At 36.5% G+C, this 115,343-nt stretch carries 109 protein-coding genes, 1 pseudogene, 1 riboswitch and 1 other annotated feature (2 of these 112 running past the window's edge); of the genes and pseudogenes, 58 read left to right on the forward strand and 52 right to left on the reverse strand.

Going from position 1 to position 115,343, the window contains the following annotated elements:
* The 9 genes from OC533_RS01115 to era form a co-directional block, all read left to right on the forward strand.
* Positions 1 to 29: the 3' portion of a 16S rRNA (uracil(1498)-N(3))-methyltransferase gene (locus OC533_RS01115; RefSeq protein ID WP_194323454.1), read on the forward strand. It extends 739 nt beyond the left edge of the window; only the last 29 of its 768 coding nucleotides appear in the window; the start codon falls outside the window, past its left edge; its stop codon occupies positions 27 to 29.
* Positions 30 to 226: 197 nt separating this feature from the next.
* The gene (gene rpsU / locus OC533_RS01120; RefSeq protein WP_003719762.1) at positions 227 to 400 is read left to right on the forward strand and encodes a 30S ribosomal protein S21; all 174 of its coding nucleotides are present in this window, start codon (positions 227 to 229) and stop codon (positions 398 to 400) included.
* A gap of 19 nt (positions 401 to 419) precedes the next feature.
* Positions 420 to 866: a GatB/YqeY domain-containing protein gene (locus tag OC533_RS01125; protein ID WP_003736634.1), complete on the forward strand. Its 447-nt coding sequence runs from the start codon at positions 420 to 422 to the stop codon at positions 864 to 866.
* 189 nt (positions 867 to 1,055) lie between these two features.
* On the forward strand, positions 1,056 to 2,015 hold the full coding sequence (locus OC533_RS01130) for a PhoH family protein (RefSeq protein WP_003771876.1): 960 nt from the start codon (positions 1,056 to 1,058) through the stop codon (positions 2,013 to 2,015).
* Positions 2,016 to 2,030: 15 nt separating this feature from the next.
* Entirely contained in the window at positions 2,031 to 4,187 is a 2,157-nt protein-coding gene (locus OC533_RS01135) for an HD family phosphohydrolase (RefSeq protein WP_045554172.1), read from the forward strand.
* A gap of 16 nt (positions 4,188 to 4,203) precedes the next feature.
* A complete protein-coding gene (gene ybeY, locus OC533_RS01140) occupies positions 4,204 to 4,689 on the forward strand; it encodes an rRNA maturation RNase YbeY (protein WP_003762298.1) in 486 nt (161 codons plus the stop codon).
* Entirely contained in the window at positions 4,667 to 5,062 is a 396-nt protein-coding gene (locus OC533_RS01145) for a diacylglycerol kinase family protein (protein ID WP_003771868.1), read from the forward strand. Before ybeY ends, OC533_RS01145 begins: the two co-directional genes overlap by 23 nt.
* A gap of 24 nt (positions 5,063 to 5,086) precedes the next feature.
* Positions 5,087 to 5,482, forward strand: coding sequence for a cytidine deaminase (locus OC533_RS01150; RefSeq protein WP_003762294.1), 396 nt, complete (start codon positions 5,087 to 5,089; stop codon positions 5,480 to 5,482).
* On the forward strand, positions 5,479 to 6,384 hold the full coding sequence (era, locus tag OC533_RS01155; RefSeq protein WP_003762292.1) for a GTPase Era: 906 nt from the start codon (positions 5,479 to 5,481) through the stop codon (positions 6,382 to 6,384). Before OC533_RS01150 ends, era begins: the two co-directional genes overlap by 4 nt.
* Positions 6,385 to 6,430: 46 nt before the next feature.
* On the opposite strand, the gene OC533_RS01160 is transcribed toward era, so the two are convergent.
* Positions 6,431 to 7,048, reverse strand: a complete 618-nt coding sequence (locus tag OC533_RS01160) for a DUF4352 domain-containing protein (RefSeq protein WP_010991564.1) — start codon at positions 7,046 to 7,048, stop codon at positions 6,431 to 6,433.
* A 137-nt stretch (positions 7,049 to 7,185) separates the two neighbouring features.
* Here OC533_RS01160 and recO point away from each other — a divergent pair, with 137 nt between their 5' ends.
* From recO to OC533_RS01245, 17 genes are all read left to right on the forward strand, one after another.
* A complete protein-coding gene (gene recO, locus OC533_RS01165) occupies positions 7,186 to 7,953 on the forward strand; it encodes a DNA repair protein RecO (protein ID WP_262265211.1) in 768 nt (255 codons plus the stop codon).
* A gap of 40 nt (positions 7,954 to 7,993) precedes the next feature.
* Positions 7,994 to 8,167: a binding site (T-box leader), on the forward strand.
* A 66-nt stretch (positions 8,168 to 8,233) separates the two neighbouring features.
* Positions 8,234 to 9,124, forward strand: a complete 891-nt coding sequence (gene glyQ / locus OC533_RS01170; protein ID WP_003766904.1) for a glycine--tRNA ligase subunit alpha — start codon at positions 8,234 to 8,236, stop codon at positions 9,122 to 9,124.
* On the forward strand, positions 9,117 to 11,183 hold the full coding sequence (gene glyS, locus OC533_RS01175; RefSeq protein ID WP_194323451.1) for a glycine--tRNA ligase subunit beta: 2,067 nt from the start codon (positions 9,117 to 9,119) through the stop codon (positions 11,181 to 11,183). The genes glyQ and glyS overlap by 8 nt, the downstream gene beginning before the upstream one ends.
* 34 nt (positions 11,184 to 11,217) lie before the next feature.
* Positions 11,218 to 12,042: a pyruvate, water dikinase regulatory protein gene (locus tag OC533_RS01180; RefSeq protein ID WP_003721963.1), complete on the forward strand. Its 825-nt coding sequence runs from the start codon at positions 11,218 to 11,220 to the stop codon at positions 12,040 to 12,042.
* 187 nt (positions 12,043 to 12,229) lie between these two features.
* Positions 12,230 to 12,670 (forward strand): DUF188 domain-containing protein, encoded by a 441-nt coding sequence (locus OC533_RS01185; RefSeq protein ID WP_003762282.1) that lies wholly within the window; start codon positions 12,230 to 12,232, stop codon positions 12,668 to 12,670.
* 19 nt (positions 12,671 to 12,689) lie between these two features.
* Entirely contained in the window at positions 12,690 to 14,570 is a 1,881-nt protein-coding gene (gene dnaG / locus OC533_RS01190) for a DNA primase (protein ID WP_194323450.1), read from the forward strand.
* 94 nt (positions 14,571 to 14,664) lie between these two features.
* The gene (gene rpoD / locus OC533_RS01195) at positions 14,665 to 15,789 is read left to right on the forward strand and encodes an RNA polymerase sigma factor RpoD (RefSeq protein ID WP_003730430.1); all 1,125 of its coding nucleotides are present in this window, start codon (positions 14,665 to 14,667) and stop codon (positions 15,787 to 15,789) included.
* A gap of 67 nt (positions 15,790 to 15,856) precedes the next feature.
* Entirely contained in the window at positions 15,857 to 16,561 is a 705-nt protein-coding gene (locus OC533_RS01200; protein WP_010991559.1) for a tRNA (adenine(22)-N(1))-methyltransferase, read from the forward strand.
* Positions 16,558 to 17,679 carry a Nif3-like dinuclear metal center hexameric protein gene (locus OC533_RS01205; RefSeq protein WP_033533029.1) on the forward strand — a complete coding sequence of 374 codons (1,122 nt, stop codon included), beginning with the start codon at positions 16,558 to 16,560 and terminating at the stop codon, positions 17,677 to 17,679. Before OC533_RS01200 ends, OC533_RS01205 begins: the two co-directional genes overlap by 4 nt.
* A 106-nt stretch (positions 17,680 to 17,785) precedes the next feature.
* Entirely contained in the window at positions 17,786 to 18,154 is a 369-nt protein-coding gene (locus OC533_RS01210) for a hypothetical protein (RefSeq protein WP_194323449.1), read from the forward strand.
* A 279-nt stretch (positions 18,155 to 18,433) separates the two neighbouring features.
* Positions 18,434 to 19,741: a DEAD-box ATP-dependent RNA helicase CshB gene (cshB, locus tag OC533_RS01215; protein WP_003766896.1), complete on the forward strand. Its 1,308-nt coding sequence runs from the start codon at positions 18,434 to 18,436 to the stop codon at positions 19,739 to 19,741.
* Positions 19,742 to 19,756: 15 nt separating this feature from the next.
* Positions 19,757 to 20,650, forward strand: a complete 894-nt coding sequence (locus OC533_RS01220; RefSeq protein ID WP_194323448.1) for a deoxyribonuclease IV — start codon at positions 19,757 to 19,759, stop codon at positions 20,648 to 20,650.
* A gap of 15 nt (positions 20,651 to 20,665) precedes the next feature.
* Entirely contained in the window at positions 20,666 to 21,592 is a 927-nt protein-coding gene (locus OC533_RS01225; RefSeq protein WP_194323447.1) for a manganese-dependent inorganic pyrophosphatase, read from the forward strand.
* 141 nt (positions 21,593 to 21,733) lie between these two features.
* The gene (gene zurA / locus OC533_RS01230; protein ID WP_003766893.1) at positions 21,734 to 22,507 is read left to right on the forward strand and encodes a zinc ABC transporter ATP-binding protein ZurA; all 774 of its coding nucleotides are present in this window, start codon (positions 21,734 to 21,736) and stop codon (positions 22,505 to 22,507) included.
* A complete protein-coding gene (zurM, locus tag OC533_RS01235) occupies positions 22,482 to 23,360 on the forward strand; it encodes a zinc ABC transporter permease ZurM (protein WP_003762272.1) in 879 nt (292 codons plus the stop codon). The genes zurA and zurM overlap by 26 nt, the downstream gene beginning before the upstream one ends.
* On the forward strand, positions 23,341 to 23,766 hold the full coding sequence (gene zurR / locus OC533_RS01240) for a transcriptional regulator ZurR (RefSeq protein WP_003721950.1): 426 nt from the start codon (positions 23,341 to 23,343) through the stop codon (positions 23,764 to 23,766). The genes zurM and zurR overlap by 20 nt, the downstream gene beginning before the upstream one ends.
* Before the next feature lie 136 nt (positions 23,767 to 23,902).
* Positions 23,903 to 24,787 (forward strand): peptidylprolyl isomerase, encoded by an 885-nt coding sequence (locus tag OC533_RS01245; RefSeq protein WP_033838166.1) that lies wholly within the window; start codon positions 23,903 to 23,905, stop codon positions 24,785 to 24,787.
* A gap of 82 nt (positions 24,788 to 24,869) precedes the next feature.
* Here the strand turns inward: OC533_RS01245 and OC533_RS01250 are convergent, their stop codons facing one another.
* From OC533_RS01250 to OC533_RS01260, 3 genes are all read right to left on the reverse strand, one after another.
* Positions 24,870 to 25,196, reverse strand: coding sequence for an AzlD domain-containing protein (locus OC533_RS01250; RefSeq protein WP_194323446.1), 327 nt, complete (start codon positions 25,194 to 25,196; stop codon positions 24,870 to 24,872).
* Positions 25,193 to 25,894 carry an AzlC family ABC transporter permease gene (locus OC533_RS01255; protein WP_003762267.1) on the reverse strand — a complete coding sequence of 234 codons (702 nt, stop codon included), beginning with the start codon at positions 25,892 to 25,894 and terminating at the stop codon, positions 25,193 to 25,195. Before OC533_RS01255 ends, OC533_RS01250 begins: the two co-directional genes overlap by 4 nt.
* Positions 25,895 to 26,108: 214 nt before the next feature.
* Positions 26,109 to 26,909: a DUF1189 domain-containing protein gene (locus OC533_RS01260; RefSeq protein WP_003771843.1), complete on the reverse strand. Its 801-nt coding sequence runs from the start codon at positions 26,907 to 26,909 to the stop codon at positions 26,109 to 26,111.
* Between the two features lie 306 nt (positions 26,910 to 27,215).
* Here OC533_RS01260 and OC533_RS01265 point away from each other — a divergent pair, with 306 nt between their 5' ends.
* The 8 genes from OC533_RS01265 (at position 27,216) to OC533_RS01300 (ending at position 37,299) form a co-directional block, all read left to right on the forward strand.
* Positions 27,216 to 27,824 (forward strand): superoxide dismutase, encoded by a 609-nt coding sequence (locus OC533_RS01265; RefSeq protein ID WP_003762264.1) that lies wholly within the window; start codon positions 27,216 to 27,218, stop codon positions 27,822 to 27,824.
* A gap of 130 nt (positions 27,825 to 27,954) precedes the next feature.
* Positions 27,955 to 30,120: a peptidoglycan D,D-transpeptidase FtsI family protein gene (locus OC533_RS01270; RefSeq protein ID WP_010991552.1), complete on the forward strand. Its 2,166-nt coding sequence runs from the start codon at positions 27,955 to 27,957 to the stop codon at positions 30,118 to 30,120.
* A 198-nt stretch (positions 30,121 to 30,318) separates the two neighbouring features.
* A complete protein-coding gene (locus OC533_RS01275) occupies positions 30,319 to 31,362 on the forward strand; it encodes an aspartate-semialdehyde dehydrogenase (protein WP_070753092.1) in 1,044 nt (347 codons plus the stop codon).
* Between the two features lie 11 nt (positions 31,363 to 31,373).
* Complete coding sequence (gene dapG, locus OC533_RS01280) at positions 31,374 to 32,585, forward strand: aspartate kinase (protein WP_003771836.1); 1,212 nt, start codon at positions 31,374 to 31,376, stop codon at positions 32,583 to 32,585.
* Between the two features lie 14 nt (positions 32,586 to 32,599).
* Entirely contained in the window at positions 32,600 to 33,481 is an 882-nt protein-coding gene (gene dapA, locus OC533_RS01285) for a 4-hydroxy-tetrahydrodipicolinate synthase (protein WP_033533034.1), read from the forward strand.
* Between the two features lie 19 nt (positions 33,482 to 33,500).
* Positions 33,501 to 35,168, forward strand: a complete 1,668-nt coding sequence (locus OC533_RS01290; RefSeq protein ID WP_003766877.1) for a ribonuclease J — start codon at positions 33,501 to 33,503, stop codon at positions 35,166 to 35,168.
* A gap of 87 nt (positions 35,169 to 35,255) precedes the next feature.
* Positions 35,256 to 36,596: a dihydrolipoyl dehydrogenase family protein gene (locus OC533_RS01295; RefSeq protein WP_194323445.1), complete on the forward strand. Its 1,341-nt coding sequence runs from the start codon at positions 35,256 to 35,258 to the stop codon at positions 36,594 to 36,596.
* Positions 36,597 to 36,648: 52 nt separating this feature from the next.
* Positions 36,649 to 37,299: a hypothetical protein gene (locus OC533_RS01300; RefSeq protein WP_194323444.1), complete on the forward strand. Its 651-nt coding sequence runs from the start codon at positions 36,649 to 36,651 to the stop codon at positions 37,297 to 37,299.
* Positions 37,300 to 37,337: 38 nt separating this feature from the next.
* Here the strand turns inward: OC533_RS01300 and OC533_RS01305 are convergent, their stop codons facing one another.
* Positions 37,338 to 38,939, reverse strand: a complete 1,602-nt coding sequence (locus tag OC533_RS01305; protein WP_003771831.1) for an ABC-F family ATP-binding cassette domain-containing protein — start codon at positions 38,937 to 38,939, stop codon at positions 37,338 to 37,340.
* Positions 38,940 to 39,078: 139 nt separating this feature from the next.
* On the opposite strand from OC533_RS01305, the gene OC533_RS01310 reads away from it, so the two are divergent.
* From OC533_RS01310 to OC533_RS01345, 8 genes are all read left to right on the forward strand, one after another.
* Entirely contained in the window at positions 39,079 to 39,462 is a 384-nt protein-coding gene (locus OC533_RS01310) for an MmcQ/YjbR family DNA-binding protein (protein WP_194323443.1), read from the forward strand.
* Positions 39,463 to 39,531: 69 nt separating this feature from the next.
* Positions 39,532 to 39,642: riboswitch (TPP riboswitch) on the forward strand.
* Positions 39,643 to 39,709: 67 nt separating this feature from the next.
* The gene (gene thiT / locus OC533_RS01315; protein ID WP_003730347.1) at positions 39,710 to 40,270 is read left to right on the forward strand and encodes an energy-coupled thiamine transporter ThiT; all 561 of its coding nucleotides are present in this window, start codon (positions 39,710 to 39,712) and stop codon (positions 40,268 to 40,270) included.
* A gap of 293 nt (positions 40,271 to 40,563) precedes the next feature.
* Positions 40,564 to 41,757: a betaine/proline/choline family ABC transporter ATP-binding protein gene (locus tag OC533_RS01320; protein WP_003762247.1), complete on the forward strand. Its 1,194-nt coding sequence runs from the start codon at positions 40,564 to 40,566 to the stop codon at positions 41,755 to 41,757.
* Between the two features lie 3 nt (positions 41,758 to 41,760).
* Positions 41,761 to 42,417 (forward strand): ABC transporter permease, encoded by a 657-nt coding sequence (locus OC533_RS01325; RefSeq protein WP_003771823.1) that lies wholly within the window; start codon positions 41,761 to 41,763, stop codon positions 42,415 to 42,417.
* A 1-nt stretch (position 42,418) separates the two neighbouring features.
* Positions 42,419 to 43,345, forward strand: coding sequence for an osmoprotectant ABC transporter substrate-binding protein (locus OC533_RS01330; protein WP_003771820.1), 927 nt, complete (start codon positions 42,419 to 42,421; stop codon positions 43,343 to 43,345).
* Between the two features lie 14 nt (positions 43,346 to 43,359).
* On the forward strand, positions 43,360 to 44,031 hold the full coding sequence (locus OC533_RS01335; RefSeq protein ID WP_003762244.1) for an ABC transporter permease: 672 nt from the start codon (positions 43,360 to 43,362) through the stop codon (positions 44,029 to 44,031).
* A 112-nt stretch (positions 44,032 to 44,143) separates the two neighbouring features.
* A complete protein-coding gene (locus tag OC533_RS01340) occupies positions 44,144 to 45,490 on the forward strand; it encodes an Nramp family divalent metal transporter (protein WP_003766871.1) in 1,347 nt (448 codons plus the stop codon).
* 137 nt (positions 45,491 to 45,627) lie between these two features.
* The gene (locus OC533_RS01345) at positions 45,628 to 46,458 is read left to right on the forward strand and encodes a hypothetical protein (protein WP_003771816.1); all 831 of its coding nucleotides are present in this window, start codon (positions 45,628 to 45,630) and stop codon (positions 46,456 to 46,458) included.
* A 39-nt stretch (positions 46,459 to 46,497) separates the two neighbouring features.
* On the opposite strand, the gene OC533_RS01350 is transcribed toward OC533_RS01345, so the two are convergent.
* Positions 46,498 to 48,012 (reverse strand): ABC transporter permease/substrate-binding protein, encoded by a 1,515-nt coding sequence (locus OC533_RS01350; protein ID WP_003771815.1) that lies wholly within the window; start codon positions 48,010 to 48,012, stop codon positions 46,498 to 46,500.
* Positions 48,009 to 48,992: an ABC transporter ATP-binding protein gene (locus OC533_RS01355; protein WP_003771813.1), complete on the reverse strand. Its 984-nt coding sequence runs from the start codon at positions 48,990 to 48,992 to the stop codon at positions 48,009 to 48,011. The genes OC533_RS01350 and OC533_RS01355 overlap by 4 nt, the downstream gene beginning before the upstream one ends.
* Before the next feature lie 218 nt (positions 48,993 to 49,210).
* Between OC533_RS01355 and murB the strand changes: the two genes are divergently transcribed.
* From murB to OC533_RS01380, 5 genes are all read left to right on the forward strand, one after another.
* A complete protein-coding gene (murB, locus tag OC533_RS01360; RefSeq protein ID WP_003771810.1) occupies positions 49,211 to 50,107 on the forward strand; it encodes a UDP-N-acetylmuramate dehydrogenase in 897 nt (298 codons plus the stop codon).
* Positions 50,108 to 50,134: 27 nt separating this feature from the next.
* Complete coding sequence (locus tag OC533_RS01365; protein WP_003766862.1) at positions 50,135 to 51,172, forward strand: AI-2E family transporter; 1,038 nt, start codon at positions 50,135 to 50,137, stop codon at positions 51,170 to 51,172.
* A gap of 62 nt (positions 51,173 to 51,234) precedes the next feature.
* Entirely contained in the window at positions 51,235 to 52,503 is a 1,269-nt protein-coding gene (locus OC533_RS01370) for an alkaline phosphatase family protein (RefSeq protein WP_194323442.1), read from the forward strand.
* Between the two features lie 18 nt (positions 52,504 to 52,521).
* Positions 52,522 to 53,766, forward strand: a complete 1,245-nt coding sequence (locus tag OC533_RS01375) for an MFS transporter (RefSeq protein WP_003762234.1) — start codon at positions 52,522 to 52,524, stop codon at positions 53,764 to 53,766.
* A gap of 69 nt (positions 53,767 to 53,835) precedes the next feature.
* The gene (locus OC533_RS01380; RefSeq protein ID WP_003771804.1) at positions 53,836 to 54,435 is read left to right on the forward strand and encodes a VanZ family protein; all 600 of its coding nucleotides are present in this window, start codon (positions 53,836 to 53,838) and stop codon (positions 54,433 to 54,435) included.
* A gap of 26 nt (positions 54,436 to 54,461) precedes the next feature.
* On the opposite strand, the gene OC533_RS01385 is transcribed toward OC533_RS01380, so the two are convergent.
* A complete protein-coding gene (locus OC533_RS01385) occupies positions 54,462 to 55,628 on the reverse strand; it encodes a hydroxymethylglutaryl-CoA synthase (RefSeq protein ID WP_194323441.1) in 1,167 nt (388 codons plus the stop codon).
* Between the two features lie 149 nt (positions 55,629 to 55,777).
* Here OC533_RS01385 and OC533_RS01390 point away from each other — a divergent pair, with 149 nt between their 5' ends.
* From OC533_RS01390 to OC533_RS01405, 4 genes are all read left to right on the forward strand, one after another.
* The gene (locus tag OC533_RS01390; protein ID WP_185482084.1) at positions 55,778 to 56,947 is read left to right on the forward strand and encodes a thiolase family protein; all 1,170 of its coding nucleotides are present in this window, start codon (positions 55,778 to 55,780) and stop codon (positions 56,945 to 56,947) included.
* 496 nt (positions 56,948 to 57,443) lie between these two features.
* Entirely contained in the window at positions 57,444 to 57,920 is a 477-nt protein-coding gene (locus OC533_RS01395; protein WP_194323440.1) for a hypothetical protein, read from the forward strand.
* A 27-nt stretch (positions 57,921 to 57,947) separates the two neighbouring features.
* Positions 57,948 to 58,196, forward strand: a complete 249-nt coding sequence (locus OC533_RS01400) for a hypothetical protein (protein ID WP_003771797.1) — start codon at positions 57,948 to 57,950, stop codon at positions 58,194 to 58,196.
* A 209-nt stretch (positions 58,197 to 58,405) separates the two neighbouring features.
* Positions 58,406 to 58,783, forward strand: coding sequence for a hypothetical protein (locus OC533_RS01405; RefSeq protein ID WP_070753113.1), 378 nt, complete (start codon positions 58,406 to 58,408; stop codon positions 58,781 to 58,783).
* 336 nt (positions 58,784 to 59,119) lie between these two features.
* Here OC533_RS01405 and OC533_RS01410 read toward each other — a convergent pair whose 3' ends face one another.
* The 4 genes from OC533_RS01410 to mdrL all read right to left on the reverse strand — a co-directional run bounded on the left by OC533_RS01410 (position 59,120) and on the right by mdrL (position 61,787).
* A complete protein-coding gene (locus OC533_RS01410) occupies positions 59,120 to 59,650 on the reverse strand; it encodes an AAA family ATPase (protein ID WP_194323439.1) in 531 nt (176 codons plus the stop codon).
* 6 nt (positions 59,651 to 59,656) lie between these two features.
* A complete protein-coding gene (locus OC533_RS01415) occupies positions 59,657 to 59,896 on the reverse strand; it encodes a helix-turn-helix domain-containing protein (protein ID WP_031649315.1) in 240 nt (79 codons plus the stop codon).
* A gap of 15 nt (positions 59,897 to 59,911) precedes the next feature.
* Positions 59,912 to 60,460 (reverse strand): DUF2975 domain-containing protein, encoded by a 549-nt coding sequence (locus OC533_RS01420; protein ID WP_003766848.1) that lies wholly within the window; start codon positions 60,458 to 60,460, stop codon positions 59,912 to 59,914.
* A 133-nt stretch (positions 60,461 to 60,593) separates the two neighbouring features.
* On the reverse strand, positions 60,594 to 61,787 hold the full coding sequence (gene mdrL, locus OC533_RS01425) for a multidrug efflux MFS transporter MdrL (RefSeq protein ID WP_045554158.1): 1,194 nt from the start codon (positions 61,785 to 61,787) through the stop codon (positions 60,594 to 60,596).
* Positions 61,788 to 61,954: 167 nt separating this feature from the next.
* Between mdrL and OC533_RS01430 the strand changes: the two genes are divergently transcribed.
* Positions 61,955 to 62,485 (forward strand): PadR family transcriptional regulator, encoded by a 531-nt coding sequence (locus OC533_RS01430; protein WP_003762199.1) that lies wholly within the window; start codon positions 61,955 to 61,957, stop codon positions 62,483 to 62,485.
* 34 nt (positions 62,486 to 62,519) lie between these two features.
* Here the strand turns inward: OC533_RS01430 and pflA are convergent, their stop codons facing one another.
* The 20 genes from pflA to OC533_RS01530 form a co-directional block, all read right to left on the reverse strand.
* Positions 62,520 to 63,266: a pyruvate formate-lyase-activating protein gene (pflA, locus tag OC533_RS01435; RefSeq protein WP_003721912.1), complete on the reverse strand. Its 747-nt coding sequence runs from the start codon at positions 63,264 to 63,266 to the stop codon at positions 62,520 to 62,522.
* Between the two features lie 77 nt (positions 63,267 to 63,343).
* Entirely contained in the window at positions 63,344 to 65,575 is a 2,232-nt protein-coding gene (pflB, locus tag OC533_RS01440) for a formate C-acetyltransferase (RefSeq protein WP_010991535.1), read from the reverse strand.
* A gap of 424 nt (positions 65,576 to 65,999) precedes the next feature.
* Positions 66,000 to 66,548 carry a glycerol-3-phosphate responsive antiterminator gene (locus OC533_RS01445; RefSeq protein ID WP_160463856.1) on the reverse strand — a complete coding sequence of 183 codons (549 nt, stop codon included), beginning with the start codon at positions 66,546 to 66,548 and terminating at the stop codon, positions 66,000 to 66,002.
* A gap of 16 nt (positions 66,549 to 66,564) precedes the next feature.
* A complete protein-coding gene (mutL, locus tag OC533_RS01450) occupies positions 66,565 to 68,376 on the reverse strand; it encodes a DNA mismatch repair endonuclease MutL (RefSeq protein WP_160463857.1) in 1,812 nt (603 codons plus the stop codon).
* 19 nt (positions 68,377 to 68,395) lie between these two features.
* Positions 68,396 to 70,978 carry a DNA mismatch repair protein MutS gene (gene mutS / locus OC533_RS01455; protein WP_194323438.1) on the reverse strand — a complete coding sequence of 861 codons (2,583 nt, stop codon included), beginning with the start codon at positions 70,976 to 70,978 and terminating at the stop codon, positions 68,396 to 68,398.
* Positions 70,979 to 71,087: 109 nt separating this feature from the next.
* A complete protein-coding gene (locus OC533_RS01460) occupies positions 71,088 to 71,450 on the reverse strand; it encodes a RicAFT regulatory complex protein RicA family protein (protein WP_003762190.1) in 363 nt (120 codons plus the stop codon).
* A 16-nt stretch (positions 71,451 to 71,466) separates the two neighbouring features.
* A complete protein-coding gene (locus OC533_RS01465) occupies positions 71,467 to 72,270 on the reverse strand; it encodes a TIGR00282 family metallophosphoesterase (RefSeq protein ID WP_003762187.1) in 804 nt (267 codons plus the stop codon).
* Between the two features lie 4 nt (positions 72,271 to 72,274).
* Positions 72,275 to 72,772 (reverse strand): GNAT family N-acetyltransferase, encoded by a 498-nt coding sequence (locus tag OC533_RS01470; RefSeq protein WP_185549704.1) that lies wholly within the window; start codon positions 72,770 to 72,772, stop codon positions 72,275 to 72,277.
* Between the two features lie 115 nt (positions 72,773 to 72,887).
* Positions 72,888 to 74,450, reverse strand: coding sequence for a ribonuclease Y (rny, locus tag OC533_RS01475; RefSeq protein ID WP_003721904.1), 1,563 nt, complete (start codon positions 74,448 to 74,450; stop codon positions 72,888 to 72,890).
* Between the two features lie 300 nt (positions 74,451 to 74,750).
* Entirely contained in the window at positions 74,751 to 75,797 is a 1,047-nt protein-coding gene (gene recA / locus OC533_RS01480; RefSeq protein ID WP_003766841.1) for a recombinase RecA, read from the reverse strand.
* A gap of 268 nt (positions 75,798 to 76,065) precedes the next feature.
* Entirely contained in the window at positions 76,066 to 77,313 is a 1,248-nt protein-coding gene (locus OC533_RS01485; RefSeq protein WP_185484164.1) for a competence/damage-inducible protein A, read from the reverse strand.
* Between the two features lie 64 nt (positions 77,314 to 77,377).
* A complete protein-coding gene (gene pgsA / locus OC533_RS01490) occupies positions 77,378 to 77,956 on the reverse strand; it encodes a CDP-diacylglycerol--glycerol-3-phosphate 3-phosphatidyltransferase (RefSeq protein WP_003762173.1) in 579 nt (192 codons plus the stop codon).
* Positions 77,957 to 78,045: 89 nt separating this feature from the next.
* Positions 78,046 to 78,981: a helix-turn-helix domain-containing protein gene (locus OC533_RS01495; protein WP_194323437.1), complete on the reverse strand. Its 936-nt coding sequence runs from the start codon at positions 78,979 to 78,981 to the stop codon at positions 78,046 to 78,048.
* A 48-nt stretch (positions 78,982 to 79,029) separates the two neighbouring features.
* The gene (ymfI, locus tag OC533_RS01500) at positions 79,030 to 79,761 is read right to left on the reverse strand and encodes an elongation factor P 5-aminopentanone reductase (RefSeq protein ID WP_194323436.1); all 732 of its coding nucleotides are present in this window, start codon (positions 79,759 to 79,761) and stop codon (positions 79,030 to 79,032) included.
* A 99-nt stretch (positions 79,762 to 79,860) separates the two neighbouring features.
* Positions 79,861 to 81,147 carry an EF-P 5-aminopentanol modification-associated protein YfmH gene (gene yfmH / locus OC533_RS01505; protein ID WP_185504887.1) on the reverse strand — a complete coding sequence of 429 codons (1,287 nt, stop codon included), beginning with the start codon at positions 81,145 to 81,147 and terminating at the stop codon, positions 79,861 to 79,863.
* Positions 81,128 to 82,420 carry an EF-P 5-aminopentanol modification-associated protein YfmF gene (yfmF, locus tag OC533_RS01510; RefSeq protein ID WP_194323435.1) on the reverse strand — a complete coding sequence of 431 codons (1,293 nt, stop codon included), beginning with the start codon at positions 82,418 to 82,420 and terminating at the stop codon, positions 81,128 to 81,130. Before yfmF ends, yfmH begins: the two co-directional genes overlap by 20 nt.
* 117 nt (positions 82,421 to 82,537) lie before the next feature.
* Positions 82,538 to 83,488 carry an ABC transporter permease gene (locus OC533_RS01515; RefSeq protein ID WP_003727462.1) on the reverse strand — a complete coding sequence of 317 codons (951 nt, stop codon included), beginning with the start codon at positions 83,486 to 83,488 and terminating at the stop codon, positions 82,538 to 82,540.
* Positions 83,485 to 84,537 carry an ABC transporter permease gene (locus tag OC533_RS01520; RefSeq protein ID WP_003762163.1) on the reverse strand — a complete coding sequence of 351 codons (1,053 nt, stop codon included), beginning with the start codon at positions 84,535 to 84,537 and terminating at the stop codon, positions 83,485 to 83,487. Before OC533_RS01520 ends, OC533_RS01515 begins: the two co-directional genes overlap by 4 nt.
* Positions 84,530 to 86,071, reverse strand: a complete 1,542-nt coding sequence (locus OC533_RS01525) for an ABC transporter ATP-binding protein (RefSeq protein ID WP_003766835.1) — start codon at positions 86,069 to 86,071, stop codon at positions 84,530 to 84,532. Before OC533_RS01525 ends, OC533_RS01520 begins: the two co-directional genes overlap by 8 nt.
* Before the next feature lie 433 nt (positions 86,072 to 86,504).
* Positions 86,505 to 87,578 (reverse strand): BMP family protein, encoded by a 1,074-nt coding sequence (locus OC533_RS01530; protein ID WP_003766833.1) that lies wholly within the window; start codon positions 87,576 to 87,578, stop codon positions 86,505 to 86,507.
* A 353-nt stretch (positions 87,579 to 87,931) separates the two neighbouring features.
* On the opposite strand from OC533_RS01530, the gene proG reads away from it, so the two are divergent.
* A complete protein-coding gene (proG, locus tag OC533_RS01535) occupies positions 87,932 to 88,771 on the forward strand; it encodes a pyrroline-5-carboxylate reductase ProG (RefSeq protein ID WP_194323434.1) in 840 nt (279 codons plus the stop codon).
* Positions 88,772 to 88,809: 38 nt separating this feature from the next.
* On the opposite strand, the gene OC533_RS01540 is transcribed toward proG, so the two are convergent.
* The gene (locus OC533_RS01540) at positions 88,810 to 91,098 is read right to left on the reverse strand and encodes an FtsK/SpoIIIE family DNA translocase (RefSeq protein WP_045553028.1); all 2,289 of its coding nucleotides are present in this window, start codon (positions 91,096 to 91,098) and stop codon (positions 88,810 to 88,812) included.
* Between the two features lie 150 nt (positions 91,099 to 91,248).
* Entirely contained in the window at positions 91,249 to 92,175 is a 927-nt protein-coding gene (locus tag OC533_RS01545) for a YitT family protein (protein ID WP_003727465.1), read from the reverse strand.
* A gap of 251 nt (positions 92,176 to 92,426) precedes the next feature.
* On the opposite strand from OC533_RS01545, the gene OC533_RS01550 reads away from it, so the two are divergent.
* A complete protein-coding gene (locus OC533_RS01550; protein WP_033533052.1) occupies positions 92,427 to 93,386 on the forward strand; it encodes a rhodanese-related sulfurtransferase in 960 nt (319 codons plus the stop codon).
* Positions 93,387 to 93,427: 41 nt separating this feature from the next.
* Here OC533_RS01550 and fni read toward each other — a convergent pair whose 3' ends face one another.
* Positions 93,428 to 94,504, reverse strand: coding sequence for a type 2 isopentenyl-diphosphate Delta-isomerase (gene fni, locus OC533_RS01555; protein ID WP_045554149.1), 1,077 nt, complete (start codon positions 94,502 to 94,504; stop codon positions 93,428 to 93,430).
* Between the two features lie 38 nt (positions 94,505 to 94,542).
* Positions 94,543 to 94,890, reverse strand: coding sequence for a DUF1033 family protein (locus OC533_RS01560; protein ID WP_003766820.1), 348 nt, complete (start codon positions 94,888 to 94,890; stop codon positions 94,543 to 94,545).
* Positions 94,891 to 95,029: 139 nt separating this feature from the next.
* Here OC533_RS01560 and OC533_RS01565 point away from each other — a divergent pair, with 139 nt between their 5' ends.
* From OC533_RS01565 to OC533_RS01575, 3 genes are all read left to right on the forward strand, one after another.
* Positions 95,030 to 95,311 (forward strand): acylphosphatase, encoded by a 282-nt coding sequence (locus tag OC533_RS01565; protein ID WP_003771753.1) that lies wholly within the window; start codon positions 95,030 to 95,032, stop codon positions 95,309 to 95,311.
* An 85-nt stretch (positions 95,312 to 95,396) separates the two neighbouring features.
* Positions 95,397 to 95,678, forward strand: a complete 282-nt coding sequence (locus tag OC533_RS01570) for a hypothetical protein (protein WP_010991524.1) — start codon at positions 95,397 to 95,399, stop codon at positions 95,676 to 95,678.
* Between the two features lie 36 nt (positions 95,679 to 95,714).
* Complete coding sequence (locus OC533_RS01575) at positions 95,715 to 96,542, forward strand: membrane protein insertase YidC (protein WP_003771748.1); 828 nt, start codon at positions 95,715 to 95,717, stop codon at positions 96,540 to 96,542.
* Between the two features lie 36 nt (positions 96,543 to 96,578).
* On the opposite strand, the gene OC533_RS01580 is transcribed toward OC533_RS01575, so the two are convergent.
* The 4 genes from OC533_RS01580 to OC533_RS01595 form a co-directional block, all read right to left on the reverse strand.
* The gene (locus OC533_RS01580; RefSeq protein WP_003771747.1) at positions 96,579 to 98,030 is read right to left on the reverse strand and encodes a HAMP domain-containing histidine kinase; all 1,452 of its coding nucleotides are present in this window, start codon (positions 98,028 to 98,030) and stop codon (positions 96,579 to 96,581) included.
* Positions 98,027 to 98,707 (reverse strand): response regulator transcription factor, encoded by a 681-nt coding sequence (locus OC533_RS01585; RefSeq protein WP_003719652.1) that lies wholly within the window; start codon positions 98,705 to 98,707, stop codon positions 98,027 to 98,029. Before OC533_RS01585 ends, OC533_RS01580 begins: the two co-directional genes overlap by 4 nt.
* Before the next feature lie 189 nt (positions 98,708 to 98,896).
* Entirely contained in the window at positions 98,897 to 100,315 is a 1,419-nt protein-coding gene (gndA, locus tag OC533_RS01590; protein WP_003727468.1) for an NADP-dependent phosphogluconate dehydrogenase, read from the reverse strand.
* A gap of 144 nt (positions 100,316 to 100,459) precedes the next feature.
* Positions 100,460 to 101,554 (reverse strand): M20/M25/M40 family metallo-hydrolase, encoded by a 1,095-nt coding sequence (locus OC533_RS01595; protein ID WP_185482101.1) that lies wholly within the window; start codon positions 101,552 to 101,554, stop codon positions 100,460 to 100,462.
* Between the two features lie 122 nt (positions 101,555 to 101,676).
* Between OC533_RS01595 and prli42 the strand changes: the two genes are divergently transcribed.
* The gene (gene prli42, locus OC533_RS01600; protein WP_087942097.1) at positions 101,677 to 101,772 is read left to right on the forward strand and encodes a stressosome-associated protein Prli42; all 96 of its coding nucleotides are present in this window, start codon (positions 101,677 to 101,679) and stop codon (positions 101,770 to 101,772) included.
* Between the two features lie 156 nt (positions 101,773 to 101,928).
* Here the strand turns inward: prli42 and OC533_RS01605 are convergent, their stop codons facing one another.
* The 12 genes and pseudogenes from OC533_RS01605 to OC533_RS01660 all read right to left on the reverse strand — a co-directional run.
* Entirely contained in the window at positions 101,929 to 103,179 is a 1,251-nt protein-coding gene (locus OC533_RS01605; RefSeq protein ID WP_045554147.1) for a dihydrolipoamide acetyltransferase family protein, read from the reverse strand.
* Positions 103,180 to 103,209: 30 nt separating this feature from the next.
* Positions 103,210 to 104,193: an alpha-ketoacid dehydrogenase subunit beta gene (locus OC533_RS01610; RefSeq protein ID WP_003729885.1), complete on the reverse strand. Its 984-nt coding sequence runs from the start codon at positions 104,191 to 104,193 to the stop codon at positions 103,210 to 103,212.
* Between the two features lie 16 nt (positions 104,194 to 104,209).
* Positions 104,210 to 105,205, reverse strand: a complete 996-nt coding sequence (locus OC533_RS01615; protein WP_112119844.1) for a thiamine pyrophosphate-dependent dehydrogenase E1 component subunit alpha — start codon at positions 105,203 to 105,205, stop codon at positions 104,210 to 104,212.
* A 24-nt stretch (positions 105,206 to 105,229) separates the two neighbouring features.
* Entirely contained in the window at positions 105,230 to 106,657 is a 1,428-nt protein-coding gene (gene lpdA / locus OC533_RS01620; protein WP_185484171.1) for a dihydrolipoyl dehydrogenase, read from the reverse strand.
* 13 nt (positions 106,658 to 106,670) lie between these two features.
* Positions 106,671 to 107,738 carry a butyrate kinase gene (buk, locus tag OC533_RS01625; RefSeq protein ID WP_194323433.1) on the reverse strand — a complete coding sequence of 356 codons (1,068 nt, stop codon included), beginning with the start codon at positions 107,736 to 107,738 and terminating at the stop codon, positions 106,671 to 106,673.
* 136 nt (positions 107,739 to 107,874) lie between these two features.
* Positions 107,875 to 108,741, reverse strand: a complete 867-nt coding sequence (locus OC533_RS01630; protein WP_194323432.1) for a phosphate acyltransferase — start codon at positions 108,739 to 108,741, stop codon at positions 107,875 to 107,877.
* Positions 108,742 to 108,870: 129 nt separating this feature from the next.
* Complete coding sequence (gene recN / locus OC533_RS01635) at positions 108,871 to 110,562, reverse strand: DNA repair protein RecN (RefSeq protein WP_003766795.1); 1,692 nt, start codon at positions 110,560 to 110,562, stop codon at positions 108,871 to 108,873.
* A 22-nt stretch (positions 110,563 to 110,584) separates the two neighbouring features.
* Positions 110,585 to 111,034, reverse strand: coding sequence for a transcriptional regulator AhrC/ArgR (gene ahrC / locus OC533_RS01640; protein ID WP_003766793.1), 450 nt, complete (start codon positions 111,032 to 111,034; stop codon positions 110,585 to 110,587).
* Between the two features lie 190 nt (positions 111,035 to 111,224).
* Positions 111,225 to 112,049, reverse strand: coding sequence for a TlyA family RNA methyltransferase (locus OC533_RS01645; RefSeq protein WP_070753156.1), 825 nt, complete (start codon positions 112,047 to 112,049; stop codon positions 111,225 to 111,227).
* Positions 112,046 to 113,966: pseudogene (gene dxs, locus OC533_RS01650) on the reverse strand (1-deoxy-D-xylulose-5-phosphate synthase). Before dxs ends, OC533_RS01645 begins: the two are co-directional and overlap by 4 nt.
* Positions 113,967 to 114,131: 165 nt before the next feature.
* Entirely contained in the window at positions 114,132 to 114,332 is a 201-nt protein-coding gene (locus tag OC533_RS01655; protein ID WP_003719639.1) for a cold-shock protein, read from the reverse strand.
* Between the two features lie 198 nt (positions 114,333 to 114,530).
* A protein-coding gene (locus OC533_RS01660; protein ID WP_003771729.1) for a polyprenyl synthetase family protein crosses the window boundary here: on the reverse strand, positions 114,531 to 115,343 show its 3' portion. Its footprint extends 69 nt past the window's final position; the window shows 813 of its 882 coding nt (coding positions 70–882); the start codon falls outside the window, past its right edge — the gene reads right to left on this strand; its stop codon occupies positions 114,531 to 114,533.

Here is a 115,343-nt window from a genome sequence, read left to right on the forward strand (position 1 = left end):
TTGACCTTTACAAAAATAAAAATCGTTAACATTTCAAAGTTTTATGCGAAAGTTAACGATTTCATGTTGACGATGCCCGATGTTTCGTATATAATTTTTAATGAGTGAATGCTTATCTGCATTACTTCAGAATAATTCATAATTTATTTTCCGTTATGTCCTATTCTGGAACTTAAATGAAGGATTTAAGTGAGTGCATGTAAGTGCCGGAGGGAGGGAAAGAGAGATGTCAAAAACAGTAGTTCGTAAAAACGAATCGCTTGAAGATGCTCTTCGTCGCTTTAAACGTACTGTTTCCAAAAGTGGAACTTTGCAAGAATCCAGAAAGCGCGAATTTTATGAAAAACCAAGCGTAAAACGTAAGAAAAAATCCGAAGCAGCAAGAAAACGCAAATTCTAATTAAAAGGCGATGATTTCGTTGACACTGCTTGACAAGTTAAATGAAGATATGAAGCAAGCGATGCGCGATAAAGAAAAAGAAAAACTTTCCGTTATTCGCATGTTAAAAGCAGCTTTACAAAACGAAGCAATTCACCAAGGTGTGAAAGATCTTACTCCGGATGATGAAGTAACCGTGATTTCCCGCGAACTCAAACAACGCAGAGATTCTCTAGCCGAGTTTGACAAAGCAGGACGTAGCGACCTTTCTGATAAAGTCCGTTCCGAGATTGTCATTGTTGAGGACTATGCTCCTAAACAATTGACTCCTGAAGAGCTTGAGAACATTGTGAAAGCAACTATCGAAGAAGTTGGCGCATCTAGTAAAGCTGATTTCGGCAAAGTAATGTCCGCAATTATGCCTAAAGTAAAAGGCAAAGCTGACGGCGGTGCTGTTAACCAATTCGTAAAAAAATATCTTTCATAAACTAATTCAAACTAGTTTTGAAAACATTAAAAAACAGGGTTTCTTCATATTTTATGAAGGAAATCCTGTTTTTTTTATACATACTTTTGGTAGAAATTAAAGCTATTCATCGCTTCGTTTTTCAAGCAAGGCAATTTCGTGTATAATATAACTAATCAAGGCACTTATAACAGGTGAAGGGGTTAGCCAATGCTAAATGAATTTAATGAAGTAGTCGAATTATCTGATGACACAAACATCCAAGATTTATTCGGCAATAATAATAAAAATATCGATCTTTTAGAAGAATTGCTTCAAGTAAAAATTATTACACGGGGAGAAGCACTTTCTATCACTGGAGAAGAAGAAGCTGTGCAGCACACTATTGCTGTTTTAAACGAACTTATCTTAACTGTAAAACGCGGCATTCATATCGATGGCCGTGATATAGCTCAAGCAGTAAAAATGCAAAGAAATGGCACACTCATATATTTCCATACTCTTTTTGAAGAAGAAATCACTAAAAACGCCAAAGGAACACCTATTAGACCTAAAACATTTGGCCAAAGAACTTACATTCAAATGATAAAAAAACATGATATCGTTTTTGGTGTCGGACCAGCAGGAACAGGGAAAACCTATCTTGCCGTTGTAATGGCAGTAGACGCATGGAAAAAAGGAAAAGTTAGCAAAATCATTTTGACTAGACCGGCCGTTGAAGCAGGTGAAAGCTTAGGTTTTCTACCAGGTGATCTAAAAGAAAAAGTAGATCCTTATTTACGACCTGTATACGACGCGCTATACGACATTTTTGGTACGGAGCATACAACAAGGTTAATGGACCGAGGCGTCATTGAAATAGCTCCTCTGGCTTATATGAGAGGTCGTACACTTGATCATGCCTTTGTCATTTTAGATGAAGCGCAAAACACTACCATTGCTCAAATGAAAATGTTTTTAACACGTCTTGGTTATGACTCTAAAATGATTGTCAACGGTGATATGACACAAATTGATTTACCAAAAGGTGCAACTAGTGGTCTTGTTAACGCGGAACAAGTTTTAAAAGATGTTAAAGACATTGGTTTTGTTTACTTTGAACATCATGATGTAGTAAGACATCCTTTAGTAGCTGAAATTATTAAAGCGTACGAAGGGAAACAAAATTAGAAAGGAGACAAAGATGTGAAGCTAGCCAAGAAATGGAAAGATTGGTACATCGAAAGTGGAAAAAAATACCTTTTCCCACTTCTCCTTATTTGTTTTGCTGTCGTAGCGTATTTCCTTGTCTGCCAAATGACAAAACCGGAATCGTATAATGTAAAGCTATTTCAAGTAGCTGAAAAAACGATTCGATCACCACAGACTGTTGAAGATACGGAGAAAACAAAAGAAGAACGGACTAAGGCAAGTAATGCTGTAGAAGATGTGTATGTTTACAACCGTGAAACAGGACAAAATCGAGTAGCATTAATTCAAAGTCTATTCGCTTATGTAATTGAAGTGAATTCTGAAGCAGAAGAAAATGATAAGAAAAATAAAGAAAAAGCAGCAAAAGATAAAGAACCAGCCCCAGCACCAACTACAACAGAAACTAAATTAAAAAACTTAAAAAGCAAATTATCAAGCAATGTATCTGAAAAAATCACTTCGAATATATCAGATGAAGTTTTTACTACTTTAATTGAGGCTGATAGCAAAGATTTTAATGTAATGGAAGACGTTATTACAACCGAAGTAGCGAAAACAATGGAAAATAAAATCCGTGATGAAAATCTCAATGCCGCAAAGATAAGAGCACGAGATGACATCGAATTGTCTGCTATATCTTCTTATTACAAAAACGTATCCAAAGTGCTTGTCTCATACGCAATTGTCCCAAATGAAATTTATAATGAAGAACAAACTGATGAACGGCGCAAAGAAGCTGCCCAATCTGTTGTTCCAGTGAAAATTTTACAAGGTCAAGTTATCGTGCAAGAAGGGCAAATTGTAGACCGAGAAACCTATCGTCAGTTAAACATGCTACATCTATTAGATCAAAAAATGCCAGTCAAACAATATGCTGGCTTTGCCGTTTTTATTATTGCACTTGCAGCACTTCTATTCTTATATACAAAAAAACAAACCATTTCAAAAGCAAAAAAAATGCAAACGATGCTGATTTTTTCTTCTGTATATGTCGTTTCTTTATTCATGTTAATGATTATTTTGTTTTTAGAAAATCAGAATATATCTAATATCGCCTTTTTATTCCCAGCAGCATTTGCACCGATGATACTTAAAATCTTACTGAATGAGAAGTATGCCTTTTTAAGTGTGCTATATATTGCTGTAACTAGTTTGTTTGCATTTCAAAATGATTCAACTAGTGGAATTGCGATTTTCATTTTATTAAGTGGAATTACGAGTGTAGTAGCTTTACGGGATTATAGTCGACGTTCTGCCATCATGTTTTCAGGCTTTATGGTAGGTTTAATCAATATGGTATATGTCTTGATTTTATTGTTAGTTAATAATAGTACGCTACTTCAAGTGTCTACTTTAATGGCAATTGGTTATGCCTTTTTAGGAGGATTTGGTGCATTTATTCTCGGTGTCGGAGTTATTCCGCTCTTTGAAACTATTTTTGGTTTATTAACTACGAGCCGATTAGTAGAATTAGCGAATCCGAATCATCCACTGCTCAAGAAAATATTAATGAAAGCTCCAGGAACTTATCACCACAGCATGATGGTTGCGAATTTAGCTGAAGCATGTGCGGATAAAATTGGAGCAAATAGTTTACTTGTCCGCGTTGGTTGTTTTTATCATGATATTGGTAAAACATTACGTCCGCCGTATTTTGTGGAGAACCAATTGCAAGGGATTAACCCGCATGATAGGCTGACACCAGAGCAAAGTCGTGATATAATTCTTTCGCATACTAAAGACGGGGCGGAAATATTAAAAGAAAATCATATGCCTCAACCGATTATTGACATTGCTTTACAACATCACGGGACAACGTTACTTAAATACTTTTATTATAAAGCTAAAGAAACAAACCCAGATGTAAAAGAAGCAGATTTCCGTTATAGTGGGCCAAAACCTCAAACAAAAGAAATTGCGATAATCAATATTTCTGATAGTGTGGAAGCGGCTGTTCGTTCTTCCTCAGAACCTACAATGGCCAAAATAACAGAAATTATCGATGGAATTATTAAAGATCGTTTCCTAGATGGGCAATTTACTGAATGCGATATTACCATCAAAGAAATTAAAATTATTCGTGACACTCTAATTGCCACATTGAACGGAATATATCATCAACGAATTCAATATCCTGATGACAAAGATTGAAATAGGAGGACAAAAGATGACGGTCTTAGAAATAGACTTACTGGATGAAACAAATAATTTACCAGATGAAGATAAACAGCTAGTTGAAAACATTCTGCAATTTGCAGCCGGTTATTTAAAAATCGAGGAAGGCACTGAACTCTCTCTTACATTTACGACAAACGAAGGCATTCAAGAGATAAATCGAGAGTATCGCAATAAAGACCAAGCAACAGATGTTATTTCGTTTGCACTAGAAGAAATGGGCGACGGCGAAACAGAAATTGACTGGGGAGATTTTGACCTCGAAACTCCACGAATGCTCGGTGATATTATCATTTCAACTGAAAAAGCAGAAGAACAAGCGAAAGATTACGGACATACAAAAGCAAGAGAATTAGGTTTTCTAGCAGTTCACGGATTACTGCATTTGCTTGGTTATGATCATATGGAGCCTGACGAGGAAAAAGTAATGTTTGGCTTACAAAAAGAAGTGTTGGATGCTTATGGACTCGAAAGATAGAAAGTATAAACGTAGTAAAAACTATGCAGAGTCCTTTCAGCACGCTTTTACCGGACTGAAAACTGCTTTTTTAGAAGAACGAAATATGAGGTTTCATACATTTGCGGCACTTGCGGTAGTTATTTGTGGCTTTTTCTTTCATGTGACTAGATCTGAATGGATTTTATTAATTCTATCTATTTTTGGTGTATTAACGTTAGAAATGGTCAATACAGCAATTGAAAGAGCCGTGGATGTTGCAACAGAGCAATACATTGATGAAGCGAAAAAAGCAAAAGATGTTGCTGCTGGTGCAGTTTTACTTGCGGCAATTGTGGCAAGTTTTATCGGACTAATTATATTCATACCATACTTTTGTCAGATGTTTTTATAAAAAGAAGGGATTGTGACTTGGTAAATGAAAGAAAATAATTTTATCTCACTCGCTAAACAAGCAAGAGAATTTGCGTATGTTCCTTACTCGAAATTTCCAGTTGGAGCAGCTCTTGTAACGAAAGATGATGAAGTCGTGTTAGGTTGTAATATCGAAAATGCTTCTTTCGGCCTAACAAACTGTGCTGAACGGACAGCAATTTTCAAAGCTGTATCTGAAGGAAAAAGAGATTTTAAACAATTAGTTGTAGTAGCAGATACAGAGGGACCTGTATCGCCTTGCGGGGCATGCAGACAAGTAATTAGTGAATTTTGTGCGCCAGATATGCCAGTAATTTTAACAAACTTAACAGGAAAAACAGCGACGGTAACTGTGAAAGACCTTTTACCAGGCGCATTCACATCGGAGGATATGTTATGAGTGAACCATTTAAATCAGGATTTGTCGCTATAGTTGGGCGACCGAACGTTGGTAAATCAACTTTATTAAACCATATTATTGGTCAAAAAATTGCGATTATGAGTGATAAAGCGCAAACAACTAGAAATAAAGTTCAAGGCGTATTTACAACAGACGAATCACAAATTATTTTCATCGATACACCAGGGATACATAAACCAAAACATAAATTAGGCGACTTTATGGTAAAAATCGCCTTAAACACATTTCAAGAAGTAGACTTGATTTATTTTGTTATCGACGCTTCCACCGGTTTTGGCCGAGGGGATGAATTTATCATTGAAAAGCTTAAAAACGTCCAAACGCCTGTATTTCTTTTAATTAATAAAATTGACTTAATTTCCCCAGAAGATTTAATAAAACTTATTGAACAGTACCGGGAACTTATGGATTTTGAAGAAATAATTCCGATTTCTGCGCTCGAGGGAAACAATGTTCCTAATTTATTAGAACAAACGAATGCTAACCTTGAAATCGGCCCAATGTATTATCCAAAAGATCAAATTACCGATCACCCAGAACGCTTTATTATTTCTGAATTAATTCGTGAGCAAGTTTTACAATTAACGCGTGAAGAAGTACCGCATTCTGTTGCTGTAGTTATTGAAGGCATTGAAAAAAATCCTAAAACAGAAAAACTAACTATTAATGCAACTATTATTGTGGAGAGAAGTACACAAAAAGGCATTATTATTGGTAAACAAGGCCAAATGCTTAAGCAAATTGGTATGCGAGCAAGGAAAGAAATTGAAAGTTTGCTCGGCTCCAAAGTATTCTTAGAAATTTGGGTAAAAGTTCAAAAAAATTGGCGTGACAAAGAACATTATTTACATGATTATGGTTTTGACCGCGAAGAATATTAATAAAAAAGCATCTGGTACACAAATTTGTGTACCAGATGCTTTTTATTTATTCAGTCCAGCTATAATTGTCATACTCTATACTATAAGGACCAAAATTATATACTTCATAATAAAGTGTTAACTCTTTTGTTTCACCTGGCTGAACATCACCAGTGAAACTATCTTCGGTAATTTGTTGTCCATAATCTTCAGCGGCATCATCGTACAACGAGATATCCTCTGAATAAAACGGAAGAGGATCAGTGCCCGTATTTTCAAATTTCACTTTGACTTTATAAATATCATAACCATCATTCTTTTGAGACACTTCAGGTTTATAAACAGTTATAGTGCTGTCATTTTCTAAAACAACAGGCTCACCATAATCTACATCCGTATAATCATTATAATAATCTTCGTCATAGCTTTCTGCATAATCATTAGTATAAACATCGGTACCACTACCACCGTAAAAAGAAAATGGATTATTAAAGCCTTGAAGTAAACTAACTGTTGCTAAGTTTAACCCAGCTAACAATACATAAAAACCAATACCAAATGATAATCCAGCGACAATAATGCCGGCCCATCTTTCCTTTCTAACAATAAGCAAAATAATTCCCACAACTACACCTATGAATGTGAGTATAAACAAGCTGATCAATAATATAAGTAACATATCCATAGAATAAAAAATCCTTTCTTTCTTGCCTTTTTCTCTATTTTACAATAGCAAGTCGCGGAAAGATAGCAAAAAATATAAAAAGACACAATCGTTTAGAAAATGTTATAATAAAAAGAATGAAAAAGGAGGGTTGCCACATGGAAAAATGCGAAGGAATCGTGATACGACAGACGAGTTATCGTGAATCAGATAAAATAGTCCGCATGTATACGCGTGAATTTGGAAAAATTGGTGTGGTTGCTCGTGGCGCAAAAAAAACCAAAAGTAGATTAGCTGCTGTAACACAATTATTTACAAATGGATACTTCACTTTTTTTGGGGGAAACGGGCTTGGTACGCTTCAACAAGGAGAAGTTATCGAAAATTTTTCTTCCATTCAACAAGATATTTTTATGACGGCTTATGCCACTTATGTATGCGAGTTATTGGATAAAGCAACCGAAGAACGCCAGCCAAATCCATATTTATATGAGCTAACTTTTCAAATTTTACGTGACATTGATGAAGGATATGATTCGCAAATTCTAACCCAAATTTATGAAATGAAAATGTTACCTGTGTTAGGACTTTACCCAACTATGGATAAATGCGCTATTTGCGGGGAGACGACAGGACATTTTGATTTTTCAACAAGAAGTAACGGAATTATTTGCCATCGCTGCTTTGATAAAGACCGCTACCGGATGCATTTACCGGAAAATGTAGTAAAACTTTTAAGGCTATTTTTTATATTTCAATTAGGCCGATTAGGCAATATTGATGTGAAGCAAGAAACAAAAGAATGGCTCCAAAAAGCTATTGATACTTATTACGACGAATATTCTGGTTTATATTTAAAAAGCAGGAAATTTTTACGTGATATGGATAAATGGGAAAATATGTTAAAAAAAGATAGCGATGATTGACTTTTTCGCAAAAATACAGTATCTTTTAATATATCAACTAATAGGTACATTGAAGGAAAATAGTAACAAAAAGCTCTATTTTTAGCGAGTTCGGGTGTGGTGTGAGCCGGATATTTAACTTTTTGTGAAGGCGTTCTGGAGTACAGCGAAATCAAGGTGGGAATTGTTTAAATTCCAAATAGGGTGGAACCGCGAGATAACTCTCGTCCCTATATGCTTTAAATCAGCATATAGAGACGAGAGTTTTTATATTGGCTGAATTATTTTGGAGGTGGAAGCAATGAATTTACAAACAATGATTAGAACGTTACAAGATTATTGGTCCGAACAAGGTTGTATTATGTTGCAATCGTATGATGTGGAAAAAGGTGCTGGTACAATGAGCCCTTATACTTTCTTAAAAGCAATTGGTCCAGAACCTTGGAAAGCAGGTTATGTGGAGCCTTCTCGTCGTCCAGCAGATGGCCGTTACGGAGAAAACCCAAACAGATTATTCCAACATCATCAATTTCAAGTAGTGATGAAACCTTCTCCTGACAACATTCAAGAGCTTTACCTTGGCTCATTAGAAAAATTAGGAATTAACCCGTTAGAACATGATATTCGTTTTGTGGAAGATAACTGGGAAAACCCTTCGTTAGGATGCGCAGGACTTGGATGGGAAGTATGGTTAGATGGGATGGAAATCACTCAATTTACTTATTTCCAACAAGTAGGCGGCTTAGAATGTTTCCCAGTTACATCTGAAATTACTTATGGTGTGGAACGTTTAGCAAGTTATATTCAAGATAAAGAAAATGTATTTGATTTAGAATGGACAGAAGGTATTAGCTATCGCGATATTTTCTTCCAAGCAGAATTCGAAAACTCCAAATATGCCTTTGAAACTTCTAATACAGATATGCTATTAACTCTTTTTGACACATATGAAAGAGAAGCAGCTCGTCAAATGCAAGAAGGACTAGTTTTCCCAGCATATGACTATGTATTAAAATGTTCGCACACTTTTAACTTATTAGATGCTCGCGGTGTTGTTTCAGTAACTGAACGAGCACAGTATATCGGTCGTATCAGAAACTTAGCAAGACGTATCGCCAAAACATTTTATGAATCACGAGAAAAACTTGGCTTCCCATTAGTCAAAGAAGAGGGAGGAAAACGTCATGAGTAAAGACTTTTTATTAGAAATTGGTTTAGAAGAAATGCCAGCGAAGTATGTGACTAGCTCTGTATTACAACTGGAAAAACGAGTGACAGATTGGTTAAAAGACAACCAAATCGAATTTAAAGAAATTAAAACTTATTCTACACCAAGACGTTTAACTGTCCTAGTAGAAGAAATGGCTGAAGAACAAGCTAATCGTGTGGAAGAAGCAAAAGGCCCTGCCAAAAAAATCGCTCTAGACGACGAAGGTAACTGGTCGAAAGCTGCATTAGGATTCGCCAAAAGTCAAAAAGTAGCACCAGAAGATTTAACTTTTCGCGAAATTAAAGGTGTGGAATATATTTACATTAAAAAAGAAGTAATCGGCGAAAAAACAACCGTGTTACTTCCAAGCCTAGAAAAAGTAGTAACAAGTATGACTTTCCCAGTAAGTATGCACTGGGGTAGTAATGATTTACGTTATATTCGCCCAATCAAATGGCTTATCGCAATGTTTGGCGAAGAAATTATCCCATTTGAAATCACTGGTGTCTCAACTAGTAATACTTCCCGTGGTCATCGTTTCTTAGGAAAAACAGCTACAATCAATCAACCGAGCGACTATCCACATGCATTATTAGAACAATTTGTCGTTGTTAATGCTAGTGAACGCAAACAGGCTATTGTAGGACAATTACGTGAATTAGAAACAATGGAAAATTGGCAAATCAGAGAAGATGACGACTTATTAGAAGAAGTAACTAATCTTGTCGAATATCCAACTGTATTAGCGGGTAATTTTGAAAAAGAATATTTGGAACTACCTGAAGAAGTTTTAATTACGACGATGAAAGAACACCAACGTTACTTCCCAGTTTTCAGCCAAGAAGGAGAATTATTGCCTCATTTTGTAACCGTTCGTAATGGTAACCATGAAAATCTAGATACAGTGGCACGAGGAAACGAAAAAGTACTACGCGCTCGTTTGTCAGATGCTGATTTCTTCTATCAAGAAGATTTAAAAATAACCATTGACGAAGCAGTTGCTAAATTACAAAATATCGTTTTCCATGAAAAATTAGGTACTTTGACAGAAAAAATGAAACGTGTGCAAAAAGTGGCATTGATGCTTGCTGATTACTTAAATTGGCAAGAAGAAGATAAACAAGACATTATCCGCTTAACAAATATTTATAAATTTGATTTAGTAACCAATATCGTTGGTGAATTCCCGGAACTACAAGGTTTAATGGGCGAAAAATACGCCTTATTACAAGGTGAAAAACCAGCAATCGCAACAGCCATTCGCGAACATTATTTACCAAGTTCAGCAGAAGGCGTTTTACCGCAAACAGACCTAGGTTCCCTTATCGCAATTGCGGATAAATTAGAAACATTAATTGGTTTCTTCTGTGTAAATATTGTACCAACTGGCTCTGCTGATCCATTTGGTTTACGTCGTAGTGCTTTTGGGGCGATGCGCATTATCCAAGCAAATGGTTGGGACATTCCAATGCTTGAAGTTATTTCTCGTATAGTGGACATGGAACGTGCAGAAGGTGCTACTGAATTACCAAGTGCAGATGTGAAAAAAGAAGTGCAGACCTTCTTGAAAAATCGTTTACGTGTTATTTTACAAGGACATCATATTCGTCATGATATTATTGACGCTGTTATCGGCGGAGATCCAAATGTGATTCCGCAACTGATTGATCGTGCTCAAATCTTAAATAAACATGCGGATGCAGAGTGGTTCCGCCCAACTATCGAAGCTTTAACACGAGTAGTTAAAATTTCTAAAAAATACGAAGATGGCGTAGAAGTGGATCCGAACTTATTTGAAAATGAATACGAACAAGAGCTATTCGATAAATTAGAAAAACTAAAATATGATTATGCTGGTTTAACAATTGTTGAAAGACTTAAAGCATTTGCTGATTTACGTACAACAATTGATGGCTATTTCGATAATACGCTAGTGATGACTGATAACGATGAACTAAAAAACAATCGTCTTGCGCTTTTATTCGAACTAGCAAGCTTTATTAAAGAATTTGCTCAAATGGATGAAATTAATGTAAAATAAAAGTAAGATTTTGAGCAAAGAGGAGGAAGTATGTATGACTCAACCAGCCGTATACGTGGTTTCCGATTCAACAGGAGAAACGGCCGAACTCGTGACAAGAGCAGCACTTAGTCAATTTGGTCAAACACCGAAGTTTATCCATCGTTTTCACCACGTCGATTCTTCTCACATGATTGAAGAAATTGTTGACTTAGTGGCAGTGAACAATGGCATAATCGTGCACACCATTGTACTCGAAAGCGTCCGTGAAGAGCTTAATAAAACTGCTCAAGCTTTCGGCGTACCGATTATTGACTTATTTGGGCCGCTTTTAAATCAGTTAGAAGAAACCTACAAGATTAAACCACTTTCTGAACCTGGCCGCGTTCGTTCGATGGATGAAGCTTATTTCAATAAAGTTGCCGCAATCGAATTTGCCGTAGAGAATGACGATGGTCGTAATCCAAGAGGCATTTTGCAAGCGGATTATGTATTAATTGGTATTTCAAGAACCTCAAAAACTCCTTTATCGCAATATTTAGCGCTTAAAGGTTTAAAAATCGTCAATATTCCAATCGTTCCAGAAGCACAAATCCCAGATGAACTTTTTGAAATTGACCCTAAAAAAATAATTGGTCTAAAAATTAGTAAACAAAAATTAACGAAAATTAGACAAGAGCGTTTAATTTCGATTGGTTTACCTGGTGCTGGTACTTATGCAAGTAATCAACGAATTGATGAAGAATTAGCGATTTTTAATAAACTAGCCAGTAAATTAAATTGTTTCGTGTTAGATGTGACTAATAAAGCCATTGAAGAGACTGCAAACGAGATTTTAATCCACATTGGTGAAATTGTTGATGAAAATTTAGAATTATAAGAAGGACTTTTGCTTTTTATGGCGAATATATATATTATACGGGAAAAACTGCTTGTAAAAATTAGTTACTTCCCGTATAATCTAAATTCGCGTGTGAAAAAGCCAAATCTATGAATAATATTAAAAAAACGGGTTAAAAACTCGTTTTTTAACTTGCCTTCATAGATTTTAAGAGAGGATGGAATATGTGCCAAAAATTTTAGTTGATGCCGATGCTTGCCCGGTAAAAGCAGAAATAAAACAAGTCGCCGAACAATTTCAGTTAGACGTTATTTTTGTGGCTTCTTTTAACCATTACTCTGTAAATACAAACGGAGAAAATTGGATTTTTGTTGATACTGGCAAAGAATCAGCGGATATGCGAATGATGAATTTAGCAAACAAAGGTGATATTATCGTAACGCAAGATATTGGCCTTGCTAGCATTCTACTTGCAAAAGGTACGTATGTCTTTTCGAATCGGGGCGAACTTTACCGAGAAGAAGAAATGTCATTAATGTTAGATATTCGCTATAGACATGCCAAAGAAAGGCAACAAGGCAAATATAGCAAAGGTCCTAAAGCAATGAGCGATCAAGATCGTGTGCTTTTCAAAGACCGGATGACTACATTTTTCAAAAATAAGTAAATAGGAGTTGACTGTCAAGATGGCGCGGATTCCTGAAGAAGTAATAGATCAAGTCCGGAATCAAGCGGATATAGTCGATATTATTGGTAATTATGTCCAATTAAAAAAACAAGGTCGTAACTATTCTGGCTTATGTCCATTCCATGGCGAAAAAACGCCTTCCTTCTCTGTATCACCAGAAAAACAAATTTTTCATTGTTTTGGTTGTGGTAAAGGAGGGAATGTCTTTTCATTTCTAATGGAACATGATGGGCTAACGTTTGTAGAATCTGTCAAAAAAGTCGCGGATATGAGTCATTTAGACGTCGATATTGAACTTCCAGAAGAACGTGATACAAGCAATTTGCCAAAAGAAACTTCTGAAACAGCCAAAATGGTTGAAATGCATCAACTTACAGCCAAACTCTATCATTATATTTTGATGGAAACAGAAGAAGGGGCAGCTGCTTTAACGTATTTGAAGGAACGAGGTATGTCGGAACAAATGATGGCATCCTTCCAAATTGGATTTGCGCCAAACCATCATGCCACAATCACTTCTTTTCTTGAAAAAAGAGGGATGGATTTGCAACTGGCTGGCACGGCTGGGCTTTTATCTGAACGTGATGATGGGCAAATGGTTGACCGTTTTCGTAATAGAATTATGTTTCCAATTACGAATGATCGTGGTCAAATTAATGCTTTTTCTGGTCGTTTGTTTGACCGTAACGATGGACCAAAATATTTAAATAGTCCTGAAACACCTATTTTTAATAAAAGACGAACTTTATTTCATTTTTCAGAGGCAAGACAGGCTATTAGAAAACAAGAAGAAATCACGCTTATGGAAGGCTTTATGGATGTCATTTCCGCAGAAGATGCCGGCGTTCAAAATGCGGTTGCTTCGATGGGAACAAGCTTAACGGAAGAACATGCTGATTTAATTAAGCGTCTTACAAATCGTGCAATTATTTGTTACGACGGGGACCGAGCTGGAATTGAAGCAGCGTATAAAGCAGGAACGCTTTTAGTTGAGCGTAATCGTTTAGATGTTTTTGTTTTGCAACTCCCAGCAGGAAAAGATCCAGATGACTTCATTAGAGCAAGTGGTGCAGATAAATTCAAAGAAATCTACAAACAACAACGAATGACTTGGACAGCTTTTAAAATCAACTATTTACGCAAAGAACGTAATTTGCAAAACGAAACAGATCAAATCGCTTATATTGATGACTGTTTACGCGAAATTGCTAAGCTTGATCAAGCTGTTGAACGAGAATTATACTTAAAGCAACTAGCAGATGAATTTGAATTAACTATCGAAACTTTAAAACAACAACTGCAACAATCGCTAAAGAACACACACAAAGAACGACAAAACCAAAGCTATAATGAACCACCAATAGATGATTCTTTTATGGGGATGATTCCGCAAGAAGACTCAGAGATGCTCTTTTCCTTTGAGCAACCAACTCAGAAATTATCTGCACACACTACTGCAGAACAGCAACTAATGAAAGCAATGATGGAAAATCGGGATAGTTTTCTTTTGATTAAACAACTTCTAGGTGATACAGAATTTTATCATGATAACTATCAAGCACTCTATACCTATTTAATTGGCTATTTTGCTGAAGGTAACGATGCAGATCCACATAAGTTTATGGATAGCGTACCAGATGCAGGAATGAAAGGACTTATAAGCAGTCTAGAAATGGTTATTAGTCCAGATGAACAAGGTAAAACACAGTTTGAAGACTACATTAAAAGTCTCAAACGTTTTAAATTAGAACAAGCAAAGAAAGAACTCGAGCAACAACTAGCGGCTTTTAATCGTGAAAACGACAAAGAAAATGAAATTCGCGTGATGCTTGAAATCGTCCAACTCAACCGTAAGTTAAATAGCGGTCAATTGGATTAATAACGTTTTAAAACCGCTAAATGATGGTATTATTACCTAAGAGAAGCCTTTTAATAAGGTTAGCGGCATTTTGGAAGGAGGAATACAGGCAGTTATGAGTGATAAAACACAAAACACAAAACCAGTTGCTGAACTTAATGTTGAGCAAGTAAAAGAAGCCCTGATAGAAGAAGGTAAGAAAAAGGGGATTTTAACTTATGCAAAAATCGCTGCCAGATTAGCTCCATTCACTTTAGATTCCGATCAAATGGATGAGTATTTAGAACATGTCGGTGAAGCAGGCATTGAAGTTTCTGATGATGCAGACGACGAGGATCCAGATGAAACAGAACTTGTAAAAGAAGAAACCGAATCCTTTGATTTAACAGATATGAGTGTGCCACCAGGTGTTAAAATTAATGACCCAGTGCGCATGTATCTAAAAGAAATTGGTCGAGTAGATTTACTTACTGCCGATGAAGAAATAGCTTTAGCGAAACGTATTGAAGCTGGTGACATTGAAGCAAAAGGTCGTCTTGCAGAAGCCAACCTACGCCTTGTAGTAAGTATTGCAAAACGTTATGTCGGTCGAGGTATGTTATTCCTAGATTTGATTCAAGAAGGTAACATGGGACTAATGAAAGCCGTTGAAAAATTCGACTTTAACAAAGGATTTAAATTCAGTACCTATGCAACATGGTGGATTCGTCAAGCAATAACCCGTGCGATTGCGGACCAAGCTAGAACAATCCGTATTCCGGTGCATATGGTAGAAACAATTAACAAATTAATTCGTGTGCAACGTTCATTGCTGCAAGATTTAGGCCGCGATCCTTCACCAGAAGAAATTGGGGAAGAAATGGACCTACCAACTGAAAAAGTTCGGGAAATTCTAAAAATCGCTCAAGAACCAGTTTCACTTGAAACACCAATCGGCGAAGAAGACGATTCACACCTTGGTGATTTTATTGAAGACCAAGATGCGACTTCACCGTCCGATCATGCAGCTTATGAATTACTAAAAGAACAACTTGAAGATGTGCTTGATACATTAACAGACCGGGAAGAAAATGTTCTTCGCTTACGTTTTGGTCTAGATGATGGTCGTACGCGCACTTTAGAAGAAGTTGGCCGTGTGTTTGGCGTAACTCGTGAACGGATTCGTCAAATCGAAGCAAAAGCTTTACGTAAATTACGTCATCCAAGCCGCAGCAAACAATTAAAAGACTTCCTGGAATAATGCACAACCGGGCAGGAGGACAAAATGTTCTCCTGCCTTTTTAATGAAAAGGAAAGCAGGGAATCAAATGAACGAGGAACAACTATCGAAGCGACTCGAAAAAGTAGCTTCTTACATAAAAACAAATGAACGAATTGCTGACATCGGTAGCGATCACGCGTATTTACCATGCTTTGCAATCAAAAATAAAACAGCTTCTTTCGCAGTCGCAGGTGAAGTTGTCGATGGTCCTTTTAAGTCTGCGCAAAAACAAGTACGGACTTCTGGCTTAACTGATCAAATCGATGTAAGAAAAGGAAATGGTTTAGAGGTTATTGAAAAAGATGACAAAATTGATACTATAGTTATCGCTGGGATGGGTGGTACATTAATTCGTACAATTTTAGAGGAAGGCGCTGAAAAACTTGCTGGAGTAAGCAAACTGATATTGCAGCCAAATATTGCAGCGTGGCAACTTAGAGAATGGTCCGAAAAAAATAATTGGTTAATTTCTTCAGAAGCTATTTTGCGTGAAGATAATAAAATATATGAAATCATCGTTCTTGAGCCTTCTGAAAAAGAAATTACTTGGACAAAACAAGAAATCTTTTTCGGTCCTTGCCTATTAAAAGAACAATCAGCTATATTCAAAAGCAAATGGCGTCATGAAGCTAATACATGGCAAAATATTATCCAAACTATCTCCAGTAATCAACCAATATCAGATGAAAATCAAGCGAAAATTCGCGAATTAGAACATAAAATCTCATTAGTAGAGGATGTGCTAAAATGAAAGTCGCAAATGGTTATGAATATACCGCAATAATGGAAAAAATTGCTCCTAAAAAATTAGCAATGGAAGGCGATCCAATCGGCCTTCAAGTAGGAGATTTATCCAAAAAAGTAAGAAAAGTTATGTTTACATTAGATGTTTTAGAAGAAGTAGTGGATGAAGCAATTGAAAAAAGAGTGGATTTAATAATCGCGCACCATCCATTCTTATACCGTCCAACACAACACATTGATACAACAACGAAACAAGGTAAAATGATCAAAAAACTTATTAAGCACGATATTACCGTTTTTGCTGCGCATACTAATTTAGATATTGCTCAAGGCGGAGTGAATGATATTTTAGCTGATTTACTGCATTTGCAAGATACTACGATGATTGAGGAAACTTATACAGAACCTTATTGCAAAATTGCTGTTTATGTCCCGGAAAATGAACTAGAATCTGTCCGTTTAGCACTTGTAAATAATGGGGCAGGACAAATAGGCACAAATTATACAGAATGTACTTTCCATACAACTGGAATTGGTTCATTTAAACCAGGTACAGACGCAAATCCGACTATCGGCGAAAAAGAATCTTTAACTTCTATTCCTGAAGTTAAAATAGAAGCGATTTTCCCTCAATATTTAACTGAAACAATCACAAAAGCTGTGAAAATTGCTCATCCATATGAGGAACCAGCAATCGATGTATATACACTCGAAACACAGACTTACAAAGAAGGACTTGGTCGTGTCGGAACTTTACCTAAAAAAATTAGTATGGTTTCTTTTATTGATAAACTAAAAACAGCTTTCGCAATTGATAATGTTCGTTTTGTCGGAGATTTAAAAGCTAACGTCCAAAAGGTAGCCATTATTGGTGGGGATGGAAATAAATTTATTCACCAAGCAAAAGCTACAGGCGCCGATGTTTTCATTACAGGAGATGTTTATTATCATACAGCTCATGATTTACTAGCTATTAATTTACCAACTATTGATGCTGGACATAATATTGAAAAAGTAATGAAAGGCTACTTGAAAAACAAAATGGAAGAACAAGCTAAAATTTTAGATTATGAAGCAGAATTTATTGTTTCAGAGGTCAATACGGATCCTTTCCAATTTTGTTAATTAATGATGATTAATCGAGGTGTATATAAAGGAGGAAAATAGTTGAATAAATCCATAAAAACGACTCAATTACTCTTTATTTCTGACTGGGATGGTTATCCTGTTTTTGCTTTTACCCTCCCAAATATTTATATACGCAAGAGAAGTTATTCAATATGAAATTGATTGGAACGAAAATGGCCGAAACCCAATTCTGAATTTAATCAATTATCGAGCTCAATGTGCAATGACCTCTGTTATGGACGTAAGAAAGAATAATCCTCAAATTACTAAAAAGCAGTGGGAAATTGTTGAAAACATACGAAAAAAAGAAAAAGAAGTAAATACTTTTATTAATCAAAGTAGAAAATCAGTTTCTGAAGATAATAAAATAATTGCATATGGTAAATTTATTGGAGAATTGAAACCTTCGACTTTTTTAAATGAAGCTTTTGTTGAATGGGAAAATAAGCTAGATAAAATTATTGATTTTTAATATTTATATTTTTGTCTATTAAATTGTTTCGTAGCTGTTTTCATTGATTTGAATAGTTTTACTTATATTAAAATGAAGAGAATAGGACAATTATTGTCCTGCTCTCTTTTTCTTTTCTGTATGTAATAACCAAAGGCTAGCTATTAGCTAATCTATTTATACTATATAAAAAATATTTATTGTAGATATAAGTTTCAACAAAGTTGTCTTATCGCGCGCACGAATGACCTAATATGTGCTATAATGGCTACTAGGTATAGAACGGAGTGGAAATATTTTATGACGAAGAAATCAAGGTTTGACCAATTTGGCTTTCAACCTTTTATTGGACTTGCAATAGATAAATTAGGATTCTATGAGCCAACAGAAGTACAACAAAAGCTAATCCCAGGCATTTTAAAAGGTGAAAGTATCATTGGCCAATCTCAAACTGGTACAGGGAAAACCCATACTTTTATTTTGCCAATTATTAACAATGTGAATCCTGAAAAAGATGCAGTACAAGCGGTTATTACGGCACCAAGTCGCGAGCTTGCTACTCAAATTTATAATGAAATTCGCAAAGTAACGAAATTTAGTGAAAAAGAAATCGCTGTTCAACTCGTTATTGGTGGTACGGATAAACAACGTGCAATTGATAAACTGAAAAAACAACCACAAATTATTGTTGGAACTCCAGGTCGTATTAATGACTTAATTCGTGAACAAGCCTTATTTGTTCATACTGCTAAAACATTAGTTATTGATGAAGCAGATATGACGCTTGATATGGGCTTCTTAAACGATGTCGACCATATTGCTGGAAAAATGCCTGCTAATTTACAAATGCTTGTTTTTTCCGCAACAATTCCGCAAAAATTAAAACCATTTTTAAGCAAATATATGGAAAATCCACGTTATGAGCATATTCAACCAAAAGTTGCTGCTTCAAAAACAGTGGAACATCGTATTATGGCAACTCGTAGCCGTAATAAACTTGATTTACTTAAAAATGTTTTAGTTGGTTCACAGCCTTATTTAGCGATTGTTTTTACTAATACAAAAACAACTGCTGATGAAGTAGCGAACGGTTTAATCGAACGTGGGCTAAAAGTAGCGAAAATCCATGGCGATGTAAATCCTCGTGAACGTAAACGGACGATGAAACAAATCGAAAACTTAGATTATCAATATGTTGTTGCGACAGATTTAGCTGCTCGTGGTATTGATATTCAAGGAATTAGTCATGTTGTAAACTATGAATTACCAGATGATCTCGATTTTTATATTCACCGTACTGGTCGGACTGGACGTGCAGGACATTCAGGTATTGCACTTACTTTATTTGAACCGGCAGATGAAGATCGCCTAAATCAACTTGAAAAAATGGGTATCGAGTTTAAACATGTTGATTGGAAAAATAAAGAATTCGTTACACTAGAAGACCGCAATCGCCGTGCAAAACGTGAAGCTAAACGTGAAACAGCTGATCCGCGCGAAATCGGTATGCGTAAAAAAGCAAAACAAAAAGGTAAGCCAAATTATAAAAAGAAAATCAACTATAAAATGAACGAAATCAAACGTCGTGAAAGACGGAAAAAACGATAAGTGAGGAATGAATTTATGTTAAGACTAGGTTCTCATGTATCAATGAGTGGAAAGAAAATGCTTCTTGGCGCAAGTGAAGAGGCAGCTTCTTACGGCTCAAATACGTTTATGATTTATACTGGCGCTCCGCAAAATACGCGTAGAAAGCCAATTGAAGAGTTAAATATTGAAGCAGGCTTAGAACACATGAAAGCTCACGACATGGCTGACATCGTGGTTCATGCGCCTTATATTATCAATATTGGTAACTCAGTTAAGCCAGCAACATTTGAATTAGGCGTTAATTTCTTACAATCTGAAATCGAACGTACGCGTGCGCTTGGTGCAAAACAAATCGTACTTCATCCCGGCGCGCATGTCGGTGAAGGTGCGGACAAAGGAATTAAACAAATTATCCAAGGTCTTAACGAAGCATTAATACACGATCAAGATGTACAAATCGCTTTAGAAACAATGGCTGGAAAAGGTTCTGAATGTGGTCGCACTTTTGAAGAACTAGCACAAATTATTGACGGTGTGACTCATAATGAATTATTATCCGTTACTTTCGATACATGTCATACACACGATGCTGGTTACGATATTGTCAATGATTTTGACGGAGTGTTAAATGAATTTGATAAAATCATCGGTATTGACCGCTTAAAAGTGTTACATATCAATGATAGTAAAAACGAGCGAGGCGCACATAAAGACCGTCATGCTAATATTGGTTTTGGTCATATCGGCTTTGATGCACTTCATTATATTGTGCACCATCCGCAACTATCGAACGTTCCAAAAATACTTGAAACGCCATACGTTGGTGAAGATAAAGCATCGAAAAAACCGCCATACAAATGGGAAATCGCCATGCTAAGAAATGGTGAATTTGATCCAGATTTATTAAATAAAATTCAAAACGACTAAAAGGAGACGAAAATAATGACAAAAACACTTGTATTCGGTCATAAAAATCCAGATACAGATACGATTTGTTCTGCCATTAGTTACGCAGAATTAAAAAAAGCACAAGGAGCAGATATTGAAGCGGTTCGTTTAGGAGAGCTTAATAGTGAAACAGCTTTTGTACTTGATTATTTCCAAGTAACAGCTCCTCGCTTAGTTGAAACTGTTGCAAATGAAGTTTCTGAAGTCGCACTTGTTGACCATAATGAACGCCAACAAAGTGTGGATGATATTGACGATGTGACAGTAGTTGCAGTCGTTGATCATCACCGCATCGCTAATTTCGAGACATCTGATCCACTATACTACCGTGCTGAACCGGTTGGATGTACTACTACAATCCTTCTAAAAATGTTCCGTGAAAATGAAGTAGAAGTAAGTAAAACAGTCGCAGGCTTAATGCTTTCCGCAATTATTTCTGACACACTTCTTTTCCAATCACCAACGTGCACAGAAGAAGATAAAGTGGCTGCTGAAAAATTAGCACTCATTGCAGACGTTGATATTCAAGCATACGGTATGGAAATGCTAAAAGCTGGAGCAGATGTTAGCAAAAAAACAGTTGCTGAACTATTGCTTGATGCGAAAGAATTCAACATGAACGGCAGCAAAGTAGAAATCGCTCAAATCAATGTTGTCGATGTAAACGATGTACTTAGCCGTCGCGCAGAAGTTGAAGCACTTATGACACAAAATATTGTGGATAAAGGACTTGATTTGTACTTATTTGTCATCACTAATATTCTTACTAATGACTCGGTTGGAATTGCTATTGGTTCCAAGACAGCCATTGTAGAAGAAGCATATGGCGTTAAATTTGTGGAAAATCAAGCACCACTTAAAGGTGTCGTATCTCGTAAAAAACAAGTTGTTCCAATCTTAACGGATACTTTTGCTAAATAATTATACGAACCTGGAAATGCTCCAAGCTTTCCAGGTTTTTTTGGCTATTTTTTAATTCGAAGTAATTACGATTTACATTTTAACCAATCTTTTATATACTAGTAAAAGCGGCTAGCAAATGCTGTCAAAGGAGAAACATGAATGAACAAAATCATAGAAGTAAATAATGTAAGTTACCATTATGACAAAGAACATGCCTTAGAAAACATTCATTTTCAAGTGGAAAAAGGCAGTTTTACTGGTTTAATCGGCCCTAACGGCTCAGGTAAATCAACCATGTTAAAATTAATCCTTGGCGTACTCAAAAAACAACAAGGAAGTATAGCTTTATTTGGAGAAAAACAAGCAGATTTCAAAGATTGGGTCAAAATTGGCTTTGTTTCTCAAAAATCGAATGCTTTTAATTCCGCTTTTCCTGCTACTGTGAAAGAAGTCGTTGCAAGTGGTTTAACAAAGAAAAAAGGCTTATTTAAAACATTGAATAATCAAGATAAAGAAGCTATTGATTATGCTTTGAAGCGAGTTGAAATGACTGATTATCTACATCGCAATATTGGCGAACTTTCCGGTGGTCAACAACAACGTGTTTTTATCGCGCGTGCATTAGTTAGTAGACCAGAGCTTTTAATTTTAGATGAACCGACTGTTGGAGTCGATGTAGAAAATGTCAAAGCATTTTATGAGCTTTTAGCAGAATTAAACCGGACAGAAGAAATGACGCTTTTACTCGTAACGCATGATTTAGTTGCAGTGAATACGTATGTTAATCATGTTATTAGTATTAATAAACGAATTATTTTTGACGGTTCAGCCCATGAATACCAACATTATTTAGCCGACCGCGAACTTGAAATATTAGCAGAACAACGTAGAAGGGAGGATGCTTGTCTTGATTGCGACGCTTCTCCAGTATGATTTTATTCGTAATACCTTTATCGTTGGTATTGTTATTGGTGTTATCGCTCCACTGCTCGGAAGTTTCATCGTAGTAAGAAAGCTTTCGTTAATGGCTGATGCGCTCAGTCATGTGACGTTAGGTGGGATTGCGGTTAGTTTATTCTTAAGTAAAACATATTTGCCACTAGCAGCACTTAATCCGTTATATCTTGGTTTTGGTTTTTCCGTAGTTGGTTCTTTATTAATGGAGAAATTACGGACGGTTTATAAACATTTTGAAGAACTAGCCATTCCGATTATTATGTCGGCTGGTATGGGTTTTTCAGTTATTTTTATTTCTTTAGCCAATGGATTTAATACTGATTTATTTAGTTATTTATTTGGAAGTGTAAGTGCCGTGAGTCGGACTGATATGATTACGATCGTTGTTACAGCAATCATCGTATTTATCGTTATATTATCCTTATATAAAGAGCTATTTTTGTTATCATTTGACGAAGAATATGCAAAAGTTTCCGGTTTGAAAGCTAAAATATTCGATATTATTTTTATGGTTTTAGTCGCTTTAGTTATTGCGTCTTCCATGCGAATCGTTGGTATTTTACTTGTATCATCCTTAATGACATTGCCAGTTGCAGCAGCGATTCGGATTGCCAAAGGATTTAAACAAACTATCTTACTTTCAATTTTATTTGGTGAAATTGCGGTTATCGGCGGTTTATTTACAGCTTATTATTTAAATTTAGCTCCTGGTGGGGCAATCGTCATTATTTCTGTTTTACTTTTAATCATCACCATTTTATATCAAAAAATACGTCAAAAAATATTAATTTCAAAACGAGGTGAGGAAAATGGGACTTACAGCAACTGAAGCGCTCATGAAAATGAAAGAAAAGGGCTATAAGCATACTGATAAACGTGAATTTCTAATTAACTTACTAGCTCGTAAAAATAAATATTTAACAGCCAAAGATGTGTTAGAAAATATGAAAGACGATTTTCCGGGAATTAGTTTTGATACAATTTATCGTAATCTCTCTTTATTTGTTGAGTTAGGTATTTTTGAAGAAACAGATCTTTCTGGTGAACGAAACTTCCGTCTGGCGTGTACACATGAGCATCATCACCATCATTTTATTTGTATGAAATGTGGTAAAACAAAAGAAATTATGATGTGCCCAATGGATTTTCTAACAGAAGCTTTACCTGGTTACCAAATTGATGGTCATAAATTTGAGGTTTACGGCGAATGCCCAGAATGTTTACAAGCCTCTTAATAGTAAAAAAGGTCCGCATCAGGACCTTTTTTTATTTTGCAGATAATGTTCATAGTTATTTCATATTTGTTTCTTATTCTCGACACTTTTTATCGTTAAAGTAATAAGTAGCCGAAAGAAGAAGGAGAGGAACAGTTTGACAAAATTAAAAAAAGTGATGATTTCCCTAGTAGCAGCGACACTACTTTTACTCGCTGGGTGCGGAAGTAGTGCAGTAGTAAAAACAGATGCAGGAAATGTCACACAAGACGAGCTATATGAAGCGATGAAAACGACTTACGGTAATGAGGTCGTGCAACAACTTACTTTCAAAAAAATCTTAGAAGATAAATACACTGTTACTGAAAAAGAAGTAAATGCAGAATACAAAAAATACGAAGAACAGTACGGTGACTCATTTGAATCAACCTTATCGTCCAATAATTTAACAAAAACTTCTTTCAAAGAAAATTTAGAGTATAACCTTCTAGTTCAAAAAGCAACAGAAGCAAATATGAATGTAAGTGAAAGTAAACTAAAAACATACTACAAAACTTGGGAGCCAGACATTACTGTGCGTCATATTTTAGTAGATGATGAAGCGACAGCCAAAGAAATTCAAACTAAATTGAAAAATGGTGAGAAATTCACTGACTTGGCAAAAGAGTACTCAACAGATACTGCAACTAGCACAAATGGTGGACTACTAGATCCATTTGGTCCTGGTGAAATGGACGAAACTTTTGAAAAAGCTGCTTATGCACTTAAAAATAAAGATGATGTAAGTGGAATTGTTAAATCAACTTACGGGTACCACTTGATTCAATTAGTGAAGAAAACAGAAAAAGGTACCTACGCAAAAGAAAAAGCAAACGTAAAAGCTGCTTATATAAAATCTCAATTAACTTCTGAAAATATGACAGCTGCCCTTAAAAAAGAATTAAAAGCAGCTAATATCGATATTAAAGATAGTGATTTAAAAGATGCATTTGCTGACTATACAAGCACTTCATCTTCTAGTTCAACATCTACATCTAATTAAAGTTACTTCGGATCCACCAATAAAAAAAAGCCCTTTACTGGTTTTGATTCCCGTCAAAAACACACTCTAGTAAAGGGCTTTTCTATATGACCAAACGAATAACAGCCATTGATATAATTCCTACAATAACAATCCACATTAAATTTTTCGTTAAAATAGCTGTAATGATAGTTGGTAACGTGGCAAGTAGATTTTCAATATTAATGCTAGGAAAACTATTTTCGTTTGTAATGAGAAGACTTTGAACGAAAAGAGCAGTCAGTATGCATAACGGTACATACGATAAATAGCGAATCACAACACTGGGTAGTTGCTGCTTTCGAACGAAGATAAAAGGTAAGACGCGTGGAATAAATGTCACTAAACCACAGCCTAAAATAACGAGTAACGTATAATTACTTATTGTCATTTTTCAACTATCACTCCAATCAAACAACCAAGTAAGGTAGCCGCTAAAATGGCTAATTCTGGTGTCATAAAACGCATAAACACGATTAATAAAATCGCCACCATTAACATAATAACTAAACTTGTCGCGATTTTTTTACTTTTATCGCTAACGACTTGTAAATAGAGCAAGCCGATAAACATTGCTGATAACGCAAAATCAAGACCAAACTGTTCTGGATTTGGCAACCAATTTCCAATGAAAGAACCTAAAATACAAGCGGCAATCCAAGCTATGTAGGCTGTTACGTTAATTCCGTGCATCCATTTTGCGCTAACTGGTTTTTTATTGCCAATTTGATTCATTGAAACGCCAAATGTTTCGTCCGTCAGAAGCGCCCCAATCCCAATGTTATTCAAAAGGGAATATTTTTTAAAATGAGGAGCTTCGGCCATACTCATCAAAAAATGCCGTGAATTAATTAAAAAAGTAGTAAAAATAATAGCTGAAATAGGGCTTTGTAATAATAATAATCCCGAAATAATAAACTGAGCAGCTCCAGCATAGACGATAATAGCGAGTAACGTTACTTCTAAGACGCTTAAGTGAGAAGCCCTTCCAACAACACCAGCAGCTATTCCAATACCAGCATAACCTAGTACAGTTGGCAAACAAGCCTTCACACCATCATAAAAACTAAGTTCGATTTCTTTTTCCAAAAAAACTCCCCCTTAAAATAAAAAACTAGGAGCCTTAATGTCAGGCTAAAAGTTATATATTCTTTTTTACTAAAAGGTCAAATCTTCATGTGCGCTCGTTCAAAGCAATCGCTCCTTTTAGTTTTAATTTTCTAATCATACCACTTTTCTAATAGGAAATCACCTGCATTTTGCACAAAAAAACCACCTGCATAAAGCGCAAGTGGTTAATTTATTATTTTTCTAAAATAGTTGGTTCACTTGGTGGAATCGAGCGAATTGCAAGGAATACAAAGATCATACTTACAACCATATTGATTTCCATTCCAAATGGAACAATTACTTGTAAAGCCTCCATAACCATCGTGAAAACAGCAGCTAATGTAATACTATAAGAAGCTATCATCCAGTTTTGACGGAAAGCAATACCCGTCCGACCGAAACCAGAAAGAATAAATCCAAATAACGCATAAAGAGCTACTCGGAAGAAAATCGATCCAAGCGTAAAGATGAACAGAACAAGCAAGGCAATAGGAATAAAGTATTTCGCTAGAGATTCAATGGACGTATATAAATTCACTAAATCAGCTTTATTACTAATTCCAGCCGTATCATAACTTACAGATTGAGAAACACCAGCAGCAGTTATATAGATACTATCCGATAAAAAAGCAACTGCGCTATCATAAGAAGCAATTTTATTATCAACATCATCTTTATCTAAAGTTCCAGAGGCATCAAAATAAATATGTAATTCATCTTGGTCAATAGAGATGGGTATATTTTTGACAGAATTGTCCGTTAAGACTAATTTTCCATCTGTGACTTTAAAATCAGGAATTTCATTTGTAATAGTTTCTTCGCCGACTTTCAGCGCATTTTTGGTCGTAACGTTTGTAAAATATGCTAATGGAAGGAAAGTAACAAATGATAAAACAATAATGTAAACGATACTTTTTCTAATTTTATCATTTCGAAACGAAGCAATATCCGCAGGGGAATACAAACTCTTCCAGAAGCGTTTAAAAATATTCATTCTTTTTTCAACACCTCACCTAATGGTTTAACTTTTCATTTTCCGGGAAAAAGATACATGTATGTGCAAAAGAACGTAATTTTTCCACCTAAACTTAATCATAGCTTGAAATGAATGCAAAATCAATATTGAAACATCACTGAGCAGAAAAATTGCAAGCGTTTCTAGGTCGTGGTAGGCTAAATGGTGTAAAGAGAAACGTTATTTATGGCGTTAACTAGTTCTATAGGAATAGGATGTATATCTTTCGCCTTATAAGTAATTTCTTTTCACGTAAAATAAAAACAATACAAGGAGGAATTTTTAATGACTTACGAATTACCTAAATTACCTTATACTTATGATGCTTTGGAGCCAAATTTTGATAAAGAAACAATGGAACTTCATTATACAAAGCACCACAATACTTATGTAACAAAACTAAACGAAGCGGTTTCAGGACATCCTGAACTTGCGGAGAAACCTGTTGAAGAATTGGTTGCTAACTTAGATAGCGTTCCTGAAGATATTCGCGGCGCTGTACGTAACCACGGTGGCGGTCATGCTAACCATACATTATTCTGGTCTATCCTTAGCCCAAATGGTGGCGGCGCTCCAACTGGTGACTTAAAATCTGCTATCGAAAGCGAATTCGGTACTTTTGATGATTTCAAAGAAAAATTCAATGCAGCAGCTGCAGCACGTTTTGGTTCTGGCTGGGCTTGGTTAGTAGTTAATAACGGGAAACTAGAAATCGTTTCTACTGCAAACCAAGATTCTCCATTAAGCGATGGAAAAACTCCTGTTCTAGGCTTAGATGTTTGGGAACATGCTTATTACCTTAAATTCCAAAACCGTCGTCCTGAATATATCGACACATTTTGGAATGTTGTTAACTGGGATGAAGCTAACAAACGCTTTGACGCAGCTAAATAATAATAGAAAGGCTCACTTCGGTGGGTCTTTTTTTTATTTCTAATGAATTTCTAATGAACTTACAGTGGAAAAATGATGCTTTTTCAGCTACAATAGGGAAAGGTATTATTAAAAAGTGAGGTAACTTTGCGTGAAACTAAATTTTAGAAAAAAGAAAAAAGATTCCACTAAGAAGAAACGCGCCATCATTCCACTACGTTTAAATATTCTATTCTTTATAATTTTTATATTATTCTCCGTATTAATTTTACGACTTGGTATTGTTCAAATCGTGCAAGGGGATACGTACAAACGTCAATTAGAAGAAACAGATAATGTGACCGTTTCTAAGAATGTTCCACGTGGCAGTATTTATGACCGAAACTACAACTTATTAGTTGGTAATTCAGCAGTCAAATCGATTACCTACACAAGAAGCCAACAAACAGAAACTTCAGAAACACTTCACGTAGCTCAAACTTTACAAAAATTAATTACAATTGAACCAGAGAAACTAACCGATCGCGATTTGAAAGATTATTGGATTTTGACACATCAAACCGAGTCTTTAAATCGTCTATCTGCAAAAGAACAAGCGCTAGAATCTTCTAAAGCTTATAAAATCCAAGTTGAAAAAGTAACGAACGATGATATAGCTAAACTAACTACAGAAGATTTAAAAGTAGCAACAATTTATAAAAAAATGACAACAGGATACGCAATGACTGAGTCCGTTATTAAGAATAAAGATGTAACAGATGAAGAAATTGCCCGTGTTAGTGAAAACATGGATAGCTTACCAGGAGTTGATACAACGACAGACTGGAATCGCTATTACACTTATGACGAAACATTACGTTCTATTTTAGGTTCTGTTTCGACAGCAAAAGAAGGTCTACCAAAAGATAAAGCTGAGTACTACTTGTCTCAAGGATATAGCCGAAATGACCGTGTTGGTAAAAGTTATCTAGAAGCCCAATACGAAAGCGTTCTAGCTGGTTCAAAATCCCAATCTGAGAGCGTACTTGACTCTAAAGGAAATATAATCGAAACAGTAAGTAAATATGAAGGTTCAAAAGGAAAAGACTTAGTTCTTTCCGTAGATGTAGAATTCCAGAAAGCCGTGGAAGATATTTTACGTAAAAATATTAAACAAGGTAAACAATATGCTGGTTCTGACTTATTTGATCGTGCATTTGTAGTCGCAATGGACCCATATTCTGGAGAAGTTCTAGCACTTGCTGGTCAAAAACTAAATGACAAAGGCGAGTTTGATGACTACTCCTTAGGAACATTCACCACTGCTTATGCAATGGGTTCCGCTGTCAAAGGTTCCACAATTCTTGGGGGCATCATGGACGGAGCAATTTCAAACAAAACGGTCTTCACCGACCAACCAATTGCATTAAAAGGAACCAAACCGAAAAGTTCTTGGTTTAATAGAACCGGAGCAGGTAACCGACCACTTGATCCAGTTGGCGCACTAGAAATCTCATCTAACTCATATATGTATCAAGTAGCAATGAAGATGGGTGGTGCTAAGTATGTTCCAAATGGCCCACTAAGAGCTCCACTAAGTACATTTGATGATATGCGTTATTATTACAATCAATTTGGTTTAGGCGTTAAAACAGGTATTGATCTTCCTGGAGAACAAGTTGGCTACAAAGGGGACGACCAAACAATTGGTAAAATTCTCGATTTCGCCATCGGTCAGTATGATTCTTATACACCGCTTCAAATGGCGCAATACGTTTCAACAATCGCAAATGGAGGATCTAGAATTGCACCAAGCATGGTAAAAGAAATCCGCAATCCTAGCACAAATGGTGATTCTGTTGGAACTCTTGCAACCGCAAATGAACCAAAAGTTCTAAACAAAATCGGCGTTTCAGATAATGACATCAAAACAGTGCAAAAAGGTTTTTATGAAGTAACTCATGGATCAACTGGTACAGCTAGAACCGTCTTTACATCCAGTGATTATGATGTTGCTGGTAAAACAGGGACAGCTGATGCCTTCTATGATGGACCAAAAGAAGGTAACAAAATGGCCAGTGTTTGGAATACAACATTTGTCGGTTATGCACCAGTTAAAAAACCAGAAATAGCGATTTCTGTAGTAGTACCTTGGATTTATCGTCCATATGGTACAGACCAAAAAACAAATATGAAGATTTCTAAAGAAGTATTCGATAAATATTTCGAACTGAAAAAAGAACGTGCTGAATCCAATAAAGATGCTTCTAAAGTTGAACAACCAATTAACAATAAAGAAGCAGCTGCAAAAGCACAATCTGAACAAACCGAAAATTAATCAAAAAACCACTTTCATTCTTGTGAAAGTGGTTTTTTACATTTCAAACTGACAAACAATTAAAAAAATGGTGACTAATATAGATAAAAAACTGCGAAATGGCTTTGTTTATGGTATGATAAAGTAAGTGTAAAATTAACCAGATTTCTGTTTTAAAGCAGAGATACGAGGATTAAATTGAAGGAGGAATTGTAAACTATGACAAAAAGCTATCATGTCGCAGTTGTAGGTGCTACTGGTGCAGTTGGTACCCAAATGATTGAATTACTAGAAGAGGCGGCGACTTTCAAGATAAAGCAAGTTTCGTTCTTGTCTTCTATTCGTTCTGCTGGAAAAAAATTATCCTTCCGTGGGGAAGAGGTAACTATTCAAGAAGCTACACCTGAAAGCTTTGAAGGCGTGGATATTGCCTTATTTAGTGCTGGAGGTTCCGTTTCTAAAGCACTTGCAAAAGAAGCAGTAAAACGTGGAGCCATTGTAATTGATAATACGAGCGCATATCGTATGGATCCTGAAGTGCCGCTTGTTGTTCCAGAAGTAAACGAAAAAGCGCTATTCTCACATAAAGGTATTATTGCTAACCCTAACTGCTCTACAATTCAAATGGTAGCAGCACTCGAACCGATTCGAGAAGCTTATGGTTTAAATCGAATTATTGTTTCTACTTATCAAGCTGTGTCTGGCTCCGGAGTAAGTGCTATTCAAGAACTTAAAGACGGCAGCAGAGCTCTTTTAGATAACAAAGAATTCACGCCAGAAATCATGCCAGTAAAAGGCGATAAAAAGCACTATCCAATTGCATTCAATGCCTTACCACAAATTGACGTTTTCACGGACAATGATTATACATACGAAGAAATGAAAATGATCAATGAAACGAAAAAAATCATGGAAGACGATACTATTAAAGTTTCTGCTACATGCGTTCGAATTCCAGTTGTTAGTGGACATTCAGAAAGTGTTTACGTTGAAATAGAACAAGAGGGAGTAAGTGCAAAAGATATTCAAAATGCATTAAAAGCAGCCCCTGGTGTCGTTCTTGAAGATGATCCAGCAAATCAAATTTATCCGCAAGCCATTCAAGCTGCTGGTAAAAAAGAAGTGTTTGTTGGTCGCGTTCGCGCTGACATTGATGATTCTAAAGGCTTCCATATGTGGATTGTATCCGACAACCTACTTAAAGGCGCTGCATGGAATTCGATTCAAATTGCTGAAAGCTTAGTCAAACTAGCGATTATTTAGAGGTGTAAGTAATGAAAATCATAGTACAAAAATTCGGCGGCACATCCGTCCAAAATGAAAAAATTCGTCTAATGGCTTTTAACCATATAAAAAATGCCCTTAAAGACGGCTATAAAGTTGTAGTTGTTGTGTCCGCAATTGGTCGTTACGGGGATCCATATGCAACCGACACACTTTTAGAACTTATAGGAGCAAAAGATACTAAACTAACTGCTAGAGAGCAAGATACATTGCTGTCTGTTGGAGAAACTATATCTGCTTCTGTCTTTACTAATATGTTAAAAGAGGCAGACATTAAAGCAGAAGCATTTTCAGGTGGTCAAGCAGGTATTATTACATCTAATAATCACTTGAATGCAAAAATCACCGAAGTCGATACAAAGCGCCTAAAAAAAGCGCTTGAAACACTTGATGTAGCTGTTGTTGCTGGTTTTCAAGGAATCACTGAAAACGGGGATATAACAACACTTGGTCGCGGTGGCAGTGATACTTCTGCTGCAGCTCTTGGTGTATCTTTACAAGCAGACTATATTGATATTTTCACTGACGTAGACGGTATGATGACGGCAGATCCACGCATTGTCGAACATGCGCGTTCACTTCCACGAGTAAGTTATAATGAAGTTAGTAATATGGCTTACCAAGGAGCAAAAGTCATTCATCCGCGCGCAGTAGAAATAGCGATGACTGCTAAAGTACCAATGCGTATCCGTTCTACGTATTTAGAAAGCACAGGAACTCTTGTCACATCTTTAGCGGATGATTCCGGTCATTTCGATGTAAAAGAACGAATGGTAACAGGAGTTGCACACGTTACAAATTTAACGCAAATTTTTGTCAAAACAGATACAGTAAAGGCACAACAACAAACTTTCAAAATATTAGCAGATGCAGGAATCAGCCTAGATTTTATTAATATATCAACTGATTCTGTCATTTTTACAGTTCCAGAAGAAAAACGTCGCGTCGTCAAACAACTTTTAGAAGAAGCTAACTTACAAACAACGGTTCGTGAAGACTGTGCAAAAGTTTCTATCGTTGGTGCTGGAATAACTGGAGTTCCTGGTGTTACAGCAAAAATCGTAGGAGCATTATCCGAAAAAAACATCCCAATTTTACAATCAGCGGATAGTCATACAACTATTTGGGTATTAGTAAGAGAAGAAGACTTAATTTCGGCAGTCAATGCCCTTCATGACGTATTTTGTTTGGAAATTAAGTAAGGAGGAAATGAAAGATGGATTTAGGGAAAGTAATTACAGCAATGGTCACGCCAATTCACCCAGAAAAAAATAAAGTATGCAAAAAAAGAATTCATCATCTCGTGAATCACTTAATAGATAACGGCTCAGATGGTTTAGTAATCGCTGGAACAACTGGTGAATCTCCAACTTTGTCACATGATGAAAAAATGAAATTATTCCGCCAAGTAGTGGAAACAAATGCAGGACGCGCAAAATTAATCGCTGGCACAGGTTCTAATAATACAGCAGAAACGATCGCTTTTACAAAAGAAGTAGCAGAACTGGGCGGAATTGATGCTGTCTTAGTCGTTGCGCCGTATTATAACAAGCCAAATCAAGATGGTTTATACGCTCATTTTGTTGCTGTTGCGGAAGCTTCTGATTTACCAGTAGTTATTTATAATATTCCAGGACGTAGTGTTGTTAATATCGAACCAGAAACAATTATTCGTTTAGCAAAATTACCAAATATTATTGGTGTTAAAGAATCAAGCGGCAACTTAGACAATATAAGTAAAATCATTGCTGAAACTTCCGATGATTTCCTCGTATACAGTGGAGATGACAGCTTAACCTTGCCAATTTTAGCAGTTGGAGGGAATGGCGTAATTTCCGTTGCAAGTCATGTGGTAGGAAATGAAATGCAAGAAATGATGCAAGCGTTTGAAAGCGGGGACGTAAAAAAAGCAGCAAGTATACATCGCTCGCTATTACCATTAATGAACGGTCTTTTCTCTGTTCCAAACCCAGCGCCAACTAAATACTTATTAAATCAACAAGGTATTAGCGTTGGACCTGTAAGATTACCACTTGTAGATTTGAATGCTGAACAAGGAACGAAATTACAAGCTATATTAGAAGGACTTTCTAAATAGTTCAAAGGAGGTCTACGCTTTGACAATAAAAAAAGCGAAAAACATAAAAATCATTCCACTCGGCGGTGTCGATGAAAGTGGCAAAAATTTATATGTAGTAGAAATAGACGAAGATATCTTTATATTAGATGCGGGCTTAATGTTCCCAGAAAACGAATTACTGGGAATCGATATTGTTATTCCTGATTTCAAATATTTAGAAGAAAACAAAGACAGAGTGAAAGCCATTTTCTTAACTCATGGTCATGAAGATGCGATTGGTGCACTGCCATACTTACTTCAAAAAATTAAAGCACCTGTTTACGGTACTGAGCTAACAATTGCACTTGCAAAGTCAGCGCTTAAAGAACACCGCAAACTACGTTTTAAAAATTTCCATGTTGTTGATGCAGAAACAACCTTATCTTTTTCTAAAATTGATGTATCTTTCTTCCGTACGACGCATACAATTCCTGATTCGGTCGGGATTGTGCTTGAAACAAGTGAAGGTTCCATTATTTATACTGGTGACTTTAAATTTGATCAATCAGCCAAAGATGGATATGCTTCTGATTTAAGTCATATTGCCGAATTTGGTGAAAAAGGAGTACTCGCTTTACTTTCAGATAGTTCAGAAGCAGAGCACCCTGGCACCACATCAAGCGACAGTTTAATTGAAGAAGAAATTAGACATGCTTTTAGAATGGCAGATGGTAGAATTATTGTTGCTTGTGTGGCATCTAATTTGATTCGTTTGCAGCAAGTACTTGACGCATCCGTTGCTACTAAACGTAAAGTCGCTATTGTTGGTAAAGAATTAGAGCGTGTATTTGAAATAGCAGGTAGCTTAGGTAAAATCGTTATTGAGGAAGACTTGATTATTCCTCTAAAAGAACTTAAAAAATATAATGATGAAGAAATCACTATTATTGAAACAGGAAACTTAGGTGAACCAATTCAATCATTACAACTAATGACTAAAGGTAATCACCCTCAATTTAATATTAAACCAGGAGATACGGTTTATATTACAACAACTCCATCACCATCACTTGAAACGATGATGGCGAAAACGATGGATATGCTCTATAAAGCTGGAGCAAAAGTATTAACGATGAGCAATAATCTTTTTATCTCTGGCCATGCAAGCCAAGAAGATTTGAAATTAATGCTTAACTTGTTAAAACCTAGATATTTCGTTCCTGTTCACGGTGAATACCGGATGTTAATTAGTCATGCGAAATTAGCTCATGAAGTTGGCATGGCGAAATCAGAAGTATTTATTGTCGGTAAAGGTGAAATTTTAGAATATAAAAATGATAAAATGACTGCTGGAAACCGTGTCTATTCTGGAAATACACTGATTGATGGGTTAGGTGTAGGAGACGTTGGAAACATCGTACTGAGAGACCGTAAGTTACTTTCTGAAGACGGTATTTTCATCGTAGTTGTTACGCTTAATCGTAAAACTAAAACAATTACTTCCGGACCAGAAATCATTTCACGTGGCTTTATCTATGTTCGTGAATCTGAGCATTTAATTGAAGAATCATCCAAAGTCGTAACAAAAATCGTCGAAAAAAACCTCCAAGAAACTGGCTTTGAATGGGCTAAATTAAAACAAGATATTCGCGATCAATTAAATCGCTACCTATTTGAGCAAACAAAACGACGTCCAATGATCTTACCAATCATTATGGAAGTCTAGTATGAACTGCTGCACCTCGATGTGCAGCAGTTTTTTTCGTTTAAAAGTAAAATAGAGGGGAAAACAAGCTAGGAAGGAGTGATTCAATTGACAGAATTTACATATGATGTAGTTATAATCGGAAGTGGTGCTAGTGGAACAACCGTGGCTTTTGAAGCGCAGGCAGCCGGTCTAAAAGTAGCGATTGTGGAAGAGCGTAGTTGGGGCGGCACATGTGTCCTTAGAGGCTGTGACCCAAAAAAAGTGTTAGTCGGAGCAGCAGAAGCAAGAAACCTTTCTACAAGATTACGTGGCAAAGGTATTAAAGAAGCAGCAACAATTAGCTGGACAGATTTAATGGCATTCAAAGAAACATTTGTAGAAGATGTGCCTGAAAGTCGCTTGGAAAGTTTTCAAGAAGCTGGGATTGAAACGTTTTTTGGACCAGCAAGTTTTCAAAACGAAAATACTTTGCAAGTTGGTAACGACATACTAAGTGCTAAAAAAATAGTGATTGCAACCGGCGCAACACCAAATACACTTAAAGTAGAAGGTCAAGAACATATTCAAACGAGTGATGATTTCTTATCACTTGAAAAACTTCCGGATTCAGTTGTTTTTATCGGTGGTGGTTATATTTCTTTTGAATTTGCATCAATTGCGCTAGCTGCAGGGAGAGATGTGCATATAATTCATCATAATAGCGAACCATTAAAGAAATTCGATCCCGATTTTGTAGCTGCCTTAGTTTCTACACTAAAAGAAGAAGGCATTCATTTCCATTTTGATACAGATATTACTAAAATTAATAAAACTGGTGAAAAGCTCCATATCGAAGGTAAAAATGGCTTTTCACTTGAAACCAACTTAATTATCGGAGCAACCGGAAGAACACCCAATATTGCTCATTTAGCTCTAGATAAAGCAAACATAGACTATACCAAAAAAGGCATTACAGTAAACGAGAAACTACAAACACCTAACCACGCACATATTTATGCATGTGGTGATGTAGCCGCTACAAAGGGCGCTCCGTTAACACCAGTTGTCAGTATGGAAGCAGCATTAGTAGCAAAAAATATTTTAGGCGGCAATGAAAAAATCGATTATCCTGTCATACCAAGCGTTGTTTTTACTAGTCCAAAACTTGCAAGCATTGGCATAAGTATGGAAGAAGCAACTGCCAATCCAGAAAAATATCAAATTAAAAACCATGATACAACGAACTGGTATACGTACAGAAGAACGAACGAAAAAATCGCCCTCGCAAAAATCATAGAAGACCGCGAAACTGGTCAAATTAAAGGTGCTCACTTCCTAAGTGAAGAGGCGGATTATATGGTAAATTATATCGCTATCCTAATGAAAGCTAACTTAACTTTGGCTGATTTACAGTCTGTCATATTTGCATATCCATCACCGGCAAGTGATTTAACTGCTTTGAACTAGAGCTTAAATATGTTATAGTGAGGGAGAAATTCGCATAAAAGGAGCAAATTAGATGGAAATTTGGATTATTGCCGGAATATGTGCATTCTTAATTTTTATCAGCGGTATTGTTGTTTTATTTTTCCCAGCCAAGCGAAAAATCGGTGCAATTTTAACAAGCGCTGGAATGTTATTATTGGTTGGTTCTATTATTGGCATCATTGTTAGTTTTTCACATTACCAACAAGTTCAAAATGATGTATTCAATTATTCTTCTAAAGGTACAAGCCAAGCTACTGCAGAAGAAACAAAAACCTATCAAATAAACTATGAAGATTCCGCAGATAATATTAAGAAAAAAATCACCTCTGTCACGGTCGAAAAGAAAGAAACCTATTCAACAGTAGAAGGCAAGTCAGTTCCTGGCAGTATCACATTACAATTAGAAATAACAAACAATGCAGCTAAAACTCTCGAAACCTATCCGAATCAAGGTCAACTTGAAGCTAATAAAATGGATATAAATGGAGGAGACGCTGTTCTATCTGATTTTGAAACCACAGAAATCGAACCTGGTAAAACAGTAAAAGGAACAATCGTTTTTCCAGTAGAAAAATTAGATAAAGTTTCTTATATTACTTGGATTTCTTATAGTTTCCTAAGCTATTTAAAAGATTCTTCGACACCAATTACAACAGAAACAGGTAAAATCGAACTTAAATAAAAAAACAATATCCCGGAAATGGGATATTGTTTTTTTATTTATTCAGCTACATTCATAACTTCTTTTAAATATTCATCATAAGAAATTTCTTTATTATAAAATTGATCTTTTGATAAGTTAATAATACGAGTTGCGATAGTTTGTAGTAACTGATGGTCATGCGATGCAAAGATCATAGCGCCTTTGAACGCTTCAAGACCATTATTTAATGCAGTGATTGATTCTAAGTCCAAGTGGTTAGTAGGTTCATCAAGTAAAAGAACATTTGAACCTGAAAGCATCATTTTGGATAACATACAACGAACTTTTTCTCCACCAGATAAAACGCGTACTTTTTTCAGTACTTCATCACCACTGAATAGCATACGGCCAAGGAAGCCGCGTAAGAATGCTTCACTATCATCTTCAGGAGAGAACTGACGTAACCATTCCACAAGACTCATGTCGTTTTCCTCAAAGAACTCTGAGTTATCTTTCGGGAAATAGCTTTGGCTTGTTGTGATGCCCCATTTATAGCTACCTTCATCAGGTTCCATTTCACCAGCAAGGATTTGGAAAAGAACGGTTTTAGCAACTTCATCATCGCCAACTAAAGCAACTTTGTCATTACGGTTAATCGAGAAGGAAAGATTATCAAGAATCTTCACGCCATCAATTGTTTTAGACAAGTTTGTTACAGTTAGAAGGTCGTTCCCAACTTCACGGTCCGGTTTGAACTGAATGAAAGGGTAACGACGACTAGAAGGTTGAATATCTTCCAGCGTGATTTTTTCGAGCATTTTTTTACGACTTGTTGCTTGTTTGGATTTCGATGCATTCGCACTGAAACGAGCAATAAAGTCTTGTAATTCTTTCATTTTTTCTTCTTTTTTCTTATTACGATCGCCCATCATTGTTTGTGCTAATTGGCTTGATTCATACCAGAAATCATAGTTTCCGACATATAATTTAATTTTGCTGAAATCAAGATCCGCAATGTGCGTACATACTTTATTTAAGAAGTGACGGTCATGGGATACTACGATAACAGTATTATCAAAGTTAATTAAAAATTCTTCCAACCAGTGAATCGCACGGATGTCAAGGTGGTTGGTAGGCTCATCCAGAAGTAAGATATCTGGTTTACCGAATAAAGCTTGCGCAAGAAGCACTTTCACTTTTTCTCCACCAGTTAAATCTTTCATTAGTTTGCCGTGTAAGTCAGTAGGGATACCTAAGCCGTTTAATAAAACAGCAGCGTCAGATTCTGCTTCCCAACCATCTAATTCAGCAAATTCGCCTTCAAGTTCAGCAGCGCGAATACCATCTTCATCACTGAAATCTTCTTTCATGTAAATGGCATTTTTTTCGTCCATAATTTTGTATAGACGTTCATGTCCCATTATTACAGTGTTAAGAACAAGTTCATCATCATACTGGAAATGATCTTGGCGAAGGACAGCGAGACGCTCACCTGAACCAATATGCACATTACCACTTTGAGAATCAAGCTCGCCAGAAAGCACTTTTAGGAACGTTGATTTACCAGCACCGTTTGCTCCAATAAGACCATAACAGTTACCTGGTAAAAATTTAATCGAAACATCTTCAAATAGCTTTTTATCGCCGTAGCGTAAGCCAACATTATTTACAGTTAACATTTTCTTCCTCCAATACTAAGTTACTTCTTCTTGAAATCAGAAAAAGCACAATTACTACTATTTTAACATGGTTAGTGTAGCAAAGAAAGCATACACGCATAAATAAATGTTATAATGTAAAAATAAGGAGGGAAGCTAAATGGATTATCAGCAAACTTTACAAGAAAAAGTCGCGCTTTGCCTTAGTTTACAAGGTGCAATAGAAACATTTCCGTTTGATTCTAAAATGCACGCTTTAACACTTGGTGGTAAAATATTTGCGCTCATCCATATGTATCACGGGGATTTATATGTCAGTGTTAAGTGCCAACCTGAGAGAATTGATTTATTGCGCGATGAATATATGAGTATAAAACCCGGTTATCACTTAAATAAAAAACATTGGATTACACTTGTGATTAATGAAGAATATGATGTCGAAGCGGAAACAGAATTTGCTTTAATTAAAAATAGTTATCAGCTAATTTTTGATAAACTACCAAAAAAAGCTCAAAACACTGTAAGATTTTCTGCAAATGATTAAAGAAAACAAATAATTCTTTACAAAAAAACATCTCATGCTATAATGATTGTTGTACGATAATTTCATAGACGTTACCACAGGGGGGGCTTCTTAGCTGAGATTGAATCCGCGTGTTTTTGGATTCTGACCCTTTGAACCTGTTCGTTAATACGAGCGTAGGGATTGTGGCGATTGCATTTCTAACAATAGAAACTGCTTTCTTCTGGGGTACGTTTTTGACCAAAAAGAAGAGGGGAGTTTATTTTTTATGCAAAACAAACGATTAATCATTTTACTTGAATGTGCTATCTTTGCAGCAGTTGCGATGGTACTGAGCTTTATCCCGCTAGACATTGGTTCCAGTTTTTCGATTTCACTAGGAATGATTCCAATGTACGTTATTGCAATTCGTCGCGGTTTTTGGGCGGCTGGATTTGCTGGGCTTTTATGGGGGTTACTACATTTTTTAACAGGGAAAGCTTATATTTTAATGCCATCTCAGGCAATTATTGAATATATCCTGGCCTTCAGTTTTATTGCTTTCAGCGGAGTATTTAGTAAACAAGTTCGAAGTAATTTAGCTGCTAACCAACTAAAAAAAGCCATCGAGTGGGCGTGGGGAACCATGATTATTGGTGGTGTGGCTAGATATTTCTGGCATTATGTAGCTGGCGTTTTATTTTGGGGCGCTTATGCTTTTCAAGGTTGGGGAGCACAACTATTTTCAGCAGTGATGAACGGAGCTAGCTGCCTCGGAACCGTCGTTGTTTGTGGAATAGTTATCTCGATACTACTCAAAACAACGCCTAAATTATTCTTACCTAAATAAAGGAAAGCCCTATTAGTAAATGCTAATAGGGCTTTTTAGTATGTTATAATAGAATAAATACTGTATTACAGCTTGTCACAATGTCCATTTTTACGATTATAAGTTTAGCAGCGATGTTCTTTACGTGCCACAAGTACGAAATCATCTTGTTTAGTAACTTCCGTTTGAATGCCACACTGTCTTTAAGCTGTTTTTTTGTATTTAAAAAGTTTAAATCATTACTAGTTAGGGAAAAGATTTATCGATTGCCAATTTTTTTGGCAGTGGTAAAGAAAAAATGGAGGTGTATAAGCGTGTTAAAATTCGAACACGTAACGAAGACTTATAAAGGGGGCAAAAAAGCTGTTAATGATCTAACACTTAACATCGATAAAGGAGAATTTGTTTGTTTTATCGGTCCAAGTGGTTGTGGGAAAACGACAACAATGAAGATGATTAACCGGCTTATTGAACCTACAGAAGGCAAAATATTTATAAATGATAAAGACATCATGGCGGAAGATCCCGTCAAACTAAGACGTTCTATTGGTTATGTTATTCAGCAAATTGGCTTGATGCCACATATGACGATTAGAGAGAATATCGTCCTTGTACCAAAATTACTTAAATGGTCCGAAGAGAAAAAACAAGAACGGGCGAAAGAATTAATTAAATTAGTTGATTTGCCAGAAGAGTTTTTAGACCGCTATCCTTATGAATTAAGTGGTGGACAACAACAACGTATCGGTGTTTTGCGAGCGCTTGCAGCAGAACAAAATTTAATTCTAATGGATGAACCATTCGGAGCACTGGATCCAATTACTCGGGATTCTCTACAAGAAGAATTTAAGAATTTACAAAAAGAACTTGGAAAAACAATTATTTTCGTTACCCATGATATGGATGAAGCGATTAAACTTGCAGACCGTATCGTTATTATGAAAGCTGGCGAAATTGTTCAGTTTGATACACCAGATGAAATTCTACGTAACCCGGCAAATTCATTTGTAGAAGATTTCATTGGTAAAGACCGTCTAATTGAGGCAAAACCTGATGTTACACAAGTAGCACAAATTATGAACACGAATCCAGTGTCTATTACAGCAGATAAATCTCTACAAGCTGCCATTACTGTCATGAAAGAAAAACGAGTAGATACGTTACTTGTAGTGGATGAAGGTAATGTGTTAAAAGGATTTATCGATGTAGAGCAAATCGATTTAAATCGCCGCACAGCAACTTCTGTAATGGATATTATCGAGAAAAATGTATTTTACGTGTATGAAGATACCTTACTCCGTGATACTGTACAACGGATTCTAAAACGTGGTTATAAATATATTCCTGTAGTTGATAAGGACAAACGCCTTGTTGGGATTGTAACTCGTGCCAGTTTAGTAGATATTGTTTATGATTCCATTTGGGGAACGATAGATGATGTGGCAGAAAATCAGGAGGAACAAGCGGATTCCGAAACGACAGAACCAGAAATGAAGCAGGAGGGATAAGCTATGGACGCAATTGTTACTTTTTTTCAAGAAAACGGCCATAACTTGCTTGTTCAAACATGGCAACATCTTTTCATCTCCTTATCTGCTGTAATTTTAGGGATTGCAGTTGCCGTTCCTGTTGGAATTTTACTGACGCGTTCACCAAAAGTAGCAAATTTTGTTATTGGCGTGGTTAGTGTTCTTCAAACGGTTCCTTCACTCGCTATTTTAGCATTTATTATCCCGTTTCTTGGGGTCGGTACATTACCAGCGATTATTGCCCTGTTTATTTACGCACTTTTACCAATCCTGCGTAATACTTTTATTGGAGTTCGAGGAGTCGATAAAAATTTAATCGAATCTGGTCGTGGTATGGGCATGACGAATTGGCAATTAATCATTAATGTCGAAATCCCTAACTCTATATCAGTAATTATGGCTGGTATCCGTTTATCAGCTGTATACGTTATCGCTTGGGCAACGCTTGCTTCATATATTGGAGCTGGTGGACTTGGAGACTTTATTTTTAATGGCTTAAACTTATATCGTCCAGATTTAATTCTCGGAGGAGCAATCCCAGTAACTATTTTAGCCCTTGTAGTAGAATTCGCGCTTGGAAAATTAGAGTATCGTTTAACTCCAAAAGCCATCCGTGAAGCTCAGGAAGGGGGAGAATAACATGAAGAAAAAATTTATCGCGCTATTCAGCGTATTACTACTAACTAGTTCTCTTTTCTTATCTAGCTGCTCTTTACCAGGACTTGGAGGCAGTTCTAAAGATACAATACGCATTGGAGCAATGGCCACGACAGAATCACAAATCGTTTCCAATATTTTAAAAGAATTAATCGAACATGACACTGGCCTAAAAGTAGAAATTGTAAATAACCTTGGATCAACTATCGTTCAGCACCAAGCCATGTTAAATGGTGATGTAGATATTACAGCGACAAGATATACCGGAACAGACTTAGTTGGGCCTCTTGGAGAAGATGCTATTAAAGACCCTGAAAAAGCTTTAGCAGCAGTAAAAAAAGGATTTGAAGAGCGTTTCCACCAAACATGGTTTGATTCTTATGGCTTTGCTAATACGTATGTGTTCATGGTACGCCAAGATACTGCTAAAAAATACAACTTAACTACAGTTAGCGACATGCGTAAAGTAGAAAATGAGCTTACTGCTGGGGTCGATAATTCTTGGATGGAACGTGAAGGAGATGGTTATAAAGCATTTTCAAAAGCTTATGACATCGAGTTCAAGAAAATTTTCCCAATGCAAATCGGCTTAATTTATACCGCACTTAAAAACAATCAAATGGATGTGGCGCTTGGTTATTCAACAGATGGCCGTATCCCAACATATAACTTAAAATTACTAAAAGATGATAAAAAATTCTTCCCACCATACGATGCTTCAGCTCTAGCAACAGATGAAATTTTAAAGAAACATCCAGAATTAAAAACTACTATCAATAAGTTAAAAGGTAAAATTTCAACAGAAGAAATGCAAAAGCTTAATTATGAAGCAGATGGCAAATTAAAAGAACCATCCATCGTAGCGCAAGAATTCTTGCAAAAAAATAATTACTTTGAAGGTAAAAACTAAGGAGGTGCCAAAAGATGGACACATTAAAACAATTAATTGATTATTACCAAACAAATGGAAGTTATGTCATGGAAGAGTTCTGGCGGCATTTCTTAATGAGTGCGTACGGAGTTATCTTCGCCGCAATCATAGCGATACCACTCGGAGTATATATTGCTAGGAAGAAACGCTTAGCTGGATGGGTTATCCAAATTGCCAATATCATTCAAACTATCCCAGCACTCGCAATGTTAGCTGTACTTATGCTAATTATGGGTTTAGGAACGAATACAGTCGTTTTATCCTTGTTCCTATATTCTTTACTCCCAATTCTAAAAAACACCTATACGGGCATTAGAAACGTTGATGGGGCACTTCTTGAATCGGGTAAAGCGATGGGCATGACGAAATGGCAAGTGCTTCGTTTAATCGAAATGCCACTTGCTTTATCGGTCATTATGGCAGGCATTCGAAATGCGCTAGTAATTGCAATAGGTGTTGCAGCCATCGGGACATTCGTTGGAGCAGGCGGCCTCGGTGATATTATAGTCCGCGGAACCAACGCAACTAACGGAACCGCAATTATTTTAGCTGGAGCCATCCCAACAGCAGTCATGGCAATATTAGCCGATGTACTTCTAGGATGGGTCGAACGTACTTTAAACCCAGTTAAAAACAAAAGAAAAACATTAACCGAAGTCTTATAAAAACAATCGAAAACACAACCTACCAGCTTCATAAAAAGGTTGTGTTTTTCGTTTGACAAAGAATGTTTCCCGTAGTAAACTTTTTATCATAAACGAAAGAAGGTCAGGGAGCATGAAAAAGGAAAAAACAGAACGCACAAAACAAAGCTGGAGAAAAGCACAGAATGCTCCCAGCTTAAGCGAAGTAAATAATTCAGTAGCAATTCCCAAAAACGCAAAGTTCTTCCGGAAATTATTTGCATTTATGGGACCAGGTGCCCTTATTGCAGTTGGCTATGTTGATCCTGGAAACTGGGCGACATCCATTGCCGGGGGTTCGGAATTTGGTTACACTTTATTATCAGTTATTTTAATTTCTAATATTTTAGCCGTTTTACTACAATCACTTGCGTCAAAATTAGGTATCGTGACTGGGCGCGATTTAGCTCAAGCATCAAGCGATCATTTTTCCAAACCATTTGGCTTTGTCCTATGGATTTTAGCTGAATTAGCCATTATTGCAACTGATATTGCTGAAGTTATCGGTAGTGCGATTGCGCTTAATTTACTCTTTGGCATTCCTTTGATTTGGGGCGTTTGTATAACAGCATTAGATATTTTTCTTGTATTATTTTTACAACATAAAGGTTTCCGCTATATAGAAGTTATTGTTATTACCTTAATGGTGACGATTCTTGTATGTTTTGGAGCTGAAATGGTAATGTCACACCCAGATATGCAAGCTATTGCGAAAGGTTTTATCCCGCAATCAGAAATCGTTACGAACCCAACTATGCTTTATATCGCACTTGGGATTCTTGGTGCAACAGTTATGCCGCATAATTTATATTTGCACTCATCGATCGTGCAAACAAGACAATACGCGCGAACAAAAGAAGGGAAGAGAGAAGCGATTCGTTTTTCATTTATCGATTCAACGTTCTCTTTAACTATTGCGTTATTAATTAATGCATCTATTTTAATTTTAGCTGCTGCTGCCTTTTATACTACTGGACAACATAACGTAGCTGGAATTGAAGATGCCTATAAATTACTTAATCCAACACTTGGAAGTAGCATCGCCAGTACGGTGTTTGCAGTAGCTTTACTTGCTTCTGGTCAAAATTCGACATTAACAGGCACATTAGCTGGTCAAATCGTTATGGAAGGTTTCTTAAATATCCGTCTAAAACCAGTAGTACGCCGCTTATTAACCCGTGTACTAGCAATTGTTCCAGCAGTTATTATTACAGCACTTTATGGAGCAAATGGCATAAATGAGTTGCTTATTTTCAGCCAAGTAATACTCTCCATGCAACTATCTTTCGCTGTTATTCCCTTAGTTATGTTCACAAGTGATAAACAGAAGATGGGCGAATTCGTTAACTCACCATGGTTAAAAATAGTGTCTTGGTCTGTTGCAATTTTTATCGCAGTCTTAAATATCTACTTATTATTTTACACTTTAACTTCATTATAAAAAGAGAAGATTACGATAATTATATTATGTAAACAATTAAAAATAATTTTCTCATTTCTTTCCCTCGAAATTTTCATCTTTATGCTATATAATTGAATTATATAATACTAATGGCGTAGTAAAGGTGTTGATTAACGATGACGGATAAACTATTAAAACAACATAAAAGGCTTTTAGAACAGCAACATAAACTACCGTACACAATCAAACTGGACGGCGAAGTTTTCACAATCATTATTTATACAAAATTAAACAAAGTAGCTGGAGTCACTGTACTAAACTCAAAAGACGAACCAGCAACAATGAAAGAAGCAGAAGCAGTAGTTAATCGCATTCAAAAGTATAATTTCTATTTTGAATACTTGGGTAAACGTGCTCATGTAATTAAGGAACGCGATAGCATTATTGCTGAAAAGATAGAACAAACACAATTAATTCTAAATGATAATACTATTTTTGGTGAACAAATGCAGCCAACGATTGATGAACTTAATTTAGCGATGGAAGTTTATAAACAACAACAACGCAAATTAGACGTTTATCAAGAAGATATTACTTTGCTCAACCAAAAAATTAAAATGCAAGGTGAAATTTTAGAAGAAGACTGGGAATCAGCTGAAAATCTTTCCATTGCGTTTACCAAAGCTGCATATGCGCAAAGTATCTATTTAGAAGCAACACGAAAGAATCGGAAACAATTAGCAAAATGGTTCCATCTCCATCAAAAAGAATTACCAACTGAAAAACAAAAAGCATTAGGAAAAATCGTATCTGTTCTAAGTGATACGAATGCTGGACTTGTATTTGATCAAATTATTTCGCTTAGACCTCTTCTTGAAGAAGGCTTAATGCTTGATCATGAGCAGTCCTTAACCCAACGTGCTGCTGAATTTAATAAAGAGTTCGAAACACATTGTCGTTTCTATAAACCCAATATTAATAAAGTGAAAAATTTAATCAGACAATAACAAAAAAGCTAAGTGGCGTAAAAACCACCTAGCTTTTTTCTATTTAATAATTCCTTGATCTTGTAGATAATCTTTAGCTACTGTATAAGCTGATTTACCATTTACATTCACTTCATAGTTCATTTTACGCATTTCATCGTCTGTAATTTTCCCTGCAAGTTTGTTTAATGGTTTTTTCAGTTCTGGATATTTATCTAATGTTTTCGTCAGCATAAGAGGTGCCCCTTGATAAGGAGGGAAGAGTTGTTCATCATCTTCTAGCACTTTTAGCTTGTACTGAGCAAGTTCACTATCAGTAGAATAAGCATCTAATAAGTTAATGTCACCAGATTTAATTGCATTGTAGCGAAGTTTTGGTTCCATTGTTTTCAAGTTCTGGAAGGTAAGTCCGTATTTATCTTGAATGCCTTTATATCCGTCCGAACGATCTTTAAACTCTAGTGTAAATCCTGCTTTAACCTGATCAGCTACTGGATTTAAATCAGATATTTTCTCTAATTTGTTTTCTTTAGCAAATTCAGGTGAAACAGCAAGCGCATAAGTGTTATTGTATTCCATTGGTTTTAAGTATGTCATATCAAAATCTTTTGCTAAACCATCACGTGCTTGCGTGTAAACTTTTTCTGGATCATGCGTTTTTGCGTTTTCTTTTAAGAAAGTTTCTAATACGGTACCAGTAAATTCAGGATAAATATCTATATCACCTGATTTTAAAGCATTAAAGACAAAGCTTGTTTTACCCATATTAGGTTTCACATTAACTTTTAAATCCGTCTCATCTTCAATAACTAATTTGTACATATTAATCAAAATTTCTGGTTCTGCGCCTAATTTCCCGGCAATCGTAATTTCTTTTTTATCGGAAGCAAAATAAGGAACGACGATGATTGCGGCAGTGAGTAAAATTCCTGCTGAAATCGTAATAATCGTACTTTTAAAGGATGCTTTTTCAAGGAATCGCAGTAAGAAATCAAACAAGATTGCGAGTAATGCTGCTGGAATTGCACCAAGCAGGATTAAACTATTATCATTGCGATCAATCCCCAGTAAAATCAAGTCCCCAAGACCACCAGCGCCAATTAATGCAGCGAGGGTTGCCGTACCGATAATTAATACCATAGCCGTACGTATACCAGCCATAATTACAGGCATTGCAAGAGGTAGCTGTACTTTGTATAATCTTTTCCATTTGTTCATTCCCATTGCGCGTGAAGCTTCGACAAGAGCTGGGTCAACTTCTTTTATCCCAGTATATGTATTCCGTAAAATAGGCAACAGGGCGTAGATTACAAGCGCAATAATTGCTGGAACTATCCCAATACCGACAAGTGGAATTAATAATCCAAGTAAAGCAAGAGAGGGGATTGTTTGAAAAATAGCAGCTACTTGAATAATTGGTTCAGCAAGTCGTTTATGTCTAGTTAAGTAGATACCTAGAGGCAAAGCAATGAGTACAGCAATAAAAAGGGATACGAACGAAATCTGAATGTGTTGTACTAAGGCCGTGAATAGCTCATCTTTACGGACAGCAAATGTATCTAGTAATGTATTCATACAAGCTCACCCGAACTTTCAAGATGACGCGCTAAAAATTGCATCACATGTTTATTAGTAATCGTACCGATAAACTGACCGGTTTCATCTTTAACTGGAACCGATTGTTCTTCGGCAATGCGGCGAACTAGATTTTCAACTGGTTCGTTCGAGGAAATTCCCATCGTCCCGTCACTAGCTTGATAGGCGTAAAACAAATCAGCCTCTATTAAATCATTTACTGTAAAACTCGATTCTAAAATCGGTGTATTGAACGCGTGACCAGAAGCTAAGAAATCTTTAACAAAATCATTTTCAGGATTTTTTACAATTTCTTGTGGAGTAGCGACTTGGACAATTTCGCCATCTTGCATGACACAAATACGGTCTCCCAGTGCTAGAGCCTCTTGCATATCATGGGTAACAAATACGATTGTTTTCTTGATTTTCTTTTGAAGTGTGGAAATGTCTTGTTGTAAACGTTGGCGTGAAATAGGATCAAGCGCGCTAAAAGGCTCATCCATTAAAATAATTCCTGGATCGGCCGCAAGTGCGCGAACAACACCAACACGCTGCTGCTCTCCGCCAGATAATTCAGCTGGCTTACGATGGCGATAACTTTCCGCATCTAAACCAACGCTATCGAGCAATTCGGTAATTCGATCATGGATTTTTTCTTTGCTCCATTTCTTTAACTCTGGAACAATAGCGATATTTTCTTCAATTGTCATGTGAGGAAAAAGTGCTATTTGCTGTAAGACATAGCCAATATCCCAGCGGAGTTCATGAATATCATAATCACTAATACGCTTTTCATTAATATAAATGGTTCCAGTTGTAAGTGGAATCAAGCGATTAATCATTTTTAACGTTGTCGTTTTCCCGCAACCACTAGGTCCGATGAAAACAAAGAACTCGCCGTCTTTTATGTCCAAAGTAACATTATTCACTGCTGTCTTATCATCGCTGTACTTTTTGGATACATTATCAAAACGAATCATTTTTTCATCCCTTTCTTAATTTAATCGAATGTATGTTCTATATCATATCATTTCTGATTTTAATTCTCAAGAACATATCATCCAATTACCCTAAATTATTACTATCTATTCCTATTTTGATAAAAAAACTATGGAATTCTTTGTAAAAGTGAGGTTCCATGATAAAATAAAGGAAGTGATTTTTCAAAATTACATCAATGAAAGGTTTGAAATAAATAATGAACAACTTGCAAGCACAATTTCCTCATATAGCTATTAAATTAAATGAACCCTTATCTAAATATACGTATACGAAAACAGGTGGAAATGCAGATGTTTTCGTTATGCCGAAAACAATAGAAGAAACGAAGGAAATCGTTACTTATTGTCATCAAAACAAATTACCACTTACAATTCTTGGAAATGGCTCTAACTTAATTATTAAAGATGGTGGTATTCGCGGAGTAATCGTACACTTAGACTTACTTCAATCCATTGAAAGAAAAAACACACAAATCATCGCAATGAGTGGAGCTAAGTTAATTGATACAGCAAAATTTGCATTAGATGAAAGTTTAAGCGGACTGGAATTTGCGTGCGGCATTCCAGGTTCGATTGGCGGTGCGTTACATATGAATGCAGGCGCTTATGGAGGCGAAATTAGCGATGTCCTTGAAGCAGCTACTGTTTTGACACAGTCCGGCGAATTAAAGAAATTAAAGCGTTCTGAGCTAAAAGCAGCTTATCGTTTTAGTACGATTGCTGAAAAAAAATATATTGTTTTAGACGCAACTTTTTCACTGGAATTAGAAGACAAGAACATTATCCAAGCGAAAATGGATGAACTTACCGCTCTAAGAGAAGCAAAACAACCTTTAGAATATCCATCTTGTGGGAGTGTATTCAAACGTCCACCAGGCCATTTTGCTGGTAAATTAATTCAAGATAGCGGCTTACAAGGTCATATTATTGGCGGCGCACAAGTTTCACTAAAACATGCTGGTTTTATTGTTAATATTGGCGGCGCGACAGCTACTGATTATATGAATTTAATTGCTCATGTACAACAAACTGTACGTGAAAAATTTGATGTTGAATTAGAAACAGAAGTTAAAATTATTGGCGAGGACAAATAGCCAAATTAAGTAGGAGGTTATTTATTTTTGAAAGAGCTTAGTTTATTTTTACAGAATCGAAGCGTACGACGCGTTGGGGTATTTCTGCTAATTGCCTTCGTACTTTACTTGCTTAGAAGCCAAATGAATATTATTTTATTAACATTCATTTTTTCTTACCTTATTACTCGACTAGAAAACTTTATTTTACGACGAATTTCAATTTATCGACAAATTATTGTGTTGTTGCTTTACGTTTTAATTGCAGGCGTGATTGTCTTCGTTTTCGTTAAATATATTCCTGTTTTAGCGGATCAAATAAATCAATTAGTGAAATTTGGTAATAGCTTCTTAAAAACAGATAGTAATAATGAGTTTATTAACTACATTGTTAGTCTAGCAAATCAATTTGATATTATGAAATACACAGAACAAGGCGTTTCAATGATTCTAACTTATTTGACTAACGTTGGGACAGTGTTGATGAACGTATTTATCGCACTTATGCTAAGTTTGTTTTTCTCATTAGGAAAAGATCATTTGATTTCGTTTACCAATCAATTTTCCACTAGTAAGATAGGCTTTATATACGAAGAAGTAAAATTCTTTGGTTCAAAGTTTGTGGCTACTTTTGGGAAAGTAATCGAAGCACAGTTTATCATCGCTCTTGTTAATGCTGTACTTACGACGATAGCGCTCTGGATTTTAGGCTTCCCGCAATTGATGACTTTATCGATAATGGTGTTCTTACTTGGATTAATTCCAGTAGCCGGGGTTATTATTTCTCTTATCCCGCTGACTATCATTGGTTATTCAATCGGTGGCGTAGAATACATTTTCTATATTTTAGTAGTTGTCATCATTATCCATGCACTTGAATCTTATGTACTTAATCCAAAACTTATGTCAGCAAAAACAAATTTACCAGTTTTTTATACTTTCATTATTCTTATTTTCGGGGAGCATTTCTTTGGAATTTGGGGATTAATCGTTGGTATTCCAGTTGTAATGTTCTTCTTGGATGTTCTAGGCGTCACGAATCAAGAAGAAGTTAACCAACCAAAAGATACAATCAGTCATACGTAATGCACACGGGGGTTCTTCCAGATTAGCTGGAAAACCCCTGTTTTTTAAGGGGGGAAAGCATAATGAAACAACATCTTTTTGTGATTTCATTAGATGCGCTAGGAGCACTTGATTTAAAGGACACGTCTGATTTACCAGTTTTACGAGAATTAATCCAAACTGGGACACATATTCAAGAAGTAGAAACGATTTATCCATCACTTACATATCCAGCACATACGAGTATTATTACTGGTCATTATCCGAAAACTCACGGCATTATAAATAACACAAAAATTCAACCCGAGAAAGATTCACCAGACTGGTTTTGGTATAAAAAAGCGATTCAAGTTCCCACTTTATATGATTTAGCAAAAGAAAAAGGGATGACAACCGCAGCTTTTTTATGGCCAGTTGCAGCAAAAAGTAGTATTGATTATAATATTGCGGAAATTTTCCCAAATCGCTTTTGGTTAACGCAAATGATGGTGTCGCTTCATGCTAGTTCACCATTATTTTTAATCGATATGGACCGAAAATTTGGACATTTACGAAAAGGCATAAATCAGCCAGAGCTTGATATATTTTTGACAGCGAGTGTTGTAGATACAATAAAAGCCAAAAAACCAACCTTACTTTTAACACATTTAGTAGATATGGATAGTATGCGTCATGCCCACGGAGTTCATTCGATAGAAGCAAAAGCCGCTTTAAAAAGACATGATAACCGTTTAGCTGAAATTATTCAGGCCACGAAAGATGCTGGTATTTATGAAAATACAGTTTTCGCTATTTTGGGTGATCATTATCAAATAGATGTAACGCACGCAATCCGCTTAAATGTTCTTTTTGCTGAAAAAGGTTGGCTAACAGTAGTAGATGGCAAGATTACAGGCTGGGAAGTATATGCTAAAAGCTGTGATGGCTCTTGTTATATTTATACGAAAAATGAAAAACATAACCAAGAAATCGAGATTTTACTGCAAAGCATCCACGAAATAGAAGAAATTTTGTCATCTGAGGAATTAACACGTCGGGGTGCTGACAGCCAGGCTACTTTTATGGTAGAAGGGAAGAGTGGTTACTACTTTATGGATGACATAGATGGTCCTCTTTACGAAAAAGTGACTGAGGAGATGCTTGGAAAACCAGGTTATTACAAAGCAGTTCATGGCTATTCTCCAAGTAAAACGGATTATAAAACAGCGATTATTTTTAACGGACCTGGCATAAAAAAAGGCAAAAAAATTGCAAATGCACATTTAGTTGAAGAAGCTCCAACTTTTGCCCGAATTTTAGGCTTACAATTTCCAAATACTGCTGGTACTGTAATAGAAGCGCTATTCGAATAGAAAAGAGGGGAAATACTTTTGGCATATACAAAAGAAGAAAAAAGCTGGATTTTTCAAGATTGGGCGAATTCTGCCTATTCTATTATGATTACAACTGCCATTTTACCGATTTATTTTAAAGGGGTGGCAGCAAATGCAGGAATTGCTGATACAACGTCAACTGCTTACTGGGGTTATGCGAACTCCATTGGAACTTTGTTAATTTCATTACTCGCACCAATCCTCGGCACAATAGCAGATTATCAATTTTTTAAGAAACGGTTTTTCGGCATTTTTACGGCAATAGGGATTGCTTTTACTTTCTTACTTATTTTTATCCCTACGGATGCCTGGCTTTTGTTACTTGGATTTTATGTGTTATCGTTAATCGGTTTTTCAGGGGCAAATATTTTTTATGATGCATTTTTAATTGATGTAACTACTAATGACAGGATGGATAAAGTGTCATCTGCTGGGTATGCTTATGGTTATTTGGGTAGTTGTATTCCGTTTATTATTTTCATTATTTTTCAAGCGACAGGAATTTTACCTATTAGTGATGTGGCTTTAGTAAATATTGGTTTTGTTATGACTGCATTATGGTGGTTGTTTTTTACGATTCCGATGTGGAAAAATGTACATCAAATCCATTATATTCCAGCGGTGAAAAAACCAGTCAGAACAAGTTTTAAGAGGTTATTTCATACTGTGAGTCATATTAGTGAACATAAAAATATTGTCATCTTCTTAATTGCGTATTTCTTCTATATTGATGGGGTGGATACGATTTTCCGGATGGCGACTTCTTATGGAATTGACTTAGGAATTTCGCAAACGACATTGATTTTAATTCTCTTAATGACGCAACTCGTGGCCTTTCCGTTTACGTTGTTATATGGCTATCTAGCTAAACGTTTTAGTGCCAAACCGCTTATCTTTACTGCAATTTTTGTTTATATTATTATTTGTATTTATGCCGTGTTTATGAAAACAGCGCTTGATTTTTGGATTTTAGCCATGTTAGTTGGAACTTCACAAGGAGGAATTCAAGCGTTAAGCAGATCATTTTTCGGGAAAATCATTCCTAAGAAACGTTCTAATGAATTTTACGGTTTTTATAATATTTTCGGTAAATTTTCAGCAATTATGGGTCCGGCACTGATGGGCGTAATCACGCAAATCACTGGAAAAACACAGTACGGGGTAGCTAGCTTAATTGTTCTTTTCCTCGTTGGCGGCATTTTATTTTTATTTGTAAAAGAGAAAAACTTAGAAAATCTTTAAATCCTTTTAAGAAAGTCCTTATTTTCAAGTGTTAAGCTAGGTGTAAGATTTGAAAAGGAGGACACCAGGATGAAAAAATACTTCATAATTCTTGTTTTACCAATCATTTCTTTAATTGCTGCAGTAACTATGTATTTTTCCTGGTTCCAAGGATGGCTTTATTTTTATTTAAAGCACGTAATGGCGACAGTAAGTCATATGGGCTACATTACGGTTGGCATAACGGCGATTTTACTCTATTTTGTCGCAGTTCAATTAGTAAACTGGAAAATAAATAAAGCATTACTCGTTTTTTGCTATATAATTTATTTCAGTATTCTTGTTTGTTTATTATTCGGAAAAGCTTCCGATACTCAAGGATTTTCGAGTGATACTTTTGGTTTTATTGACACATTCTTGGCTGGAAACTTGCGTGTTATCATTGTAGGAAATGTACTCGCTTTTGTTCCAATTGGCTTTTTATTAAAGAAATTAGGATTTTTTACTGCATTACTTTCAGCAGGAATGTTGATTTTTGCAGTAGAAGGGATGCAGTATATAATGCATGTGGGGTTCTTTGATACTGGAGATGTATTCTTAAATGTTTGTGGCATTATGCTAGGATACATTCTTATCCGTTTTTTGTCCCCAAGAAAATTTAAACGATTCAAAGTAAAACCGACTAGCTAAATGAGCCTAGTCGGTTTTTTTGATCGTTATTTTTTTATATATTGACGTTTATGATCTTGTATTCCTGTTAAAATAATTGGCGCTGGATCGCTAGCAGGGTCGATTTCAAGCGTAGAACCATCTTTTGGTAATTGTTCTTTAAATTTAGTTTCATAGTCCGGAATAGATAGCTTCGTACGGTTAGCTAATAATTCAGCATGAGCCTCTTTACGAATATATTTTTTATATTCTGGTTGAAGCTCTCCATGGAAAAACTCCCCAACAGCTCCAGACCCATAACTAAAGAAGCCAATTTTATCATCTGCTTGTAGATTCGCTTGATTGTCCAGCAGGGAAATGAAGCTTAAATATAACGAACCAGTGTAAATATTACCAACATTGCGGCTGTAAAGCGTACTTAAACGATAATTTTCTAATAATCTTTCTTGTACATCACTTGGAGCCGTTTCAATAATTGTATCTAATGCCTTTTTACCCATTTTTGTATATGGTAAATGGAAACAAATTGCCGCAAAATCATCTAGTTTCTTACCAAATTTCTCTGAATATTTATTCCAAATCGTTTGGAAAAAGTGAATATATTGTTCTGTTGAATATTTACCTTCTACACAAGCGTATTCAGAATACACAGGGCGCCAAAAGTCCATAATATCTTCTGTATAGAATACGTTATCATCTAAAAGCGTAATACAGCGCGGATTAGCTGAAATAACCATTGCAACTGCTCCAGCACCTTGTGTTGCTTCTCCACCAGTTTCAAGTCCATAACGCGCAATATCAGAGCCAATCACAAGTACTTTACTATCAGGATGTTTTGCGACATAATCTTTCGCTAGATTAATGCCCGCAGTAGCACCGTAACAAGCTTCTTTTATCTCAATAGCACGAGAGAAAGGCTGAATCCCAAGCAGACGGTGAATATAAACAGCACCAGCTTTTGACTCATCAATTCCAGATTCAGTTGCTAAAATAACCAAATCAATTTTTTCTAGATCTTCTTCATCTAAAATTTGTAAAGCCGCATTTGCACCCATTGTGACGGAATCTTGGGTGATAGGGGCAAAAGCCATTTTATCTTGGCCAATTCCAATGGTAAATTTATTTGGATCAATGTTTCTAGCTTCAGCAAGTTCAGTCATATCAACATAAAACGCAGGAGTATAAAAACCTATTTTATCAATTCCAATTTTCATATGTAAGCTCAAGTCCTTTATATTTTATTTGTAAGTACTTCAATTTTAGTAGAAAAATGCGGAAAATACAATACATTGGGCTTAATCTAGTGAGTTTTTAGCAAGTTTCATGATATAATACGGGTAGATTACATTTAAAGGAGATTGCTATGAAAGAAGTAGTTATAATAGATGCCGTTAGAACACCAATTGGAAAATTTGGTGGTAGTTTGAAAGACATCAGTGCAGTAGACCTTGGTGCTACCGCTTTAAAAGGTGTTTTAAAAAGAGCTAACATTGCTCCAGAACGTGTGGATCAAGTTATTTTTGGTAATGTTTTACAAGCAGGTCTCGGCCAAAACGTAGCAAGACAAGTCGCTATTAAAGCCGGGATTCCTTATAAAGTACCAGGTGTGACAATTAATGAAGTTTGTGGCTCTGGTTTAAAAGCTATCATGCTTGGTAGACAAGCAATTCAACTAGGGGAGGCTGACATAGTAGCAGTAGGAGGGACCGAAAATATGTCCCAAGCGCCGTTACTACTTAACCCTGAACTAGTTGGTGAAGAAATTAACCCGAAAGATTTAAAAAATAGCATGCTTATTGACGGACTTACAGATGTATACGGGGAATACCACATGGGAATTACTGCAGAAAATGTGGCAGATAAATATTCCGTTTCAAGAGAAGAGCAAGATAAGTTTGCCCATAATTCGCAAATGAAAGCTGCTCGTGCGCAAGAAAAAAATCTTTTTGAAGAGGAAATAGTTCCTGTTCAACTTCAGGATGGTTCATTTTTCGAAGCTGACGAAACAATTCGTGCTAATTCTACATTAGAAAAACTTGCTACGCTTAAGAGTGTTTTTCAAGAAGGTGGAACTGTTACTGCAGGTAATGCTTCTGGTATCAATGACGGGGCTTCTGCAATCATTTTAATGTCCAAAGAAAAAGCTGTGGCAGAAAACATCCCTTATTTAGCTACAATTAAAGTAACTTCAGAAGTCGGAGTGGATCCAGCTTATATGGGTTATGCGCCATACTATGCAGTTAATGAAGCGCTAGAAAAAGCAGGCTACTCAATAGCTGATATTGATTTATTCCATTTAAATGAAGCTTTTGCATCTCAATCAGTTGCAGTTGCAAGAGATTTAAAAATACCTGAAGAGAAACTTAATATTTATGGTGGAGCAATAGCGCTAGGCCATCCAATCGGTGCTTCAGGAGCTCGCATTGTTGTTTCATTGTTAAATGAGTTAAAACACGAAGATAAACATACAGGTGTAGCTTCCTTATGTATTGGCGGCGGTATTGGTATTGCGATCATCATTGAAAGAGTATAAGTAGTATCATTTAATCTTCATAAAAAGCTAAAATCAATCAACAACATTTCAAGAAAAATAGCGAAATAAGATTAAACTAGCCTTAATCACAGTTGTGGGTTAAGGCTTTTTTTGTTTAAATAAGTGATGGTATATATCAGTGTACGATAATAAAAATTATTTATACATGGCATATCCTGCAAAGAAAGTTAGTTAGTAAAAAGTTAAATAAAATATTGTGTAAAATCGATAACGAAAATAAAGTATCAATGATTGCTTTTAATTATATGGATAAATTAGAAGCAAATTATGAAGAATATAGTGCAAAGTAACTAATAATGTTTTTCCTATTTATAAATAAATAAAAAAATAACATTATATAAAAACAAATGATAATTTTCGTAATTATTTAAATAAAAATTTTGTATATTTTACGAATATTATTTTTTATATAATTAAGGACTTAGTTGTTATGTTAAAATTATATTTAAAACATAGACAACTAAGGAGAGATAACATGAAAAAAACAAGGAAAACATTTTTAATTAGTGTAGCAACAGTATTATTGATTTCATTATTTTCTTTGAATACTACTTATGCAACAGCTAAGAATGTTGTACATGAGGGTAGCTCTGGACCTGGTTTAGCGGGTGGAGGGGGCATGAAAGTTAAACCAGGAGGAGGGTCTGCAAAACCTAAGCCTACGACAGCACAAGCTTATAATACCGCAAAGTCAAAAGGTACTAAAACAGCTAGTCATTCTAATGTTGTAAAATCTACTAAGACAAAGTCATTGCCATATAAAAGTAGTAAAGCATATTCATCGAAAGATTTTTATGATGGAAAGAAACTTGAGCAAAGACGTTATTATGATAAAAATGGTAAAGCACAAATGGATATAGATTATACAAATTATGGTAATGCTAAGCTACATCCTAAAGTTCCACATAGACATAGTTTCAATTCTAAAGGCGTTAGAGGTAAAGATTATTGAATAAAAATAAAGGAGGTATATATTTAAATGAATGAGCAGGATTATAAGTTATTTAAAGAGGGGTTATATCGCGGAGAAGAATATCTATTTACATACCATGAGGCTGATTATTGGATTAGTCATGGTGCTAATGGTGAAAGTAGTTTATCTAGAGATGACGGAACACATTGTCAAGATTTCAACTCTTTGGATGAACTTCTAAAAAATGCTAAATTAGAAGGAAACACTTTAGATGAAGCGCGTAATGAAATTGAGTGGGGTATTGCAGAGGAATAGGAACTGATCTACGAATGTGCGACAAAATAAAAAACCCCTCCTGTTTAATTCATTTTACTCGAATTAAACAGGAGGGGTTTTTGAATGGAACAAAAGTCATAACATGGTAGTAGCATTATTAAAAAAGCACAAAAATGATTAAGGCTTTTTTTGTTTGAATAAGCGATGGTATAATGAAAATAGATTATACATAAAGGAGAATTAGCATAATGGAATGGAAACAAATAAAAAACGAAACCGATATTGTAAAATTAATGGACTTATTAAATCATTTTCATGATAGTTGCATTACTGGTTTAACTTACTCAAGTAGCACATATGTAGTTGAAAGCGACTTATCGATGGTAATGGGCACGAATCCAGTAGTCAAATTGATGATTCAAAGACAAGCAGATACATTAACAACTATAGAATTTTATTTAGAAGGCGTTACTCATTTTTGCATAAATAACGATTTAAACACGTCATCAGAAATCCAAGAAGCAAATCTTTACTATAAAAATGGTGAATTTCATTGGAACGTTGATGATGAAATGACAAGTTTTAAATGCAAGAAAATATCGTGGAGAGAAATTCTAAAGAAATAGTGAATTTTACGTACAAGTGGATGGAAGTTTTGCTTAAACTTCTAACGAGAAGCATGTTATTATTTTACCAGCTTTCTTTGGAGTTTCTATATAATGCATATTTTTTTCTTCTCAAATTATGCATTTTCTTAACATAAACTGCTACAATAAATATGTTATTGTTTCATTAAGGCAAACAACTTAATGCGTGTTCAATTTTGAAAGTAAGAGGAGGCAATGCTTTTCCTCTTACTTAATCTTAAATTTTCTAGTTTACATAATATATATTATAGGAAGTAATGCATATTATTGCAAACAACCAATACACGCTAATTCACCAATTATTCTAGCTAATAATCAATATTTCCTCAGTTTATGATAACTATCTATCACAAATACTTCTTTTTGATATACTTCTGCTAATAATTCTTTCGTTTGTTTACCAGAACGCTTATTATACTTCAATGCATAAATTAAAAATGAAAAACTTAACTTTTCGTCGCAACCAGCAGTTATATCAGGTCGTGTACTGAACATGTATTTAAAGCGTCTTTTGATTATATTTGCTACACATACTAATAACGGAATTTTAATCCAAATAACTAAGTCAGCATATTCATGCCTTTTACTTAGATTAAAAAAATAGTCTCCATCGATGATATATGGCTTGTTAGAACTCATTACTTCATTAACTTTCTTTTCGAATTCCGCTTCAGTTATATGATTCCAATTTTCTTGCCAAAAAATTTTATCAAGATGACATACTTCAAAGCCGTATTTTTCGCCGATTTTTGCTGCGAAAGTTGATTTTCCGGCACCATTTGGACCGATTACTAATACTTTGTTCTTATTTACCAACACGGCTTCTAGTTGATTGTTATGCTTCATAGTTGTTCATCCTCCGTTTTTTAGATTGTTTTCAGGCGTCTCATCAGCCACATACTCTAATATATCACCAGGCTGGCAGTTTAATGCTTTACAGATTTCATTTAATGTGGAAAATCGTATCGCGCTTACTTTGCCAGTTTTGATTTTGGATAAGTTGACATTAGCAATCCCAACTTCTTCGGACAGTTGGTTTAAAGATATTTTACGGTCGGCCATTATACGATCTAGCCTCAATACAATTGCCATCGTTTTTCGCTCCATTCATAAAGTTTCGTCAGATTCTTTTTGCAAAGCTGCACCATAACGAAATATTTCAGTCAAACAATAAAAAATAATTGCAAAGAAAAATGCCATATCTAGCCCTAAATGAATACTATAACCCGGTATTAAAATTGTGTGCAAAGCTGAGTATAAAATTTGTGGACCTAACGCATAAACGAGCATTAATTGTGCAATTCTATGCAGCCTTTTAATTTCAACATCATTAAAAGGTGTGAATTCAGCTGCTAAATCTTTAAAAATGGTACTAGCAATCCATAGCATCCAAGCGATTAAAATAGCATAAAGGACTGAAATACCAACTGTAAGCCACTCTTCCGTTTGAACATATTGGGAAATGTCATTACCTACAAAATATTCGGTATTAAAATTTAAAATAGTGTTTAATTCCATCTTATTTATACTGATATTATTACGATTAAACAACTTCAGCACAATAGCTAAAGCGGCTACCAGAATCGCACCTACAGACAAAATCTTAAGGGTAATATGTAGAAAATAACTCATTTTTTGCAATCGTTTTAGTTTCATGTAAGTCTCCCCCTTTTTTTCTAGATTATACATAATAGAGAGATAGTGTGTCAACAGATTTTTAACGATAAACATTAAATAATTAATAATTAGCATAAAAAAAGACTGAACAAAATTGCTCAGCCTGTCGTTTTTATTCACTTTTTATTGAAGTAGATTGTTGAAGTGCGAAATGTGCCGGTTTTAGTTTAATAAAGAGAAGTCCCATACCAGCTAAACAAATGACACTGGCTACTATAAATGGCATTTTCATACCAAATGCTTCACTGAGTAAGCCGGAACAAAGTGGTGCAAATGCTGCCCCTAGCCAACGTACAAAGTTATATGCCCCACTAGTGACACTTCTTGCATATGGCGAGTGCTCCATAACAGTTGTTGTAAACAAGGCGTTGTTTATGCCTAATATTAAGCCTGAAATAACTATTAAACCAATATCAACGGCTGTATTATCAATAAATCCTAGTAATGCTAAAATAACAGCACACGCAAGTAACGATCCCTTTAATATTTGTTTACTATTAAAACGAAATTCTAATGCATGAGAAACTTTTGCAGAACCAAGCGCTAAGCATAGTCCCCAAGCAAAAAATACAAAACCGATTTGAATTGCTGATAAACCAAGAACGAGTGGCGAATAAGCTAAAATTGTGAAGAAACAATAATAATAAAACATGCCACTAAATGCAATTTGTAAAAATGGACGATATTTAAACAAATGTAACATCTGTTTGATAGCCACTTCATTTTTTTCAGTAGGCGCTTGAACAACTTTTTTCGGTTCTTTTACTTTGAACAAAATCAGTAAAAATGCGATAAAAATTAAGCAAGCTGTAGAAAAAAATGGATAGCGCCACGAAACATTTCCTAAGATCCCTCCTAATAAAGGTCCAAATGCCATCCCAAGGCCCATAGAAGCTTCATAAATCCCAATTGCATGCCCTGGCGTTTCTGATAAAGCAATTAACATTGTCATCGCTGTAGCCATGAACATTGAATTACCAAAGCCCCAGCCAGCACGAAAAATGGATAAAGCGCCAATTGTATCTGATAAACCACATAATAATGCAAAAATAGTTACGATAAATAGTCCGATAACGATTAATTTTTTGTCACCCAATTTACCTGCGACAATACCAATTGGAATCATCATAATCGCCATTGTAAAAATATAAGCAGTGAATAACATTTCTACTTGTGAATGGGATGCGCCAATACTTTCTGCAATAGAAGGTAAAAGTGGATCCACAACTCCAATCCCCATAAAAGCAAGCAAACTAGCTGCTGCAGTTATCCATTTCCCCGTGTTCATTTCCTTGTCTGTCATCATAATACAACTACACTTCCCTTTCCAAAATAAAACTCAACTATTATATTACGCTTGATAAATACCAATGTCAATATTTACATATATAATTTATTACATATATAACCATTTTACTTATTGATGTTTATCGCTTACAATAAGGTTAAATAGAAATTTAGAGGTGCTACTTTATGATACCCAATGTATTAGAATATACTTTATTACAAATGATTGCTCGTGAAGCATCTAGTGGCTACGAGCTAGCAAATCGACTTAGAATCTTGCAAAATACGCATCACAGTCAAATCTACCCTTCATTATCTAAGTTAGAAAAGGCAGGTTTTTTAGTAGTTCATAAACATTCACAGAATAAAAAGCCTGATAAAAAAGTCTACACTATTACACAATCCGGTTTAGATTCCCTACTTGAATGGTCAGAAACTCCACTTAAAATCCCTGTAACCAGAGATGAATTCACCACAAAAGTTCAACTAGATTGGTTAAATAACACTCGAACAAAAGGACTTATTCAAGAACGAGAAACTTACTTAAAAGAACAGTTAGGCCTAATTGAAGAAACGCTCGACCATTTCGCTAAATTATTTGATTTAAAAACCAAACAAGACAAGCTAAAAAACATGTCTTATCAAGTATATGCAAGGCGATTAGATTTGATTCAAACCGAATTAAAATGGTGTGAGGAAATGTATAAAATACTATAAAAAAACCGGCGAACATAGTATTCGCCGGTTTTTACTATTTATAACTACTAGTTTCTAAGATTTTATTTGCAAGTGCTACCACTTCTTCTTCTGGAGCTTCGATACCTTCTAACGGATAACGGATGCCCATTTCTTTCCATTTGTAAACGCCCATCGTATGGTATGGAAGCACATCCACTTGTTTTACATTTGGAAGGGTTTGAATAAATTCGTGTAGCTTTGTTAAATCTTCTGGGTCGTCTGTTTTAGTTGGAATTAGCACGTGTCTAATCCAAATTGGTTGCTCTTTATCGCGTAAATAGTGAGCAAAATCGATAATTGGTGCGTTGGATTTCGTAGTTAGTTTTAAATGTTTTTCTGGATTAATTTGTTTAATATCAAGTAAAATTAAATCTGTTACTTCCATCAAACGATCCAATTTCTCGATAAACTCAGGATCACGAGTGAAACAGCCACCACAAGAGTCGATAGTTGTATGCACTCCTGCTGCTTTACATAGCGTGAAAAACTCAATTAGGAAATCTACTTGAAGTAATGGTTCACCGCCACTAACTGTAACGCCACCACCTGATGCATCCCAAAACTCTTTATACTTAATCGCTTCGTCAAATACATCTTGAGCCGAACGTTCTGTGCCTGTACCAATTTTCCAAGTATCGGGATTATGACAAAATTGGCAACGAAGTAAACACCCCTGCATAAAAACAATAAAACGGATACCTGGACCGTCCACTGTTCCCATTGTTTCTACTGAATGAACTCTTCCTAAAACCTCTGTCATAATTCTCCTCTTCCTTTCCTAAATAACAAGGATTGCTACTGGTGAGCAATCCTTGTTGAAGCGTTCTCGCCTTAATATTACATAGATTCGTGCATTGTACGGTGAATAACATCTAATTGTTGTTCACGAGTTAATTTGATGAAGTTAACTGCATATCCGGATACACGGATAGTTAGCTGAGGATATTCTTCTGGATGATCCATCGCATCAAGTAATGTATCACGATTGAATACGTTGATGTTTAAGTGATGTCCCATTTTTGTGGAATAACCATCAAGCATTGCAACTAAGTTATTGATTTGTGATTCATCTTCGCGACCTAAAGCTTTTGGTACGATAGAGAATGTGTTAGAAATACCATCTTGGCCATATTCGTAAGGAAGTTTAGCTACGGAAGATAGAGAAGCTAAAGCACCTTTAGTATCGCGACCATGCATTGGGTTCGCACCTGGTGCAAATGGTTCGCCAGCACGACGTCCGTCTGGTGTGTTACCAGTTTTCTTACCATAAACCACGTTAGAAGTGATTGTAAGAACAGAAGTTGTGTGAACTGCATCACGGTAAGTTTTATGTTTTCTAACTTTAGTCATGAATGTTTTTAGAAGCTCAACTGCGATTTCATCTACACGGTCATCATTGTTTCCGTATTTAGGATAGTCGCCTTCGATTTCATAATCAACCACGATGCCGTCTTCGTCACGGATTGGACGAACAGTAGCATATTTAATAGCAGATAAGGAGTCAGCTGCAACAGAAAGTCCAGCGATACCAGTTGCCATTGTACGTAATACTTCTGTATCGTGTAAAGCCATTTCGATACGTTCGTAAGCATATTTATCATGCATATAGTGAATAACATTTAATGTATTAAGGTAAAGTTCTGCAATCCATTCCATCATTGCATCATATTTTTCCATTACTTCTTTGTAGTCTAATACGTCGCCTTCAACTGGACGATAAGCAGGTCCAACTTGTGCTTTAGATTTTTCATCGACACCACCATTGATTGCGTAAAGAAGTGTTTTAGCAAGGTTGGCACGAGCACCAAAGAATTGCATTTGTTTACCAACGCGCATTGCGGATACACAACATGCGATCGCATAGTCGTCTCCCCATTTAGGGCGCATAACATCGTCATTTTCGTATTGAATAGCAGATGTTTTGATAGACATTTTAGCACAGAATTTCTTGAATCCTGATGGTAAATGAGTGGACCAAAGTACAGTTAAGTTTGGTTCTGGAGCTGGTCCTAAGTTATCTAACGTGTGTAAGAAACGGAATGAGTTTTTCGTTACAAGTGGAACGCCTTCTTCCGTAATACCACCGATGGATTCAGTAACCCAAGTTGGATCTCCAGAGAATAATTCATTGTAATCTGGTGTACGAGCAAATTTTACAAGACGTAATTTCATGATGAAGTGGTCAACAATTTCTTGTGCTTCTTCTTCAGTAATTAGGCCATTGCGAAGGTCACGTTCTACATAAATATCAAGGAATGTAGATGTACGTCCTAAGCTCATTGCAGCACCATTTTGTTCTTTAATAGCAGCTAGGTAACCAAGGTATAACCATTGGAAAGCTTCTTGAGCAGTTTTAGCTGGGCGACCAAGATCGAAACCATGTTTTTCGCCTAGTACTTTTAATTCGCCAAGAGCACGAATTTGTTCGTTAAGTTCTTCACGTTGACGGATAACGTCATCGCTCATTGTACGTAAACCTGTATTGTTTAAATCTTGTTTCTTTTGTTTAATTAAGAAGTCAACTCCGTATAGTGCAACACGACGGTAGTCACCAATAATACGTCCACGGCCATAAGCATCTGGAAGACCAGTGATTACGCCTGATTTACGAGCTGCGCGCATTTCAGCAGTATAAGCATCAAATACACCTTGGTTATGTGTTTTACGGTATTCAGAAAAAATATGACTAATTTCTTCGTCTACTTTAAAACCATAAGATTCAGCTGCTACTTCTGCCATACGGATTCCTCCGAATGGTTGTAAAGCGCGTTTGAAAGGTACGTCAGTTTGAACACCAACAACTTTTTCTAAGTCTTTGTTTAAGTAACCTGGGTCATGTGAAGTAATGGTTGAAACGATTTTGGTATCCATATCTAGTACGCCACCGTTTTCACGTTCTTGTTTAGTTAAGTCCATTACTTGATCCCAAAGTTTTGTTGTTGCTTCGGTTGGGCCAACTAAGAATGTGTCGTCACCGTCATATAAGCGATAGTTTTTTAAGATAAAGTCACGTACATCTACTTCTTGTTGCCAGTTACCACCTGCGAATTCATACCATTGTTCAGTCATCATATAACCTCCATTTATTGTTCAATCTCGAGCGTGCTTTTTTGAGCAAACTAATTTATAAATAATCTACACTGTTATCATAACATATTCTACAAAAAATGCTACAGTTTTGTGCAATATTTTTCAAACTTTTTTATGAATTTTATGTGACTTTTTCTTTCAAAGTAGCCAAGAACGCTAATTTAATGCGTTTTAACCACTTTATCATTATTCTAATTTTGTTTTAATTTTAATTTCTTATATTTCCTGTACCACTTCAAACACCCACTCCTGTTATGGTACAGTTTCGATTTCTTTTATTTGTATAAAACAGTTAGAAAACGCTTAATCAATTGCGCACCAATGCTTTTACAGTTTATGTAGCGTTTTCATTGTTTTTCATGAAAATAGCTAAGCCGTTTTACAACTACGACTTAGCTACTTTTTACCATAAATATTTATTCGATGTGGTAACAGCAATTGCGCCACTAGCAATTACTTGATCCACTTGCTGTGTTGTTTCGATTAATCCTCCCGCAATCACTGGAATGTGAAGCTTTTGAGTCATCTTTTGTACTTGTTCTGGAATGATGCCGGGTAAAAGTTCAATGCAATCAGGCTGGACCTTCTGGATTAAAGCCACTCCTTTGTTATAAGCGCTAGAATCTATCATAAATAAACGCTGAATGGCAAGCATTTTATGTTGTTTTGCTTTCATAATCGCATTTCCTCTTGTAGAAATAATTCCATCTGGGCAAATTTCTTTACATAAGAAGTCAATTGCATAGTCATCATTTTTTAAACCATTAACTAAATCAGCATGTAGCAAAACTTTTTTCCCGCCAGCTTGTGCGTATTTTACTAAAGCTTTAAGCTGAGCAACATGAGTCTCGAGCATCACCATATAGGTCAAATCAAGCTCTAATATCTTTTCCATGTCTTTTTGATTATGTGCAGCTGGGATGATTGATTGACCAGAAAATGGTAACTTCAATTGTATTCCTCCTCTTCTACATGACACGTTTAAACATTTTTTCGAGTTCGTAAGTTGAATATTGAATAATAACTGGGCGGCCATGAGGACAAGTGAATGGATCGCTTGCTTCTCTAAGTGTGTCAAGAAGTGCTTCCATATCTTGCATAGTTAAATAGTGATTTGCTTTAATTGATTTTTTACAACTCATCATAATCGCGGTATCTTCTCTTAATTTATGAATACTTATACTTGGTGCTGACAAGGCTTCATCGATAATTTCGCGGAGCATTTCCTCTTCTTGGTCTTTTGGGAACCAGGTTGGATGTGCGCGAATAATAAAGCTATTTTGTCCGAAGTTTTCAAGAAAAACACCAACTTCTTCTAGTTTCGCTTTTTGTTCTTCTAGTCGGACATATTCATCTGATGGGAATTCTAACACGATAGGCACGAGTAATTCTTGCAATTCTCGACTTACTTCTCCAATTTTTTCACGATAGAATTCATATTTAATTCGTTCTTGCGCGGCATGCTGATCAATAATATATAGACCATTTTCATTTTGAGCGAAAATATAAGTCGCATGCATTTGTCCGATTGGATACATTTTCGGAATACGTTCTTTTTGCTCTTCTACTTGTTCAGGCTGCGTTTCCGGATTATAAGTAGGCATCGTTTCTAAAATAAAGTCGTCTTCTTTTGGTACTATTTCATCAGATGGTACGTATTCAGGAATATTTGGTTTTGAGAAAAGCGTCGGCGGTTCTTTTGGCTGTCTGTTTTCTTCAAATGACATCTGAATTTGTTCGGATTTTTGTTGTTCTTTTTGTTTTTTTGAAACTTCTCCATCTGGAATTAATTGCAACTGATGAAATGCGTCTTTAATCATCTGACTAATGAGCTGGCCAAGTTCTTTTTCTTTACTTAAGCGCACTTCAAGTTTTGCTGGATGAACGTTGACATCTACAATAATTGGGTCCATTTCGATTTGTAGCACGATTATTGGAAAACGACCAATTGGTAAAAGTGTATGGTACCCTTCTTGTATCGCTTTTACTAGTGCGAAGTTTTTGATAAAACGTCCATTAATAATCGTTGAAATGTAATTACGGTTGGAACGGTTCACTTCTGGCAATACGGCATAACCTGAAATTTTAAAATCAAGCGACTCTGCCTTAACTGGAATCGATTTTCTAGCGATAGACACCCCATAAATAGCTGCGATCACTTGACGTAAATCTCCATTTCCGTTTGTTTGAAGCAAAGGTTTCCCATTGTGTGAAAACCGGAAACTAATATCTGGATGAGCTAAAGCAAGACGATTTAAAATATCGGTAATATTTCCAAGTTCAGTTGGTAAACTTTTTAAATATTTTAATCTCGCTGGAGTATTAAAGAACAATTGCGATACTTCGATTTGCGTTCCTTTTCGGGCGTGACCACTTTTTTGTTCGATGATTTTTCCGCCTTCAAGAGAGATAGTAGTTCCTTTTGTTTCACCTGTAGAAGTTTCTAAAGTTAAATGAGATACAGACGCAATACTAGGAAGTGCTTCTCCGCGAAACCCTAAAGTATGAACACGAAATAGATCAGCTTCGTTTTTAATTTTACTCGTAGCATGGCGCAAAAAGGCTGTTGCAACGTCTTCTTCCTCAATACCACTACCGTTATCAATAATTGTAATCTTATTTAATCCCGCTTCTTCCACCAAAATATCGATTACTGTGCTCCCTGCATCAATCGCATTTTCGACTAATTCTTTAACGACAGAAGCAGGTCGTTCTACTACTTCTCCGGCAGCTATTTTATTGGATAAAGCATCGGTTAATTCCACTATATGTTTAGCCATTTAAAACCCGCCTTTCTGTTTAATGAATTTTACTTTGGAGTTCGTATAATTTGTTCATCGCATCCATTGGCGTCATCTGCATAATATTCATGGCGGCAATTTCTTTTAATAGTTTTGTTTCTTTAGAAGATGCTTTTTTCTCTGGTTCTACCGGGAACATTGATAGCTGCACTTCTTCGTGAATTTCTTCTGGTTGTTTATCTTGCGTAATAATTATTTTTTTATCATTACTTTCTAACTGCTCTAAAATGCGACTTGCTCGTTCAATCAAGGATTTAGGTAGTTCTGCTAATTCAGCAACATGAATACCATAACTTTTGTCTGCTGGTCCTTCTTTAATTTTATGAAGAAATACCACTTTCCCATTCTCTTCAACAGCACTCACATGGATGTTTTGTAATCCATGTAATTCTTTCTCAAGATCTGTTAATTCATGGTAATGGGTGGAGAATAGTGTTTTAGCATGAACGTTTTCGTGAATATACTCGATAATTGCCTGAGCAAGCGCCATACCATCATAAGTAGCAGTTCCACGACCGATTTCATCAAATAAAATCAAACTATCTTTTGTAGCATGGACAATAGCATTTCTAGCTTCTAGCATTTCTACCATAAAGGTACTTTGGCCAGCTATTAAATCGTCTGCTGCCCCAATTCTAGTAAAAATTTGGTCGAAAATTGGTAGAGTTGCTTCTTCGGCGGGAACAAAACATCCTACTTGAGCACATATCGCTGTTAGAGCAACTTGACGCATATACGTACTTTTACCTGACATATTGGGGCCCGTTATAAGCAAAATTTCTCTATTTTGATCTAAATCGCAATCATTAGCGACATAACTTTGCGCACCCATTACTTTTTCTACAACAGGATGGCGACCTTGTTTAACGTGCAGTGACCCGTCTTCACTTAAGGTAGGGCGAATGAAATGGTTTTTCTCACTAATATCTGCAAAACTTTGTAAACAATCGATTTCACTTACAGACTTCGCTAATTTTTGGAGGCGTTCTATGTAGTCTTTTACCATTTCGCGTACTTCTGTAAATAGTTGATATTCTAATTCCATACTTTTTTCTTCTGCATCTAAAATGAGTTTTTCTTTTTCTTTTAGCTCTGGGGTAATATAACGTTCTGCATTGGCTAGTGTTTGCTTGCGTTCATAGCGGCCTTCTGGGAGCAGATGCGTGTTCGCCCGGGTAACTTCAATATAGTAACCAAATACGCGGTTAAAGCCTACCTTCATCGTTTTAATTCCAGTTAGTTCGCGCTCTTTCCGCTCTAATTCCGCAATCCATGTTTTTCCGTTCCGACTTGCATCACGATACGTATCAAGTTGACTATTGTAACCATCTTTAATTATTCCGCCTTCGCGAATGGAAATCGGTGCTGAGTCGACAATTGCTTCTTCTAGTTTTTCCGTTAGTTCTTCACATGGATCTAATTGATTAGCAAGTGCTGTTAAATTCTTACTATTCATTGATAATAACGTCGCTCGGATACGAGGTATTTGGTATAACGAATTGCGCAGTTGAATTAAATCACGCGCATTTACATTTCCATAAGCAACTCGACCAGCAAGACGTTCTAAGTCGTAAACGTTTTTTAGGTTTTCTACTAATTCTAGGCGCTCAAAAAAGTGAGCCATTAGTTCACTGACATCATCTTGACGTTCAATAATTTGCTTACGGTCAATTAACGGGCGATCAATCCATTGTTTTAGCATTCTTCCGCCCATAGCTGTTTGTGTATTATCTAAAAGCCACAGTAGCGTTCCTTGGCGTCCTTTACCACGAATGGATTCTGCTAATTCCAAATTACGTTTCGAATAGTAATCCATTTTCATGTAGTTACTAGTTTCATAGTGTATCGCTTGTTGCAGGTGACCTAAGTCCCGCTTTTGGGTTTCTTTTAAATAGTGGAGTAATTTACCTATAGCTCGTTTTTCTGAGAGCGACATATGGCGCGTAACTAATTTTTCGTTTTCCGCTGGGATAGTATCTTCTTCATGAACCGAAAAAGTTAAACCAAGTTGTTCTTTCATCACGTCAGAAAGAACTTCTTTTTCTGATTTGGAAACAATTAATTCTCTAGTTGAAAGGGTTGTTAATTCATTAATTAAGCGGTCTTCGCTAGCTTCAATAACCGTTGATTTTAATTCACCAGTAGATAAATCAGAGTAAGCAAAACCGTATTCCTTTCCTTCGTAACAGTAAAGTGAGGCGATATAGTTATTTTCTTTCGCCTTTAATCCTCGTTCATCCATGACGGTTCCAGGTGAAATTAACTGCACTACTTCTCGTTTTACCATGCCTTTCGTTGTTTTAGGATCTTCTACTTGCTCACAAATAGCTACTTTATATCCCTTTTCAATTAACGTATCAATGTAACCGCTCGCTGAATGATAAGGAACTCCGCACATAGGGATTTTCTCCTTTGTTCCACCTTCGCGACCAGTCAATGTAATTTCTAAAATTTGAGAAGCATTGAGTGCATCCTCAAAAAACATTTCATAAAAATCTCCTAAACGGAAAAATAAGAAAGCATCTTGATATTTGTCTTTGATTTCTAAGTATTGCTTAATCATTGGTGTATATTCTGTCATTATCTCATCATCCCTTACTTCATTTTCATCCTTTCATTATAGCATAAAGTTACATTTTCCCGCGACCTCAAAAGAAAAAAACTGCCAGTAGTTTGGCAGTTTTAAATGGTTAATTTTCTTTTTCAAGCTCTGTTGTTACTTTTGTAGTTATCTCCGTTGTAATGGATTGTAAAAGATCGTTAGCGTCTTCTTGAGCGCGTCTGAATTCTGTCACAATTGGGAGCGAATCAATATCCGCCCGCACATTATCAATTTGACTTTCGGTTTGTTTCATTGCTTCTAATTTTTGATAATGTTCTAAGTTCACTGCTTCTTTTTGCAGTAACTTTATTTTAGAAACTTTCGCGGCTACTTTGGAATTAGCGTTTATTCTCTCCTCAGCTAAGCGGTAGAATGATACTTCTTCTGTTTGTTGTAAAGCATCCCGAAGTTCCGTTGCTTTTTTCATGATTTCTTCTTTTGAAACTGTCACAATTACATCTCCATTCTTAATCAAAGGAAAATGGGTGGTCTTCATTGATGAGAATTCGGTCAATTTTTTGAGCTTTCCCGGTTGTTTCGTCTAAAGTGATTAAACAGCCAGATAAGACTGCTCGACCTGTTTTAGGAACTTCAAATCTTGTTGGCAAAGCTGTTTTAAAACGACGAATAACAGCTTCTTTTTCCATTCCAAGGATAGCGTCATATGGTCCTGTCATACCTGTATCAGTCAAATACGCAGTACCTTCTGGAAGAATGCGGTTATCAGAAGTTTGTACATGTGTGTGAGTACCAACTACCGCAGTAACTCGCCCGTCTAAATACCAACCCATTGCTTCTTTTTCGCTAGTTGTTTCAGCATGAAAATCGACAAAAATTATATTTGTTCGTTTCTTTGCTTCTTCTATTAATGCATCCATTTTGCGGAATGGATCGTCTAAATCTGCTAAGAAAGTTCGGCCTTGCATGTTGATAACGGCAATTTCATGTTGATTACTTTTTACAAAAACCATGCCTGTTCCGGGTGTTGTATCATCTGGGAAGTTTGCTGGGCGAACGAGATATTTAGCGTCATCAATAAATTCAAAAATATCGCGATTATCCCATGTGTGATTACCTAGAGTTACGGCATTTGCACCAAGCTCCAGAAAATCCTTATAAATCTTCTCTGTGATTCCTCTGCCACTTGCAGCATTTTCTCCATTTATAATTGTGACAGTAGGTTTATATTTTTTCTTTAATTGTGGTAAATATTCTGTAATGGCGTCGCGACCGATTGAGCCAACAACGTCACCAATAAATAATAATTTCATTTCGTTATTCTCCGTTTCTATTACTTCTACGTTCTAATAATGCGACATCTCGAAAAACGCCATTCATTTCACCTAGTTTTTCGTGGATGCATAAAGTTTGGAAGCCGTATGTATGATGAAGTGTAATACTCGCTTCATTTTCCGGAAAAATTAAAGATTGCAGAGTCCAGAAGCCGTTTTGCTCACTTGTTTGAATAATTGCTTGCATAAGAGCTTTTCCGATGCCTTTTCCTCGAGCGCTTTTTGCTATATAAATGCTTAATTCAGCTACTCCGCGATAAGCATGCATACTTGAAAATGGCAATAACGCTGCCCAACCAATCACTTGACCCTCCGTTAAAACCACTAAGCGGCAAGTTTGTAAGTACTTCTCATCCCAAGCTTCAAAAGATAGCGTCTTTTCTTGAAAAGTAGCGTTTCCAGTATCTATACCTTCTTGATGCACTCTAGCTACACCAGAATAATGTTCTTTTAGCATCGGCAAAATTTTCCACTCACCCAAAAACTCCGCCTCCCTTTTTTCATCTATCCTTTAATTATACCGTTCTTAATCAAGCTAGGCAACCGATTAAAAAAAGATACATCACAAAATAAATTTGCGATGTATCTTTTAAATATTATTTAGCGTATTCAACTGCTCTTGTTTCACGAATTACAGTCACTTTGATATGACCAGGATAATCTAATTCCTCTTCAATTCGTTTTCTTATGTCACGAGCAAGTCGGTAGGAAGATAGATCATCAATTGTATCTGGTTCAACGATGATACGTACTTCACGTCCCGCTTGGATAGCATAAGATTTTTCTACACCATCGTAAGACTCAGAAATTTCTTCTAATTTTTCTAAACGACGAATGTAATTTTCAAGCGTTTCACTACGAGCTCCTGGTCTTGCAGCTGAAAGTGCATCCGCTGCTGCAACCAATACCGCGATAACAGAAGTAGCTTCTGTATCACCATGATGGGAAGCAATACTATTGATTACCACATCATTTTCTTTGTATTTAGTAGCAAGTTCTACGCCGATTTCAACGTGACTTCCTTCAATTTCATGGTCAATTGCTTTCCCAATATCATGAAGTAGTCCGGCCCGTTTAGCAAGCGTAACGTCTTCGCCAAGCTCTCCTGCTAGAATTCCAGCAAGTTTCGAAACTTCGAGTGAGTGGTTAAGAACGTTTTGTCCATAACTAGTACGGTAACGCAAGCGGCCAAGAATTTTTATCAAATCAGGATGGATGGAATGAATTCCAACTTCAAATGTAGCTTGTTCCCCGACTTCACGAATGTGTTCGTCCACCTCTTTACGGGCTTTGTCCACCATTTCTTCAATTCGAGCTGGATGGATTCTTCCATCTTGAACAAGTTTTTCTAAGGCGATTCTAGCGATTTCACGTCGAATTGGATCAAATCCGGAAAGTATAACTGCTTCCGGGGTATCATCAATTATCAAATCAATCCCTGTTAGCGTTTCTAGCGTACGGATATTACGTCCTTCACGGCCGATAATCCGTCCTTTCATCTCATCATTTGGTAAGGTAACAACAGATACCGTTGTTTCTGCCACATGATCAGCTGCACAACGCTGGATAGCTAGTGAGAGAATATTCTTTGCTTTTTTATCCGACTCTTCCTTGGCCCGGTTTTCTGATTCTTTGACCATGATTGCAGTATCATGTGTTAATTCCTCTTCTACCTGGTTAAGGATGATAGATTTCGCTTCCTCTTTGCTGAGCGCAGAAATTCTTTCGAGTTCTGTCTGCTCCGCTTGAATCATCTCAGCTAGTTTGCTTTCTTTCTCTTCAATTTGTTGTTGACGTTTACTGATACTCTCCTCTTTTCTTTCAAGTGTAGCTTCTCGTTTACTTAAAGAAGTATCTTTACGGTCGAGGTTTTCCTCCCTTTGCAATAAGCGATTTTCTGCTTTCTGTGTCTCTGTTCTTCGCCCACGAAGTTCATTTTCGATTTCAGTACGTAACCTATGATTCTCTTCCTTCGCTTCAAGCAATGCTTCTTTTTTTGTAGTTTCTGCTTCTTTCTTTGCATCTTCTACAATTAATTCAGCAGTCCCCCTTGCAGCAGCCAGTTTTTTCTCTGTACTAGATTTAAAAATTAGAGAACCAACAACTAGACCGACGATTAAGAAAAGCAAACTGGAGATGATCGTGATTGCGATTGTCATCCTTACACCTCCTTTGCTATTCAATTTTCGTTATTGTTATGTCGGTGGCCAGAATTCTGGCACATGCGTATTTTTCATCAACAACCGAGTGCTAATCTCCCCATTCAGTTGAAGCCGATTTTCAAAGGAAAAACTTCCCCCTTGTCTCCCAGCAATATAAAATATACAACTTAATTTTATAGGTCAAAGCATACAATGTCAAGAAAAGGAATGAAATGAAGGCTTATTTTCCTGAGATTTTTTTAAATAGTAAAAAATACGTGATAGGAAGTAATTTCCCTATCACGTATTTACTAGTAATTATTCATCATCAAGCAAACTTAATGTTTCTTCATTTTCGTCTAAAGGTTCTTTGTTAGTGCCATCAATTTCGTATTCTTCGCGAACGCGTTTAGAGATTTCGTCTCGAATGTCTGTGTGTTCTTTTAGATATTGTTTTGCATTTTCACGACCTTGTCCGATACGTTCTTCTTTATAAGAATACCAAGAACCACTCTTGTTAATTACATCAACTTCAGCAGCCATATCAACAAGTTCACCTTCACGTGAAATACCTTCTCCGTACATAATATCCACTTCAGCGATACGGAATGGTGGTGCTACTTTATTTTTTACAACTTTTATTTTTGTTTTGTTACCCATTACATCAGTACCTTGCTTCAACTGCTCAGCACGTCTTACTTCTAAACGGACAGTAGAATAGAATTTAAGCGCACGGCCACCAGGAGTGATTTCAGGATTCCCGAACATAACACCAACTTTTTCACGAATTTGGTTGATGAAGATAGCAATCGTTTTTGATTTATTAATAACACCTGAAAGTTTTCTTAAAGCTTGGGACATTAAACGTGCTTGCAAACCAACGTGGGCATCTCCCATCTCGCCTTCAATTTCAGCGCGTGGTACAAGAGCTGCAACAGAGTCAATAACTAACATATCAACAGCGCCACTTCTAACTAGTGCTTCAGCGATTTCTAAAGCTTGTTCCCCTGTATCCGGTTGCGATAGTAATAGCTCATCAATGTTTACACCTAGATTTTTTGCATAAGCTGGATCTAGAGCATGTTCGGCGTCGATAAATGCTGCTGTTCCACCTTGTGCTTGGACTTCTGCAATCGCATGTAGTGCAACAGTTGTTTTACCAGAACTCTCAGGTCCGTATACTTCAATAATACGTCCCCGCGGATATCCGCCAACTCCTAAAGCAATATCTAATGCTAATGAGCCACTAGAAATAGTAGATATATTTTGGTCTGAATGTTCCCCTAATTTCATAATGGAACCTTTACCGAATTGTTTTTCAATTTGTTTTAATGCTTGGTCTAATGCCGCTTGACGATCATTCACGTTGTTGCCTCCTTCATAATATTCTAATAGCTGTTTTTTCGCTTCTTCTCTCTTAAAAAACAGTCAGAATGTTTTTCCTAGAATTACTATAACGCATTTCTAAGCGAGAAGCAAGCAAAAAGCGAACATTTATTCGTATTTTTTATTTTGTGTAAGCACCGGCTGCTTTCTTCCCCATTATAACGGGATTCCAAGCGTTCGTCTAATACTTTTTTATCGCTTATTTGTATATTATAAAGCTGTTTTTATTCTTTTCTATAAAGAAAAATTACTTATTTGTATCTAAAAATTGCTTAATTAACTGAAAGCCTTGTTTTACAGCACGACGGCGATTGTGATTTCGATCTCTACCATAAACGAACTGATAAGCTTCTGTTTCAAAACCAGCTACATGCAAGCCTATCCAAATAGTACCTGCCGGATGTCCTTCTAGACTGTCTGGTCCTGCAACGCCGGTAAAACTAATACCTATATCAGTGTTACAAAGTCTGCTGACATTCTTCGCCATTTCTTTCGCGCATTCTGAACTTACGACGCCATTTTCTTTTATTGTTTGAGGTGAGACTTCAAGAATAGATTGTTTTGTCTCTTCGCTGTATGTGACCATGCCACCTTTAAAAATTTTAGAAATACCAGGAAAACGGGCAATTTCTGCTTGGAATAATCCAGCGGTAAAACTTTCAGCAGCGGAAATAGTGATATTTTTTTCAAGCAGCATGGCTGTTACTAATTCTGGTAAAGAAACTTCGCCATAACCGTATAAAAAAGTTCCATCTCTGCGTAAAATTTCTTGTTCCGTTTCGTTCACAAGGGCACTCGCTTCCTCTTTAGTCTTTGCAGTAGCAGTAATCCGCACAACGACTTCATTATCACCTGCATATGTAGCAATAGTAGGATTTACTTGCGCTAAAATCATATCGTTTAAATCTGCTGCTAATTGCGATTCTCCAATACCGAAAAAGCGCATTATTTTAGACTCTAACACATTTTTCTCAGCACTTTCACTTACGAGTAAAGGTTCAGCATAACTCGAAAACATCGGTTTCATTTCTGAAGGTGGGCCTGGAAGTAAGATGTACGTATGATTATTTTCTTTTAAGAACATTCCTGCAGCAAAGCCATAATCATTATTTAATACAGTAGATCCTTCAATAATTACAGCTTGCAATTTGTTATTTTCCGTCATTGTTCTATTTCTTGAAGCAAAATACTCCGTGATTTTGTTCATATGAAACGCATCTTCTACTAAGTTTTTCTGTAGGTGTTCTGCTAAAATTTGTTTCGTAATATCATCTTCTGTAGGACCTAATCCACCCGTGAAAATGAGAATATCACTGCGTTTTTCAGCAATGTCTATCACATCTTTTAAACGTTTAGGGTTGTCACCAACGACAGTGTGATGGTAGACATAAATCCCGTTAGCTGCTAATTCTTCTGAAATAAAAGCAGCATTAGAGTTCACGATTTGTCCTAGTAATAGTTCTGTTCCAACTGCGATAATTTCCGCGCTTGCCATTTGAATCCATCTCCATTCATTTTTTTGTATAGAAAAAAAGCACACAATGGTATGCTTTTTTTTATTACATAGACCCTTTAAATACTCCGCGATTTTTGTAGAAATAGTCTATTCCAGACCATACTGCAAAGAATGCACATACATATAAGAAAATTAAGTCAACGCGGATACCTGTCCAAGCAAATGGGAAATTGTTTAATAACATAAGTGGAATTGCAATCATTTGTGTGAATGTTTTAATTTTCCCAAGTTGGCCAGCTGCTAAAACTTCGCCGCCTTCTACAAGAAGTAAACGTAGACCTGTTACAGCAAGTTCGCGACTAATGATTAAAATAACTACCCAAGAAGGAGCAATATGCATTTCAACTAGAATGATAAATGCTGCAGCTACAAGTAATTTATCTGCCATTGGATCCGCAAATTTACCGAAGTTTGTAATTAAATTATATTTACGTGCAAGATGCCCATCAAACCAGTCTGTAAGGGCAGCTACGATGAAAATAATAGTTGCTACTAAGCTTGTAACTGGAATGGTCGAATCAAGCCAAGAGACACTTCCCCAGTCAAATGGTACAACACATAGAACGACAAAAATTGGTATCATAAAAATACGGATAACCGTTAATTTATTTGGTAAATTCATCTTTTTCTCCCCTTTTTTTCATTTAAACAGTATGTAATGATAAAAATGTTGGCGAAACCTAATGAGTAGATTTCGCCATATAAAACAAATTATTCTGCATCAGAGTTACTAGTAGCATCACTTGCTTCTAAATTAATAGTTAACACTTGTTTAACAAGCGTTGGAGCAAGTTCTAACTCTTTACCATTGACTTTAACAGTTGTAACAGGCGAGTTTCCAATAACGATAGAAACTGTTTTGTTATCTCCTAAATCAATTTCGGTAGAAGGGTTGGATGTGGATAACGTCACGTTTTGAATAGTGCTTCCGTTTGCATCCGACACGCCAATCCAAGAGTCACCAGTCGCGCTAAGAGAAAGTGTCATTTTATCAGTGTTTTTTACTGTATAACTAGTTTCGTTACCAGATGTTTCACCTTTAGTTACTTCAACTTCTTTAGCTGTGTCTTCTGGTTTTTCAGTTGTATCTGTTGCTTTTTTTTCATCAGATGTTGTGTCTTTTTTCTCTGTATCTTTGTTCGTGTCTTTATTTTTAGTAGAATCTTCTACTTTTACAGTCGGATTGCTTGTATCAGTTTTAACTTTTTCAGAGGTATTATCTTGTTTATTAAGCAAGAAAAACCAAACAATGAAAAGAATAAAAACAATAAATAAAGCAATAAGAATTTTTGGTAAAATATCAAAGAAACGATTACGAGAGTTAGCTTGATTGCCGACCGATTGAGCGGGCATAGGATTTCTTTTACTTTTTACACGAGTTGGCTCATTATTTACTACTTCTTGTTGCGGTGTTTCAGGAACCTCGCTTTCAAACTCATCAAAAAGTGTCGCACTATCTAGTCCAACTGCTTCTGCATATTGTTTAATAAATGCCCTCGCATAAAATTTTCCAGGCATTACAGCATAGTTTCCTTCTTCAATCGCTATTAAATAACGTTTTTGAATTTTCGTTATTTGTTGCAAGTCGTCTAAACTGAGTCCTTTTTCACGTCTAGCTTGTTTCAGTTTATCACCGAGTTCTGTCAAAATTAAACACCTACCATTACTATTTCAATTTTCCACTTTTTACTAAAATTACATAAGCCAACCGCCATTTAAGCGCAAAACTTCTCCAGTGATATAGCTTGCTTTTTTGCTTATTAAAAATTCTACAGTTTCTGCAATTTCTTCAGGTTTTGCAAAGCGTTTCAAGGGAATTTCCTCACGAAGTTCTTCTTTTTCATTCGCTGAAAATTGATCCATCATTTTCGTTTCTACCGCTCCTGGTGTCACTGCATTAACAGTTATTCCAGAAGGCCCTAATTCTTGACTTAGTGCTCGGCAAAAGGCGATTTGAGCCCCTTTTACAGTGGAATAAACTACTTCCATTGATGCTCCGACTTCTCCCCATATAGAACTGATGAAAACAATCCTTCCTTGATTGCTTTTCATTAGCTTTGGTATGAAAGTGCGGATTAAACGCATTGGCATAAACATGTGCACATTCCATAATTTTGTAGCCTCTATATCTGTTGTATCCTGGAATAAAGCATAGTGAGAATGCCCTGCTGCATGGATAAATGCATCTACTTGAAAAACTTGCTTTTCCATTTCTGCTAAACTTGCAACATCATCGAAATCAGCTTGAATAAAAAATACATCTATTTTTTCAGCTTGTAGTAGTGGTAATAAATTCTCCACAGCTTGTTTATTTTGATGATAATGAAGATACAAGTTCCAGCCAGCTTTCGCAAGTGATATACAAATCGCTTGACCTATTTCTCCGCTAGCTCCAGTTACAAAAGCATATTTTATATCTTTATCCAAAAAAAGGCAACCCTTTCCAGTCTATTTCTTTTATGATAGCATGACTCAGGAATTTATGCCATTTTTTATACAAAAAAAAGTAAAAAAGACACAGAACGATTATTTTTCTGGAAGCAATTGGAAACTAGTAGTGCGCTCTTCACTGTCCAGGTTTTTCACAAAATTATTTACTTCTTCTAATGTAACTGTTTCCATTAAAGGTAAAATATCAAAGAGAGAAGCAGATTTCATTACATATTGGCTAAATTGGTTGGCAATAAACTCTGGTGAATTAAGCGAGCGTAAAAATTGTCCAATACGTTTACGTTTTACTAAAGCTAAATCCGCTTCATTTAAGCCGTTTTTAGCTGCTGCTTGAATCGCCTCAATAATTTTAGTTGTTTGCATGTCTGGGTCTTTTGCATCCCCACCAACAAGGACAAAGGAAAAACTGTCTTGCAGTGTATAATCATAACCAAAACTATCATCAATGATTCCTTGGTTGTACAATTCTAAATAAGTATCAGATGTAGTTCCAAAAAGCATTTCAAGCGCTACATCACCAATAATTTCTTGTTTAAGTGCTGCCTGTCCTTCTAGAGATCCTATATCTTCTTTAATACCTACCATATTTTTAGCAATTTGTACTGGAAAATGAATTTTACGTTCTTTTACAGCGACAGTTTTTGGTTCTTCTGGAAAATGACGTTTGATTGGAGCAGCTTCTGTGAAATCTTTTTTCGCTTGATTTGCACGAATTTGGTTCATCATTTCTTCCGGCTCTAAGTTACCAACGACAAACAGTACCATATTGCTTGGATGATAAAAAGTATTATAACAAAGGTACAGCAGATCTTTGTTAATTTCTGCAATTGATTCAACAGTTCCAGCAATATCAATTTTCACTGGATGGTTATGATACATATTTTCGATTACACCGAAATAAGCGCGAAAATCTGGATCATCATCATACATTCTGATTTCTTGACCGATAATTCCTTTTTCTTTTTCAACTGTTTCTTCTGTAAAATATGGTTCTTGCACGAAATCGATTAATGTCTCTAAGTTTTCTTCTACACGAGAGGTACTTGAGAAAAGATAGGCAGTTTTTGTAAATGAAGTAAAGGCATTCGTAAAAGCGCCTTTTTCGCCGAATTTAAAAAATACATCACCGTCTTCTTTTTCGAACATTTTGTGCTCTAAAAAATGAGCTATGCCATCGGGTACTTTAGTGAATTCGGTTTCGCCAATTGGAACGAAATTATTGTCAATTGCACCGTAGTTAGTTGTAAAAACAGCATACGTCTTACTAAATCCTTGTTTTGGAAGAAGGTAGACTTGTAAACCATTAGACATTTTTTCATGAAATACAGCTTCTTTTACTTGTTCAAATGTGATTTTTTCCATGAAGTTCTTCTCCTCCCTTGCTCAAGAAATATATTGTGTCTGGCTTGATTTTATTAATAGCAGCAACTACTTCTTGTTTTGTTGCTTGTTTAATTTTTATGATCCAATTTTCTAGGTCTAAGTTTGCTTCGCGTAAAACGTTATTATAAGCAAGTTCAATTAAACCTTGTGCTTGGTCATTTGTTTCAAGCAATTGATTAATGAGCATTTCTTTTGTTTGATTTAATTCGTCTTCAGTGAAATCGCCTTGTTTCATTGCGACGATTTGTTCTTCAATAATGGTTAAAGCTTGTTTATAATTCACTTCATCAATTCCCGCTGAAATTATCATATAGCCTTTGAAAGAATCAATTCGGCTGGAAGCATAGTAAGCTAGACTTGCTTTTTCACGAACATTAATAAAGATTTTGGAATTTGCAAAGCCACCTAAAAGTCCATTAGCAAGTTGAAGAGCAACAAAATCATCGTCTCCAAATAATGTTTCTGTTTGATAACCAAGCACTAGTTTCCCTTGATTGATTGCTTGTTGCTCATGGATGACACGAGTTTCTTTTGGCGCCTCTTTTGTATAGAAAACACCTTTTCGTTCTGGACGGGGTGAAAAAGCCATCTTTTCGATAAGCGGCATAACTTCTTCTTTTGTTACATCGCCGCAGATAAAAATTTCAATGACATCTTCTTTGATGAATTTCAAATAGTATTCATATAAATCTTTTGCTGTGATGGCATCAACATCTTCTAAAACCCCTGCCGCCCCGTAGCGGAATTCATCGTCTCGGAACATTTCTTCTACTAGTCTTTTAGAAGCAAAACGAATTTTATCATCATAAATTCCTTCTAAACTGCTTTTTAAATTCTCTTTTTCACGAGCAACTATTTCTTCATCAAAAGCGCCATTTGTTGCATTTGGCTGAAATATAGCTTGTTCAATAAAAGCAAATGCGTCTTTTAAAATATTCTCACCATCAGAAACATATTGACCGTCTATCATATCGAAAACGACAGTTAAAACGTGTTCATTTCCTTTTTTGGCCGTAGTTGTATAGAAGTTTGCGCCATATAAGTTAGCTAACTGCTTTCTGAAAGCCGTTTGCGTCGGATATTTTTCACTGTTTGTTTCTAGCAAAATTGATAATAATGATCTTTTTGTAACTGTTTCTCTTTCTAATGGAGCGCGAAATTTAAAAACAATTTTATTAGATTTATATTTTTGGGTGGGAACGATTGTTAGTGCAACCGGACCAACTTTTTCTCGAAATATTTTGTCTGTCATTATAATGCTCCTTTCAAGCAATGATCTCACTTTCCTATTGTATCCTAAGTTGTTGCCACACACAATTTTCTAGCATAAAAAAACAGCCTAGAATAATATCTAGGCTGTCCTAATGTTTTATTTTCCTTTAATGTAGTTAACACCATCTGCTTTTGGAGCTTCGGATTTACCGATAAATCCAACAAGCGCGAGGATTGTTAATACATAAGGCGCAATTTGTAAGTAAACGTCTGGAATGTCTTTGAAAAACGGTAGCGAGCCCCCAGTAATTGCCAAACATTGCGCAAAACCGAAGAAGATTGCTGCTCCCATTGCTCCAAGTGGATTCCATTTACCAAAGATCATTGCTGCAAGGGCCATATAACCTTGACCGGAAATAGTTGCGTGTCCGAAATCAAGTGTAAAGGATTGCGCGTAAACTGCACCACCTAGACCACCAAGAATACCAGAGATGATAACACCTTGGTATCTCATCCAACGTACTTTAATTCCCATCGTATCAGCTGCAAGAGGATGTTCCCCTACAGAACGAAGACGAAGACCAAAGCGCGTTTTATAAATGATAAACCACGATGCGATTGCAAATAGAATCGCCACATAACTCATCACCGGAATGTTTTTAAAGAAAATATCACCAATAACTGGAATATCACTTAAAACAGGAATATCTGGTTTACCAAAGTAATATTTAATTTGGTCAGTTTGGCCTTTATCATAAATTACTTTTACAAGGAATAAAGATAGACCAGTTGCTAAAAAGTTAATCGCTACACCACTGATTACGTGGTCAGCGCGGAAGTTAATTGTTGCAACGGCATGAACAAGAGAGAATAATCCCCCAACGACCATAGCCGCAATAAGTGATATCCAAGGAGTTAAATTGCCAAAAGTATCTTGGAAAGTAAGGTTAAAGACGATAGCTGAGAATGCTCCCATAACCATCATACCTTCTAGTCCAATATTAACCACACCGCCTCGTTCTGAATAAACGCCCCCGAGTGCGGTAAAAATTAGTGGGCCTGCCATAAGCAGTGTACTAGAAACAATTGTCGCTAAAATGGCTGTCATTCTGCTTTCGCCCCCTTCTTAAATTTTGCCATCGCCCAGCGGATAATGTAGCTGGATGCCACAAAGAAGATAATCAGAGCGATAATTACATTGACTAATTCGTTTGGAACGCCTGCAACTGCTGGCATGTTTAGTGCTCCGACTTTTAGAGCGCCGAACAAGATGGCAGAGAAGACAATCCCAATTGGAGAACTTCCTCCGAGTAACGCAACGGCAATACCGTCAAAACCAATTCCTGGAGAAGAAGTTAATACATAAGCCGTTCCATAAGTTCCAAGGCCTTCCATTACGCCACCAAGACCAGCGAGCGCTCCGGCAATAACCATAGAAAAGATAATTGTTTTCTTTACACTCATACCGGCATATTGCGATGCATTTTCGTTAAATCCGACTGCTTCGATTTCATAACCAAAAGTAGTTTTATTTAACATTAACCAAATAATAAGTGCAAAACCAAGGGCTATTAAAATCCCCCAATGTAGTGACGAATAATCAGTCATTGATTGCAATAATTCAGATTGTAAAGACGCAGACGCATGAATTTCTTGTGTTTTATCTAATCCGTCTGTAAGTAAATTTTGTACTACATAGTTGAAAATATAAAGTGCTGTATAGTTAAGCATGATTGTTACAATAACTTCATTTACTCGTAAAGTTGCTTTTAAAATACCTGGAATGAATGCCCAAAGTGCACCAAAAACCATACCAGTAATAATCGCAAGTGGCAAATGAATCCATTTAGTTAAACCATCAAAGTTTACAGCGATGATAATGGAACCTAACCAGCCCATCAGCATTTGACCTTCCGCACCAATATTGAAAAGTCCGGCTTTAAATGCAACTGCAACAGATAGACCAACTAAAATGTACGGTGTAGCTTGGCGGATTGTTTCACCAATATAGAAATTTTCACCAACGACACCTTCTATAAGTGCTGAATAACCAGCAATTGGGTCATATCCAAAAATAAGCATGATAATCGCACCGCAGATAAGTCCAAGGATAACGGCTGTAACTGGGATAACTAATGCTTGTAGTCGTTTAGACATGCTCTTTCTCCCCCATTTCCGCTTCCTGTTTGGATGAACCAGCCATCATCAGACCAAGTTCTTGCTCCGTTGTTTCTTTCGGATCAACAATAGCAACGATTTTCCCTTCGTATATAACCGCAATACGGTCACTTACATTCATGATTTCATCTAATTCGAACGACATAAGTAATACAGCTTTTCCGTTATCTCGTTGTTCAATCAAGCGTCTATGAATGAATTCAATTGCTCCAACATCTAGTCCACGTGTTGGCTGAGCCGCAATTAAGAAATCTGGATTACGGTGTATCTCCCTCGCAATAATTGCTTTTTGTTGGTTACCACCAGAAAGCGATTTTGCTGCTACGTATTCGCTACTTGCGCGAACATCGTATTCTTCAATTAACTCGCGCGCAAAGTCATACATTGCTTTGTGATTTAAGAAACCTTTACTAGAAATAGGTTTCTTATAGTACGTTTGTAAAGCAATATTTTCTCCAAGTGACATCTCAAGTACTAAACCATGTTTATGACGATCTTCTGGAATATGTCCTAAACCAGCTTCCGTAATTTTACGTGGTTTTTTATTCTCAATGTGTTCACCATTTAGAAGAATGCTTCCACTTGTTACTTTAGAAAGACCTGCAATTGCAGAAATGAGTTCACTTTGACCATTACCATCGACCCCAGCAATTCCGACAATCTCGCCTGCTCGAACAGTCAAATTAAGTCCACGAACACTTTCGACGCCGCGGCTTTCTTTAACAACTAAATCTTTTACTTCTAAAACGTCTTTCCCAGGAGTTGCAGCGATTTTTTCTGTTGTAAAAACGACTTCACGACCAACCATTAAATTAGCTAAGTCTTGCGGAGTTGTTTCTGGAACATTTACTGTACCCATGCCTTTACCACGGCGGATAACAGTTACGCGATCACAAACATCCATAATTTCTTTTAGTTTATGTGTAATTAAAATAATTGATTTCCCTTCTTTTATAAGAGAACGCATGATTTGAATCAATTCTTTAATTTCTTGGGGCGTTAAAACAGCTGTTGGTTCATCAAAAATCAAGATATCAGCACCACGATATAGTGTTTTTAAGATTTCCACACGTTGTTGCATTCCGATAGAAATATCGCGGACAACAGCATTTGGATCAACTCGTAAACCATATCGGTCAGAGATTTCTTTAATTTCTTCTACCGCTTTTTTCTTCTCGATAACTCCAAGCTTGCTTGGCTCTTTACCAAGGATGATGTTTTCTGCAACCGTAAATTTATCCACTAACATGAAATGCTGATGGACCATTCCGATTCCAAGTTCATTCGCTTTGTTCGGGCTATTAATATTTTCTTTCGTACCGCGAACACGAATTTCTCCACCATCTGGTTCATATAGACCAAACAAGACGTTCATTAGCGTAGATTTTCCTGCGCCATTCTCACCTAACAAAGCATGGATTTCGCCCTGCTTTAACTGTAAGGTGATGTTATCATTTGCTACAAATCCAGAGAATTCCTTCCTGATTCCTAACATTTCAATAACAAAGTCCACTTCTTCACTCCCCTTGTCGTCTGGTTCAAACTGGAAAAACAGCCACACGCGCGATTCTCTCGAAGGACGCCGCCTCTCCCCGTACTTCCTCCCGAAGAAGGTTCCGAGTTTTTTATCCGTTTGTTGTTCAATGACTTTTTTCGCTAAAGTGCTTCGGTATGTTGCTAAATACGTTTCATTATACCATCTATGTACAAAAGCTTGTCCTCACATTTTTAAGCGGTTAAAAAAGCCATCTCCTTATTTTATTTCTAAATGGCATTCATTGCAATCATAAATTCCAATATACCGATTATTTTCTTTTAGTAAAAGGGTTTACCTATCATATTAAAACGCTTACAAATTATTTTTTTATGAAAGCCGGTATGCTTAATACCGACTTTCATAAAAGGTTTTACTTCGTTCATATTACTCAGTTTTTATAACTATAAAATCAAGGTTTTTCTGGAACTTTAATGTCCCCATCAACGATTTTTTGTTTGTATTCTTCTACTTTAGCTAAAACGTCTTTAGAAATATTATCTTGATGTTCAGAAAGCCCTACAGCATCTTTATCAAGACCATATTCAATTTTAGTTCCGCCAGGGAAATCTCCAGCTTTAGTACGAGTTGCAAGGTCATCTACAGCGATATCAACGCGTTTGATTTCAGATGTAAGTGTTACATTGTAATCTTTGCCATCGTTTGCTGTAACTTTTCCTTCGTCCCATTGGTCACGGTCAACACCGATTACCCAAACAGCACGGCTAGGATCTTTTTTCTTCAGGTTTTTAGCTTCTGCAAAGACACCGTTACCAGTACCGCCAGCAGCATGGAAAATTACGTCAACTCCACTTGAATACATGGAAGAAGCAATTTGTTGTCCTTTGTCTGCTTTTGCGAAATCGTTTGCATATTGTACATCAATTTGTGCGTTAGGATTAACAGCTTTTACACCAGCAGTGAAACCAGCTTCAAAACGGTCGATAACAGCTCCTTTTACCCCACCAACAAATCCAACTTTATTTGTTTTTGTTGTTAAGCCGGCTACAACACCAACTAGGTAAGAACCATCGTTATCTTTAAATCCAATACTTACTACATTATCACGGTCATCAATTGTGTCATCAACAATAGCGAATTGATTTTTAGGTTTTTGTTTAGAAACTTCTTCAATTGCATCTTTCAGTTTGTAACCAATTCCGTAAATCAAATCATAGTCGCTACGAACAGCAGTGTTTAAGTTTGTTTTGTAGTCTGCTTCAGAAGCTGATTGCAAATAGTTATAACCGTCTGTACCTTTTTCCATGTCGTTAGCTTTACCAAATTTTTGTAAGCCTTCCCATGCTGATTGGTTAAACGAACGGTCATCAACGCCACCAGTATCTGTAACCATAGCTACTGTAAAATCTTTACTGCTCTTATCATCGCCACTTTTTTTATCGTCGCTGCTCGAACCACAAGCACCTAAGACAACGCCAGAAGCAATAATCATTGATAGTGCTAAAGCAAATGTACGCTTTTTCACCTTAAAACCCCTCCCGAGAGATATAATGTTAGTCAGAGCTTTCTGTCAAAACAAACATTCAGGCGCGTATTAAAAAATTATGTATGGTCCCTTTTTCGGAAAACGCACAAAAACATTTAACGTCTTCTCTAACTGTTCTTAATATAACATGGAAAATAAAATAAATAAATAACCAACTTCATAAATTTTTAATGCAAATGAATTCAGAAAATTTAATTCTGTCGGAATCATTCGATTTCAAGCTTATCCCTAGGTGGAAGCGCGTTAACGTGAAAAAGCAAACAATCTGATTTATTTGCAATCCGATTTTATTCCCTTCATAATAAAAAATAACGATGAAAGGCGGGATGAAAATGACAAAAATAGGTTTTATCGGTTTTGGGAGTATGGCAACGTTGATAGCCACTAAATTGATTGAAACAAAGGTTTGTACTCCAGAGGAAATCATCCTTTACTCTAGTTCGGCAAACGACCATTTCAAGCAATTTTATGATAAATATCCTACAACCGAATTAGCAGCCAATGAAGCAGAAGTTTTTACAAAAGCAGATCACAGCTTTATTTGTAAATTACCTTTAGCTGTATTGCCCCTTATTAAAGATTGCGAGGCTGTATTAACGGCAGATCGCCACGTGATTTCGATTGCAGCTGGGGTTAGTACTTCTGATATTTTGGAACTATCTCCGAGTTTACAAGTAAGTAAATTAATACCTTCAATCACAACAGTAGTTGGTGTTGGAACTACCTTAATTTCACACGCAGATACTGTTTCGGAAACGAACAGCAATTGGTTAGAATCAGCTTTTGAAAATTTCGGACATGTGATGACAATTCGAGAAGAAAATATTGACATTGCGAGTGACTTAACGAGTTCCTCACCTGGTATTATAGCGGCTATTTTCGAACAATTCGTGGAAGCGGCTCTTCGCAGATCGACTTTGTCAGATGCGGAAATTTTTCAAATGATTAATTTTGCTTTAGCTGGGACTTCTAAACTCTTAGTGGAGGAAGATTATACATTTAGCGGTTTAATCGACCGTGTTGCTACAAAAGGCGGGATTACAGCTGAAGGCGTTGAACTTAGCAAAAGCAACTTACCTTCTTTTTTCGATGAATTACTTGACCGTACTCAAGGAAAATACGCTACAAGTAAAAAAGAAATTGAAGCTCAAAAACGAGATTTACTTTCTTAAAAAAAGAGGTTGCGATTTTAGTCGCAACCTCTTTTTATTTATTCTATATCTGGTGGAAGTTCCACATTGACTCGTCGCGGTTTACTACCTTCATGAGGTCCAACTACTCCTCTTTGCTCCATTTCATCAATTAATCTGGCTGCCCGGTTATAACCAATTCGGAATTTTCGTTGTAACATCGAAACGGAAGCTGTTTGCATTTCTACAACAAGTTCGACTGCTTCATGATAAAGTTCATCCGTTACTTCTCCTTCAACTTCAGGAATATCATCAGGAATCATTTCCTCGTTGTACTGTGCTTTTTGTTGCGAGATAACATAATTAACTACATCTTCTACTTCTTTATCTGATAAAAAGGCGCCTTGAATACGAGTTGGCTTACTAGAACCGACTGGTAGTAACAACATGTCTCCGCGACCTAGTAGTTTTTCTGCTCCACCCATATCAAGAATTGTTCTTGAATCTATCGAACTCGATACTGCAAAAGCGATTCGAGATGGGATATTCGCTTTAATGACTCCAGTAATTACATCCACAGATGGACGTTGAGTCGCGATAATCAAATGAATTCCCGCAGCACGCGCCATTTGCGCAAGTCGTGTAATCGCATCTTCTACATCATTAGAAGCAACCATCATTAAGTCAGCTAACTCATCTACTATCACAACAATAAATGGTAATTCCGGTTGTTTTTCTTCGTTAAGTTCATTATGTTTTTTTACGTAATCATTATAACCTTGCATATTTCGTGTACCAGTATGAGAAAATAAATCATAACGCCGCTCCATTTCAGCAACAACTTTTTGTAAAGCTTGAGCTGCCTTTTTGGGATTAGTAACAACTGGTGCTAGTAAATGCGGGATACCATTATAAACATTTAATTCAACCATTTTTGGATCAATCATCATCATTTTTACTTCATGTGGTTTAGCTCGAAGTAAAATGCTTGTAATAATCCCATTAATACAAACCGATTTACCACTACCAGTCGCTCCCGCTACAAGTAAATGGGGCATTTTATCAAGGCTTGCCATCATTGCTTCACCAGAAATATCTCGACCAAGAGCAATTTGTAATTTTTCATCTGGGTTATTTTTCGGATTATTTTCTAGTACTTCCCGTAAAGAAACCATCGCTACATTCTGATTTGCTACTTCAATTCCAATTGCTGATTTACCAGGAATTGGCGCCTCAATGCGAATATCTTTCGCTGCTAAAGCAAGCGCAATATCATCACTTAAGGAAACAATTTTACTCACTTTGACTCCGACTGACGGTTGCACTTCATATTTTGTAACGGCTGGCCCAAGATGCACTTGAGTGATTTTTGCTTTCACACCAAAACTTTCAAAGGTGTCTTCTAATTTTTTCGCATTAACTTTAATTTGGTCATACTCTTTACTTTGATCAGTTACTTTGGCAGGTTCTAAAATATCCACTGATGGTAATTGATAGATTTCATTTTCAAAAGACTCTTGTTGGAACATTTCTAAATCTTTTTCTTTTACATCGGACTCTGTTTTTTCTTCTAGAGGAGCTTTTTCTTGTTCTACTTTAGAACTAAAATTCGAAATAATTGGCGGTGTTTTTTCTTCTTTTGAAGCATCTATTGGTTGGCTTACCTCGATTACTTCATCCGCTTCTACTTCAACTAATTTTTCCGCTTTCTTTTTATCTCGTTTAGCTTTTACTTCTTTCCCTTTTTCCGTTGCAGCCTTACCTTTTGAAAATAAGTAGCGAACGAATTCAGTAATTTTCGAGAAAAATTGGCGTACAGAAATACCTGAAACTAGTGAAAATCCATAAATGATTAAAAGAATGGCAATAATATTCGTTCCAAGTCGGTCTAGTAAGAAATAGGTAACTGAGGTAATAGCAGCTCCGATCATTCCTGCACCAACAAAGCCTACTTGATTTGGTCTAAATAAATTTTCTAGAACTAATTTCCATGTACTAGAAACAACAGGCGCATTGGCACCTAAATTATGGATGATGAAATACATATGTATATACGTTAAAAATCCTAAAACAATGAGATAGACACCTACTAATCGTTTGCTAAAAAGGTGTGGCATCTTTCTTCTAATTACCATGTAGCCGCCGAGAACGATACTCCCAGCAAGTAATACATAACTAAGAAGACCAACAAACATTTCAGCCAGGGCAAAGAAACCTCTACCAACAAAACCTAATTGTAAAATCCCGATTATCCCTATTGCTATCAGAACAGCACCCGTTATCTCTAAACGAAAAGAAGCTGATTTTTTCTTTTTTGAACGCGTGGACGTTTTCTTTCGCCCAGCCGTTTTTTTCTTTTGTGTCGCCATTTCAAGTCCCACCTATTCCTTTTTTGCTTGTTTTATTATAGCACATCTATCCGTCCTGTAGCTCATACTATAGCCCTATTATACAAACAAATGTTTCCTTTCGTCAAAAAACCACATATCTCAAGTAAGAGACATATGGTTTTAGCTTTGTTATAGGTGTGGTGTTTTCGTATTCATCAGCTTTCCGCCGCGGACTTCTGACATGCTTCCCCCGACAGCTAAGAAGGCATCTGGATCTATTTCGTCCAGAATAGCTTTCACTTTCACTTCTTCAAATCTTGAGACGATAACGAAAACTACTTTTCTTACATCACCAGAGTATCCACCAGTTGCATCTAAGTATGTTACGCCTTTTCCTAGTTGCTCCATGATTTCTGCACCGATTTCCTCGTAATAGCGACTAATAATAAAAGCACTTTTCGATTCATCTACACCTTGAATAACAATATCAATAACTTTATACGCAAGGAAATACGTAATTAATGAATACATAGCTCTGTCCCAGTTAAATACAAGTCCAGCAACGATGAAAATCACAATATTGATAAACATAATAATTTGCCCGGTTGAAAATGGTGTTCTTCCGTTGATAATGATGGAAATAATCTCAGTCCCATCAAGTGCTCCACCATTACGAATAACAAGTCCTACACCAAGACCGAGTGTCATTCCACCAAAAACAGTCGCAAGTAATAAATCATCTGTCACTGGGTCCATATCATGTAAAACAAGTGTCACAATCGACATAACTGCAATCCCGTACAAAGTAAAAAGTGCAAAAACTTTTCCGATTTTCCGGTAACCAATAATGAAAAATGGAATATTAAGTACAAAAGTTAAAACCCCTAAAGGTAGCGGTGTTAACTGAGAAATAATAATGGAAATACCAACGACTCCACCATCTAAAATCCGGTTGTTTACAAGGAAAAGTTCTAAACCCACCCCCATTAAAATCGCTCCAAAGGTAATCATTAGAAATTTATAAACAAACCACTTCAGTCTTTTTCTGCGTTCTTGTTTTACTTTTTTTAAAGCTAGTTCTTCCATAAACGATTCATTTATTTGCACATAGCTCACGCCCAATCCTTACTTCATTCTTTATTTTAGGCAATGAAAACAGGATTTGCTTTCATCAACAAAATTTTCGCTTCATATTTAATAAGTATACCATAGCTGTTTTGTACTTGTACATATAGTTAACTATAAGAAGCATTTATTTTACGGTTCGGTTACTTGCCAGTCTTAATTTGCTATAGTATAGTATTAATGCGCAAACTTGTGGAGAATTTTTCTTACACATGAAATACATTTTGAAGGGTGATAAGATTATGAGTGACTATCAAGTGTTGTTATATTACAAATACACAACGATTGATGATCCAGAAACTTTTGCAAAAGAGCATCTTGCTGCTTGCAAAGAAATGGAGTTAAAAGGCCGAATTTTGGTGGCTACTGAGGGGATTAATGGCACCGTTTCGGGAACAGTAGAAGCAACAAACAAATATATGGATTATATGGCAAATGACGCTCGCTTCGCTGATATGGTATTTAAAATTGACGCGGCTGACTCCCATGCTTTCAAAAAAATGCATGTCAGACCTCGTGCTGAAATTGTTAGTTTAAGTTTAGAAGAAGATGTCAATCCACTTGAAATTACAGGTGATTATTTAGAACCTGCTGAATTTCGCGAAGCACTACTAGACGAGGATACTGTTATTTTAGATGCTCGGAATGATTATGAATTTGATATTGGCCATTTTCGTGGTGCAGTTCGCCCAGATATTCAGAACTTCCGTGAACTACCAGGCTGGATTGAAGATAATCGCGATCAACTAGAAGATAAAAAAATCGTTACTTATTGCACTGGTGGAATTCGCTGCGAGAAATTTTCTGGCTGGTTGAAAACTGCGGGCTTTGAAGATGTAAGTCAACTTCATGGCGGCATTGCAACGTACGGTAAAAATGAAGAAACAAAAGGCGAACTATGGGATGGACAAATGTACGTCTTTGATGAAAGAATCGCTGTTCCAATTAACCAAGTAAATCCTACTATTGTAGGGAAAGATTACTTTGACGGCACACCTTGCGAACGTTATATCAATTGTGCAAATCCATATTGTAATAAACAAATTCTCGCTTCTTTAGAAAACGAAAAAAAATATTTGCGCAGTTGTTCGCATGAATGCCGCGTTCACCCAGCAAATCTTTATACAAAAGAATTATCTAAAGAAGAATTTACAGAACGACTTCAAGCGATTGATGAAACTTTACCGGAAACGGTTCAATAAACGAAAAACCAGCATTGCTAAATGAATAGCTGCTGGTTTTTTTATTTTCTATTTGCAAGTTGAACTAAATCAATTTCTCGTAAACTACCCCATTTTGCAAGTTCACCACTTACAATTAATGGTATTTCTTTTAGTTCTGCAATATTTTTCGCATTTGCTAAAACAAAGAGTCCTCGCAACTGTTCTTTCCAAAGTTCTAACTTTTCGATCGTTTTTGATACACCATCTTTTTTCAGTGAATAAATAATTTGCCCAGCCATCCCAACACTATCTGCTCCTAGCGCAAGTGCTTTGACAATATCTAACGGGTTTCTAATACCTCCAGATGCTAAATATGCTATTTTTGGCGCGTCAGCATGTTGCATATCTATTAATGCTTGCCCAGTTGAAATACCCCAATCAAGTAAAAAATTATAGGCTTGGTCGCGGCGGCGATCATTTTCAATTTGCGCAAAGTTAGTTCCACCTTTTCCGGCTAAATCTACTGTTGTAACGCCGATTTCAGCTAGAGTCTTTACAGTCTCTCGTGTCATTCCAAAACCAACTTCTTTGACGACAACTGGTACTGGGGAATTTTTTACATATGCTTCGATTCTTGATAACCAGTGACTAAAGGAACGGTCGCCTTCTTGCATCACTAATTCTTGCGCAGGATTTATATGGATTTGTAGCGCATCTGCTTCTAACATTTCGATTGCGCGAATTCCGTCTTGAATATCCACTTCTGGGCTAACGTTGGCTAAAATGATACCTTTTGGATTAACTTCTCTAACGACTTGATATGTATCTATTAGCGAACTGTTTTTTAGAGCTGCAGACTGGGAACCAACGGCCATCGGGATAGCTACTTCGCGAGCTATTTCAGCGAGTTCGGCATTAATTCTCTTTGTATGCCGGCTTCCTCCTGTCATAGCATTAATATAAAATGGAAATGGTACTGTTGCTCCTAAAAAAGTTGTTGTTAGATCAATATCTTTCACATTGTAGCGCGGGATAGATGTCCCAATCAATTGAATATCTTCTAAACTCGACGGAGCTAAGTTCTCATTTTGCTTTACACCAAGAGCAACATGTTCGTCTTTCCGGCGTTCTCGTAATAAGTCATCGTTCTTCTGCATGTATTAATCCTCCAAAAATCGCTAATTTCTTTCTAACCTTAAGCAAAAGTTAAAACATTTTTAAAAATGGTTTCTTTCTCTTCAGAAGTTGGTTGATATACTTCTCCATTAAAAAATAAAATAAGTCCATGAAAAGTTTGAATATCGTCTTCACAGTCTTCGCAATATTCTACTTCTTCCTCATTCCAAGCCGCTAACAAACAATCTTTCTTTGTTTGATGGTTAGGGTAATTTCGCAGTAAACCTTCTGCTAATTCTTGGTACTTCGCAAACGCAGCTTCTTTTTCTGAAAAAGTAAAGTCTGCTTGAATAGAAGTTTCCCATTCCTCAAAAAACCACCAAGGCTCGTATTCTCCTTTAGTTAGATAGACATTCCATTTTGTCATATCAAAAACTCCCAACACTAAATATAATACACATATTATAGCATAAGCTCCTTTGAAATACTGGAATGCAAATTTTTGAAAGTAACAACAAAAAAAGATACACTGGTAGTAAGGAAAAATAAAAGGAGTTGGTTTCGTCATGGCTAGAGATACAGCGATTTTGAGAGTAACTGGATTTGTACAAGGTGTTGGGTTTCGTTACACAACAAAACACGTCGCTTACAAATATGACATTAGTGGAACAGTGAAAAATTTAGACGATGGTTCCGTTGAAATTCATGCAATTGCAGAAGAAGAAAACTTAAATAAATTTATTGATGCAATAAAAAAAGGACCTTCACCTGGTTGCCGTATTGAACATGTTTACATTTATAAAGGTGCGCCTGTTGAAGATCGAAAAACGTTTGATATTGTTTATTAAAAATCCAAAAATAGTGGTTGTGCTATAGCTCTTTTTGCATTATAGTTAATGAGTACTAAAACCTTGAAAGGAGCGACTGCGTGGCATGATTTCCATTTTGCAAATCTTACTTGAACCAGAATTCATTTCACTCACAGTGACGTTTTTATTAATGTTGACGATTTTTAGTTATTGGTCGGCCATTACATTATTAAAACCGAAAATGGTGCTACCCGCTGACGCTACCTGCTTAAAGCCAGTAAAGACTTTACTTCGAGCACATTTTGTTAGAACCTCGCCTAATTTTATTATTAATTGGCTGGCTATTACTAAGAAATGTAGCGCCATTACTGATGATGAAGACAGTTTTTCATTTTCCAACAGATGAAATGATTATTTTACTATTTAGGAGGAAAATGAAACATTGAAAAAGAAAAATATTATTTTAATTAGCGTATTACTAGGTGCTCTACTATTACTTACAGGTTGTAGTATGGACCCGTCACAAAATACAGATGGTTTTTTCAGTACTTATCTAATCCAACCATTTACTAGCTTTATTATGTTCGTTGCAAAGTTTGTTGGGGGTAATTACGGGATTGCGATTATTATTACAACGTTACTTATCCGTGCACTTATTATGCCACTAAACTTACGTACTGCTAAAGCTCAAATGGGCATGCAATCCAAAATGGCAGTTGCCAAACCAGAAATCGATGAAATTCAAGCTCGACTAAAACGTGCTACATCGAAAGAAGAACAAGCAAATATTCAAAAAGAAATGATGGCCGTTTATTCCAAGTATAATATCAATCCGATGCAAATGGGTTGTCTACCATTACTTATTCAAATGCCGATTTTGATGGCGTTCTATTATGCTATTCGCGGATCTTCCGAAATTGCTAGTCACACATTCTTATGGTTTAACTTAGGTTCACCAGATATGGTACTTGCGATAATCGCAGGTCTTGTCTACTTAGCACAATATTTTGTTTCCATGATTGGTTATTCACCAGAACAAAAGAAACAAATGAAAATTATCGGCTTAATGTCGCCAATTATGATTTTATTCGTTTCCTTCACAGCTCCTTCTGCCCTAGCGTTATATTGGGCTGTCGGCGGACTATTCTTAGCTGGTCAAACATTACTAACGAAGAAACTTTATATGAATAAACATCCAGAAATCAAAGTAATGGAACAAGAAGAAAAAGAATTTGAACAAATTGTAGAAGAACAAAACAAAGAAAAATAAAAGAAACCGCAACCTCGTTATAAGGTTGCGGTTTTTCTATTTGGATTTCGGTTCAATGTATGGAAGCGTAATTTTTATAGTAGTACCTTTATCCGGCTCACTAACTGCATTAATCGTTCCTAAATATCCTTCGACTAATTGTTTAGCAATCGCAAGTCCGAGGCCATTACCACCTTTTTCACGGCTTCTGGCTTTATCTACACGATAGAAACGATTAAAGATCTTATCAATTTCTTCTTGTGAGATGCCTTCTCCGTAATCACGCACATCAATATGGATTTGCTTTTGTTCTTTATAGACATGCATATCCACCTCAGTGCCATCACCCGAATATTTCACTGCGTTATCCATAATAATAATTAAGATTTGTTCTAAATGATTATGTTGAATAAGCGCTCGTAAATCCGTATCATCTTCTTTTAAAGTAAACGTAAAGTTCTCATACATTACTTCAAAATTACGTCTCACTTGCTCAACTGTTGCGTTTACATCGGTAATTTGTAATTCTTTCGTTTGAGAAATCTGTTCTGCTCTTGATAAATCGAGCATTTCTTGTACTAATTTTTTCATCCGTTCTAATTCCGTTAACGAAGCATTTAACGATTCATCCAGTACTGCCGGGTCGTCTTTCCCCCACCGAGTTAGTAATTTTAAGTGCCCTTCCATGATTTGAACTGGTGTCCGCAGTTCATGAGAAGCATCTTCAACGAATTGTTTTTGCTGTTCAAAACTAGTTTCAATTCGCGTCATCATATCGTTAAAAACAACTGTCAATTCGCCAATTTCATCTCTGGAATTCGTTTTCGTTTCGATTCGTTTTTGAAAACCATTTTTACGAATATCATTCATAGTACGTGCTAACCGAGTGAGTGGATTTAAGAAGTTCTGTGCTAGTAAGTAACCGAGCATTCCACTAATAAAGAGCGCTACTGCTCCAAGCAAAATCATTGTTACTAGAAGCCGGTCCATCATCCGATTATAGGAAGTTAGCGGATTTACCACTTGCGCATAACCGATCACTGTCGTATTATCATCTGCCACAATTGGCATTTGTGCAGTCATCATTTTCTGCCCTTCAATGGTTGGCTTATTCATAATAAATTTATCCGTGCCACTAACAAAATACTGCGAAAAATCGATACTCGTAATATCTTGGTTTCTGGAAAAATAATACTTATTAATAAAATGACCATCTTTATCATATAGATTAATCACTTGATCTTGTAATTTACGATTAACGGTTTTATCGTTATTAAATAAATATTTAATTTCCTCATTGTCCGTTAAATCTTGGTTTGTTAACGTACTTGTAGTTGCTAGAAGCAGTTCTTTTACTTCCGGTTCTTCTTCATTTAGCAACATTTGCCCAATCCCTTGGTAAATCGCATAGGAAAATAAGAAAAATGTTAGAAAAATCGCTGCACTAGCTCCAAAAGTCCATTTAAATTTCAAAGAACGACTTTTTAAGGAGAATGGGCTAGTTGTCATGTACGCATCACATACCCAGTCCCGCGAACTGTTTGGATGTAACTTTCTTCGTCAGGATGATCAATTTTATTTCGCAAGTAACGAACATATACATCTACTACATTCGTTTCTACTTCTGTTTCATAACCCCATACTTTGTTAAGTAATACTTCCCGAGTAAGAACAATATTGACATTTTCCATTAAAGTAAGTAGTAGTTCATACTCGCGTTTTGTTAAATCGATAATTTCTTCATCGCGTTTTACAATCCGATTTTCTTTTTCAACGATTAAGTTGCGGTATTGTAGCGTTGTTTGTTTAGCAGATTGTTCTGCATTTTCTACTCGGCGTAACAGCGAACGTAGACGTGCAAGTAGTTCTTCAATTGCAAATGGCTTAACGATATAATCATCTGCTCCGTGGTCAAGTCCAGATACGCGATCAATCACAGAGTCTCGCGCAGTTATCATAATGATGGGTGTTTGTTTCACTTGGCGTACACGACGACAAACTTCTACCCCGTTTAAATGTGGTAACATTAAGTCTAGTAAAATAGCATCCCATTCTTCATTTAGTGCGAGTTCTAGCCCAGCACGTCCATCATTAGCAACAGCAGTTTCATAATTTTCGTGTTGTAATTCTAGTTCAATAAAGCGTGCTAAGTTTTTTTCATCTTCTACGATTAATATTCTATTCATTTGGCCTAACCCTCTCTTTCGATCATTACACTATATTCCTATTACTATTGTAACGAACTTTGGCTCAAAAACAACTAATAATAGCGTATAAATAGATATTTCCTGTATTTTTTAGCACTTTACCATTATTTACTAATTTAAATCTCATAAAAAAACATCCACTCGTGAAAGTGGATGCTTAATTTTAAATCAATCTTCTACTTGTGGCCATTCTGTATGGAATACGCCTGGTTTGTCAACTCTTTCATACGTATGAGCACCAAAGTAGTCGCGTTGAGCTTGAATTAGATTTGCAGATAATACTTCAGAACGATAGCTATCGTAATAGCTGATTGCTGCAGTGAAGGTTGGTACTGGAATACCAGCTTTGACAGCTTCTGCTACTACAGTACGAAGGTCGCCTTGGTAGTTATGCGCAATATCTTTGAAATATGGATCTAATAGTAAGTTTTTAAGATTTTTATCTTTATTATATGCATCAGTAATTTTTTGTAAGAAACGAGCACGGATAATACAACCAGCGCGGAAAATTTTCGCAATTTCGCCGTATTGTAGGTCCCAATCGTTCTCTTCACTAGCTGCTCTCATTTGTGCAAAACCTTGTGCATAAGATGCGATTTTGCTGAAATAAAGTGCACGGCGAACAGATTCAACAAATGCTTTTTTGTCGCCTTCAAAACGATAATTAGATGGACCAGATAAAACAGTACTTGCATAAACGCGTTCATCTTTCAGTGCAGAGATGTAACGAGCAAATACAGATTCAGTAATTAAGGAAAGTGGAACACCTAAGTCAAGTGCGCTTTGGCTAGTCCATTTACCAGTTCCTTTTTGTCCAGCTTTATCAAGAATAACATCGACAATTGGTTTGCCTGTTTCTTCGTCTTTTACTTTTAGAATGTTTTTAGTGATTTCGATTAAATAGCTATCTAATTCTCCGTTATTCCATTCTTCAAATACGTCAGCAAGTTCATCATGGCTTAATCCACCGATTTCTTTCAAAATAGTGTAAGCTTCTGCGATTAATTGCATATCTCCGTATTCGATACCATTATGCACCATTTTAACGTAATGTCCGGCACCATCTGGACCAATATAAGTCACACATGGTTCTCCGTCTGCTACTGCAGCAATTTCACGTAAGATAGGAGCTACAAGATCATATGCCTTGCGTTGACCACCTGGCATGATAGAAGGACCTTTAAGCGCGCCTTCTTCTCCGCCTGATACGCCAGTTCCGATGAAGTTAAAGCCTTCTTCACTTAGTTCTTTATTACGCCGAATTGTATCTTTAAAGAAAGCATTACCGCCATCAATTAAAATATCACCTTCGTTTAAGAAAGGTTTAACTGCTTCAATCATCATATCTGTAGCATCGCCAGCTTTTACCATAATAAGGATACGGCGAGGCACTTCAAGAGATTCGACAAATTCCTCTAAACTATAAGTTGGTACTAATTTTTTGTCCGCATTTTCTTCCATAACCGCTTTCGTTTTTTCAGTAGAACGGTTAAAGATAGATACTGTATGACCGCGGCTTTCAATGTTTAGAGCCAAGTTACGACCCATAACGCCCATTCCTATAACGCCAATTTCTTGTTTTGCCATTTTGCACTTCTTCCTTTCCGGTTTATTAAGGCAGAAAAATCTGTCTTACTTCAACATGACACATAAAAGTATCAACATCATTTACTATATCAAAGAATTGCTTCTTGGACAATGAATCAATCCGAATTATTTGACTTTTTTTTATTAATTTAGCTTTCTCAGTAGAATTTTCTCATTTTTTGCCGATTCAGCTAAGTCAATGACGAGTTGTGTCAGTTTTTCTAACTGCTCTACGGAAATAGTTTCTTTTTCTGAATGGGCATGTTCATAACCGGCCGATAAGAGCATTGTAGGCACGCCTTTTTCATTAAGCACGTTGGCATCAGTACCACCTTCTAAAAAGATCTCGCTAGTCTTTAAAGCTTGTTTTTTAGCTGCTTTTTGAAAAATATTCATAAGTGGATGTTGCTGGTGGATTTTGTAGCCTTCGTAAATAAGTCTTGTATCTTCTGCTAATGTAGCACCATATTTCTCACAGGTTTGATTAAAACGTTCTCTGATTGTTTGGATATGAGGTAATGCCTTCCTAAAACTAGCAGCAGATTTGAACAGAACTTCTAATTGTGCATCTTGTTGATTTTCATCATTTACTCCACCAGAAAACGACTGGATTTCCCATCTGTTCTCGCGGTCAATCCGGCCTGGTCTCGTTGCATGAAGCGCCATTCTCGCTACTGATATGGGTGACATCTGGGTCGCATCAGGGCTTGCAATCGTGAAATCAACTGCAACTAATGTATTCGCTTGTAATTGATAATTCCCAACTTCTCCAGGAGCATCGAGACAATAACCATACGCTGCTGTTATTTTTTCTTCTGGAAATAAACGCATCCCAATCATGCCCAGTTCTTCTTTAGTAGTAAAAATGAATTCAATTTCTCCATGAGGCGTTTCTTCTGTACTAAAATAATCCATTGCCGCTAACATGGCTGCAACTGCTGCTTTATCATCCGCCCCTAAAGAAGTCCCATTTAGAGAAGTAAATATGCCATCTTCTACTTGAAATTCTGGTGAAGCTGCATTTGGATGCGTATCAACGTGGCCACAAAAGAAAATGGTCGGGAATTTCACAGCTGTTGCGGGAATTCGCGCAATTAATCCGTTATCTTCATCTAAACTGTAGGGAATATTTAATTTTGTTATTTGTTTTTTTATGTAAGTTAACACTGCTTTTTCTTTCCCAGAAACAGATGGGATTTGAATTAATTCTGTAAAATATTTTTTTACATTAGCTATCATCTTGTTTTCACCTACATTCTTCCTTTTTGCTTAAAAAAATAAATAAACCACTTGAAATTTACTGTAATTATAAGTAAGATGGATATATCTGAAATGCTTTATGAGAGGAGTTTTCTTCCGCAATGACTAATAAAAAAGTAGTTCGCGTTGTCGTTATTTTAATGTTAATCGCGATTGTATTATCCAGCGTTTTAACCGGGTTATTAATGTTTTTATAGACATCCGAGGTCTGAGCCAATTTGGTTCAGGCTTTTTTATTTTTTTCCTCAAAAAAAGAGCAGCACCCGAAAGTACTACCCAAGACATCTAGGGAGTTTAGGGGTATGGATCTAGATGTACTAAACAATACCCGATAAACCTAGATTAAAACATTTTTAATACAATGCTGTATTTTCTTTGGAAATCTTTTCAACATTGGATTTAATTGCTTGTAAGAATTTACCTGCTAGTAGGCCGTCTAAAATACGGTGATCGATGGATAGACATAGGTTCACCATATCTCGTACAGCAATCATATCGTCAATAATGACAGGACGTTTAACAATCGATTCCACTTGAAGAATAGCTGCTTGTGGATGATTAATAATGCCCATTGATTGAACAGAGCCAAATGAACCAGTACTATTCACAGTGAAAGTGCCACCTTCCATATCAGCTTGGCTCAGTTTACCATTACGTGCTTTTCCGGCAAGTTCGCTTATTTCGCGAGCAATGCCTTTAATGGATTTTTCGTCTGCATTTTTAATAACTGGAACGTACAATAAATCACCAGCTGCAATCGCAATCGAAATATTGATATTCGCGTGCTCGATGATTTTGTCGCCTGCCCACGTGCTGTTAAGTTGCGGGAATTCTTTCAATGCTTGTGCAACGGCTTTGATGAAAAAGGCGAAATAAGTTAATGAATAACCTTCTTCTTTTTTAAAGCTATCTTTTACTGCATTACGGTAACGAACAAGTCCAGTTGCATCTACTTCCACCATCATCCATGCGTGCGGAATTTCTTGTTTGCTCACGCTCATATGTTTAGCAATGGCTTTTCTTACGCCATTGATTGGGATTTCTTTATCGCCAGCTGCGGAACGAACAGGAGCAGGAGTTGGTGCTTTTTCTTGTGCTCTGTTTGTTGGTTCCTCTGTTTTAGTAGCTACTGGTCCATTTTCGATTACTTGAAGTAAGTCTTTTCTTGTAATTCGACCACCTTTACCTGTGCCTTCTACAGTGGATAAATCAATATTGTTTTCACCAGCAATTCGTAGTACGGCTGGAGAAAATCTTCCACTAGCTGGTGCTTCTGCTAGTTTCACTTGTTTTGTTTCTTGTTTTTCTGGAGCTTTTGTTTCTGTTTGTTCTACTTCTTCAGCAGGCTCAGAACTTCCTGCATCTGCGGTTTCAATTGTACAAATAACCTCGCCCACTTCAAGCGTTTCGTCTTCTTCTGCTAAAATTTCTTTAATTGTCCCGCTAAAAGAAGATGGGATTTCTGCTGTTACTTTGTCAGTAAGTACTTCTGCGATAGCATCATATTTTTCAACTGTATCGCCTGGTTTAACTAACCATGAACTAATCGTACCTTCTGTTACACTTTCCCCTAATTTGGGCATGGTGATTTTTTCAACTGCCACGGGTCTTCACTCCTTTAATTTAAAACGGGTCTAAAATTCCGCTAATTCTTTCATTGCATCAGCAACTTTATCTGGATTAATCATAAAGTGTTTTTCCATCGTTGGCGCAAATGGCATCGCTGGAGTATCTGGTCCTGCAAGTCGTGCAATCGGTGCATCTAGGTCAAATAGACAATGCTCAGAAATAATTGCAGCTACTTCACTAATGATACTTCCTTGTTTATTGTCTTCTGTTACAAGAAGTACTTTACCAGTTTTCTTTGTTGCTTCAATAATAGCTTCTTGGTCTAATGGATAAATTGTGCGCAAATCAAGAATGTGCGCTTCTACGCCTTCTGCAGCTAACCGTTCTGCTGCTTGTTGGGCGAATTGAACAGCAAGACCATAAGTAATGACCGTGATATCATCGCCTTCACGTACCACATTTGCTTCACCAATAGGAACAATATAATCCGTTTCAGGTACTTCACCTTTTAGTAAACGATAGGCACGTTTATGTTCAAAGAAAAGCACTGGATCGTTGTCGCGAATCGCTGCTTTTAAAAGTCCTTTTGCATCGTACGGGGAAGATGGTACGACAATTTTTAAACCAGGTTGTCCAAAAAACACTTTTTCGACTGATTGTGAATGATAAAGTGCTCCGTGTACCCCGCCGCCAAAAGGTGCGCGAATAACCATTGGGCAAGACCAATCGTTATTAGAACGGTAACGAATTCTGGAAGCTTCTGAAATAATTTGGTTCACAGCTGGCATAATAAAGTCAGCAAACTGCATTTCTGCAACTGGACGGTATCCATACATCGCTGCTCCAATTCCAACTCCGGCAATCGCGGATTCAGCAAGTGGTGTATCAAGAACTCGGTCTTCACCGAACTCATCATATAAACCAGCAGTCGCTTTAAAAACGCCACCTTTTTTCCCTACATCTTCTCCTAAAATAAATACTTTATCATCGCGCTCCATTTCTTCTTTAAGCGCCATTGTTATTGCATCAATATATGAAATGACTGGCATTCAAATTCCCTCCTAATCAGCTATTCGCTTCTTCATCGTATACATAAAGTAGAGATGATTCTGGTTCAGCGTATGCTGCACTTTCCGCGTAATCGGTCGCTTCATTAACTTCTTTAGCAATACTTTTTTCGATTTCAGCAATTTTTTCTTCTGTTAAATAACCTTCTTCAAGTAATTCTGTTTGGAAAATTTTCAGCGGATCTTTTCCTTTTGCTTCGTCGACTTCTTCTCTTGAACGATAACTGCTATCATCATCATCTGAGGAGTGTGGTGTGAAGCGGTAAGAAACTGTTTCGATTAATGTTGGTCCCTCGCCATTTCTTGCACGATCTGCCGCACGTTTAAAGGCAGCATATACTTCTCCCATATTCGAGCCATCTACGCGCTCACCAGGGATACCGTAACCAAGTGCCCGGTCAGATAGTTTTTCTGCTGCATATTGTTTTGATGCAGGTACAGAAATTGCATATTGGTTATTATGAATAACGAAAACAACTGGCAACTTATGTACAGATGCAAAGTTGATTCCTTCATGGAAGTCTCCTTGGTTAGAAGATCCTTCGCCTGTTGACGCATAAATTGCAATGTCATCTCCAGCCATTTTGGCAGCAAGACCAATACCGGCTGCATGTGGAAATTGAGTTGTTACAGGAGAACTTTGAGTAACAATGCGATTAGATTTTTGACCAAAGTGAGCTGGCATTTGACGTCCGCCCGAGTTTGGATCTTCCGCTTTAGCAAAGGCAGACAACATAATATCTTTTGCTGTCATTCCAAATGCTAATACGACTGCTAAATCACGGTAATACGGCAAGGCATAGTCCTTATCTAAATCAAAAGCAAATGCAGCGCCGATTTGTGCTGTTTCTTGTCCTTGTCCAGAAATGGTAAAAGGAATTTTCCCAGAACGGTTAAGCAACCACATACGCTCATCAAGTCTTCTTGCCATTAACATTGTTTCATACATTTTAATTAATTTATCTTCTGTTAAACCTGCTTCTTTTAAAGTCATTTTTGTTCCTCCTTTAAAGCTGTATTAACCATGAATTGCATTACCATCCACAGCAAGGGCAGCTTCTCTAAAACTTTCTGATAAAGTTGGGTGTGGGTGAATTGTGTTTCCCACTTCCCAAGGCGTTGCATTTAAAACTTGTGCTAAAGCGGCTTCGCTAATCATGTCCGTCACATGCGGTCCAATCATGCTAACACCAAGAATATCATCTGTCTTTTTATCTGCAATAATCTTAATAAAGCCATCAGATTCTCCGTAAACAAGCGCTTTTCCAATGCCACGGAAGAAGAATTTGCCTTTTTTAACGTCATGACCACGTTCTTTTGCTTGTTCTTCTGTAATACCAACACTTGCGATCTCAGTAGAAGTATAAATACAGCGCGGAACTAAGTCATAATCGAGTTTTTCAGTTTCTTTACCAGCAATGTGATTGGCTGCAATTGTCCCTTCTTCCATTGCTACATGCGCAAGTTGAATTGTCGGAATACAGTCACCAATCGCGTAAATATGACTTTCTTTTGTTTGGTAAAAATCATTTACTTGGATAAAGCCGTTTTCGGTCGCAATATCCGTGTTTTGTAATCCGATATTTTCTGTATTGGCAGAACGACCAACTGAAACAAGAATTTTATCTGCTGTGAAGGTCTGCTCTTCGCCTTTAATGACTGCTTTGATTTCCACACCGGAATCTGTTTTTTTATAACTAGCTGCTTGAACTTCAGCAGATGTATGCATTGTTAGTTTTTTCTTTTTATAAAGTCTTGCTAATTCTTTCGCTACTTCTTTATCTTCTGTTGGCAAAATTCGGTCCGCATATTCTAGCACAGTAACTTCTACGCCAAAATCATGCATCATCGAAGCCCATTCCATTCCGATAACTCCACCACCAACGATAATAATCGATTTTGGTAAAGTTTCTAAATTAAGTGCACCGTCAGAAGATAATACATTTTCCTCATCAATTGTTAAACCATTTAATGTGCGAGGTTTTGAACCAGTTGCAATAATTAGGTTTTTAGGAATTAGCATTTCATTTTCTGAACCATCTTCAAATTCAACTGAAACTGTTCCGGCTGTTGGTGAAAAGATGGAAGGTCCTAAAATAGTTCCCGTGCCAGCAAATAAGTCGATTTTGCCTTGTTTAAATAATTGGTGAATCCCTTTTTCTAATTGGTCTACTATTTGTTGTTTCCTCTCTTGGGCTTGTAAAAAGTTTATTCCGGCAGTTCCTTCTACCGAAATTCCAAATTCGCTTGCTTTTTTAACCGTTTGCAATACTTCAGCTGAACGTAATAAAGCTTTTGTTGGAATACAGCCTCGGTGAAGACATGTTCCACCAACTTTTCCTTTTTCAACCACGGCTACTTTTTGTCCGTTCTTTGCGGCTTGGATCGCTGCAACGTATCCGCCTGTTCCCCCACCAAGAATAACTACATCATATTCTGTTGCCACATTATCTCCTCCTTTAGTACACTTTTTCTTTTTCAATTCCAGCGAGAACACGTTGTACACCACTGTTTAGAGCTTCTAATTCATCTTCTCCAGGTTCTATAATTACTCTGGTTATCCAGTTTGTTTGCTCGATAATTTTACTTGTAAATAGTTCACTTCTAGCAAGTCCACCAGTTAAAATAATAGCATCAATTTTGCCATGTAAAACGACGGAACATGCGCCTATTTCTTTACTAACTTGGTAAGCCATCGCATCAAAAGCTTTGATGGCATCCTCATCACCAGCTTGAACTTTATTTTCTACATCTAACATACTATTTGTTCCTAGATAAGAAATCATCCCGCCACGACCGACGATTAGCTCGTGTAGTTCACGTTTCGTCCAATTGCCACTAAAACAAGCTTCTAAAAAATCATTCATTGGGAGCGAACCAGATCGTTCAGGGCTAAAAGGACCATCGCCATCTAGTGCATTATTTACATCCACTGCTTTCCCTTGTCTGTGTGATGCAACGGAAATACCTCCACCAAGATGCGCGATAACAAAATTCATTTTCTCATATTCCGAACCTAGCTCTTTAGCAATTTTTCGCCCAGCCGCCTTATGGTTCAATGCGTGAAAAATACTTTTTCTAGCAATAAGTTCATTTCCAGAGAATCTAGCTACTGGTTGCATTTCGTCTACTACAACGGGATCAACGATAAAACTTGGTATTCCGAGCTTATCTGCTAATTTTTTAGCAAGCATAGCACCAAGGTTAGAAGCATGCTCACCGTACTTGTTGTCTTTTAAATCCGCTAACATTTTTTCAGTAACCATATATGTACCGCCAGCAACTGGTCGAAGCAAACCACCTCGTCCAACTACTGCATCTAATTTATTTACATCATAACCAAACGCATCAATCACTCGTCGCAAAACTTGCCATCTAAAATCAAATTGTTCCTGTACATTGTTAAAGTCGGCGAATTCTTGCATTGTGTGTCTGACTGTTTCTTCAAAAAGTACTTTATCGCCATGATAAACGGCGAGTTTTGTAGAAGTGGAACCAGGATTTATTGTCAAAACATCATAAGACATTTGATTTCCTCCAAATTTAATTGTGAAAAATGCTGTAGGTTATCATTTTCCCAAGGACTATTGTAACACGTAGGGCGTAATCAAATAAAAGCCTTTGCATTCATATCATTAAAGTCCGTCTATTCACATTATTTCATTATTTTCCAACCATTCTAACAGTTAGGATAAATGAAGCTAATTTATTTTCTGGTGTATCATTTCTGGAAGATATAACAATCGGTACTTTTGCTCCGACAATAGCACTACCAACTCTAGCTCCCGCAAAGTATACGAGCGATTTATAAAGGGCATTTCCGGTTTCAATATTAGGAGCAATTAAAATATCCGCATCGCCTGCAGCATTATTTTTAATCCCTTTATGCTGTGCTGCCTCTTTTGAAATAGCTACATCAAGTGCAAGTGGACCAGCAATATCTACGTTCTCTTTGAAATGGTTTGCTACTTCATTCGCTTCGACCGTGGAAGGCATTTTTTCGGTAACTTCTTCCACTGCACTAAGTAAAGCCACTTTTGGATTTGTTAGACCGATTTTCTGAGCAACATTTAGCGCATTTTCTGTAATTGCTATTTTTTCATTTGTTTTTGGAGCAACATTCATCGCACAATCTGTTAATAATAAAGGCTTGTGGTATGTCGGAATATCGAAAATAGCAATTTGGCTTAATAATTGCCCTGTCCGCAACTCATTTTCCTTTTTTAAGACATGATGCATTAAAGTAGCTGTCGGAATAAATCCTTTGACCAATATATCTGCTTCTTTATTTTTCACAGCTAAAATCGCGCCTTGTGCTGCCTCTTCTGCTGTATTCGCTTGAATCCAAGTGACGCTGTCGTTTGCCGTTAAGCTTCGATCTTCTTTTTTTCCAAATAAAAGAAACTTGCCTAAACCTTGATCCAGCGCTATACGGATGGTTTCTAAAACGACTTCATCATCTGCTCCAGCTACTGCAAAAACCAGCGAACTCGTTTCTGCCACTTCTTTGAAAAATCTTTTGCTTGTCATAAAAAATAACTCCTTTATCGCACAAAAAAGCCGCATTTCGAATTAGTAGTTGTTTTTATGACCAGGTAATAATTTCTACCTTATTCATTTTAAGCAAAAACTATTCGATATGCAAGCAATTTCGTTTTTTTAATAGGTTTGTTTTACTTTTTCAGCTTGTTGAATCATTTCTTTCGCGTGTTGTTTTGTTAGTTCAGTCACTTCTATCCCAGCAATCATACGACTGATTTCTTCTACTTTTTGCTCGCCTTTTAAAATTGTGACGGAAGTAGTTGTCCGTTTATTTTGCACTTTTTTTGTGATGTAGTAATGGTGATTGGCCATTGCAGCTACTTGAGGCAAATGACTGATACAAAGAACTTGTGAACCAACAGAGACTGCATAAATTTTTTCAGCAATCGCTTGGCCGACACGTCCGCTTACACCCGTATCCACTTCATCAAAAATGATAGATGTAATGCCTTGATGTCTTGAAAAAATAGTTTTTAACGCTAACATCATTCGTGATAACTCACCGCCAGAAGCGATTTTCGCAAGTGGTTTTAGCGGCTCACCTGGATTGGTCGACATATAGAAGACGACACTGTCTTGGCCTGATTCCGTTAATTCTGTTTTGTCAGACTCAAAGTGAACACTGAAAATAGCTTTTTCCATATATAGTTGATTTAATTCTTGTTTAATTTGTTTTTCTAACGTGGTTGCTGCTTTTTTGCGGATGTCAGTGAGTGTACTTGCTTGTTTTGTGAGTTCTGTTTTTAATGTTGCCATTTTAGTTTCTAAATGCCCAACGTGGGACTCACTATCCGTCAGTTTTTCCATTTCAGTACTAATTTCTTTTTCATACTGAATAATATCTTCAATGGTTTTACCGTATTTACGTTTCAGTTGATTTAAATCATTCAAGCGTGATTCAATTTGATTCAGTTCTTCTGGTTGGAATTCAAGCTGATCAAGCGATTGTCTAATTTGGCTCATACTGTCTTCAAGCATATAGTAACTGGATGATATTGCTTCACTAACTGCTTTATAATCAGTATGAATACTCGCAGCGGCTTCCATCTGGCGCATTGCTTCTCCAATAAATTCAAGTCCGCCCGGTTCTCCTTGGATAGCCGTATACGCTCCTTGCAAGTTTTCATTTAACTTTTCAAAATTGGCTAAAACATTTTTTTGTTCTAATAAACGATCTTCTTCTCCAGCTTGCAAATTTGCATTTTCGATTTCTTGTTGTTGAAAACGAAGCATATCGAGCCGCTGTGCAAGTTCTCGCTCATTTTTCGTCCAATTTTGCCATTCTCTCAAAATAGTTTGGTACTCTTTAAAATTAGTTTGATATTTCGTTAAAGCGGGTTTAATTTTATCAGCAGCAAACCTATCTAGTAGCGATAAATGAAATTCTTCATTCATTAATTCTTGGTGTTCATGTTGACTATGAATATCTATCAATTTAGAACCGATTTGACGTAGCAACACCGTAGTTACTAGTTTTCCGTTAATACGGCAACTATTTTTACCGGAGCGAAATAAGCTACGTTCCAAAACGACCATATCATCCGAAGCATCTATTCCATTTTCCAAAAGTGCATTACGGCAGGCAAGATTATCTTCTGCTAGGGCAAATAAGCCTTGCAGTTCCAAACGTTCCTCACCGTGGCGAATAAAATCAGTCGATCCCCGTCCGCCAACAAGAAGACCAAGCGCATCAATAATAATTGATTTACCTGCGCCGGTCTCCCCAGTTAATACCGTCATCCCTTCTTGAAAAGTTAAAGAGAGTGATTCGATGATAGCAAAGTTTTTAATTGTCATTTCTTGAAGCAAAATCCTTCACCTCCAACAATTTTTAAAGCATATCTATAAAACGATCTGTTAATGTTTTTGCATTTTCTTCTGAGCGACAAATGATTAAACAAGTGTCATCTCCGCAAAGTGTTCCTGCTTTTTCTGGCCAGTCTAAGTTATCTATTAGCGCACCAACAGAGTTCCCATTACCTGGCATTACTTTTAAAATAATCATAAATTGCACTGTATCGATACCAATAAAGCAATCAATTAAAGCGCGTTTTAATTTTTGATGGGGGTTAAAGCTATTATCGGCAGGGAGACTATATTTATAGCCACCAGTTTGTGTTGGAACTTTGACTAGATGAAGTTCTTTAATATCACGGGAAACGGTTGCTTGGGTTACTTTAACATCGCGTTCTAACAGAAGTTCTACTAAATCTTCTTGCGTGTCAATCTCATTAGATGTAATCAATTCTCGAATAATAATATGACGATGACCTTTATTCATTCCTTCTTCACCTCACGATAATTTTCTACTTACATCTTATCCGAAAAAACGCATAAAGTCACGGAATTAATGCAAAATTATGCAATAAAGTCTAGTTTAATACTCTATACATTGAAAATACATGCTTAAATGAGTATAAACAGCATAGTAAAAGCAAAAACCGGAAAACATCACTGCTTTCCGGTATACATTATTTATCTAATTTAGTATGTGCTTTTGTAATAAGTTTTGTAATTGCAGCTGGCTCTAAATGATTTTCACCAGTTTCTTTGCCAGTCCATTTAAGATGCGCGATAAATTCAATGTTTCCTTCTCCACCAGTTATTGGTGAAAAATCAAGCCCCATCAAGTCATAACCATTATCAAGCGCAAATAGAGCAATGTTTTCAACGACAGCTTCATGTACAGCCGGATCGCGAATTATTCCTTTTTTACCCACCTGTTCACGCCCTGCTTCAAATTGTGGTTTGATTAAAGTCATCACATCGCCGCCTGTTACGAGCACAGTTCTAAGTACAGGTAAAATAAGTTTGAGTGAAATAAAGGAAACATCAATCGTTGCGAATTCCGCTAAGCCTTCCGTAAAATCAGCTGGCGTCACATGGCGAAAGTTAGTCCGCTCCATGACTGTAACTCGTTCATCATTACGTAATTTCCATGCAAGTTGATTATAGCCAACATCAAGCGCATACGAATGTCGTGCCCCATTTTGCAAAGCACAGTCTGTAAAACCACCAGTAGAAGCTCCAATATCAAGCATTAGTTTATCTTTTACATCAAAATCAAATACTTGTAATGCTTTTTCTAATTTCAAGCCACCACGACTCACGTAAGGCATTTGTTTTCCTTTGACTTGCAGTTCGCTATCTGCCGGAATTTTTTCTCCAGGTTTGTCGACACGTTCTTCTTTACGGTAAACAATTCCAGCCATAATGGCACGCTTTGCTTTTTCTCTTGTTTCAAATAGTCCTTGTTCTACTAGCAGAATATCTGCGCGTTCTTTTTTTATTGTCATAGTTTCTTCGCCCTTAACTTACTCGCTTTGTGCGAGCATTTCATTTATTTTTAATACAATACCAGTTGGAGATATACCATAGGATTCAAGAATTAGCGGGACAGAACCGTGACCAATGAATTCATCTGGCAACCCAATACGATGGATAGTAACATCCGTATAATTATTTTCTTCCATAAATTCTAACACACTTGCGCCAAATCCGCCTTTTAATAATGATTCTTCTACTGTTAAAATAGGGATTTTTTGCTTAAAAATTCGGTGTAATAAAGCTTCATCTAGCGGTTTAATAAAACGTGCATTAATGACACCAACACGCTGACCTTGATTCTCTAATTGTTCAGCTGCTTTAAGTGCCTGTTCGAGTGTTGGTCCAAAAGTTAAAATAACAGCATCAACAGGCTGAATAATCGTTTCCCATTCGCCAATTGGTATAAGCTTACTAGATTCAGAAAGCTCTTTACCCGGTCCATTTCCACGTGGGTAACGAATTGCAAAAGGCCCATCATCATAAGCAAAAGCAGTGCCCATTAATTGTCTAGCTTCTTCTTCATCTTTCGGCATCGTGATAATCATATTTGGAATACTATTTAGAAAAGAAATATCAAAAATACCTTGATGTGTTTCACCGTCTGCTCCAACAAGGCCAGCACGATCAATCCCGAAAACGACATTTAATTTTTGCCGACAAACATCATGAACCAACTGGTCATAAGCTCTTTGTAGAAATGTCGAATAAATAGCTAGAAAAGGCTTCATTCCTTGCGTTGCTAAACCAGCCGCCATTGTTGTTGCATGTTGCTCTGCAATTCCAACATCAAAAAAACGTTCTGGAAAAGCTTTAGCAAATTTTTCTAATTTTGAACCTACAGGCATGGCAGGAGTTATGGCAACGATACGTTCATCATTCGCTGCTAGACGCATTAATTCATTACTAATAACAGAACTCCATGAGGCGACAGTCTTAGCAGGCTTAATGAAGCTCCCTGTTTCGACTTTATATGGCCCTGTACCATGCCAGGTGCCACGGGAGTCTAATTCGGCAGGTTGGTACCCTTTTCCTTTTTTCGTGATGATATGGAGGAGTACAGGCCCTTTAGTCCGCTTAGCTATTTCTAAGTTGGTAATAACATCTTCTAAATTATGCCCATCAATCGGTCCTAGATACATAAAACCTAATTCTTCAAAAAAAGTACCCTCTACAAGCAAATGTTTTATGCCGTCTTTTGCTTTTTCAGCAGTGTCAGCTAACTTTTCACCGGCAGTTGGAATTTTTCGCATTAATTTATCTATATTTGTTTTTGTTTGTTGAAATGTATTCGACGTTCTTAATTTTCCAAGGACATTGTGGAGTGCTCCTACATTAGGCGCAATGGACATATCATTATCATTTAAAATAACGATCATATCTTTTCCCATGTCTCCTATATGATTCAAGGCTTCAAATGCCATCCCACCAGTGAGCGCCCCGTCACCGATTATCGGAATAACATAAAAGTCTTCTTTTTTTATATCTCTAGCAATAACCATACCGGCTGCAGCAGACAAGGAAGTCGAGCTGTGGCCAGTTTCAAATACATCATGAATAGATTCTTTTCGTTTTGGAAATCCATCTAGTCCGCCGTGTTGACGTAAAGTACCAAATTGATTTGCCCTTCCAGTTAGGATTTTGTGCACATAAGACTGGTGGCCCACATCCCAAATAAATTTATCATTTGGACTATTAAAAGTGTAATGCAGCGCAATCGTTAGTTCTACCACACCAAGATTAGGACCAATATGCCCCCCTGATTTGGAAGTAGAAGTAATTAAAAAAGCGCGAATATCCGCCGCAAGTGCTTCTAATTCTTGTATATCCAATTGTTTCATAAAGGAAGGATCCTTTATTTTTAAAAGATCCAAATAAAAACAACTCACTTTCCAAAGAGTCCACGCATGAATACGTGCAAAGTCTTTTTTCTCGATTAATTGTTCTTATTATAGCAAATAATTCTAGTTATACCAAACAAGGAAAGGTGATTTTAGGCAAATAAAAAAGCAAATCACCGAAATGATTTGCTTTTTCTTATTCAAAAAATAGAATTACGCTTTTTGAACGTTAGCTGCTTGAGGTCCGCGTTGGCCTTCTTCAACGTCGAAAGTTACTGCTTGACCTTCGTCTAAAGATTTGAATCCGTCGCCTTGGATAGCGCTGAAATGTACGAATACATCGTCACCGTTTTCGCGTTCGATAAAACCAAATCCTTTTTCTGCGTTAAACCATTTTACTGTACCTTGTTCCATGTTCATGTTCCTCCTCGTGTGTTATGCACACTAATTATTTACTATTCTTGCTTAACGGCACGAGATGGAAAGTTGTTCACAATCGTATCTTTCACCCACAAAAATAATCTTACATTAGTATAACACGGTATTTTAAGAAAAGCAAATCAATTTGAATTATATATGTGAAAAATTTTTGAAATTACTAGATAATTATGATTAATTTTCTCTAAGTGCGATTAAATCAGCAAGTTTAAGGAGAATTTCATCGTCGAAATCATGTCCTGAAAGCGCTGACTTTGCAATTGAAACATGCTCATTTAATGCCCGTTTAGCACCTTCAAGCGTGAGTAATCCGGGATAGGTACTTTTATTCAGAAAAGCGTCGACCCCTGTCTTTTTACCCATTTTTGTTTCATCGCCAATTACATCTAAAATATCGTCGCTAATTTGAAAACCAATGCCGATATTTTCTGCAAAAATTCGTAACCGTTTTGTTTGTTCTGGAGTTGCTTCGGCGATTTTTGCGGCTGAAGTTACTGCGAAAATTAATAGTTCACCAGTTTTACGAGCGTGGATAGATGCTAGTTCTTCTAATGTGACTTGTTTATTTTCAGCTTCCATATCGGCTTGTTGCCCGCCTACCATGCCTTCTGCCCCACTGCTATAACTAATTTGATTAATTAACGCAATACGCGTTTCGAAGGATAGGTTTTCATCTTCTGCTAGAATAGAAAAAGCAAGTGTTAACAAAGCATCTCCTGCTAAAATGGCTGTTGCATCACCGTATATTTTATGGTTCGTCCATTTCCCGCGTCGATAGTCATCATCATCCATTGCTGGTAAATCATCGTGAATCAAGCTATACGTATGAATCATTTCAAGTGCCGTAGCTGTTTTTAAACCGCGCATTGGCTCAATATTTAAGGCTTGAAGTGTTGCAAAAACAAGCATTGGACGAATTCGTTTTCCGCCAGCTTGTACTGAATATAACATTGATTCTTTCAACTTAGGTTCGATATTGCGCATATT

It is taken from the genome of Listeria sp. Marseille-Q6474, from assembly GCF_946902005.1.
GTDB lineage: Bacteria > Bacillota > Bacilli > Lactobacillales > Listeriaceae > Listeria > Listeria innocua.

Bases quoted from the DNA above. Each gene is read 5' to 3' on its own strand.
- OC533_RS01520 (WP_003762163.1), bottom strand. From the start codon at position 84,537: ATGTCTAAACGACTACAAGCATTAGTTATCCCAGTTACAGCCGTTATC.
- OC533_RS01410 (WP_194323439.1), bottom strand. From the start codon at position 59,650: ATGAAGCATAACAATCAACTAGAAGCCGTGTTGGTAAATAAGAACAAA.
- OC533_RS01370 (WP_194323442.1), top strand. From the start codon at position 51,235: ATGAAACAACATCTTTTTGTGATTTCATTAGATGCGCTAGGAGCACTT.
- OC533_RS01430 (WP_003762199.1), top strand. From the start codon at position 61,955: ATGATACCCAATGTATTAGAATATACTTTATTACAAATGATTGCTCGT.
- OC533_RS01465 (WP_003762187.1), bottom strand. From the start codon at position 72,270: ATGAAATTATTATTTATTGGTGACGTTGTTGGCTCAATCGGTCGCGAC.
- OC533_RS01580 (WP_003771747.1), bottom strand. From the start codon at position 98,030: ATGACAACTAGCCCATTCTCCTTAAAAAGTCGTTCTTTGAAATTTAAA.
- OC533_RS01405 (WP_070753113.1), top strand. From the start codon at position 58,406: ATGGAATGGAAACAAATAAAAAACGAAACCGATATTGTAAAATTAATG.
- OC533_RS01145 (WP_003771868.1), top strand. From the start codon at position 4,667: ATGCTTATGGACTCGAAAGATAGAAAGTATAAACGTAGTAAAAACTAT.
- pflA (WP_003721912.1), bottom strand. From the start codon at position 63,266: ATGACAGAGGTTTTAGGAAGAGTTCATTCAGTAGAAACAATGGGAACA.
- ahrC (WP_003766793.1), bottom strand. From the start codon at position 111,034: ATGAATAAAGGTCATCGTCATATTATTATTCGAGAATTGATTACATCT.
- OC533_RS01205 (WP_033533029.1), top strand. From the start codon at position 16,558: ATGAAAGTCGCAAATGGTTATGAATATACCGCAATAATGGAAAAAATT.
- mutL (WP_160463857.1), bottom strand. From the start codon at position 68,376: ATGGCTAAACATATAGTGGAATTAACCGATGCTTTATCCAATAAAATA.
- OC533_RS01420 (WP_003766848.1), bottom strand. From the start codon at position 60,460: ATGAAACTAAAACGATTGCAAAAAATGAGTTATTTTCTACATATTACC.
- OC533_RS01655 (WP_003719639.1), bottom strand. From the start codon at position 114,332: ATGGAACAAGGTACAGTAAAATGGTTTAACGCAGAAAAAGGATTTGGT.
- OC533_RS01390 (WP_185482084.1), top strand. From the start codon at position 55,778: ATGAAAGAAGTAGTTATAATAGATGCCGTTAGAACACCAATTGGAAAA.
- OC533_RS01330 (WP_003771820.1), top strand. From the start codon at position 42,419: ATGAAGAAAAAATTTATCGCGCTATTCAGCGTATTACTACTAACTAGT.
- OC533_RS01300 (WP_194323444.1), top strand. From the start codon at position 36,649: ATGGAAATTTGGATTATTGCCGGAATATGTGCATTCTTAATTTTTATC.
- OC533_RS01515 (WP_003727462.1), bottom strand. From the start codon at position 83,488: ATGACAGCCATTTTAGCGACAATTGTTTCTAGTACACTGCTTATGGCA.
- OC533_RS01645 (WP_070753156.1), bottom strand. From the start codon at position 112,049: ATGACAATAAAAAAAGAACGCGCAGATATTCTGCTAGTAGAACAAGGA.
- mdrL (WP_045554158.1), bottom strand. From the start codon at position 61,787: ATGATGACAGACAAGGAAATGAACACGGGGAAATGGATAACTGCAGCA.
- murB (WP_003771810.1), top strand. From the start codon at position 49,211: ATGAACAACTTGCAAGCACAATTTCCTCATATAGCTATTAAATTAAAT.
- glyS (WP_194323451.1), top strand. From the start codon at position 9,117: ATGAGTAAAGACTTTTTATTAGAAATTGGTTTAGAAGAAATGCCAGCG.
- OC533_RS01485 (WP_185484164.1), bottom strand. From the start codon at position 77,313: ATGGCAAGCGCGGAAATTATCGCAGTTGGAACAGAACTATTACTAGGA.
- era (WP_003762292.1), top strand. From the start codon at position 5,479: ATGAGTGAACCATTTAAATCAGGATTTGTCGCTATAGTTGGGCGACCG.
- dnaG (WP_194323450.1), top strand. From the start codon at position 12,690: ATGGCGCGGATTCCTGAAGAAGTAATAGATCAAGTCCGGAATCAAGCG.
- OC533_RS01595 (WP_185482101.1), bottom strand. From the start codon at position 101,554: ATGATAGCTAATGTAAAAAAATATTTTACAGAATTAATTCAAATCCCA.
- OC533_RS01610 (WP_003729885.1), bottom strand. From the start codon at position 104,193: ATGCCAGTCATTTCATATATTGATGCAATAACAATGGCGCTTAAAGAA.
- rpsU (WP_003719762.1), top strand. From the start codon at position 227: ATGTCAAAAACAGTAGTTCGTAAAAACGAATCGCTTGAAGATGCTCTT.
- OC533_RS01415 (WP_031649315.1), bottom strand. From the start codon at position 59,896: ATGGCAATTGTATTGAGGCTAGATCGTATAATGGCCGACCGTAAAATA.
- OC533_RS01310 (WP_194323443.1), top strand. From the start codon at position 39,079: ATGGATTATCAGCAAACTTTACAAGAAAAAGTCGCGCTTTGCCTTAGT.
- OC533_RS01380 (WP_003771804.1), top strand. From the start codon at position 53,836: ATGAAAAAATACTTCATAATTCTTGTTTTACCAATCATTTCTTTAATT.
- ybeY (WP_003762298.1), top strand. From the start codon at position 4,204: ATGACGGTCTTAGAAATAGACTTACTGGATGAAACAAATAATTTACCA.
- OC533_RS01400 (WP_003771797.1), top strand. From the start codon at position 57,948: ATGAATGAGCAGGATTATAAGTTATTTAAAGAGGGGTTATATCGCGGA.
- OC533_RS01395 (WP_194323440.1), top strand. From the start codon at position 57,444: ATGAAAAAAACAAGGAAAACATTTTTAATTAGTGTAGCAACAGTATTA.
- gndA (WP_003727468.1), bottom strand. From the start codon at position 100,315: ATGGCAAAACAAGAAATTGGCGTTATAGGAATGGGCGTTATGGGTCGT.
- OC533_RS01345 (WP_003771816.1), top strand. From the start codon at position 45,628: ATGACGGATAAACTATTAAAACAACATAAAAGGCTTTTAGAACAGCAA.
- OC533_RS01160 (WP_010991564.1), bottom strand. From the start codon at position 7,048: ATGGATATGTTACTTATATTATTGATCAGCTTGTTTATACTCACATTC.
- OC533_RS01565 (WP_003771753.1), top strand. From the start codon at position 95,030: ATGGCTAGAGATACAGCGATTTTGAGAGTAACTGGATTTGTACAAGGT.
- OC533_RS01220 (WP_194323448.1), top strand. From the start codon at position 19,757: ATGTTAAGACTAGGTTCTCATGTATCAATGAGTGGAAAGAAAATGCTT.
- fni (WP_045554149.1), bottom strand. From the start codon at position 94,504: ATGCAGAAGAACGATGACTTATTACGAGAACGCCGGAAAGACGAACAT.
- mutS (WP_194323438.1), bottom strand. From the start codon at position 70,978: ATGACAGAATATACACCAATGATTAAGCAATACTTAGAAATCAAAGAC.
- OC533_RS01130 (WP_003771876.1), top strand. From the start codon at position 1,056: ATGCTAAATGAATTTAATGAAGTAGTCGAATTATCTGATGACACAAAC.
- OC533_RS01385 (WP_194323441.1), bottom strand. From the start codon at position 55,628: ATGAAAATTGGAATTGATAAAATAGGTTTTTATACTCCTGCGTTTTAT.
- yfmH (WP_185504887.1), bottom strand. From the start codon at position 81,147: ATGGAAAAAATCACATTTGAACAAGTAAAAGAAGCTGTATTTCATGAA.
- OC533_RS01560 (WP_003766820.1), bottom strand. From the start codon at position 94,890: ATGACAAAATGGAATGTCTATCTAACTAAAGGAGAATACGAGCCTTGG.
- prli42 (WP_087942097.1), top strand. From the start codon at position 101,677: ATGACTAATAAAAAAGTAGTTCGCGTTGTCGTTATTTTAATGTTAATC.
- cshB (WP_003766896.1), top strand. From the start codon at position 18,434: ATGACGAAGAAATCAAGGTTTGACCAATTTGGCTTTCAACCTTTTATT.
- OC533_RS01275 (WP_070753092.1), top strand. From the start codon at position 30,319: ATGACAAAAAGCTATCATGTCGCAGTTGTAGGTGCTACTGGTGCAGTT.
- OC533_RS01250 (WP_194323446.1), bottom strand. From the start codon at position 25,196: ATGACAATAAGTAATTATACGTTACTCGTTATTTTAGGCTGTGGTTTA.
- OC533_RS01225 (WP_194323447.1), top strand. From the start codon at position 20,666: ATGACAAAAACACTTGTATTCGGTCATAAAAATCCAGATACAGATACG.
- pgsA (WP_003762173.1), bottom strand. From the start codon at position 77,956: ATGAATTTACCAAATAAATTAACGGTTATCCGTATTTTTATGATACCA.
- OC533_RS01550 (WP_033533052.1), top strand. From the start codon at position 92,427: ATGAGTGACTATCAAGTGTTGTTATATTACAAATACACAACGATTGAT.
- OC533_RS01200 (WP_010991559.1), top strand. From the start codon at position 15,857: ATGAACGAGGAACAACTATCGAAGCGACTCGAAAAAGTAGCTTCTTAC.
- OC533_RS01265 (WP_003762264.1), top strand. From the start codon at position 27,216: ATGACTTACGAATTACCTAAATTACCTTATACTTATGATGCTTTGGAG.
- OC533_RS01340 (WP_003766871.1), top strand. From the start codon at position 44,144: ATGAAAAAGGAAAAAACAGAACGCACAAAACAAAGCTGGAGAAAAGCA.
- OC533_RS01615 (WP_112119844.1), bottom strand. From the start codon at position 105,205: ATGACTTTAAAAGAAGCAGGTTTAACAGAAGATAAATTAATTAAAATG.
- OC533_RS01305 (WP_003771831.1), bottom strand. From the start codon at position 38,939: ATGTTAACTGTAAATAATGTTGGCTTACGCTACGGCGATAAAAAGCTA.
- zurA (WP_003766893.1), top strand. From the start codon at position 21,734: ATGAACAAAATCATAGAAGTAAATAATGTAAGTTACCATTATGACAAA.
- OC533_RS01325 (WP_003771823.1), top strand. From the start codon at position 41,761: ATGGACGCAATTGTTACTTTTTTTCAAGAAAACGGCCATAACTTGCTT.
- recO (WP_262265211.1), top strand. From the start codon at position 7,186: ATGGAAAAATGCGAAGGAATCGTGATACGACAGACGAGTTATCGTGAA.
- dapG (WP_003771836.1), top strand. From the start codon at position 31,374: ATGAAAATCATAGTACAAAAATTCGGCGGCACATCCGTCCAAAATGAA.
- OC533_RS01260 (WP_003771843.1), bottom strand. From the start codon at position 26,909: ATGAATATTTTTAAACGCTTCTGGAAGAGTTTGTATTCCCCTGCGGAT.
- zurR (WP_003721950.1), top strand. From the start codon at position 23,341: ATGGGACTTACAGCAACTGAAGCGCTCATGAAAATGAAAGAAAAGGGC.
- glyQ (WP_003766904.1), top strand. From the start codon at position 8,234: ATGAATTTACAAACAATGATTAGAACGTTACAAGATTATTGGTCCGAA.
- OC533_RS01570 (WP_010991524.1), top strand. From the start codon at position 95,397: ATGATTTCCATTTTGCAAATCTTACTTGAACCAGAATTCATTTCACTC.
- proG (WP_194323434.1), top strand. From the start codon at position 87,932: ATGACAAAAATAGGTTTTATCGGTTTTGGGAGTATGGCAACGTTGATA.
- OC533_RS01355 (WP_003771813.1), bottom strand. From the start codon at position 48,992: ATGATTCGTTTTGATAATGTATCCAAAAAGTACAGCGATGATAAGACA.
- OC533_RS01585 (WP_003719652.1), bottom strand. From the start codon at position 98,707: ATGAATAGAATATTAATCGTAGAAGATGAAAAAAACTTAGCACGCTTT.
- OC533_RS01335 (WP_003762244.1), top strand. From the start codon at position 43,360: ATGGACACATTAAAACAATTAATTGATTATTACCAAACAAATGGAAGT.
- yfmF (WP_194323435.1), bottom strand. From the start codon at position 82,420: ATGACAGACAAAATATTTCGAGAAAAAGTTGGTCCGGTTGCACTAACA.
- OC533_RS01350 (WP_003771815.1), bottom strand. From the start codon at position 48,012: ATGAATACATTACTAGATACATTTGCTGTCCGTAAAGATGAGCTATTC.
- rny (WP_003721904.1), bottom strand. From the start codon at position 74,450: ATGACAATCGCAATCACGATCATCTCCAGTTTGCTTTTCTTAATCGTC.
- rpoD (WP_003730430.1), top strand. From the start codon at position 14,665: ATGAGTGATAAAACACAAAACACAAAACCAGTTGCTGAACTTAATGTT.
- buk (WP_194323433.1), bottom strand. From the start codon at position 107,738: ATGTCTTATGATGTTTTGACAATAAATCCTGGTTCCACTTCTACAAAA.
- OC533_RS01150 (WP_003762294.1), top strand. From the start codon at position 5,087: ATGAAAGAAAATAATTTTATCTCACTCGCTAAACAAGCAAGAGAATTT.
- OC533_RS01180 (WP_003721963.1), top strand. From the start codon at position 11,218: ATGACTCAACCAGCCGTATACGTGGTTTCCGATTCAACAGGAGAAACG.
- dapA (WP_033533034.1), top strand. From the start codon at position 32,600: ATGGATTTAGGGAAAGTAATTACAGCAATGGTCACGCCAATTCACCCA.
- OC533_RS01540 (WP_045553028.1), bottom strand. From the start codon at position 91,098: ATGGCGACACAAAAGAAAAAAACGGCTGGGCGAAAGAAAACGTCCACG.
- OC533_RS01630 (WP_194323432.1), bottom strand. From the start codon at position 108,741: ATGACAAGCAAAAGATTTTTCAAAGAAGTGGCAGAAACGAGTTCGCTG.
- pflB (WP_010991535.1), bottom strand. From the start codon at position 65,575: ATGACTGAACAATGGTATGAATTCGCAGGTGGTAACTGGCAACAAGAA.
- thiT (WP_003730347.1), top strand. From the start codon at position 39,710: ATGCAAAACAAACGATTAATCATTTTACTTGAATGTGCTATCTTTGCA.